Source organism: Hylemonella gracilis str. Niagara R, from assembly GCF_000600295.1.
In the GTDB taxonomy this organism is placed as follows: Bacteria; Pseudomonadota; Gammaproteobacteria; order Burkholderiales; family Burkholderiaceae_C; genus Hylemonella; species Hylemonella gracilis_A.
Genome location: NZ_JEMG01000001.1, coordinates 2,209,334 through 2,320,122, shown reverse-complemented (window position 1 = coordinate 2,320,122; position 110,789 = coordinate 2,209,334). Strand labels below are relative to the sequence as shown.

Annotated in this window: 110 protein-coding genes, 2 tRNA genes, 1 pseudogene and 1 riboswitch (2 of these 114 running past the window's edge); of the genes and pseudogenes, 81 read left to right on the top strand and 32 right to left on the bottom strand. The window is 64.7% G+C overall.

Annotation, left to right across the window (positions count from 1 at the left end; genetic code table 11):
* The 7 genes in view from AZ34_RS10740 to AZ34_RS10710 are tightly spaced (at most 26 nt apart) and all read left to right on the top strand, a layout consistent with a single transcriptional unit that may run on beyond the window.
* A protein-coding gene (locus AZ34_RS10740) for a DUF1636 family protein (protein ID WP_051509693.1) crosses the window boundary here: on the top strand, positions 1-168 show its 3' end. It extends 318 nt beyond the left edge of the window; only the last 168 of its 486 coding nucleotides appear in the window; its start codon lies beyond the left edge, outside the window; the stop codon is at positions 166-168.
* Positions 169-1,164, top strand: a complete 996-nt coding sequence (gene cbiB / locus AZ34_RS10735) for an adenosylcobinamide-phosphate synthase CbiB (RefSeq protein WP_035607951.1) — start codon at positions 169-171, stop codon at positions 1,162-1,164. It begins immediately after the preceding gene.
* Positions 1,161-2,192: an aminotransferase class I/II-fold pyridoxal phosphate-dependent enzyme gene (locus AZ34_RS10730; RefSeq protein ID WP_035607948.1), complete on the top strand. Its 1,032-nt coding sequence runs from the start codon at positions 1,161-1,163 to the stop codon at positions 2,190-2,192. The genes cbiB and AZ34_RS10730 overlap by 4 nt, the downstream gene beginning before the upstream one ends.
* Positions 2,189-3,736: a cobyric acid synthase gene (locus AZ34_RS10725; RefSeq protein WP_035607945.1), complete on the top strand. Its 1,548-nt coding sequence runs from the start codon at positions 2,189-2,191 to the stop codon at positions 3,734-3,736. Before AZ34_RS10730 ends, AZ34_RS10725 begins: the two co-directional genes overlap by 4 nt.
* Positions 3,737-3,762: 26 nt before the next feature.
* Positions 3,763-4,809, top strand: a complete 1,047-nt coding sequence (gene cobT / locus AZ34_RS10720; RefSeq protein WP_035607942.1) for a nicotinate-nucleotide--dimethylbenzimidazole phosphoribosyltransferase — start codon at positions 3,763-3,765, stop codon at positions 4,807-4,809.
* A 22-nt stretch (positions 4,810-4,831) separates the two neighbouring features.
* On the top strand, positions 4,832-5,644 hold the full coding sequence (locus tag AZ34_RS10715; protein WP_035607939.1) for an adenosylcobinamide-GDP ribazoletransferase: 813 nt from the start codon (positions 4,832-4,834) through the stop codon (positions 5,642-5,644).
* Entirely contained in the window at positions 5,641-6,186 is a 546-nt protein-coding gene (locus AZ34_RS10710; protein ID WP_035607937.1) for a histidine phosphatase family protein, read from the top strand. Before AZ34_RS10715 ends, AZ34_RS10710 begins: the two co-directional genes overlap by 4 nt.
* Positions 6,187-6,218: 32 nt before the next feature.
* On the opposite strand, the gene AZ34_RS10705 is transcribed toward AZ34_RS10710, so the two are convergent.
* The 7 genes from AZ34_RS10705 to AZ34_RS10675 form a co-directional block, all read right to left on the bottom strand.
* On the bottom strand, positions 6,219-7,337 hold the full coding sequence (locus tag AZ34_RS10705; RefSeq protein WP_035607935.1) for a 5-methyltetrahydropteroyltriglutamate--homocysteine S-methyltransferase: 1,119 nt from the start codon (positions 7,335-7,337) through the stop codon (positions 6,219-6,221).
* Between the two features lie 105 nt (positions 7,338-7,442).
* Positions 7,443-8,255: an acyl-CoA thioesterase gene (locus AZ34_RS10700; RefSeq protein WP_231495509.1), complete on the bottom strand. Its 813-nt coding sequence runs from the start codon at positions 8,253-8,255 to the stop codon at positions 7,443-7,445.
* A gap of 42 nt (positions 8,256-8,297) precedes the next feature.
* Positions 8,298-8,502, bottom strand: a riboswitch (cobalamin riboswitch).
* A 105-nt stretch (positions 8,503-8,607) separates the two neighbouring features.
* On the bottom strand, positions 8,608-10,122 hold the full coding sequence (locus AZ34_RS10695) for a tripartite tricarboxylate transporter permease (RefSeq protein WP_035607929.1): 1,515 nt from the start codon (positions 10,120-10,122) through the stop codon (positions 8,608-8,610).
* 15 nt (positions 10,123-10,137) lie between these two features.
* The gene (locus AZ34_RS10690; RefSeq protein WP_035611491.1) at positions 10,138-10,581 is read right to left on the bottom strand and encodes a tripartite tricarboxylate transporter TctB family protein; all 444 of its coding nucleotides are present in this window, start codon (positions 10,579-10,581) and stop codon (positions 10,138-10,140) included.
* Between the two features lie 67 nt (positions 10,582-10,648).
* Positions 10,649-11,644 (bottom strand): Bug family tripartite tricarboxylate transporter substrate binding protein, encoded by a 996-nt coding sequence (locus tag AZ34_RS10685; RefSeq protein WP_035607926.1) that lies wholly within the window; start codon positions 11,642-11,644, stop codon positions 10,649-10,651.
* Positions 11,645-11,710: 66 nt separating this feature from the next.
* Positions 11,711-13,087, bottom strand: coding sequence for a sensor histidine kinase (locus tag AZ34_RS10680; RefSeq protein ID WP_051510146.1), 1,377 nt, complete (start codon positions 13,085-13,087; stop codon positions 11,711-11,713).
* Positions 13,088-13,149: 62 nt separating this feature from the next.
* The gene (locus tag AZ34_RS10675) at positions 13,150-13,851 is read right to left on the bottom strand and encodes a response regulator (RefSeq protein WP_035607923.1); all 702 of its coding nucleotides are present in this window, start codon (positions 13,849-13,851) and stop codon (positions 13,150-13,152) included.
* Between the two features lie 164 nt (positions 13,852-14,015).
* On the opposite strand from AZ34_RS10675, the gene AZ34_RS10670 reads away from it, so the two are divergent.
* The 3 genes from AZ34_RS10670 (at position 14,016) to AZ34_RS10660 (ending at position 15,872) form a co-directional block, all read left to right on the top strand.
* Positions 14,016-14,438: a VOC family protein gene (locus tag AZ34_RS10670; protein ID WP_231495508.1), complete on the top strand. Its 423-nt coding sequence runs from the start codon at positions 14,016-14,018 to the stop codon at positions 14,436-14,438.
* Positions 14,439-14,531: 93 nt separating this feature from the next.
* A complete protein-coding gene (locus tag AZ34_RS10665) occupies positions 14,532-14,903 on the top strand; it encodes a YbaN family protein (RefSeq protein ID WP_035611480.1) in 372 nt (123 codons plus the stop codon).
* Positions 14,904-14,993: 90 nt separating this feature from the next.
* On the top strand, positions 14,994-15,872 hold the full coding sequence (locus AZ34_RS10660) for a DUF6279 family lipoprotein (RefSeq protein WP_035607920.1): 879 nt from the start codon (positions 14,994-14,996) through the stop codon (positions 15,870-15,872).
* 12 nt (positions 15,873-15,884) lie between these two features.
* On the opposite strand, the gene AZ34_RS10655 is transcribed toward AZ34_RS10660, so the two are convergent.
* Positions 15,885-16,355, bottom strand: a complete 471-nt coding sequence (locus AZ34_RS10655) for an Lrp/AsnC ligand binding domain-containing protein (RefSeq protein WP_035607917.1) — start codon at positions 16,353-16,355, stop codon at positions 15,885-15,887.
* A 114-nt stretch (positions 16,356-16,469) separates the two neighbouring features.
* Between AZ34_RS10655 and AZ34_RS10650 the strand changes: the two genes are divergently transcribed.
* On the top strand, positions 16,470-19,625 hold the full coding sequence (locus AZ34_RS10650; protein WP_035607914.1) for an L-glutamate gamma-semialdehyde dehydrogenase: 3,156 nt from the start codon (positions 16,470-16,472) through the stop codon (positions 19,623-19,625).
* Between the two features lie 18 nt (positions 19,626-19,643).
* Here AZ34_RS10650 and AZ34_RS10645 read toward each other — a convergent pair whose 3' ends face one another.
* Complete coding sequence (locus AZ34_RS10645) at positions 19,644-20,558, bottom strand: LysR substrate-binding domain-containing protein (protein ID WP_035607911.1); 915 nt, start codon at positions 20,556-20,558, stop codon at positions 19,644-19,646.
* Positions 20,559-20,704: 146 nt separating this feature from the next.
* On the opposite strand from AZ34_RS10645, the gene AZ34_RS10640 reads away from it, so the two are divergent.
* Genes AZ34_RS10640 through AZ34_RS17615 form a run of 3 tightly spaced genes read left to right on the top strand, consistent with a single transcriptional unit; the run spans position 20,705 to position 23,337 of the window.
* Positions 20,705-21,664 (top strand): Bug family tripartite tricarboxylate transporter substrate binding protein, encoded by a 960-nt coding sequence (locus AZ34_RS10640; protein WP_035607908.1) that lies wholly within the window; start codon positions 20,705-20,707, stop codon positions 21,662-21,664.
* 10 nt (positions 21,665-21,674) lie between these two features.
* Positions 21,675-22,730, top strand: coding sequence for a zinc-dependent alcohol dehydrogenase (locus tag AZ34_RS10635; RefSeq protein WP_231495507.1), 1,056 nt, complete (start codon positions 21,675-21,677; stop codon positions 22,728-22,730).
* A gap of 1 nt (position 22,731) precedes the next feature.
* Positions 22,732-23,337, top strand: coding sequence for a DUF4286 family protein (locus AZ34_RS17615; protein WP_155831789.1), 606 nt, complete (start codon positions 22,732-22,734; stop codon positions 23,335-23,337).
* Between the two features lie 100 nt (positions 23,338-23,437).
* On the opposite strand, the gene nth is transcribed toward AZ34_RS17615, so the two are convergent.
* Positions 23,438-24,076, bottom strand: coding sequence for an endonuclease III (gene nth / locus AZ34_RS10625; protein ID WP_035607901.1), 639 nt, complete (start codon positions 24,074-24,076; stop codon positions 23,438-23,440).
* A gap of 70 nt (positions 24,077-24,146) precedes the next feature.
* A complete protein-coding gene (locus tag AZ34_RS10620; RefSeq protein ID WP_051509690.1) occupies positions 24,147-25,103 on the bottom strand; it encodes an HDOD domain-containing protein in 957 nt (318 codons plus the stop codon).
* A gap of 154 nt (positions 25,104-25,257) precedes the next feature.
* Between AZ34_RS10620 and AZ34_RS10615 the strand changes: the two genes are divergently transcribed.
* The 4 genes from AZ34_RS10615 to AZ34_RS10600 all read left to right on the top strand — a co-directional run bounded on the left by AZ34_RS10615 (position 25,258) and on the right by AZ34_RS10600 (position 28,827).
* Positions 25,258-26,457 carry a PLP-dependent aminotransferase family protein gene (locus AZ34_RS10615; protein ID WP_035611474.1) on the top strand — a complete coding sequence of 400 codons (1,200 nt, stop codon included), beginning with the start codon at positions 25,258-25,260 and terminating at the stop codon, positions 26,455-26,457.
* Between the two features lie 188 nt (positions 26,458-26,645).
* Positions 26,646-27,140, top strand: coding sequence for a hypothetical protein (locus tag AZ34_RS10610; protein WP_155831787.1), 495 nt, complete (start codon positions 26,646-26,648; stop codon positions 27,138-27,140).
* Positions 27,141-27,420: 280 nt separating this feature from the next.
* On the top strand, positions 27,421-27,603 hold the full coding sequence (locus AZ34_RS19030; RefSeq protein WP_035607894.1) for a hypothetical protein: 183 nt from the start codon (positions 27,421-27,423) through the stop codon (positions 27,601-27,603).
* A gap of 615 nt (positions 27,604-28,218) precedes the next feature.
* Positions 28,219-28,827: a hypothetical protein gene (locus AZ34_RS10600; RefSeq protein WP_035607890.1), complete on the top strand. Its 609-nt coding sequence runs from the start codon at positions 28,219-28,221 to the stop codon at positions 28,825-28,827.
* A gap of 47 nt (positions 28,828-28,874) precedes the next feature.
* Here the strand turns inward: AZ34_RS10600 and AZ34_RS10595 are convergent, their stop codons facing one another.
* Positions 28,875-29,804, bottom strand: coding sequence for a LysR family transcriptional regulator (locus AZ34_RS10595; RefSeq protein WP_035607887.1), 930 nt, complete (start codon positions 29,802-29,804; stop codon positions 28,875-28,877).
* Between the two features lie 184 nt (positions 29,805-29,988).
* Between AZ34_RS10595 and AZ34_RS10590 the strand changes: the two genes are divergently transcribed.
* Positions 29,989-30,825 carry an MBL fold metallo-hydrolase gene (locus AZ34_RS10590; RefSeq protein WP_051510142.1) on the top strand — a complete coding sequence of 279 codons (837 nt, stop codon included), beginning with the start codon at positions 29,989-29,991 and terminating at the stop codon, positions 30,823-30,825.
* Between the two features lie 84 nt (positions 30,826-30,909).
* Positions 30,910-31,614, top strand: coding sequence for a DsbA family protein (locus AZ34_RS10585; protein WP_035607884.1), 705 nt, complete (start codon positions 30,910-30,912; stop codon positions 31,612-31,614).
* Between the two features lie 165 nt (positions 31,615-31,779).
* Here the strand turns inward: AZ34_RS10585 and AZ34_RS18705 are convergent.
* From AZ34_RS18705 to AZ34_RS10575, 3 genes and pseudogenes are all read right to left on the bottom strand, one after another.
* Positions 31,780-31,881, bottom strand: a pseudogene (locus AZ34_RS18705) (IS5/IS1182 family transposase); the annotation flags it as partial.
* A 198-nt stretch (positions 31,882-32,079) separates the two neighbouring features.
* Positions 32,080-32,850, bottom strand: a complete 771-nt coding sequence (locus tag AZ34_RS10580; RefSeq protein WP_035607881.1) for an SDR family NAD(P)-dependent oxidoreductase — start codon at positions 32,848-32,850, stop codon at positions 32,080-32,082.
* 13 nt (positions 32,851-32,863) lie between these two features.
* Positions 32,864-34,357 (bottom strand): helicase HerA-like domain-containing protein, encoded by a 1,494-nt coding sequence (locus AZ34_RS10575; RefSeq protein WP_035607878.1) that lies wholly within the window; start codon positions 34,355-34,357, stop codon positions 32,864-32,866.
* A 74-nt stretch (positions 34,358-34,431) separates the two neighbouring features.
* Between AZ34_RS10575 and AZ34_RS10570 the strand changes: the two genes are divergently transcribed.
* From AZ34_RS10570 to rng, 9 genes are read left to right on the top strand one after another with little or no spacing between them, the layout of a single operon-like run.
* On the top strand, positions 34,432-35,151 hold the full coding sequence (locus tag AZ34_RS10570; RefSeq protein ID WP_035607875.1) for a YebC/PmpR family DNA-binding transcriptional regulator: 720 nt from the start codon (positions 34,432-34,434) through the stop codon (positions 35,149-35,151).
* A 14-nt stretch (positions 35,152-35,165) separates the two neighbouring features.
* Positions 35,166-36,470 carry a phosphoribosylamine--glycine ligase gene (gene purD, locus AZ34_RS10565; protein ID WP_035607872.1) on the top strand — a complete coding sequence of 435 codons (1,305 nt, stop codon included), beginning with the start codon at positions 35,166-35,168 and terminating at the stop codon, positions 36,468-36,470.
* A 23-nt stretch (positions 36,471-36,493) separates the two neighbouring features.
* On the top strand, positions 36,494-37,138 hold the full coding sequence (locus AZ34_RS10560) for a 1-acyl-sn-glycerol-3-phosphate acyltransferase (RefSeq protein WP_051509689.1): 645 nt from the start codon (positions 36,494-36,496) through the stop codon (positions 37,136-37,138).
* Positions 37,135-38,097 (top strand): oxygen-dependent coproporphyrinogen oxidase, encoded by a 963-nt coding sequence (gene hemF, locus AZ34_RS10555; protein WP_197026530.1) that lies wholly within the window; start codon positions 37,135-37,137, stop codon positions 38,095-38,097. The genes AZ34_RS10560 and hemF overlap by 4 nt, the downstream gene beginning before the upstream one ends.
* Positions 38,097-38,717, top strand: coding sequence for a nicotinate (nicotinamide) nucleotide adenylyltransferase (gene nadD / locus AZ34_RS10550; protein ID WP_035607869.1), 621 nt, complete (start codon positions 38,097-38,099; stop codon positions 38,715-38,717). Before hemF ends, nadD begins: the two co-directional genes overlap by 1 nt.
* Complete coding sequence (gene rsfS / locus AZ34_RS10545; RefSeq protein ID WP_035607865.1) at positions 38,717-39,565, top strand: ribosome silencing factor; 849 nt, start codon at positions 38,717-38,719, stop codon at positions 39,563-39,565. The genes nadD and rsfS overlap by 1 nt, the downstream gene beginning before the upstream one ends.
* Before the next feature lie 9 nt (positions 39,566-39,574).
* On the top strand, positions 39,575-40,042 hold the full coding sequence (gene rlmH / locus AZ34_RS10540) for a 23S rRNA (pseudouridine(1915)-N(3))-methyltransferase RlmH (RefSeq protein WP_035607862.1): 468 nt from the start codon (positions 39,575-39,577) through the stop codon (positions 40,040-40,042).
* A 45-nt stretch (positions 40,043-40,087) separates the two neighbouring features.
* Positions 40,088-40,714 (top strand): Maf family protein, encoded by a 627-nt coding sequence (locus AZ34_RS10535; protein WP_035607860.1) that lies wholly within the window; start codon positions 40,088-40,090, stop codon positions 40,712-40,714.
* Positions 40,715-40,735: 21 nt separating this feature from the next.
* Positions 40,736-42,229: a ribonuclease G gene (rng, locus tag AZ34_RS10530; RefSeq protein ID WP_035607856.1), complete on the top strand. Its 1,494-nt coding sequence runs from the start codon at positions 40,736-40,738 to the stop codon at positions 42,227-42,229.
* A 42-nt stretch (positions 42,230-42,271) separates the two neighbouring features.
* Here the strand turns inward: rng and msbA are convergent, their stop codons facing one another.
* Positions 42,272-44,056, bottom strand: a complete 1,785-nt coding sequence (gene msbA / locus AZ34_RS10525; RefSeq protein WP_035607854.1) for a lipid A export permease/ATP-binding protein MsbA — start codon at positions 44,054-44,056, stop codon at positions 42,272-42,274.
* A 237-nt stretch (positions 44,057-44,293) separates the two neighbouring features.
* On the opposite strand from msbA, the gene tolB reads away from it, so the two are divergent.
* The 7 genes from tolB (at position 44,294) to AZ34_RS10490 (ending at position 49,930) form a co-directional block, all read left to right on the top strand.
* Positions 44,294-45,661 (top strand): Tol-Pal system beta propeller repeat protein TolB, encoded by a 1,368-nt coding sequence (tolB, locus tag AZ34_RS10520; RefSeq protein ID WP_419670211.1) that lies wholly within the window; start codon positions 44,294-44,296, stop codon positions 45,659-45,661.
* Between the two features lie 201 nt (positions 45,662-45,862).
* Positions 45,863-46,429 carry a peptidoglycan-associated lipoprotein Pal gene (gene pal / locus AZ34_RS10515; RefSeq protein ID WP_035607851.1) on the top strand — a complete coding sequence of 189 codons (567 nt, stop codon included), beginning with the start codon at positions 45,863-45,865 and terminating at the stop codon, positions 46,427-46,429.
* A gap of 79 nt (positions 46,430-46,508) precedes the next feature.
* On the top strand, positions 46,509-47,360 hold the full coding sequence (gene ybgF, locus AZ34_RS10510) for a tol-pal system protein YbgF (RefSeq protein ID WP_051509688.1): 852 nt from the start codon (positions 46,509-46,511) through the stop codon (positions 47,358-47,360).
* Positions 47,361-47,469: 109 nt separating this feature from the next.
* Positions 47,470-48,300 (top strand): tRNA threonylcarbamoyladenosine dehydratase, encoded by an 831-nt coding sequence (locus AZ34_RS10505; RefSeq protein ID WP_051509687.1) that lies wholly within the window; start codon positions 47,470-47,472, stop codon positions 48,298-48,300.
* Positions 48,301-48,484: 184 nt separating this feature from the next.
* Positions 48,485-48,560: transfer RNA gene (locus AZ34_RS10500), tRNA-Lys, on the top strand.
* 35 nt (positions 48,561-48,595) lie between these two features.
* A tRNA-Asn gene (locus tag AZ34_RS10495) sits at positions 48,596-48,671 on the top strand.
* Between the two features lie 170 nt (positions 48,672-48,841).
* Entirely contained in the window at positions 48,842-49,930 is a 1,089-nt protein-coding gene (locus AZ34_RS10490; RefSeq protein WP_051509686.1) for a threonine aldolase family protein, read from the top strand.
* A gap of 45 nt (positions 49,931-49,975) precedes the next feature.
* Here the strand turns inward: AZ34_RS10490 and AZ34_RS10485 are convergent, their stop codons facing one another.
* From AZ34_RS10485 to AZ34_RS10475, 3 genes are all read right to left on the bottom strand, one after another.
* Positions 49,976-51,946, bottom strand: a complete 1,971-nt coding sequence (locus tag AZ34_RS10485) for a TRAP transporter large permease subunit (RefSeq protein ID WP_081767328.1) — start codon at positions 51,944-51,946, stop codon at positions 49,976-49,978.
* Positions 51,946-52,566, bottom strand: a complete 621-nt coding sequence (locus AZ34_RS10480; RefSeq protein WP_035607845.1) for a TRAP transporter small permease subunit — start codon at positions 52,564-52,566, stop codon at positions 51,946-51,948. The genes AZ34_RS10485 and AZ34_RS10480 overlap by 1 nt, the downstream gene beginning before the upstream one ends.
* A 125-nt stretch (positions 52,567-52,691) precedes the next feature.
* A complete protein-coding gene (locus AZ34_RS10475; protein WP_035607842.1) occupies positions 52,692-53,804 on the bottom strand; it encodes a TRAP transporter substrate-binding protein in 1,113 nt (370 codons plus the stop codon).
* A 275-nt stretch (positions 53,805-54,079) separates the two neighbouring features.
* Between AZ34_RS10475 and AZ34_RS10470 the strand changes: the two genes are divergently transcribed.
* The 11 genes from AZ34_RS10470 (at position 54,080) to AZ34_RS10420 (ending at position 65,931) form a co-directional block, all read left to right on the top strand.
* Positions 54,080-54,454: a thioredoxin family protein gene (locus AZ34_RS10470; RefSeq protein ID WP_035611463.1), complete on the top strand. Its 375-nt coding sequence runs from the start codon at positions 54,080-54,082 to the stop codon at positions 54,452-54,454.
* A gap of 169 nt (positions 54,455-54,623) precedes the next feature.
* On the top strand, positions 54,624-55,265 hold the full coding sequence (locus tag AZ34_RS10465; protein WP_035607839.1) for a peroxiredoxin: 642 nt from the start codon (positions 54,624-54,626) through the stop codon (positions 55,263-55,265).
* A gap of 62 nt (positions 55,266-55,327) precedes the next feature.
* Entirely contained in the window at positions 55,328-55,918 is a 591-nt protein-coding gene (locus AZ34_RS10460; RefSeq protein WP_231495506.1) for an RBBP9/YdeN family alpha/beta hydrolase, read from the top strand.
* Positions 55,919-56,057: 139 nt separating this feature from the next.
* On the top strand, positions 56,058-57,062 hold the full coding sequence (locus AZ34_RS10455) for a sulfate ABC transporter substrate-binding protein (protein WP_035607834.1): 1,005 nt from the start codon (positions 56,058-56,060) through the stop codon (positions 57,060-57,062).
* Positions 57,063-57,069: 7 nt separating this feature from the next.
* Complete coding sequence (gene cysT / locus AZ34_RS10450; RefSeq protein WP_035607830.1) at positions 57,070-57,972, top strand: sulfate ABC transporter permease subunit CysT; 903 nt, start codon at positions 57,070-57,072, stop codon at positions 57,970-57,972.
* Positions 57,973-57,976: 4 nt separating this feature from the next.
* Complete coding sequence (gene cysW, locus AZ34_RS10445; RefSeq protein ID WP_051509684.1) at positions 57,977-58,933, top strand: sulfate ABC transporter permease subunit CysW; 957 nt, start codon at positions 57,977-57,979, stop codon at positions 58,931-58,933.
* Positions 58,934-58,948: 15 nt separating this feature from the next.
* Positions 58,949-60,067 carry a sulfate/molybdate ABC transporter ATP-binding protein gene (locus tag AZ34_RS10440; protein ID WP_035607827.1) on the top strand — a complete coding sequence of 373 codons (1,119 nt, stop codon included), beginning with the start codon at positions 58,949-58,951 and terminating at the stop codon, positions 60,065-60,067.
* Positions 60,048-60,563, top strand: a complete 516-nt coding sequence (locus AZ34_RS10435; protein ID WP_231495584.1) for a disulfide bond formation protein B — start codon at positions 60,048-60,050, stop codon at positions 60,561-60,563. Before AZ34_RS10440 ends, AZ34_RS10435 begins: the two co-directional genes overlap by 20 nt.
* 225 nt (positions 60,564-60,788) lie before the next feature.
* Positions 60,789-62,408, top strand: coding sequence for a methyl-accepting chemotaxis protein (locus AZ34_RS10430; RefSeq protein ID WP_035607824.1), 1,620 nt, complete (start codon positions 60,789-60,791; stop codon positions 62,406-62,408).
* Positions 62,409-62,530: 122 nt separating this feature from the next.
* The gene (locus AZ34_RS10425) at positions 62,531-64,180 is read left to right on the top strand and encodes an HD family phosphohydrolase (RefSeq protein ID WP_051509683.1); all 1,650 of its coding nucleotides are present in this window, start codon (positions 62,531-62,533) and stop codon (positions 64,178-64,180) included.
* 170 nt (positions 64,181-64,350) lie between these two features.
* Positions 64,351-65,931, top strand: a complete 1,581-nt coding sequence (locus tag AZ34_RS10420; RefSeq protein ID WP_035611452.1) for a methyl-accepting chemotaxis protein — start codon at positions 64,351-64,353, stop codon at positions 65,929-65,931.
* Positions 65,932-65,983: 52 nt separating this feature from the next.
* Here AZ34_RS10420 and argA read toward each other — a convergent pair whose 3' ends face one another.
* Entirely contained in the window at positions 65,984-67,333 is a 1,350-nt protein-coding gene (gene argA / locus AZ34_RS10415) for an amino-acid N-acetyltransferase (RefSeq protein WP_035607822.1), read from the bottom strand.
* A 77-nt stretch (positions 67,334-67,410) separates the two neighbouring features.
* On the opposite strand from argA, the gene hrpA reads away from it, so the two are divergent.
* Together hrpA and AZ34_RS10405 are read left to right on the top strand one after the other, a co-directional pair.
* Positions 67,411-71,445: an ATP-dependent RNA helicase HrpA gene (gene hrpA / locus AZ34_RS10410; protein WP_035607819.1), complete on the top strand. Its 4,035-nt coding sequence runs from the start codon at positions 67,411-67,413 to the stop codon at positions 71,443-71,445.
* 442 nt (positions 71,446-71,887) lie between these two features.
* Complete coding sequence (locus AZ34_RS10405) at positions 71,888-73,948, top strand: EAL domain-containing protein (protein ID WP_051509682.1); 2,061 nt, start codon at positions 71,888-71,890, stop codon at positions 73,946-73,948.
* A 76-nt stretch (positions 73,949-74,024) separates the two neighbouring features.
* On the opposite strand, the gene AZ34_RS10400 is transcribed toward AZ34_RS10405, so the two are convergent.
* From AZ34_RS10400 to AZ34_RS10390, 3 genes are all read right to left on the bottom strand, one after another.
* A complete protein-coding gene (locus tag AZ34_RS10400) occupies positions 74,025-75,206 on the bottom strand; it encodes a pyridoxal phosphate-dependent aminotransferase (protein ID WP_035607816.1) in 1,182 nt (393 codons plus the stop codon).
* 138 nt (positions 75,207-75,344) lie between these two features.
* On the bottom strand, positions 75,345-76,337 hold the full coding sequence (locus AZ34_RS10395) for a CysB family HTH-type transcriptional regulator (RefSeq protein WP_035607814.1): 993 nt from the start codon (positions 76,335-76,337) through the stop codon (positions 75,345-75,347).
* A gap of 84 nt (positions 76,338-76,421) precedes the next feature.
* Positions 76,422-77,570: an iron-containing alcohol dehydrogenase gene (locus AZ34_RS10390; protein WP_035607810.1), complete on the bottom strand. Its 1,149-nt coding sequence runs from the start codon at positions 77,568-77,570 to the stop codon at positions 76,422-76,424.
* 198 nt (positions 77,571-77,768) lie between these two features.
* Between AZ34_RS10390 and AZ34_RS10385 the strand changes: the two genes are divergently transcribed.
* From AZ34_RS10385 to AZ34_RS10375, 3 genes are read left to right on the top strand one after another with little or no spacing between them, the layout of a single operon-like run.
* On the top strand, positions 77,769-79,040 hold the full coding sequence (locus AZ34_RS10385) for a diguanylate cyclase domain-containing protein (protein ID WP_051509681.1): 1,272 nt from the start codon (positions 77,769-77,771) through the stop codon (positions 79,038-79,040).
* Positions 79,041-79,068: 28 nt separating this feature from the next.
* The gene (locus tag AZ34_RS10380; RefSeq protein WP_051510140.1) at positions 79,069-80,055 is read left to right on the top strand and encodes an alpha/beta hydrolase fold domain-containing protein; all 987 of its coding nucleotides are present in this window, start codon (positions 79,069-79,071) and stop codon (positions 80,053-80,055) included.
* Positions 80,056-80,075: 20 nt separating this feature from the next.
* On the top strand, positions 80,076-80,948 hold the full coding sequence (locus AZ34_RS10375) for a YbgC/FadM family acyl-CoA thioesterase (RefSeq protein ID WP_035607807.1): 873 nt from the start codon (positions 80,076-80,078) through the stop codon (positions 80,946-80,948).
* Between the two features lie 98 nt (positions 80,949-81,046).
* Here AZ34_RS10375 and AZ34_RS10370 read toward each other — a convergent pair whose 3' ends face one another.
* Together AZ34_RS10370 and AZ34_RS10365 are read right to left on the bottom strand one after the other, a co-directional pair.
* Positions 81,047-82,123, bottom strand: a complete 1,077-nt coding sequence (locus AZ34_RS10370) for a porin (protein WP_035607804.1) — start codon at positions 82,121-82,123, stop codon at positions 81,047-81,049.
* Positions 82,124-82,532: 409 nt separating this feature from the next.
* Complete coding sequence (locus AZ34_RS10365) at positions 82,533-83,489, bottom strand: YgfZ/GcvT domain-containing protein (RefSeq protein WP_035607801.1); 957 nt, start codon at positions 83,487-83,489, stop codon at positions 82,533-82,535.
* A gap of 69 nt (positions 83,490-83,558) precedes the next feature.
* On the opposite strand from AZ34_RS10365, the gene mltG reads away from it, so the two are divergent.
* The 5 genes from mltG (at position 83,559) to AZ34_RS10340 (ending at position 88,293) form a co-directional block, all read left to right on the top strand.
* On the top strand, positions 83,559-84,671 hold the full coding sequence (gene mltG, locus AZ34_RS10360; RefSeq protein WP_231495583.1) for an endolytic transglycosylase MltG: 1,113 nt from the start codon (positions 83,559-83,561) through the stop codon (positions 84,669-84,671).
* Positions 84,671-85,306: a dTMP kinase gene (gene tmk / locus AZ34_RS10355; protein WP_035607796.1), complete on the top strand. Its 636-nt coding sequence runs from the start codon at positions 84,671-84,673 to the stop codon at positions 85,304-85,306. Before mltG ends, tmk begins: the two co-directional genes overlap by 1 nt.
* Entirely contained in the window at positions 85,303-86,448 is a 1,146-nt protein-coding gene (locus tag AZ34_RS10350; RefSeq protein ID WP_051509680.1) for a DNA polymerase, read from the top strand. Before tmk ends, AZ34_RS10350 begins: the two co-directional genes overlap by 4 nt.
* 15 nt (positions 86,449-86,463) lie before the next feature.
* Positions 86,464-87,294, top strand: coding sequence for a TatD family hydrolase (locus AZ34_RS10345; RefSeq protein ID WP_035607793.1), 831 nt, complete (start codon positions 86,464-86,466; stop codon positions 87,292-87,294).
* Positions 87,295-87,654: 360 nt separating this feature from the next.
* Positions 87,655-88,293, top strand: a complete 639-nt coding sequence (locus AZ34_RS10340) for a hypothetical protein (protein ID WP_035607790.1) — start codon at positions 87,655-87,657, stop codon at positions 88,291-88,293.
* 9 nt (positions 88,294-88,302) lie between these two features.
* Here the strand turns inward: AZ34_RS10340 and AZ34_RS18335 are convergent, their stop codons facing one another.
* From AZ34_RS18335 to AZ34_RS17970, 5 genes are all read right to left on the bottom strand, one after another.
* Positions 88,303-88,776 carry a hypothetical protein gene (locus AZ34_RS18335; protein WP_155831785.1) on the bottom strand — a complete coding sequence of 158 codons (474 nt, stop codon included), beginning with the start codon at positions 88,774-88,776 and terminating at the stop codon, positions 88,303-88,305.
* On the bottom strand, positions 88,776-89,135 hold the full coding sequence (locus AZ34_RS10335) for an STAS-like domain-containing protein (protein ID WP_051509679.1): 360 nt from the start codon (positions 89,133-89,135) through the stop codon (positions 88,776-88,778). The genes AZ34_RS18335 and AZ34_RS10335 overlap by 1 nt, the downstream gene beginning before the upstream one ends.
* Positions 89,125-90,258, bottom strand: a complete 1,134-nt coding sequence (locus AZ34_RS18330; RefSeq protein WP_155831784.1) for an STAS domain-containing protein — start codon at positions 90,256-90,258, stop codon at positions 89,125-89,127. Before AZ34_RS18330 ends, AZ34_RS10335 begins: the two co-directional genes overlap by 11 nt.
* 91 nt (positions 90,259-90,349) lie before the next feature.
* On the bottom strand, positions 90,350-90,751 hold the full coding sequence (locus AZ34_RS10325; protein WP_035607778.1) for a type II toxin-antitoxin system HicB family antitoxin: 402 nt from the start codon (positions 90,749-90,751) through the stop codon (positions 90,350-90,352).
* Between the two features lie 13 nt (positions 90,752-90,764).
* Entirely contained in the window at positions 90,765-90,947 is a 183-nt protein-coding gene (locus AZ34_RS17970) for a type II toxin-antitoxin system HicA family toxin (protein WP_081767326.1), read from the bottom strand.
* 351 nt (positions 90,948-91,298) lie between these two features.
* Between AZ34_RS17970 and AZ34_RS10320 the strand changes: the two genes are divergently transcribed.
* Positions 91,299-91,523, top strand: a complete 225-nt coding sequence (locus AZ34_RS10320) for a hypothetical protein (protein ID WP_155831783.1) — start codon at positions 91,299-91,301, stop codon at positions 91,521-91,523.
* Here the strand turns inward: AZ34_RS10320 and AZ34_RS10315 are convergent.
* Together AZ34_RS10315 and AZ34_RS10310 are read right to left on the bottom strand one after the other, a co-directional pair.
* Entirely contained in the window at positions 91,520-92,575 is a 1,056-nt protein-coding gene (locus AZ34_RS10315) for a phage portal protein (RefSeq protein WP_051510138.1), read from the bottom strand. The genes AZ34_RS10320 and AZ34_RS10315 overlap by 4 nt on opposite strands.
* Positions 92,576-92,586: 11 nt before the next feature.
* On the bottom strand, positions 92,587-94,395 hold the full coding sequence (locus AZ34_RS10310) for a terminase large subunit domain-containing protein (RefSeq protein WP_051510136.1): 1,809 nt from the start codon (positions 94,393-94,395) through the stop codon (positions 92,587-92,589).
* 203 nt (positions 94,396-94,598) lie between these two features.
* On the opposite strand from AZ34_RS10310, the gene AZ34_RS10305 reads away from it, so the two are divergent.
* From AZ34_RS10305 to AZ34_RS10200, 23 genes are all read left to right on the top strand, one after another.
* A complete protein-coding gene (locus AZ34_RS10305) occupies positions 94,599-95,471 on the top strand; it encodes a GPO family capsid scaffolding protein (protein ID WP_035607773.1) in 873 nt (290 codons plus the stop codon).
* A gap of 44 nt (positions 95,472-95,515) precedes the next feature.
* Entirely contained in the window at positions 95,516-96,565 is a 1,050-nt protein-coding gene (locus tag AZ34_RS10300) for a phage major capsid protein, P2 family (protein WP_035607771.1), read from the top strand.
* Entirely contained in the window at positions 96,565-97,368 is an 804-nt protein-coding gene (gene gpM, locus AZ34_RS10295) for a phage terminase small subunit (protein ID WP_051509678.1), read from the top strand. The genes AZ34_RS10300 and gpM overlap by 1 nt, the downstream gene beginning before the upstream one ends.
* Positions 97,369-97,489: 121 nt before the next feature.
* Positions 97,490-97,963, top strand: coding sequence for a head completion/stabilization protein (locus AZ34_RS10290; protein ID WP_035607769.1), 474 nt, complete (start codon positions 97,490-97,492; stop codon positions 97,961-97,963).
* A gap of 7 nt (positions 97,964-97,970) precedes the next feature.
* Positions 97,971-98,204, top strand: a complete 234-nt coding sequence (locus AZ34_RS10285) for a tail protein X (RefSeq protein ID WP_035607767.1) — start codon at positions 97,971-97,973, stop codon at positions 98,202-98,204.
* A gap of 51 nt (positions 98,205-98,255) precedes the next feature.
* A complete protein-coding gene (locus AZ34_RS10280; protein WP_035607763.1) occupies positions 98,256-98,690 on the top strand; it encodes a hypothetical protein in 435 nt (144 codons plus the stop codon).
* Positions 98,690-99,115 carry a M15 family metallopeptidase gene (locus AZ34_RS10275; protein ID WP_035607761.1) on the top strand — a complete coding sequence of 142 codons (426 nt, stop codon included), beginning with the start codon at positions 98,690-98,692 and terminating at the stop codon, positions 99,113-99,115. Before AZ34_RS10280 ends, AZ34_RS10275 begins: the two co-directional genes overlap by 1 nt.
* Before the next feature lie 8 nt (positions 99,116-99,123).
* Positions 99,124-99,594: a hypothetical protein gene (locus tag AZ34_RS18325; RefSeq protein WP_155831781.1), complete on the top strand. Its 471-nt coding sequence runs from the start codon at positions 99,124-99,126 to the stop codon at positions 99,592-99,594.
* Complete coding sequence (locus tag AZ34_RS10265) at positions 99,594-100,139, top strand: phage tail protein (protein ID WP_051509676.1); 546 nt, start codon at positions 99,594-99,596, stop codon at positions 100,137-100,139. The genes AZ34_RS18325 and AZ34_RS10265 overlap by 1 nt, the downstream gene beginning before the upstream one ends.
* A gap of 14 nt (positions 100,140-100,153) precedes the next feature.
* Positions 100,154-100,645 carry a phage virion morphogenesis protein gene (locus AZ34_RS10260; protein WP_035607759.1) on the top strand — a complete coding sequence of 164 codons (492 nt, stop codon included), beginning with the start codon at positions 100,154-100,156 and terminating at the stop codon, positions 100,643-100,645.
* On the top strand, positions 100,642-101,262 hold the full coding sequence (locus AZ34_RS10255; protein WP_051509675.1) for a phage baseplate assembly protein V: 621 nt from the start codon (positions 100,642-100,644) through the stop codon (positions 101,260-101,262). The genes AZ34_RS10260 and AZ34_RS10255 overlap by 4 nt, the downstream gene beginning before the upstream one ends.
* 4 nt (positions 101,263-101,266) lie before the next feature.
* Positions 101,267-101,635 (top strand): baseplate assembly protein, encoded by a 369-nt coding sequence (locus AZ34_RS10250; protein ID WP_197026529.1) that lies wholly within the window; start codon positions 101,267-101,269, stop codon positions 101,633-101,635.
* Entirely contained in the window at positions 101,632-102,540 is a 909-nt protein-coding gene (locus AZ34_RS10245) for a baseplate assembly protein (protein WP_035607757.1), read from the top strand. The genes AZ34_RS10250 and AZ34_RS10245 overlap by 4 nt, the downstream gene beginning before the upstream one ends.
* 2 nt (positions 102,541-102,542) lie before the next feature.
* Positions 102,543-103,139: a phage tail protein I gene (locus AZ34_RS10240; RefSeq protein ID WP_035607753.1), complete on the top strand. Its 597-nt coding sequence runs from the start codon at positions 102,543-102,545 to the stop codon at positions 103,137-103,139.
* A gap of 4 nt (positions 103,140-103,143) precedes the next feature.
* Entirely contained in the window at positions 103,144-104,685 is a 1,542-nt protein-coding gene (locus AZ34_RS18700) for a hypothetical protein (protein ID WP_051509674.1), read from the top strand.
* Between the two features lie 402 nt (positions 104,686-105,087).
* A complete protein-coding gene (locus AZ34_RS10230) occupies positions 105,088-106,284 on the top strand; it encodes a phage tail sheath subtilisin-like domain-containing protein (protein WP_035607750.1) in 1,197 nt (398 codons plus the stop codon).
* A gap of 53 nt (positions 106,285-106,337) precedes the next feature.
* Positions 106,338-106,847 carry a phage major tail tube protein gene (locus AZ34_RS10225; protein ID WP_035607748.1) on the top strand — a complete coding sequence of 170 codons (510 nt, stop codon included), beginning with the start codon at positions 106,338-106,340 and terminating at the stop codon, positions 106,845-106,847.
* A gap of 51 nt (positions 106,848-106,898) precedes the next feature.
* A complete protein-coding gene (locus AZ34_RS10220; RefSeq protein ID WP_051509673.1) occupies positions 106,899-107,258 on the top strand; it encodes a phage tail assembly protein in 360 nt (119 codons plus the stop codon).
* A gap of 8 nt (positions 107,259-107,266) precedes the next feature.
* Entirely contained in the window at positions 107,267-107,389 is a 123-nt protein-coding gene (locus AZ34_RS17965) for a GpE family phage tail protein (protein WP_081767168.1), read from the top strand.
* A 9-nt stretch (positions 107,390-107,398) separates the two neighbouring features.
* Positions 107,399-107,599, top strand: coding sequence for a hypothetical protein (locus tag AZ34_RS10215; protein WP_035607747.1), 201 nt, complete (start codon positions 107,399-107,401; stop codon positions 107,597-107,599).
* Positions 107,600-107,656: 57 nt separating this feature from the next.
* Entirely contained in the window at positions 107,657-109,867 is a 2,211-nt protein-coding gene (locus AZ34_RS18905) for a phage tail tape measure protein (RefSeq protein WP_051509672.1), read from the top strand.
* A 32-nt stretch (positions 109,868-109,899) separates the two neighbouring features.
* Positions 109,900-110,298, top strand: coding sequence for a phage tail protein (locus tag AZ34_RS10205; RefSeq protein ID WP_197026528.1), 399 nt, complete (start codon positions 109,900-109,902; stop codon positions 110,296-110,298).
* A gap of 44 nt (positions 110,299-110,342) precedes the next feature.
* A protein-coding gene (locus AZ34_RS10200) for a contractile injection system protein, VgrG/Pvc8 family (protein WP_035607746.1) crosses the window boundary here: on the top strand, positions 110,343-110,789 show its start. The gene runs 561 nt beyond the window's last position; 447 of the gene's 1,008 nt are visible here — the first part of the coding sequence; the start codon lies at positions 110,343-110,345; its stop codon lies beyond the right edge, outside the window.

Here is a 110,789-nt window from a genome sequence, read left to right as displayed (position 1 = left end):
ACCGCCGCGCAACTCATCGCTTGCGCGCGCCTGCACCGCGACAGCGCCGATGGCACCTTGCTGCGCAACGCGCGGCCTGAGCGCTTGCGCAGCGGCATCCTGGCCCGCCTGCCCCCCGTGAGCCCCGTGGCCCATCCGGCCACCGCCACGACGGCCGAGGTCCGTTGAATGGTGGGGGTGATCGTGCTGCTGGTGGCGGGCTGGGTGGCCCTGGCCGTGGACCGCGCCTGGGGCGAGCCGCGCGCGCGCCTGCACCCCGTGGTCTGGATGGGCCAATACCTGGGCTGGGCCGGGGCCTGGCTGCAGCGTGGCGCCGTGCAGCAGCCGGAGCACCGCGACTGGAAGACCTTCTGGCGCGCGGCCATGGTCTGGTGTCTGGGTGCTGCTATTGTTTCAGGAGCGGCCTGGGGTTTGCAGGCCGTCGCGCTGATGCTGCCGTGGTGGGCTGCGGGCCTGGCCCTGGGCGTCCTGCTCAAGCCGCTGCTGGCCTGGGACTTGTTGCGCAGCGAGGTCGAGACCGTGGAGGCCGCGCTGGGCCAATCGCTGGATGCCGGCCGCGAGCGCCTGCGCTGGCTGGTGAGCCGCGATGTGACCCCACTCACGGGCACGCAGGTGCGCGAAAGCGCCATCGAGACCCTGGCCGAGAACCTCAACGATTCCGTGGTGGCGCCTCTCTTATGGTTTGCGCTGCTGGGCCTGCCCGGCGCCGCGCTTTACCGGTTTGCCAACACGGCCGACGCCATGTGGGGCTACCCGGGCCTGTACCAGGGACGCAATTGGGCCTGGGCAGGCAAATGGGCGGCGCGCGCGGACGATGTGCTGAGCTGGGCGCCGGCACGCCTCACCGCGGCCTTGCTGTTGCTGGCCGCGGGTGCGCGGGGCCTGGCCCAAGCACGGCGACTGCCCGCCCAGGCACGCCAGACCCCCTCGCCCAATAGCGGCTGGCCCATGGCGGCCATGGCGCTGGCGCTGGACGTGCGCCTGAGCAAGCCCGGTGTCTATGCGCTGCACGCCGAGGGTCGCGCGCCCCAGCCCGCGGACACCGCACTGGCCGTACGCCTGGGCACGCGCGCGCTGCTGCTGGGGGGCGTGCTGGCTTCGCTGGCCTTGTTCTCGATCGCCTTGTGCATGGGCGCTTGTGGGGGCACGGAGCACCTGCCATGAACCTCGGACCGATGCAGCAACTGCACGGCGGCCCTGATGCTCTGGGGGTGCCGCAGTTCGACTTTTCCACCAACGCCAATGCCTGCGGGCCGTGCCCCCGGGCGCTGGCGGCCGTGCAACTGGCTGATGCGGCCCATTACCCGGACCCGACGTACTTTGCCCTGCGTGCGCGCCTGGCCGAATTCCACGGTGTCGCGCCGGGCCGCGTGCTGCTGGCCGCCAGTGCGAGTGAGTTCATCCACCGCGTCAGCGCCTGGGCGGCGCGGCGTGGCCCACGCAGCGTTTGCCTGCCCGCACACAGCTACCGCGACTATGCGGCTGCGGCGCGTGCCTGGGGTTTGACGCCGGTGCCGATGGCGCAAGACGCGGGCCTGAGCTGGGCTTGCGAGCCTTCCAGCCCCTTGGGACAAGCACAGCCCGGTCTGGCCGCGCTGGTTCAGGACGCCTTGGTGCAGGACGCGCCCCGATGCGTGCTGGACCGCGCCTACGAACCGCTGCGCCTGGAGGGCACAGCCAGCCTGTCGGCGCCTGAGCTGGACCGGGTCTGGCAACTCTGGTCCCCGAACAAGGCGCTGGGCCTGACCGGCGTGCGCGCGGCCTATGTGATCGTGCCTGTGCAGGCCGGTGCGGCGGTGAACGAACTGGAAGCCCTGTGCCCCTCCTGGCCTCTGGGCGCGCATGGTGTGGCTTTGCTGCAGACCTGGACCGATGCCGACGTGCAGGGCTGGGTGCGTGCCAGCCTGGACACCTTGCGCAGTTGGAAGGTGCGGCAGCTCGGTGTCTGCGACACACTGGGCTGGCGCTGTGCGCCCAGCCTGGCCAACTTCTTCTGCGCGGACACCGGCATGTCCGCCCCTGCCTTGGCGCGGGCATTGCCTGCCTTGCGCGCGCGCGGCATCAAGCTGCGTGACGCGGCGTCTTTCGGCCTGCCGGGCTGGGTGCGCCTGGGTGTGCTGGCGCCCGAGGCCCAAGATGCCTTGCGCGAGGCCTGGATTGAATGCTTACCAAGAGGGGAGGTGTACCCATGAGCGCAGCAGCACCACGCGCCCGCGCCGTCATGGTGCTGGGCACCACCAGCGGCGCCGGCAAGAGCTGGCTCACCACGGCCCTGTGCCGCCACTACGCGCGCTTGGGGCTGAAGGTGGCGCCTTTCAAGGCGCAGAACATGAGCAACAACGCGCGGGTGGTGGCCCCCGCACTCGGCAAGGGGGTGTCGTCGCTGCCCACCGAGGGCGCCGCGTTGGGCTTGGGCGCGGCCCGGCGACCCAACGCGGGCGGTGAGATCGGCAGCGCGCAGTATTTCCAGGCCCTGGCCGCACGCGCCGAGCCCGAGGTGCGCATGAACCCGCTGCTGCTCAAGCCCGAGCGCGACACGCACAGCCAGGTCGTGCTGCTGGGCCAAGTCGATGAAGCGCTCACGCGCTTGGGCTGGCGCGGGCGCAGCGAGAAGGTCTGGCCCACCGTGGCGCGCGCGCTCGACGAGCTGATGGCCGAGAACGACGTGGTCGTGATCGAGGGCGCGGGGTCACCGGCCGAGATCAACCTGATGGACAGCGACATCGTGAACCTGCGTGTGGCACGCCATGCCCGGGCGCGCTGCCTGCTGGTCACCGACATTGACCGGGGTGGCGCCTTCGCGCATCTCTATGGCACCTGGGCCCTGTTGCCCGAGGCGGACCGCGCCCTGATCTGCGGTTTTGTGCTCAACAAGTTCCGGGGTGATGCGGCGCTGCTCGCACCTGGGCCGCAGCAGCTTCAGGCACTGACCGGCGTACCTACGGTGGCCACCTTGCCCATGTGGTGGCAGCACGGCCTGCCTGAAGAGGACGGTATGTTTGATATGGCTGCTTCCCAAGGCGGTGGCGACATTCAAACCCGCATTGCGGTGGTGGCCTATCCGCGCATCAGCAACCTGGACGAATTCCAGCCGCTGAAGAACGTGCCCGGCGTGGCGCTGCGCTGGGCGCGCGGCCCGGCCGATCTGGTGGATGTGGACTGGGTCATCCTGCCCGGCTCCAAGCACACCAGCGGCGATCTGGCTTGGCTGCGTGCCCAGGGCCTGGACCGCGCGATTGCGGCGCATGCTGCGCAGGGCAAGGCGCTGCTGGGCGTCTGCGGTGGTTTGCAGATGCTGGGCGAGGCGCTGATCGACACTCATGGCATCGATGGCAATGCACCCGGCCTGGGCCTCTTGCCCCTGGTCACGGCCTTTGAGCCGGCCAAGACGGTGCGGCGCACGGCCGCGCGTTTCGGCACGGCCCGCGGTGCCTGGGCAGCCTTGTCGGGCGTGGGTGTGCAGGGCTATGAAATCCACCATGGCCAGACCGTGCAGCACCCAGCCATGGCCGCCGCAGGCAACGTGGCCACCGTATTGGTGCCCGGCCTGGCCTGGCAGAACGAGGCGGGCAACGTGCTCGGTGTCTACCTGCATGGCCTGTTCGAAGATGCGGCCGTGCTGCAGGCCCTGTTCGGCGCGCGCGTGCCCACGCTCGACAGCGTGTTCGAGCGCATGGCCGATTTCATCGAACAACATTTCGAACCTGGCGTGCTGGACATGCTGATCGCCGACTGAAGCAACATCATTGACCTTGAATCACCATGACCCTGCGTTTTGACATTCCCGCCGTCCCCGACCTGCACGACGCCGCGCTGGCCGCGTGCCTGCAGCACAAGATCGACCAGAAGACCAAGCCCCTGGGCTCGCTGGGCCGGCTCGAAGCCCTGGCTCTGCAACTCGGCCTCATCCTGGGCAGCGAAACCCCCGAACTGCGCGCACCGCAAATGCTGGTCTGCGCGGGCGACCACGGCCTGGCCGCGCGGGGCGTCTCGGCCTTTCCGAGTGACGTGACCTGGCAGATGGTGGAGAACTTCCTGGCCGGTGGCGCCTGCGTCAGTGTGCTGGCGCGCCAGCACGGCATCGCCCTCAGCGTGGTGGACTGCGGCGTGCGGCATGACTTCGCGCCGCGCGAGAACCTCTTGAACTTCAAAGTGGCCCCGGGCACGGCCGATGCACTCAGCGGTCCGGCGATGACGGTCGAACAGTGCGCGCAAGCCCTGAACAATGGCCTGCGTATCGTGCAAGGCCTGCCGGGCAATGCTCTGCTGCTGGGCGAGATGGGCATCGGCAACACCTCCGCCGCCTCGCTGCTGCTGGCACGCCTGGGCGGCTTGGACATCGCCGATTGCACGGGCGCGGGCACGGGCCTGGACGTGGCTGCCGTTGTCCGCAAGACCGAGGTGCTGCGCGAGGTGCTGCTCAAACACCCCCAGGCGCAGGCGCCGCTGGACGCGCTCGCAGCCTTCGGTGGTTTCGAGATCGCCACGCTGGCCGGCGCGGTGCTGCAGGCCGCGGCCGAGCGTCGGGTGATCGTGGTCGATGGTTTCATCGCCAGCGCCGCCGTGCTGGTGGCCGCGCGCCTGGCGCCGGCCGTGTTGCAGCGCTGTGTCTTCGCGCACCGCTCAGGCGAGCGCGGCCACGCCCTGCTGCTGGCCCAGCTCCAGGCGCAACCGCTGTTGGACCTGGGTCTGCGCCTGGGCGAAGGCTCGGGCGCGGCCCTGGCCTGGCCGCTGCTGGTCTCGGCCTGTGCCGTGCTGCGCGAGATGGCGAGCTTCGAATCGGCCGGTGTCTCCGAGAAAAGCACCTGAAGAAAGCGGCCTGGTCACGACCATGAACTTCCTACGCCACTACCTGCTGGCCCTGCAGTTCTTCACCCGCGTGCCCGTTACCGGGCCACTCGCGGCCTGGGTGGGCTACAGCCCGGCGATGCTGCGCAAGTCGGCCGCGCATTTTCCCGGCGTGGGCTGGCTGGTGGGGCTGTTGGCCGCGCTGTTGTACGCTGTTCTGGCCTGGGCGCTGCCTGACAGTGGCTATGCGCCCCTGGTCGCGGCGGTGCTGGTGACGGTGTTCACGGTCTTGCTGACTGGCGCTTTCCACGAGGACGGCCTGGCCGATGTGGCCGATGGCCTGGGTGGCTCGCAGGACCGTGAGCGCGCCTTGGACATCATGAAGGATTCGCGCGTGGGCGCCTTCGGTGTGCTGGCCCTGGTGTTGGCCTTGTTGAGCAAGGTGGCGCTGCTGGCCTTGCTGGGCGACGCCGATCCGGCCCTGGCTTGCGGCGCGCTGTTCTATGCCCATGTGCTCACGCGCTTGCTGCCGCTGTGGCTGATCCGACTGCTGCCGCATGTGGGCAACACCGAGCGCTCCAAATCCAAACCCTTGGCGGACCAGATCAGCGCGGGCAGCCTGGCCGTGGCCACGCTGTGGACGGTGGCCGCCATCGCGCTGGCGGGCTGGTGGTTGCCCGAGGGCTGGTTCTGGTTCGGCGGCACGGCTGCGAGCCTGCTGGCCGCGCTCTGGATGGGGCGTCTTTTCTCAAGGCGGCTCCAGGGTTACACGGGCGACTGCCTGGGCGCGACGCAGCAGGTCTGTGAAATCGCCTGCTACCTGGGTTTGGCGCTGAGCCTGTCCTGGATCCCATGAAGCTCTGGCTGGTGCGCCACGCGCAGCCGCTGATCGCGCCCGGTGTCTGCTACGGCATCAGCGACATCGAGGCCGACGCTCCAGGCACCACGGCCTGCGCGGCTCAACTGGCGGCCATGTTGCCGCATGGCCTTGTGGTCCACAGCTCGCCGCTGCGACGTTGCCTGCAACTGGCGCAGGCCCTGTGCGCCTTGCGTCCGGACCTGCAGCTGCGGCAGGACGCCCGCTTGCGCGAGATGGATTTTGGTCAGTGGGAGGGTGTGCGCTGGGATGACATCCCGCGCGCGGCCTACGAGGCCTGGACCGGCAATTTCGGTGCCGAGCGCTTCGGTGGGCGAGAGAGCGTGAACGACGTGTTGGCCCGCGTGGCGACTGCGCGTGAGGAGGTCCGCTCGGCGGGCCAGGAGGCCGTCTGGGTCACGCACGCGGGCGTGCTGCGCGCCCTGGCCCTGTTGGATCAAGGCCTGAACCGGCTGGACCGGGCCGACCAGTGGCCAGCCTCGGTGGCAGGCTGGGGTGAGTGGCAGTCACTCACCCTCTGAGCTTCAACCCTTGAGCGATCGTTGCCCGATCCTCAGCCCCAGACTTCCTGCGCCGTCTCGACGACCAACTGCAGCTTCTTGCGCTGGTCTTCCACGGCGATGTTGTTGCCGTGCACGGTGCTCGAGAAACCGCACTGCGGGCTCAGGGCCAGCTGGTCGAGGTCGGCGTACTTGCTGGCTTCCTCGATGCGGCGCTTGAGCGCATCCTTGGTTTCCAGCTGGCCGAACTTGGTGGTCACCAGGCCCAGCACGACGATCTTGCCCTTGGACAGGTAGCGCAGCGGGCGGAAGTCGCCCGAGCGGTCGTCGTCGTATTCGAGGAAGAAGGCGTCGAGGTTCATTTCCTTGAGCAGGGCCTCGGCCACCGGCTCGTAGTTGCCGGCCGCCGCGTGCGTGCTCTTGAAGTTGCCACGGCACAGGTGCATGGCCAGGGTCATGCCTGCGGGCTTTTTCGCGACGACCTTGTTGATGAACCAAGCATAACGGTGGGGCAGTTCGTTGGGGTCGTCACCGCGCTGGCGCGCGGCTTCGCGCATGCGGTCGTCGCAGAGGTAGGCCAGGTTGGTATCGTCCATCTGCACGTAGCGGCAGCCCGCGTCGTAGAGCGATTGCAGCTCGTCGCCGTAGGCCTGGGCCACGTCGTCGTAGAACACGGGGTCGAGTTCGGGGTAGGCGTCCTTGCTGATGCCGGCGCGGCCGCCGCGGAAGTGCAGCATGGTCGGGCTGGGGATGGTGACCTTGGGCGTCATGCCGGCGGCGACTTGGCTCTTGAGGTACTCAAAGTCGGCGCGCTGGATGTCCTTGACGTGCTTGACCTTGTCCACCACGCGGATCACGGGCGGCGCCAGTTCTTCCGTGCCATCGGGCTTCTTGATCGTCACCGGCACGTCAGTCTTCACACCGCCGAGCTGCTCCAGGAAGTCGATGTGGAAGTAGGTGCGGCGGAACTCGCCGTCGGTGATGGACTTCAGGCCCACGTCCTGTTGGAACTTCACGATCTCGGTGATGGCCTTGTCCTCCACCGCGCGCAGCTGTGCCGCGCTGATGGACTTCTTGACGAAAAACTGCTCGCGTGCTTCCAGCAGGTACTGCGGGCGCAGAAAGCTGCCGACGTGGTCGGCGCGGAAGGGGGGCGTTGTTCTTTGTGTCACGTTCTGTTCTCCTGTGGGTGCGACGATGGGGGTAATGAATGACTGTACAGAAAGGATGGGTCTTGGCTGCTGGGGGAATGCCTAGGGTGAGGGACGCACGTGGCCCTAGGCGACGGCCACGAACACCAGCGTGCCGGTGGTGCAATGCCGCCGTTCGCCCGTGCTGGGCGATTCGGCCCACATGTCCACGTGGACGTGGATGGAACGGCGCCCGGTGGCGATCACGGTGGCCGTGACTTCGACCACGTCGCCCACATGGGCGGGGGCCTTGAAGTCCAGCTTCTCGCTGCTGGCCATCACGATGGCGCGGCGCACCCGTCGGGTGGCGGCGGCGAAACCGGCCTTGGCCATCCATTCCATGGCCGGGCCCCCGTGCAGCAGGCCGCGGTGGTTGGCGTGGCCCGGGAAGACGATCTCCGCGACCATGGCGCTGGCCTTGCCGGTGTCGGTGAAGACGGGAGGCTTCGAAGGGTAGGGGTCTGGCGCTTTCGCAGTTGGAATCACCACGTTGACCGGACTCGGTTCCGCGCCATCGGCCTGGCGGACCATGACGAACTCACCCGACAGGCAGTCGGTGCGCTTGCCGCTGAGCAGGTCCTCGGCGACCAGGCGCGTGCCCACCGTGACGGAGCGCCTGCCCTGGCGCAGCACCTCGGCGCTGCACTCCACCAAGTGGCCGGCGGGCGCGGGCGCCGCGAAGTTCAGATCGCTGACCGAGGCCGTGACGACCGAGCCGCGCAAGGCCTTGCTGCCCACGATGAAGGCCAGGCGGTCCAGCATGGACAGGGCGGCGCCGCCGAACAGCGTGCCGTGGTGGTTGGATTGGTCGGGCCAGACCATGTCGATGACGACCATGGGTGGCGTGCCGATGTTCGAGGGCGCGTTTGCTTCAGGGGCTTCGTTGGCGGGTGATGACAAGGCGTTCTCCAGTGGCGCGGAAACACCCCGTCCCGTGCGCAAACTTTCACAACGCGACGCGGCAGGTCTCCTGGCTCTCGGGTCTACATTCCAGGCGGCCTTCCCGGCGCAAGGCCAGTGGCGGAGGGCATGGAATTCACCGATCACAGTTGCGGGGGCAGCCACAGACTGGGCTGCCTAGCAGCCCTTCTGTCGTTCCCTCTTCGTTCCCGCCGTGGTGCGGGAAACCGCGAAGCGATCGCAGTGTAGCGCAGGCCGAGTGGTGAAACTGGTGCTCTCGGTGTCGAGGCGGCGTTGCTCGCCTCAGGCATGCGGTCCGGTGTTTCGTTGCCCGGCCATCACGTCCACGCGTTCAGGTTGCCTTTTGCCGCCGCGCGTGGCGCTTGCGCAGCAGCGGCGGCACCACCAGCACCAAGGCCGCGAGGCTCCATAGCACGACGCTGACCGGGCTGGACCACAAGATCTGCAGCTCACCGTTGGTGATGGACAGCGCGCGGCGCAGGTTCTGTTCCATCAGATTGCCCAGCACCACGCCCAGCACCATGGGCGCCATGGGCATGCCCATCTTGCGCAAGAGGTAGCCGATGAGGCCGATGCCCACCATCAACAACAAGTCGAAGGTGCTGGAACTCAGCGCGTACACGCCGATGAAGCTGACCGCGAGAATGCCGGGCACCAGCAGCCAACCGGGGATGGACAGCATGGAGGCGAAGACGCGCACCATGGGTACGTTCATCAGCAAGAGCATCACATTGGCGATGAAGAGCGAGGCAATCAGACCCCACACCAGCGCCGGCTGGGCATCGAAGAGCACCGGTCCGGGGGTGATGTTGTAGAGCGTGAGCGCGCCCATCATCACCGCTGTCGTGCCCGAGCCCGGCACACCCAGGGTCAGCATGGGGATGAAGGAGCCGGTGGCTGCGCTGTTGTTGGCGGCTTCGGGCGCTGCCAGGCCTCGCAGGTCACCCTTGCCGAACTTGGCGTCCGGATCCTTGCCCTCATGCAGGCGCTTTTCATTGGCGTAGGCCACGGCCGAGGCCACGCTGGCCCCCGCGCCAGGCAGGACACCAACGCCAAAGCCCATCAGGGAGGAGCGAATGGTGGTCCACCAGGTGAAGCGCAATTCCTTCAGGTTGAAGAGCTTGCGCTCGCTGGGCGGCACCTCGACCTTCTGGCCGGTCAGCAGGTTTTCCAGCATCTGCAGCATCTCCGCGACAGCGAAGAGGCCAATCACGACCACCACGAAGTCGATGCCGTCGGCCAGCTCTGGCAGATCAAAGGTGTAGCGATAGACGCCGGAATTGGCATCCACGCCGATGGTCGCGATGGCCAGGCCGATGGCGGCCGCGAGCGCGCCCTTGACCGGTTTGTCGCCCAGCAGGCTGCTGAGCGCGCAGAAGGCGAAGACCATGAGCACGAAGTACTCAGCCGGCCCGAAGGCCAAGGCCCAGTTCGCGACCAGCGGCGCGAAGGCCGCGATGCCCAGGATGGCCACCGTGGAGCCCATGAACGAGGCCCAGGCCGACAGCGACAGCGCCACGCTAGCCAGGCCCTGGCGCGCCAGCGGGTAGCCGTCCAGCGTGGTCATCACCGAGGCGGCCTCGCCCGGCACGTTGATCAGGATGGAGGTGATGCGCCCGCCGTATTCGGCGCCCACGTAGACCGCTGCCAGCAGTATCAGGGCAGTTTCGGGCGGCAGATTCATCGCAAAGGCGATGGGCACGAGCATGGCCACGCCGTTGATGGGCCCCAGCCCGGGCAGCACGCCGACGATGGTGCCGAGGAACGCGCCGATCGCCGCCACCAGCAGGTTGAGCGGGGAGAAGGCCACGCCAAAGCCCAGACCGAGGTTGTTCAGAATGTCCATTTCAGAATGTCCATGTCAGGCTCCCAGGGACAGCAGGCCAGTGGGCAGAACCACGTCGAAGACCTTGTCGAACAGCAGGTAGAAAACCACGCTCATGGCGATGCCGCCGAGCACGCAGGCGCGCCAGCGGCCACCGAAGAGGCGACCCACGAAGACAGTCATCAGGGTCGTGGCAATCACAAACCCCAGGCGTTCGAAGACCAGCGCATAGACGATGACCAAGCCCACCATGACCGCGATGCGCGTGTTGGCCCCGGGAGGATTGGCCTCGGCCTGTTCGCGGCCGCGCAGCAGCAGCCACAGACCGCACGAGCCGATCACGGCGGCCAGCAGCAGGGGAAAGGCGCGGGGCCCGACGGGTTCGTAGGCGAAGGGGGCTTCGAGGCCCCAGCCCTTCCAGGCGAGCAGGGCAGCGAACAGCAGGGCCAGCAGGCCCAGGATGCGGTCGTTGAGAGTCATGGCGATGGAAAAATGCGGGCCGACCGCGACGGCGGCCGGCCAGGAAAGGCGCAAGCGCCTGGGGCGCTTACTTGATCAGGCCGAAGGTTGCGGCGAGTTCACCGTAAGCCTTGGTGCGTTCCTTGACGAATTTGTCGAACTCGGGACCCGAGAGGCTGAGCGGGAACAGACCCTGCTGCTGCCGCAGCGCGGCGTAGCCCGGGGATGCCAAGGTCTTGTTGAAGGCGTCCACCCACCACTGATAGTCGGCGTCCGAGACCTTCGGGCCGACGTAGAAGCCGCGGATGATGGGCCACTGGATGTCGTAGCCTTGCTCGGCGGCCGTGGGCACGGACGAGAGCTTGCCGGGCAGGCGTTCCTTGTGATAAACGGCCAGCACGCGGATCGGCGCACCGCCTTCCATCAAGGTGGCCGCTTCGGCGGCATCGCCCATGTAGGCCTGGATGTGGCCGCCGCGCAGCGCCGTGACGGCCTCGCCGCCGCCTTCGAACGCCACGAAGCGCATGCGCTTGTAGTCCACACCGGCCGCCTTGGCGGTGAGGGCGGCCTTCATCCAGTCTTGGCCGCCCACCGAGCCGCCGGCGCCCAGCACGATCTTGGTCGGGTCTTCCTTGAGCGCGGCCATCAGACTCTTGAGGTCTTTGTGGGGCGAGTCGTTGCGAACGATGGCGACTCCGTAGTCCGTGCCGATCGAGGCCACCCAGCGCACGTCGTTGACGGTGAACTTGCCGAATTTGCCCTGCGACAGGTTGAGCAACGAGCCGCTGGACACCGCGACGATGGTGCCCGCGTCTCCAGGGCGTTGGGTGAGGATGTTGTTGTAGGCCACGGCACCCACCCCGCCCGGCATGTAGACGATGCGCATGGGGGACTTGAGCACGCCGCTCTCCTTGAGGGCGGCTTGTGCCAGTCGGCAAGTCAGGTCGAAGCCGCCGCCGGGCTGGGCCGGGGCGACGCATTCGGGGCGAGCGGGTTCGGCCGAGGCCAGCGGGGTGAGGCTCAGCGCGATGGCGGCCAATATGGGCAGTGCGGTCAGCCTGGCGAGGCGCAGCGAGTAGGTCATGGTCAGTCTCCTTGTGGGGTTGCGCAATGCCATGGTGGACCAAGCCCCCATGGACGAGCCGGGAGACTAAGGAGTGGCAGCTTTCCACCGGCTTTCAGTCTGGCCGGAATCACCTAGGGAAAACACCAGGGTGGCGTGCAGGCCCGGCCCATCGTCACGGTTTTCCAGCCGCAGGGAGGCCCCGTGCATCTGCGCGATGGTGTGCACGATGGCCAGGCCCAGTCCCGCGCCCGGCAGTTGCTTGCCAGCCGTCCCGCGACGAAAGCGCACCCCGGCCCGTTCGATGTCGTGTGCGTTCATGCCCGGGCCCTGGTCCTCGACCTGCAGCAGGGCATGGCGCTCGTCGCGCAGCACATGCACCGTCACGGCGCTGCCGATGGGCGCGTAGCGGATCGCGTTGTCCACCAGATTGAGCAAGGCTTCGCGCAGCAGCCAGTCACTGCCCCGCACCGGGACGGGCGATGACGGTGCTTCCACGCCAAAGTCCAGCCGCTTGGCGCGGGCGTTGGGCAGCAGCTGCCGCGCCACGCCCTGGGCGAGTTCGACCAGATCCACCACCTCCATCACGGCCCCACCTTCGAGCAGCGACGCATCGCGCGCGCGGGCCAGCGCCAGCATCTGGTTGGCCATGCGCACGGCTCGGTCCAGGCCCTCGTGCATGGCGAGCAGGGCGCGCCGCGTCTCGGCGGGGTCGGTTTCGCGCAAGGCAAAATCGACCTGGGTGCGCAGCACGCTCAAGGGTGTGCGCAATTGGTGCGAGGCATCGTCCAGGAACTGCCGCTGGGTGCGCGCCATCTCGGCATACCGCGCCATGTGCCGGTTCACCGCCACCACCAGGGGTCGGACTTCCGACGGCAGGGCTGTTGCGTCCAGTGGGCGCAGATCGTCCGCCGGCCGCGACTCCAACTCCTGCCGCAGACGGGTCAAGGGGCGCAGCGTGATCACGATGCCCATGACCAGCAGCAGCACGCTCATGCCAATGCCCAGTGCATCGCGCTCGATGGAACGGCGCAGCACCTGGTCCAGGAACACCTCGCGCGTGCCCAGGCTCTCGGCCACCTGAACCACGATGCGCCCGTTGGGGTTGCTGGGCAACGGCGGATGGGCCGGTCGTGCCAGGGCGGCCACGCGCACCGGGGTCTCTTCGTGCTGGGCAAAGTAGAACTGGGGTTCTCCCGAGACCAGCGGCTCGGTGGGCAAGGGCAGGAAGGGACTGCCGATTTCGGCCAGGCCATCCTCGGTGGACACGCGAAAGTAGACACGCGCGTTGGTGGTCAGCTCGAAGAACTCCAGCAGCAGGAAAGGCTGTTCGACGGACAGGCCGCCGCTGGCGGTGGAGGTGTTGAGGTCGATGGCGCGCAGGGCACCAGCCAGCGCGCGGTCGTAGGCCAGGTCCACCTGGTCGCGCAGCAGGCGGTTGGAGAACCAGAGCGTGCCGCTCATGATCAGCAGCAGGCCTGGCAGGAGCCAGCCCAGCAGGGCTGATTTGAGGCTGCGGGCGCGCTTCACGGCGAGGTTGTCGCGCTCGGGTGGGCCGGGTCGCCCGCCTCCAGGCAATAGCCCAGGCCCCGCAAGGTGACGATCTGCACGCCGCAGCCGATGAGTTTCTTGCGCAGCCGGTGCACGTAGACCTCGATGGCCTCCAGGTTGACATCGGCTTCGTCGGGGAAGACACGGTCAAGGATTTGCTGCTTGTTCATCGGCTCGCCGCTTCTCTGAATCAGCGCGCGCAGCACCGAATGCTCACGCGGTGAGAGGGCCAGCAACTCGCCGCCGACCGTGAAGCGCTGGCTGGCGGTGTCGAACAAGAGCCGGCCGCAGGCCAGGCGTGGATGTTCCTTGCCGCGCGAGCGGCGCACCAGGGCCAACAGTCGGGCCTCAAGTTCCTCCACCATGAAAGGCTTGGGCAGGAAGTCGTCGGCGCCCTCGTGCAGGGAGCCCACGCGTTCCGTGAGCGAGTCGCGCGCGGTGAGCACCAGCACGGGGGTGCGGTCGTCGCGTTCGCGCATGCGGGCGATCACGCCATGGCCGTCCAGCCCAGGCAGGCCGAGGTCCAGCACCACGGCGTCGAATTCCTCGGTGGCCAGGCGCCGATCGGCCAGCATGCCATCGTCAGCCCAATCGACCACGATGCCGGCATGGCGTGCCAGGGTCTTGGCCAGCCAGCGGGCCAGCTCGGGCTCGTCCTCCACCAGCAGAATGCGCATGCTCTTGACTTGTCTCCTGCGCGGGATTGTCCCATGACGGGAGGTGGCGCCCGGGTGGGGATGGCGCTATGCGGCGGCCAAGCCCCAGCTCAGGGGGGCCGCGTCGTAGCTCGCGTCGAGCCCTTAAATAGCGCCGCAGTACCATGGCATGAGGAGCCGATGACGTGACGACCAAGAAGATGACGAACCCCAACCTGACCATCACCGAGATCAAGACCTTCGTGCCCGCGAAGGATTTCGAGCTGTCCAAGCGTTTCTACGTCGACCTGGGCTTCCAGCAGAAGTCCGAGGGCGGGGGCATCGCCTACTTTGCCCATGGCCACCACGCCTTCCTGCTGCAGGACTACTACGAACCGAAGTTCGCCGAGAACCTGGCGCTGCACCTCCTGGTGGAGGATGTGCAAGCCTGGAGCCGACATGTGGCCGATCGTGGCATCGCCAAGCGCTACGGGGTGCGGGTGACCGCCGTGACCGCCCAGCCCTGGGGCATCACCGATTTCACGGTCACCGACCCCTGCGGCGTGTGCTGGACCATAGGCCAGAACACGCCCGGCTTCGTGGCGGTCGGACGGCTGGACTCGGCCTGAACGGCGTCTCCATCGGCGTGTTGCGTGGTCCTCTCGGGCCATCGCGCTGCCAGCGCCTCAGCCGCCGACTTGCCCTTGCAGCACAATCGCCCGGTGCTTCCCCGTCTTTTCATTCTGCTGCTCTGGCGTCTCCTCGCTGTCGTCTGCGTGGTGCTGGGCATCATCGGTGCCTTTTTGCCCGTCATGCCCACCGTGGTCTTCCTCTTGGTGGCTGCCTGGGCCGCAGGCAAGGGCTGGCCGCAACTGGAGGTCTGGTTGCTGACGCACCCGCGCCACGGCGCCTCGATCCGGGCCTGGCGCGAGCGCGGCGCCGTCCCACGCCGTGCCAAGTGGGCCGCCTCTCTCATGATGGCGGCCAGCAGCCTGGCGCTGGCGCTGTCGCCCCTGGCGCTGGGGTGGCGGATCGGGCTGCCGCTGGGCATGGGCTGTGTCGCGCTGTGGCTGTGGCAACGACCCGAAGCCTGACGGTGCGTGCGGGTGCCCCTGCCTGAGGCGCAGCCCACTGAGTGCGTGAGGTCTTGCCCTTGTCACCGGGTTCAGGCAGCATCCACAGGCATGCGACGCGCTCTGAATTTGCTCCCGTTTTTTTCCTGCCTACGTGCTCGGACGCTGGGCTGGGTGGCCTTGCTGATCCTGATGGCGGGCTGTTCGACCCTGCAGTTCGGCTATGGACAACTGCCGCGTCTGGCCGCCTGGCAGCTGGACGGTTATCTGGACCTGGACAGCGCGCAGCGCCGCCAGCTTGATGCCGCACTGGCCGAACTGCACGCGTGGCACCGTCGCGAGGAACTGCCGCGCGCGCGGGCCGTGCTGGTCCGGGCCGACTCGCTTTGGGGTGAGTCGGCCAGCGGGCGCGGCGTCACGGCGGACGAGCTGGACGCCCTGGAGCAAGAAACCACGGCCGCCGTGAGTCGACTGTTGATGCGCGCCGAACCGTTGGCCCGGCCCCTGCTTTCCAGCCTGCGGCCCGCGCAATGGGAGCACCTGCGCCAGCGACAGCGTGAGCGCTTGGACGAATGGCTGGAGCTCGAAGGCGATCCTGAGGAACGCGCTGACCGTTTCGTCGACAACCTGGAGCGCTGGCTGGGCAGCCTGGAGCGGCCCCTGCGCCAGATGGCGCGCGCCGAAGTGGCGCGTTGGCCGGTGCGGGACCGTGAGGACTTGCGCCAGCTCTGGCAGGCGCGTCAGCAGCGCATCGTCGACGGTCTGCGTGCCGTGGCGGCAGGCCAGCGCGAGCAGGGCCTGGCCCTGTTAGCCAGCCTGAGCAGCGAACCGGTGGACCCCGCGCTGAGCGAGGCCGTGCGAGCCTCCGTGTTGCGCGTGCTCAACGCCGCCACGCCCGCTCAGCGCGCGCAGGCCCGAGAGCGCTGGGCACGCTGGCACGAGGATTTGCGACAACTCGAAACGCTGCAAACGGCGCAGGCCGTGCCCTGAGCAGCCCTCGATTCAGAAGGCCAGTCGGGCCTGGTTCTTGACCTCTTCCATCACCGCGTAGGTCCGCGTCTCGCGCACGCCCGGCAATTGCCACAGCACGCTGCCGGCGAACTCCCGGTAGGCCGCCATGTCGGCCACGCGGGTCTTGACCAGGTAGTCGAAGCCGCCCGCGACCATGTGGCATTCCATGATTTCGTCGCGCACCTGCACCGCTGCCTTGAATTGCTCGAACACATTGGGCGTGGTGCGGTCCAGCAGCACTTCGACAAAGACCAGCATGCCCCGGCCCAGCTTGAGCGGGTTGAGCCGCGCTTCGTAACCCAGGATGTAACCGTCGCGCGTCAGGCGCTGGGTGCGCGCCAGCACGGCCGTGGGTGACAGGCCCACGGTCTCGGCCAGCTTGAGGTTGGACAAACGGCCATCGGCCTGCAGCAGGTGCAGGATGCGCCGGTCGGTGCGGTCCAGGGTGTCGTCGGGTTCCAAATTTCTCTCTATGAGTCTGGCCATCTTTGGTGAATTATTCACCATGAAAGCGGGGAATATCGCGCCTGTTTCACTGCTTCAATCCCTTCTTGCCCCACATCGCGAGTATTTCCCATGCGCCTGCCCAGTCCCTACCGAGCCGAAGCCGACCTACTTTCCCAGCGCCTGCAGACCCTGGAAAGTCACCTCGACTGGGCCGCCGCCGCGCGCGTCGCCGCGCCCTGGGTGCAGGCCGTGCGCGAGAACCCGCCGCCGTTCTGGGCCATGGAAAGCCTGCTCAAGGAGTACCCCATCTCCAGTGCCGAGGGGCTGTCCCTGATGCGCCTGGCCGAGGCCCTGTTGCGTGTGCCCGACGCTGAAACCGCGATCGCGCTCACCGCCGACCAGTTGGGACGGGCAGACTTTGATGCTGCGGGCCAGCCCGCGCTGGCCCGCCTGTCGTCCAGCGCCATCGGTCTGGCCAAGAAATTTCTGCCGCACGACGAATCCACGGGCGTGCTGGGACGCCTGGGCGCACGTACCGTGGTGGCCGCCACCTTGCGCGCGGTGCAGTTGCTGGGCCGCCAGTTCGTGCTGGGCCAGACCCTGCCCGAGGCCATGAAGGAAGCGCAGCGCGCGCGCAGTGACGTAGGGAGTTTGACCTTCAGTTACGACATGCTGGGCGAGGGCGCGCGCACCAGCGCCGATGCCGAGCGTTACCTGCGCAGCTACGAAGCCGCCTTGCGCCTGCTGGCCGAACACGCGCGTGTCGATGTGTCCGCCGACGCACAGGAAGATCCCTACCGCAGCGAACGCGCCAACGACGGCATCTCCATCAAGCTCAGCGCCTTGCACCCGCGCTATGAGGATGCGCAGCGCGAACGGGTGTTGGCCGAACTGGTGCCACGCGTCTGGGGCCTGTGCCAACTGGCCGCGCAGGCGCGCATCAACCTCACCATCGACGCGGAGGAGGTGGACCGGCTCGAACTGTCGCTGGATGTGTTCGAGGCCTTGCTGGAACGCATCGCGCGTGAGCATCCAGACTGGTCCGGCTTCGGCCTGGCGCTGCAGGCTTACCAGACCCGCGCGCTCGAATTGGTGCAGCATGTCACCGCGCTTGCGCGCCGCCATGGCGTGCGCCTCATGTGCCGCCTGGTCAAGGGCGCTTACTGGGACGCCGAGGTCAAGCGCGCGCAGGAGCTGGGCCTGCCCCATTACCCGGTCTACACGCACAAGCACCACACGGATGTGAGCTACCTGGCCTGTGCCCGCGCTTTGCTGGAGGCCAGCGACGTGATCTACCCGCAGTTCGCCACCCACAACGCGGGCACCATCGCCGCCATCCAGCAGATGGCCGCGAGAACGATGGGCCCCCACGCTCCGACGCTGCGCCCCGAAGGGGCCGTTCGTCCCGCATTGGGGCGGCCCGGCAGCGGGATGATGGCCGCCGCCTACGAGTTCCAGCGCTTGCACGGCATGGGCGAGGGCGTCTACCGCGAGGTGCTGAAAAACCCGCTGGTGCGTTGCCGCGTCTACGCGCCGGTGGGGGCGCACCGCGACCTGCTGGCCTACCTGGTGCGCCGCCTGCTTGAAAACGGCGCCAACTCCTCCTTCGTGCACCAACTCGCCGATGAGCGCGTGGGTCTGGACGAACTGCTGATCTCGCCCCTGCGCCTGTCGCCGCTACCCGCCTTGCCGCTGCCGCACGACCTCTACGGACCTGCGCGGCCGAACAGCCGGGGTCTGGACCTCACTGTCGAGGCCGAGCGCGCGCCGCTACTCGAGGCCCTGGCGCGTTGCGTGGTGCCCCCAGTGCCTGACACCGAGGTGGCAACCTTGCCTGCGGCCTGCGCGCGTGCCGCAGTGGCCGCACGCGCCTGGCGCGACACTCCGGTGGCTGAGCGCGCCGATGCCCTGCGCCGCGCCGCCGACGCGTTTGAAGCCGACCGCGCCCGCCTATGCGCTTTGCTGGTCAAGGAGGCTTACAAGACCTGGGGCGATGCCGTAGCCGAGCTGCGCGAGGCGGTCGACTTCCTGCGGTATTACGCGGACGAGGCCGAGCGCCTGATGGCGCCCATCCCCTTGCCCATCGCGCCAGACAGCGGTAAGGGCCGATGGGCCGCAGGGCAGGGGGAAGCCAGCCTGGCAGACCCGCGCCAGGCCATGCTCGGTGTCACTGGCGAGCGCAACACCCTGCGCCTGACCGCGCGCGGGGTCTGGGTCTGCATCAGCCCGTGGAACTTCCCACTCGCCATCTTCACGGGGCAGGTTGCCGCCGCGCTGGCCACCGGCAACACCGTGCTGGCCAAGCCGGCTGAGCAGACCCCGGCCATCGCGCTGGAAGCCGTGCGTCTGCTGCACGCGGCCGGCGTGCCGGCTGATGCGCTGCAGCTCTTCCATGGCCCGGGCGAGACGGTGGGCGCGGCGCTGGTGGCCTTGCCCGGCGTGGCGGGCGTGGTGTTCACCGGCTCCACCGCCGTGGCCAAGCACATCCAGCGCGCCTTGGCGGCCAAGGACGGCCCCATCGTTCCGTTGATCGCCGAAACCGGCGGCATCAACGCCATGCTAGTGGACAGCAGCGCTCTGCCCGAGCAGGTGGCCGATGCGGTGGTGCAAAGCGCCTTTCGCAGCGCGGGCCAGCGCTGCTCGGCCCTGCGCCTGCTCTGCGTGCACGAAGCCATCGCCGATGGTGTGATCGAGATGGTCGCGGGTGCCGCGCGTGAGTTGGTGCTGGGCGACCCAGGCCGGTTGAGCACCGACCTGGGGCCGGTGATCGATGGCGAGGCATACGACACCATTCAGCGCCACCTGGCGCGACTGGAGGGCAGCGCGCGCGACCATTTGCCGCCCCCTGCATCGTCTCCGGCGATTGCCGGACCTGCGCAGGGCCTGCCCAACCTGCAGGCACCGCGCCTGTTCGAGGTGGCCTCCATCGCCGACGTCCGACAGGAGATCTTCGGCCCGGTGCTGCAGGTGGTGCGCTGGCGCGGCGAGCCGGAAGCCGTGATCGACCAAGTCAACGCCCTGGGTTATGGCCTCACGCTGGGCCTGCAGACCCGCATCGACAGCCGCGCCGAGGCCCTGGCCGCGCACGCCCATGTTGGCAACGTCTACGTGAACCGCAACATCATCGGCGCGGTGGTCGGCCTGCAGCCCTTCGGCGGCGAAGGCCTCTCGGGCACTGGCCCCAAGGCCGGCGGGCCGTTCTACTTGCAACGCTTCTGTGCCGAGCAGACCGTGACCGTCAACACCACCGCAGCCGGTGGCAACGTCGCCCTGCTGGCGGGCTGAGCCGTCGCCCGTCACGCCTCAGGCCACGCGCATGCGGGTCTGGCGGTGGATGCGCTGCAGGATGTCCTTGAGGCTCTCGTCCAGCAGCGGGTAGAGCGGGTGGGCCTCGCCCCGGCGCCGAATCAGGCCCAGCACGTCGCCCGGGTCGGCGCGGCGCAGCGGCCACCAGGCGACCCCGGGCGTGCGCAGCAAGGCGGTGGACGCGGGCACCAGGGCCACGCCCAGGTCGGCGCCCACCAGGTCCAGCACACCGTGCACCGTGGTGGCTTCGTAGTGGATGCGTGGGCTGAAACCGGCCTGTGTGCACAGCCGGATGAAACGGTCGAAGTAGGCTGGCCCGTGGTGGCGCGTGAAAGAGACGAAGGTCTCGTCAGCGCAGTGCCGCAGGTCCAGCGGCAGCGGCGCGGGTGGCTCGCGGTGCGCGGGCACGGCCAGGCAGAACGGGTCCGGCACGCGCACCGGGATCAGCAGGCGTGCGGGCACGGTGGCCAGGCGGCCGATGCCCGCGTCCAGCGTGCCGGCGATCAGCCCCTCCACCTGTTGGGAGCTGATCATCTCGCGCAGGTTCAGCGTCCAGCGCGGGTAGTCACGGCGCAGGCGACGCACCAGGGTGGGCAGCACTGTGCTGCTGGCCGATGGCACGTAACCCAGGTTCAGCACGCCCTCGGGGCCTTGCGCGGCATCGTGCACCAGGTCGCGCAGGCGACTTGCGCGCTCGAGCAGGGCACGGGCCTCCCCCAGCAACACCTCGCCAGCCGCCGTCAGGCGCACGCCCTTGGGGTGGCGCGTGAACAGCGGCGTGCCCAGGGCTTCTTCCAGTTGGCGGATCTGCAGCGACAGCGGCGGTTGAGCGATGTAGAGCTTCTCGGCGGCACGGCTCAGGCTGCCCGCTTCGGCGACAGCGACGAAATAACGCAGGTGACGAAGTTCCATGGCATGTTGGGGTGGCTTTGTGGTCACCCTGGGTGCAACCCTTATGTATATGCGAAAAGTATAGGACTCATACCCAACCAATTGTTGAAGTATCCATTGGATGCGCCAAGAATGCCGCCTCGCTTCATCACGACAAGGAGACCCTCATGAAACGCCTGATTCCCCTTCTGCTCGCTCTGGCCGTGGGCGCGCCCGCCCTGGCGCAGGATTGGCCCAGCAAGCCGGTGCGCGTGTTCGTGCCCGCGCCCGCAGGCAGCTCGCTGGACATCATCGTGCGTACCCTGGGCGACAAGCTGAAAGACCGCTGGAAGCAGCCCATCGTGGTCGAGAACAAGGCCGGCGCCGGCGGCATGCTGGGCATGGACGCCGTGGCCAAGGCCGCGCCCGACGGCCATACCCTGGGCATCGGCTTCAACGGCCCGGTGGCCTTCGGCCCCTTCATGTACAAGAAGATGGCCTACAACCCGGGCAAGGATCTGCTGCCCATCGTGTTGACGACCTCGCAGCCCAATGTGCTGGCGGTGCCCGCCGGCAACCCGGCCAAGACCCTGAAGGAATATGTCACCTGGGCCAAGGCCCAGCCGCAGGGTGTGAGCTACGCCTCGGTGGGCAATGGCAGCTCCTCGCACCTGACCATGGAGCTGTTCCGCAGCACCGCGGGCTTCCAGACCCTGCATGTGCCTTATGCCGGTTCGCCGCCGGCTGGCCTGTCGATCGCCGCGGGCGACACCCAGGGCCTGTTCACCGTCGCGCCGGCCCTGCTGCCCCTGGTGGACAGTGGCAAGGTGCGCTTGCTGGCCGTGACCAGCGCCAAGCGCATGCCCGGCATGGAGAGCCTGCCCACGGTGGCTGAATCGGGCTACCCCGGCTTCGAAGCCCTGGCTTGGAACGGCCTGTTCGCGCCGGCCGGCACGCCCAAGGCCGTCATCGACCGCATCAACGCCGACGTCAACGCCGTCATGCAAGACCCGGCCGTGCGCGAGAACTTCGCCAAGCAAGGCCTGATCATCGGCGGCGGCAGCGCGGCCTCCTTCAAGAGCTTCATCGACAGCGAAAGCAAGAAGTGGGGCGCCATCATCCAGCAGGTGGGCATCACCATTGAATGAGCGCGCGGGCATGAACGAACAGGTGACCACCATGCTGGCTTTGCGCAAGACCCGGCCCGAGGCCGGGACCGAGTTGGTCGAAGTCCCCGTGCCCCAGACCCTGGAGGAGGGCGAGGTGCTGGTGCGCGTGGCCGCGGCCGGCATCTGCGGCAGTGACCTGCATGTGGACGACTGGACGGCGAGTTATGCCTTCATTGCGCCCTACCTGCCGGTCACCCTGGGTCACGAGTTCGTGGGCACCATCGCCAGCGGACCCCGCGCAGGGCAGCGGGTGGTGGTGCGGCCCTCGGTCACCTGCGGGCGCTGCGCCCATTGCCAGGCCCAGAACTTCGACGCTTGCGAGCAGCGCCGGGGCATCGGCATGACACGCGACGGGGCCTTCGCGACCTGGGTGCGTGCGCCCCTGCGCAACTGCATCCCCGTGCCGGCGGGCGTGAGCGACACGCTCGCGTCGCTGGTGGAGCCGTTCTCCATCGCCATGCAGGCGGTGCGCCAGGCCGGTGATCTGTCCGGCCGCACCGTGCTGGTGATGGGGCCGGGCACCATCGGCCAGGCCATCGCCGTGCTGGCACGGCGTTTGGGCGCTGCCCGCATCGTCGTCACCGGTTTCCAGGACGCGGTGCGGCTCGACACCCTGCGCGCCATGGGCTTTGACGATCTGGTGGATGTGTCGCAGACCCCACTGACCCAGTGGCTGACAACCCGCGCCGACCTGCCGCCTTTCGATTTGGTGTTCGAGGCCACCGGCGTGCCCGCCACCATCACCGAGGCCCTGGGCCTGCTGCGGCGTGACGGCGTGGTGGTGGTGACCGGCATCCATGATCGGCCCCTCTCGCTGGACCTCACGCCTTTCGTGCGGCGCCAGTTGCAGCTGCGCGGCTCCTTCCGCCCGCCCGAGTCCGACTGGCCACGCGTGCTGGATCTGATGGGCGAGCTGGGCGAGGCCATCCGTCCCATGGTCAGCCATGTGCTACCGCTGGCGCGCGCCCACGAAGGTTTTGCCTTGGCGCATGGCAAGCAGGCCAACAAGGTGCTGCTGGTGCCCGAGGAGCATGATGGGCGCTGAGGTGAGCCAGGACGTCCGCGCGCTGCTGGCGCTGTGGAATGACGTGGACCCGATCCACGACGTCGCCTACAACGACTGGCATGCCAACGAGCATGTGCCCGAGCGCCTGACGGTGCCGGGCATGATTTTCGGCTTGCGATTCAGAACCATGTCGGGCGTGCGCGGCCCGCGTTACCTGACGCTGTACGGCCTGCGCGACGTGCAGGTGCTGGACAGTGCCGCCTATCAGCATCTGCTGGCCTGGCCCACGCCCATGAGCGCGCGCATGCGGCATGTGATGCACAACATCTCTCGCGCCGTGTACGACGTGCAGGTTTTGCGGGGCCGCCTGGACTTGCCTTGTCTGTCTGTCCGCGAAGGGCAGGGCGAAGAACTTGCACCGATGCTGGACGCGGCGCCGGGGTGCTTGCAGGGCCTGCGCCGCTCGGACACCCAGCCTTTGCCCTGGGTGCAGGCGGGGCAGACCAGTTCGACGGGGGATCAGGAGCAGGCGTTCATGCCGCCTGCGACGCTGTGGCTGATCGCGCGCGAGAAGGCCGAGCCGAGCGTCGGCGGCGCACTGGACTATCGGCGCCTGCCGGTCGCCGACATGCGCAACGCAGGCTGAGCCCAGGTCGGCAGGGTTCCCAGGTGCCGCGTCCAGCCGGTGCCAGCACGTCCGCAGCGGGCAAGCCGGGTTCCTCGGCTTGGGTCGTCAAGGCAGGCCCTCAAGGCGAGGCTGTCTTGTCCTGGAAGTCACACCAGGCAGACACCTGGCATTCCCAGCAACGGGGCTTGCGCGCCAGGCAGATGTAGCGCCCGTGCAGGATCAGCCAGTGGTGGGCGTGTTCCATGAACTCGTCCGGGATGCGCTGGAGCAACTGCTGCTCCACCTCGTAAGGCGTCTTGCCCGGCGCCAGCCCCGTGCGGTTGCCCAGGCGGAAGATATGCGTGTCCACCGCCATGGTCGGCTCGCCGAAAGCCACGTTGAGCACCACATTGGCCGTCTTGCGACCCACGCCGGGCAGAGCCTCCAGTTCCTCACGCGTGCGCGGCACCTCGCCGCCGTGCCGCTCCACCAGGATGCGGCAGGTCTCCATGAGGTGCTTGGCCTTGCTGCGGTACAGGCCGATGGTCTTGATGTAGCTCTCCAAGCCGTCCTGCCCGAGCGCGAGGATGCGCGCCGGCGTGTTCGCGACCGGGAACAAGCGGCGCGTGGCTTTGTTCACGCCCACGTCGGTGGCCTGGGCCGACAGCAGCACGGCCGTAAGCAACTCGAAGACCGAGGTGTATTCCAGCTCGGTGACCGGCAGCGGGTTGGCCGCGCGCAAGGTCGCGAAAAAGGACTGGATGTCGGCCGGTGTCATGGGCGGTGAAAACGGCTGAAACGGCGAGAACGGCAAAAAGGCAGGCCGTCCGCGCCAGCGGCGCGCGGCTTCACAGCACCGACAGATCGACGAAGCATTCCCGCGCGGGCGGCTGCGCGCGCAGCGTCTGCACGCTCAGGCCCAGGGCCGTCAGTACCTCGGGCGGCAGCAGGTCCAGGGTTTCGGGGGCCAGCACGGGCGCGTCCGCGGCCTGCAGGCTGGCCGAGTTCAGGTCCGCCAGGTGGCTGGCCAGGTGCAACACGCCGCCCAGGGGGTTGAGCAGCGCGTGGGCGGGCGTGGAAGCCGGCCAGGCCAGGGGCGTGGCCGTGACCTGCAAGGCCCCGACCATGCCGTCCGGGAAGCGCCAACGCTGGGCCAGTTCGGCCGTCACGTCCACCTCGGTGAAGCCCAGGGCCTGCCGCTCGCTGGCCCAGCGGCTGCCGGGCACATTGGGCAGGCGTTCGATCTGCGCCAGCGCCTGCGGCTGGGATTGCACGATCAGCAGCTCACCCAGGCGCAGCATCATGCCGGCCAGCCAGGCCTGTTGCGGGTCCAGGTGCTCGCGCAAGCCAGGCTGCGCGGCCAGCGCCTGTTCTGCCAGCCACTGCGCGTACCCCGCGCAGGCCATGCAGTTGCGCCAGAAGTGCGCCCGGTTCAGGCCTGGGGCGACCGGGAAGCTCACGTTCATGCAGGCGGCCAGCGCCAGCAGGCGCACCTGGGTCAGGCCGAGCAGGGAGATGGCCGAGGTCAGCGACTCCACCTCGCGCTGCAGGCCCATGGCCACGCCGTTAGCCGCGCGCAGCACCTTGGCGGTGAGCACCGGGTCTTGGGCGACCAGCGCGCCCACCTGGGCGGCGGAAATGTCACGGTCTTGCAGGCTGCGGATCAGCGCATGCGCCACCTCGGGCATCACGGGCAGCTTGACGGCACGAAAGAAGACCGCCAGGTGCGGGGCTGTCTGGTGTGGCGTTGAGGGCGTGGGGAGCGCCGCTGCGGCGGTCGCGGTGGCGGAAGTCGGGGGCGCCATGGAGGTGTTTGGGCAGCAGGGCAGTTGTCTGTTGATGTTCTTGTCGGGTTCGACCCTTGGCCCGATTGTCCACGATGCAAGCACCGCTGGAATGCGAGAATGCACGAACATTTTGTTTCTGCTTTTTGCGCTCTCCTAGTTTTCCCTGATGACCATGCAATTCGCCCAACGTCTCGACAACGTCGAAACCTCCGCCATCCGCGAACTCTTCAAGCTGCTCGGCAAGCCCGGCATCATCTCCTTCGCGGGCGGATTCCCCGACAGCGCCATGTTCGACGTGGAGGGCATCCGCGAAGCGAGCAACAAGGCCCTGGCCGAGGACCCGGGCGCGGCCCTGCAGTACGGCGCCACCGAGGGGTACAACCCGCTGCGGGAGCAGCTCGCAGCCTTCATGACCGAAAAGATGAAGAGCACGGGTGCGCAACTCACGCCCGAGGGCCTGATCGTCACCACCGGCAGCCAACAGGCCCTGGACCTGCTGGGCAAGACCTTGGTGGACCCTGGCGCCAAGGTCATCGTCGAGGCGCCGACCTTCCTGGCCACCATACAGTGCTTCCGCCTCTATGGCGCCCAGGTCATCGGCGCACCGATTGACGCGCAGGGCGTGCAGGTGGACAAGCTCGAAGCCTTGATTGCCGAGCACAAGCCGCGTTTCGTGTACCTCATCCCCACCTTCGGCAATCCCAGCGGCGCCACCCTGAGCCTGGAGCGCCGCAAGCGCATCCTCGAACTGGCCGTGAAGACGCAGACCGTGGTGATCGAGGACGACCCCTACGGCGACCTCTACTTCGGCGAGTCACCGCCCGCCAGCCTGCTGGCCCTCACCGCACAGGTGCCCGGCAGCCGCGACTGGCTGGTGCATTGCGGGTCCCTGAGCAAGGTGCTGAGCCCCGGCCTGCGCGTGGGCTGGATGATCGCGCCGCCCGCGCTGTTGGCGAAGGCCACCATGTGCAAACAGTTCAGCGACGCCCACACCAGCACCTTTGCCCAGGCCACGGCCGCGCAGTACCTCAAGGCCGGCCGCATGCCCGCCACCCTGGCGCGCGTGCGCGCCGTCTACGCCGAACGCGCCCAGGCCATGGGTGAGAGCCTGAAGAAGGAACTGGGCGACGCGATTGAATTCACCCAGCCTGGCGGCGGCCTGTTCTTCTGGGCCCGCCTCACCGGCGCGGGCTGCAAGCTGAAGGACGCCAACGAACTCGCCAAGCGCGCGATTGACAAGGGTGTGGCCTTTGTGCCCGGCGCGCCGTTCTTTGCCACCAACCCCGATGTGTCCGCGCTGCGCCTGAGCTTTGCGACGGTGGGGGTGGAGAAGATTCGGGAAGGGGTGGAGAGGTTGGGGAAGGCAGTCTGAGCAGGGTCAGATCGGAAATCTAGACAATCGAAAGGGCGCAAACCATGCGCCCTTTTTCTTTTTGTTTGGTCAACTTATAGTTTTTAGGGAGAGTGCTGAACGATCGCGGATGGCTGTGTGCGGCCAGAAGCGGAAGATGAAGGAATATCTCTAAACCTGTCGTTCAAAGTCCCTCACGATAGATAGCCATGAATTTCGATGCCAAACGAATGTTCGACGAAGCGCTAGCAAGAATCAATGACGCGGACATACTCGCTGGTTCACTTGATACGCAGTCAGACGCAAGTGCGGTGCTGCGAATACTTGGGTTTGAAATTCTGCTTAAGTGCGCCATCCAACTTTCGGGACAATCGCCGAGACGGAACCATGCCTATGCGAAATTGTGGCTTGCTCTGCCAGGTCATGCTCAGACAGAAATTCTGAAGGCAGCAAAAGAGCGTTCACCTGGTCACACCGACTTTTCAGACCTTAATAAGCTCCTAACGCGTTTTCAGTTTGTGTTCGAGAAGGCCCGCTATCACTACGAGCTATACGATGGCTGGACGCCTGAAGAGATGGACGAGTTTGGAAAGCTGTGGGAGGAACTTGGCGCTCCAACCGAAGAGGCTATGGTGCAGTATCACCCCGAGGAGCTGTTCTGCCTAATTGAGGCGCTCAAGGTGTACATTGCGCCAAGGCTTTAACGCAACAGCCTCTAGAGCAACGCGTTGAAGACAACGCGCGCCTTATGCTGAGTGTCGAGCGTCGGCTTTCTAAGTTGCTGACCGCCTGTTATGGGTCGAAATCAGAATAATTCTTCCGCCAAAATTCGAATCTCAAATCAAAACTGAATCGTCTATGAATAGCTCATCATCTTTCTCGGTAAAACTAATCTCCTTTTTAGGATGGATTCTTACCGTGTTCGGGGGGTTATTTGCTGTCTTGACTTTCATCCTTGTATTGGGTGAGAAGAATGGACCCCCAATGATGATCTTGTTCTTCTTCATTTTTATATTCTGCAGCGTAGCTATTGGTCAGTTCTTCGTTGTGTTGAGCGTAATAGTGAATAAGCTCCAGAATATTGAAGCCAACACAAATGCAATGAAAGAGTTGTTGACAACAGGCGCAGCTGCAAAGATTGACAAGGAAATCAAATCAGCCGAATAGCTGGTTTCTGTTTTTTTTGATCGTGCCAAAACATGAAAGACTTTTTTTCAGTTTTCCAAAGTTTTCTATGGGTCAAAAACTTCTAGCCAACCCAGAGCGATTCATTTCAAAAGTTAGGCATCAAGCTACGTCATGAACGCCATACTCCAATGCTGGCGCAACACACAAGACCTTCCTCGGCCGCTCAAGGTCTTATGCCGGGGCGCCATGGTTGCGTCCCCAATCCTACTTTTCTTCCTTACTTTCCCTGTGTTCGATTGGACGGTCAATGGAAGAAAAGTGCCCTATGGAGAGCTCTGGGCATCCGGGGGTGGCTTGGCACTCTTTCTGGCGCTCTCGCTTGCGAGCATTGGTTCTTGGGGCATCGCCAGTCGCAACCCGCGCGCTCGCTGGGCTCTGGTGCTCGTTCCCATCGCGCCTATCGCAGCGTTAAGCGTTTGGCCTTCAACTTGGCTCACAAGCCAACTCTCCTATTCAGGTCTTTGGCTCAACAGCTTGCTCACTGCTGCGCTCATTCTTTGGGGCCTATTTGGCGTGCAATCCGTCAATGAATACTTCGCCTCTCGCAGTGTTCGTCCGACGTCTGCACCGAATTGAGTAGCAGGAGACATCATCGTGAAATACGGAATCTTTCTTTTGACGGCTCTCGCGATTTTGGGTGTTCATGCCCATGCCGAAGAGGCCGATGGCCGGCAATCCAAGCCGATTCAAGTGGGGATTTCGTTCAAGGATGGATCATCCTTTGCCTTGAAGTTTCTGCCGCCCGACGAGGAGGGATGGGTCATGACCAGGCCAGGCGGAGGGGTGAACCTCAAGAAAAATGCAGGCTCAGCAACGGACAGCATGGAAATCGAGGCTTACATGATGAGGCTCGATGCGCCGATTGAGCCCATGGCCAACTACATCGGGACGATCAAGCGCAACATCATCGAAGGATACGAAGGCAACAAGAACTTCAAGATCAACACGTTCGAGGTCATCGAAGACCCCAAAGACGCCCGATGCGCCAGAATCCATCTGCTGCTGGAGCGTGTACAGCCAAGCCCAGAAGCGCAGGAAAAAAGATGGAGTGAGCAGTATGTGCTGTCCTGCGGATCGTTGAAGCGCAAAGGGATGGGCTTTGAATTGCGCTTCTATCACCGATACGTGGAGTCAAGCAAAGACGCTCAATTCGCCGAGAAAGCGCGCAAGCTGCTGGACAGCACAGTATTGGTGGATGAGTAGCGGGCGGGCGATGTCAGTTGCGGATTCCGTCCGCGCTCGCGCTGACTTCACGGCCACATACTGGGGCCGTTGAGGCCCCGATCCCACACCGGTTCCTCGCCCCCAAACTTCTCCACCAGGAAATCGACCAGCAGCCGCAAGGCCAGCGGTTGGTGCTGGCGTGAGAGGAAGACCGCGTGGATGCCCATGGTTTCGAGTGGGTAGTCCCTCAACAAGGGGACCAGCGCGCCCCGCTGGATGTCCTCGCTGACGTAGTAGGTGGGAAGAATGCCGATACCACCGCCGGACAACAGGGCCCGTCGCAGGATGGCGGTTTCATTGGTCGTGAAACTCACGTCCACCGTCGGTTCCACGATCTTGTCGCCTTGCCGGAAGCGGAACTGGGTCGCGCTGACCAGCGCATGCACCAGGCACCGATGCCGTGCCAGCTCATCCAAGTGGGTGGGCGTGCCATGGCGCAGCAGGTAGTCCGGGCTTGCGCAGATCACCGAGCGGCAGGTGGCGAGTGGGCGGGCGATCAGCGTGGGTTCGAGGGTGTTGCTGATGCGCACGGCCAGGTCGATCTGGTCGGCGGCCAGGTCGATTTCCCGGTCGGTGGTGGTGAGGGAAATTTGGACTTTCGGGTGGCGTTGCTGGTACTCAATCAGGGCCGCGGTCAACTGCGCCTCGGCGAACGAGAGTGCGCAGGTGAGCCGTAGACGCCCTCTGGGCTCCTGACGCAGGTTGCCGGCCATTTGCTTGACCTCATCGGCCGTTTCCAGCAGCTGACGGCACGAGGGCAGGGCCAACTGGCCCGCGTCGGTGAGTGTGACGCGCCGGGTCGTGCGGTGCAAGAGTCGCGCGCCCAGCCAGTCTTCCAGCGACACCAGATAGCGGCTGATCGTGGCTGCGGACATTTCCAGCTGCTCGGCGGCCTGGATCAGGCTACCCCGCTCTGCGACGGTGACAAATACTTGGGCAGCGGTGATGCGGTCCATCGCAACTCCTCACGAGGCGTTTGATTGCGCCGAATTGTGCAATGAATAATCTGAAAATCGGTTGTTTATCTACTGAATTGGCTTGAATACAGTGGCGGTTCCTCTCAACCAAGTCCAGGAAATCGTCATGTTCTTCCCGACCTCCCTCGTTCAAAAACTGCTGCCGCTGCTGGCCTTTGGTGTCATGGCGGCCGGAACTGCCGGCGCGCAGACAGCCGCCGCCCCGCTGCAACTCAAGGTGTACAACGCGGATGCCACGAGCTTCCACGTCAACGCCGTGGTGGTCAGCGGCAAGTCCGAGGCGCTGGTGATCGACACCGGTTTCACACGGGCCGATGCCCTGCGCGTGGCCGCCAACGTGCTCGACAGCGGCAAGACGCTGAAAACCATTCTGATCAGCAATGCCGATCCGGATTTTTATTTCGGGGCCGAGGTGCTGAAGGAGCAGTTTCCCCAGGCGCAGGTGCTGGCCACGCCGGCGGTGCGCGAGAAGATTCAAAGCAAGTTGTCCGGCAAGCTCGCTTTCTGGGGGCCGAAGCTGGGCGCGAATGCACCGCGCAAGCCGCTGGTGCCCGATCTTCTGCAGGGCAATACCCTGACGGTCGATGGAGAAACCATTGAGATTCGTGGCAGGACCGGTGAGCTGGCGCATCGTCCCTATGTGTGGATTCCGTCGATCAAGGCGGTCGTTGGCAACATCGCTGTTTTTGGCAATCTCCATGTCTGGACGGCCGATACCCAGAAGCTGAGCGAACGCAAGGCGTGGCTGGCCCAACTCGACGAATTGCTGGCGCTCAAGCCGGTTATCGTGGTGCCAGGGCATGCCGCAGCGGGTGCGGCTCAGGACGAAAGCGCGATTCGCTACACGCGGGACTATCTGGTCCGCTTCGAGCAGGAACTGGGTCGTACCCAGAACTCCGCCGAACTGATCGCGGCGATGAAGAGGGCCTACCCGGACGCGGGCCTGGGCATCGCCCTCGACATCGGCGCGAAGGTCAATAAAGGCGAGATGAAGTGGTAAACACCACGCCAGGCCGCTGAATCATTTGAATCACTGCTGGGCACCAGACCGTAGGTGCCCAGCAGCCCACGTGAAAGGAACGCCATGAGCACTTCAACCCTACACTACATTTACGACCCGCTCTGTGGCTGGTGCTACGCGGCGGCCCCCTTGATCAAGGAAGCGCGCCAGCACGTGGCCGTGCAGGCGCATGGCGGCGGCATGATGGCAGGTGCGCGGCGTCAGCAGGTCAGCGCGCAGTTGCGCGACTACGTGATGCCGCACGACCGTCGCATCGCCCAAGTCAGCGGGCAGCCCTTTGGTGCCAGTTATTTCGACGGCCTGCTGCGTGACACCAGCGTGGTCTTCGACTCCGAGCCGCCGACCGCCGCCATGCTGGTGGCCGAGCAGTTGGCTGGGCGTGGGCTGGACATGCTCGCCCGCCTGCAAACGGCGCACTATCTGGAGGGGCGACGCATCGCGGACCGGGCGGTGTTGATCGACATCGCGGCCGAACTCGGTTTGCCACGCGACGCCTTTGCCGGTGCCCTGGGTGCCACACTGGGTGAGGGCGTTCGCGCGCACATCGCGGCGACTCGGGCGCTGATGGGCCGTGTCGGCGCACAGGGATTTCCGACGCTGGTGCTGGAGAGCGAAGGGCGTTTTGTTCCTATTGATCTGAGTTCCTACCTGGGCCGGCCGGAGGCGTTCGCGCAATGGCTGCAGTCACAAATTCCGAACGACCATGTGCAACAGGAGGGCGCGGCCTTGCAATGCGGGCCGGACAGTTGCAGCATGCCCGGCGCCTAGGGAACGTCTGATCAAGTCATAAAACGGCTGCTTGGCGATCTACCAAGCCAAACGATCCAGCAGGCCCTGCGACTCCACGGTCGCCGCGGTGCCATTAGGCACATTCGGCGAGGGCCTACGCCCCCTGCACACGGACCACTCCCATCATCGCCATCAGCTTCTTGCGCGCCATCCACAGACCAGTTCCATCTCGGCCAGAAACACCTCGAGCCGCGTCGTCTTCCTTTTGCCCGCCTGCTCGGCATCAGCGAAACTGATCTGGTTCATCGCTCATGCTCCATTGGGCGGCTCAGTTCACCACGCAAGAACCGTGCTCTTGCTCAGAGCTTACCTGGTCGAAGAATGTAATGTTGCAGCCATTGCGCCGCGATCATTTGCTTCGGTCATGAAACCCCTTTGCGTTTCTAAATCGAGAGTCTTGGGCGTAATCGTCACCAGCTTCGAGCGTGAAGTTCGCGCCCGTGATCATCGCCCTCGCTTGGCTAGCGCGGCAACGATGAATGCAGGCATGATGCGTGTCATGAATACAAGAAATTTGTAGCGCAGGGACGGAATGCTGATAGCCTTTTTGTGATCTAGGTCTTGAAGGGCACCTGCGACCAAGCGATCGGCGTCTAGCCACATCCAATCGTCAATGTCAGAGATATCCAAGTTGCTGCGCTGGTGAAATTCCGTGCGCACGAAGCCCGGACACAAGGCCATGACGTGGATACCCTTGTTTTTGTAGCGGAAATGCGCCCACTGAGAGAGGTTGACCAACCAAGCCTTGTGCGCGGAGTAGGTGCCACTCAACGCGAAGGCCGCGACGCTGGCTACGTTGACGATGGCACCTTTGTCGTTCCTGTTCTCGCGTGCGCTCATCGTCTTGAGGGCCGCGTCCATCAAGTGCATGGGCGCTCGTACGAGCAGATCTAGGTGCCAATCCTCGTCGGCGATGGGAGTATCGCCAAACAATAAGGCCAGAGAAGCTCCAGCGTTGTTTATGAGTAGGTCGACGGGCCTGTCCGAATCCCGCACGGCGGCAGTGGCTAAGGCGAGACCAGTGGAGGTGGTCAGATCAGCTGTGACGACGTCGATGTAGACGTTATGCTGCTGTCGCAACTCGCTAGCCAATGCATCCATGCGAGCGGTATCGCGCGAAATGATGACCAAGTTCCAGCCTCGCCGCGCCAGCGCGCGGGCGAACGCTTTTCCGATGCCCGCGGTCGCACCGGTGATCAATGCGCGTTTTTTCATGACGAATCTAAGCTCAGCGTTTGCCCAAGATGCCGCCCAGCACGCCACGGATGATCTGGCGCCCGACTTCGCGGCCGATGGAGCTGGCGGCGCTTTTGATGAGCTGTTCGCCCGCGCTGGCGCGGGTGCGTTTGGATCCGCCACCCAGGATGTCGCCCAGGCCGCCGAGCAAACCGCCGCTTTCTTGCTGCTGCGCCTGGGCTTGCTGAGTCTGCTGTGCCTGTTTCTCTTGCGTGCGCTGGGCCAGCTTCTCGAAGGCCGATTCACGGTCCTGCGTTTTTTCGTAGACGCCCGCGACCAGCGAGCTGGCCAGCAGGGCCTGCCGCTGCTGCGGCGTGACGGGGCCGATCTGGCTGCCGGGCGGCAGCACCCAGGCCCGTTCGGTCACGCCGGGGCGGCCCTTGTCATCCAGGAAGCTGATGAGCGCTTCGCCCACGCCCAGTTCGGTGATGGCGCGCGCCATGTCGCCCAGCGCGGGGTTGGGGCGCATGGTGTCCGCCGCCGTCTTGACGGCTTTTTGGTCGCGTGGTGTATAGGCGCGCAGCGCATGCTGCACACGGTTGCCGAGTTGGCCCAGCACCGTGTCGGGGATGTCCAGTGGGTTCTGGGTCACGAAATACACGCCCACGCCCTTGCTGCGCACCAGACGCACCACCAGTTCGATGCGTTCCAGCAGCGCCTTGGGCGCGTCGCTGAAGAGCAGGTGGGCTTCGTCGAAGAAGAAGACCAGCTTGGGTTTGTCCAGGTCACCCACTTCGGGCAGTTGCTCGAACAGTTCCGAGAGCAGCCACAGCAGGAAGGCCGCGTAGAGACGGGGCGCGGTCATCAGCTTGTCGGCGGCGAGGATGTTCACCACACCTAGACCCGAGACCGTCTGCATGAAGTCGGCGATGTCCAGCATGGGCTCGCCGAAGAATTTTTCGCCGCCCTGGGCCTCGATCTGCAGCAGGCCACGCTGGATGGCGCCGATGCTGGCGGCACTGACATTGCCGTACTCGGTCTTGAACTGCGCCGCGTTTTCGCCAACGAACTGGCACATGGCGCGCAGGTCCTTCAGGTCGAGCAGCAGCAGGCCCTGGTCGTCCGCGATCTTGAAGACCAGTTGCAGCACGCCTTCCTGGGTCTCGTTCAGGTCCAGCATGCGGGCCAGCAGCAGGGGGCCGAGGTCACTGACGGTGGCGCGCACCGGGTGTCCCTGTTCGCCGAAGACGTCCCAGAGGGTGGTGGGGCAGGCCGTGGACGCGGGCGCTTCCAGGCCGCGCTCCTTGAGCACAGCGGCCAGTTTGTCGCCGATGCGCCCGGGTTGGGAGAGGCCGCTCAGGTCACCCTTGACGTCGGCCATGAAGACTGGCACGCCAATGCGCGAAAAGCCTTCGGCCAGGGTTTGCAAGGTGACGGTTTTGCCGGTGCCGGTGGCGCCGGTGATCAGACCATGGCGGTTGGCCTTGTCAGGCCGCAGCAGGCATTGGATGTCGCCGTGTTGCGCGATCAGGAGGGGGGATGTCATGTCGGGGCCAGGGAATACAATCGCAAACTTTTCCTAGCCTACCAAAAAACCCGAGGACCCCAGAAGGAAACCTTATGGCTGGACACAGCAAATGGGCCAATATTCAGCATCGCAAAGGCCGCCAGGACGAGAAGCGCGGCAAGATCTGGACCCGCATCATCCGTGAAATCACCGTCGCCGCCCGTGCCGGCGGCGGCGACCCGAGCGCCAACCCGCGCCTGCGCCTGGCCATCGACAAGGCCAAGGCCGCCAACATGCCTGCCGACCGTGTCAAGTACAACATCGACAAGGCCACGGGCAACCAGGAAGGCGTGAACTACGAGGAAATCCGCTACGAGGGCTATGGCATCGGCGGCGCGGCCATCATCGTGGACACCATGACGGACAACCGCGTGCGCACCGTGGCCGAAGTGCGCCACGCCTTCAGCAAGCATGGGGGCAACATGGGCACGGAAGGCTCCGTGGCCTTCCAGTTCAAGCACTGCGGCCAATTGATCTTCGCGCCGGGCACCAGCGAGGACAAGGTGATGGAAGTCGCCCTGGAAGCCGGGGCCGAGGACGTGATCGCCGACGAGGACGGTGCCATCGAGGTGCTGACTGCGCCGGGCGACTTCGAAGCGGTGAAGAACGCGCTGGAGGCCGCAGGCCTCAAGCCCGAAGTGGCAGGTGTGACCATGCGTGCCGAGAACACCATTGAGTTGTCGGGGGAGGACGCCGAGAAGATGCAGAAGCTGCTCGACGTGATCGAGGACCTGGATGATGTTCAGGACGTGTACCACAACGCGTCCTTGTGAATGAAAGTACTCGCTTGAAAGTTCTAGTGATCGGCGGCGGCGGCCGCGAACATGCGCTGGCCTGGAAGCTGGCCGCCTCGCCCAAGGTGCAGGTGGTCTACGTGGCGCCGGGCAACGGCGGCACGGCGCGGGACAAGCGTCTGGTGAATCTGCCCCACCTGAGCGCGACGGACGCCAAAGCCTTGCGTGAGTGGGCTCAGCAGGAAAAGATTGGCCTCACGGTCGTTGGCCCTGAAGCACCGCTGGCAGCGGGCGTGGTGGACGAGTTCCGCGCCCACGGCTTGCGCATCTTCGGCCCCACGCGGGCGGCGGCGCAGCTCGAAAGTTCCAAGGCCTTCTCCAAGGCCTTCATGAAGCGCCACGGCATTCCCACGGCCGAATACGACACTTTCAGTGACCCGGTGGCCGCACATGCCTACATCGACAAGATGGGCGCGCCCATCGTGGTCAAGGCCGATGGCCTGGCGGCGGGCAAGGGCGTGGTGGTGGCGACGACCGTGGCCGAGGCGCATGAGGCAGTGGACTTCATGCTGCTGGACAACAAGCTGGGTGTCACGCACAACGAAGGTGGCGCGCGTGTGGTCATCGAGCAGTTCCTGCAGGGCGAGGAAGCGAGTTTCATCGTGCTCTGCGATGGCAAGAACGTGCTGGCGCTGGCCACCAGCCAGGACCACAAGCGCCTGCTGGATGGTGACCTGGGGCCGAACACCGGAGGCATGGGCGCCTATTCCCCCGCGCCCGTGGTCACGCCCGCGGTGCATGCCCGCGCCATGCGCGAGATCATCCTGCCCACCATCAAGGGCATGGAAAAGGACGGCATCCCCTACACGGGCTTCCTCTACGCCGGCCTGATGATCGACGCCAACGGGCACCCGAAGACGCTGGAATTCAACTGCCGCATGGGCGATCCGGAGACGCAACCCATCATGATGCGGCTCAAGACCGACCTGCTGGACGTGCTGCTGGCCGCGACCGAGGGCAAGCTGGATCAGATGGAGTTGGAATGGGACCGGCGCATCGCCCTGGGCGTGGTGTTGGCGGCGCATGGTTACCCGCTGGACCCGCGCAAGGGTGACGTAATCACCGGTCTGCCCGCGGACGGCGAGGAGGGCGTGGTGTTCCATGCTGGCACCACGCTGAACGGTGAAGGCAAGGACGCGCAGGTGCTTGTGTCCGGCGGGCGCGTGCTGTGCGCCACGGCCCTGGGTGGCACGACCCGGCAGGCTCAGATGCGCGCCTACGAATTGCTGGAAAGCATCCGCTTCGATGGCATGCAGTACCGCAAGGACATCGGCCACCACGCCATACGCAAAGGTTGAGGGCGCAGGCCCGATCGTGTTTCATGAGTGATTTCTCCTCTCCGCATCCGGTGCAGTTTCCCGGCAGCGCGGTCGGTCGCTGGGTGCTGCGCCGCCTGGGTTGGCGCGTTCAATTCGAGGGCTTGCCGGCGCGGCAAGGCGTGCTGATTGTCTACCCGCACACCAGCAACTGGGACCCCGTTTTCGCCTACGCGGCCAAATGGGCCATGGGTGTTCCCTTCCACTACTGGGCCAAAGCCAGCTTGTTCCGCATTCCGCTGCTCGGGGCCTGGTTGCGCTCCTTCGGCGGCATTCCCATCGAGCGAGGCAAGGGTGCGCAGGGCATGGTGAGTGACACCGTGGCGCAAATCAAAACCGCGCGGCAACAAGGCGACTATTTCTGGCTGACGCTGGCGCCCGAGGGCACGCGCAAGTACATGCCGGGCTGGCGCAGCGGCTTCTACCGCGTGGCGGTACAGGCCGACGTTCCCCTGGGGATGATGGTGCTGAACTACCGTGAACGCGAAGTTCGGGTGTTGGACTTTCTGCGTCTGACCGGGGACGAAGCAGTGGACATGGCGCGCATCGCGGCGGCGCTGCAGCCGCATGCCTCGGCCTACCACCCCAAGGACGCCGCACCCATCCGCCTGCTCGACAGCACCACGCCGCGCGAGGATGGCAAGGCATGAATGCGTCTTCTGGCATGAATGCCGTCGCTGCCGTGGCGGATCTGGAGGCCGTGCGGGCGTATCTGCAGGGTTTGCAGCACAGTATCACCGAGGCGATCGAGCGCACCGATGGACAGGCGGTCTTTCTGGCCGATGCCTGGCGCAAGGAGCCGGGTGAGCCCCTGCAGGGTGAGGGCCTGACCAAGATTCTGGAGGGTGGCGCTGTGTTCGAGCGTGCGGGCTGCGGCTTCTCGCATGTGCGCGGCGCCAAGTTGCCGCCCTCGGCCACGCAGCACCGTCCTGAGCTGGCGGGGGCGCCCTTCGAGGCCATGGGGGTATCGCTGGTGTTCCATCCGCGCAACCCTTATGTGCCCACGGTCCACATGAATGTGCGCATGATCGCCGCCACACCAGCGGGCGGGGAACCCGTGTGCTGGTTCGGGGGCGGCATGGACCTCACGCCGTATTACGGCTTCGAAGAGGACGCGGTGCATTTCCACCGTAGCTGCCGCGATGCACTCGCGCCCTACGGGCCGCAGTTGCATCCGCGCTTCAAGCAATGGTGCGACGAATACTTCTTCTTGAAACACCGCAACGAGCAACGCGGCGTGGGCGGCATCTTCTTCGATGATTTCGCGGAATTGGGCTTTGAGCGCAGCTTTGCCCTTCTGCGCAGCGTGGGCGATGCATTTCTGGGCGCCTACCTGCCCATCGTCGAGCGCCGCCGTGGCATGGCCCATGGCCAGCGCGAACGCGACTTTCAGCTCTACCGCCGTGGCCGTTACGTCGAATTCAACCTGGTCTGGGACCGCGGCACGCATTTCGGCCTGCAGTCGGGCGGGCGCACGGAGTCCATCCTGCTGTCCATGCCCCCGTTGGCCAGCTGGGCCTACCAGCAGACTCCCGAGCCGGGTTCGCCCGAGGAAGCGCTGTACCTCCACTTCCTGCCGCGACGGGACTGGCTGAAGGGCGCGGTCTGATGGCGCTCAAGATCGGCGTGTTCGGTGGGGCGTTTGACCCCCCGCATCTGGCGCACCAGGCCCTGGCCGAGGCGGCTCTGCTCCAGCTCGGCCTGGATGTGCTGCACATCGTGCCCACGGGACAGGCCTGGCACAAGGCGCGGACCTTGAGTGACGCCGCCGACCGGCTCGCGATGTGTCGGCTGGCTTTCGGCGGCCTCGCCCAGGGCGCAACCCGTCTGGTGTTCGACGAGCGCGAAATTCGCCGGGCCGGCCCCAGCTACACCATCGACACGTTGCGCGAGCTGCGTGCCGAATACCCCGGCGCGGAATTTTTCCTCGTGCTCGGCCAGGACCAGGCCGAGGCCCTGACCACCTGGAACGACTGGCAGACCGTGGTGGCCTTGGCCCTGATCTGCCATGCGGACCGTGACTGGGAAGGGCGGGCGCAGAGCTTCACCCCTCCCCAGGCGCTGGCATCGCGATACCGCAAGCTGCAAATGCCGCTGATGCAGCACAGCGCCACGGGCGTGCGCGCTGAAGTCGCGGCAAACCCGGATGTTCCCCCGGATTTGCGATTGCTGGTCAGCCCCGCCGTTGCGGGTTATATTGAAACCCATCATCTTTACCAGACCACTTGATGAAGCCAGAAACCACGACGACCGACAACGCCGTCAAAAAAGACATCCAGAAACTCCAACGGGCCATCGTCGATGGTCTGGAGGACGTGAAGGCCCAGGACATCCAGGTGTTCAACACCGAGCATTTGTCCCCATTGTTCGAGCGTGTCGTCATCGCCTCTGGCACCAGCAATCGGCAGACCAAGGCCCTGGCGGTCAGCGTGCGCGACGCGGTGCGTGAAGCGGGCTTCGCCAAGCCGCGTACCGAGGGCGAGGACAACGGCGAGTGGATCATCGTCGACTGCGGCCCGGCCGTGGTGCATGTGATGCAGCCGGCCATACGCCAGTATTACCACCTGGAGGACCTGTGGGGCGACAAGCCTGTGCGTCTGAAGCATGGCACTGAAAAGCCGGTGGCCAAGGCTGCCCCTAAGAAGTCCGAAGAACCCCGCAGCAGCTCCAAGTCCACCACCAGCCTGAAGCGTTCCAGCGCGGCGAAGAAGGGTACGGCCGAAGCATTCCCGTCCAAGGCCCAGTTGCAAAAGACGGCTGCCAAGTCCGCCGGCAAGAAGACCGCTTCATCCAAGACTTCCAAGACCGCAGTCGGCAAATCGCCGGCGCGCAAGGCGGCCAAGCCCGTTCCCAAGGCCGCTCCCAAGGTTGTGAAGGTCAACGCCCCCAAGCCATCCGGCAAATCTACAGCGGTGAAGTCTGCGGCCGCGAAAAAGCCGTCCAGCACGAAGCCGGCAGCCCAGAGAGCCCAGCCCGCCAAATCACAGGCCTCGAAAGCGCCGGTGAAGAAGACGGTGGCCAGCAAGGCACCGGCCAAGAAGTCGACTGCCAGCAAGGGCACAGCCCGCAAGGGTTGATGCCAGGCCATGAGACTGCTGATCGTCGCGGTCGGCCAGCGTGTGCCCGACTGGGCCCAGACGGCCTGGGACGATTACGCCAAGCGGTTTCCAGCTGAAATCAAGGTCGAACTCAAGGCGGTCAAGACCGAGCCGCGCGGTTCGCGCACGGTGGAGCAGCTCATGGCTGCCGAGCGCAAGCGCATCGAAGAGGCCATTCCCAAAGGCGCGCGCATGGTCGCCCTGGACGAGCGTGGCACGTCGTTGACGACGGTGGCGCTGGCGGGCAAGCTCAAGGACTGGCAGTTGCAGGGCGACGACGTTGCCCTGGTCATCGGCGGCCCGGATGGTCTGGAGCCCGCCTTGCGCCAAGCGGCCCACGAGCGCATCCGTCTGTCCGACCTGACCTTGCCGCACGCCATGGTGCGGGTCCTGTTGGTCGAGCAGCTGTACCGCGCCTGGTCGATCAACGCTGGACACCCTTACCACCGCGAATGACAGCATGCGCGCCCCGCGGCGCGCCTCCACCACCGAAGGCCCTGCATGGCTGATTTCATCTACCTCGCCTCCCAGAGCCCCCGTCGTCGTCAGCTGCTGGAACTGTTGGGGGTCCGTCATGAACTCTTGTTGCCCGACGCCGACGAAGATGCCGAGGCGCTGGAAGCGGTGAAACCGGGTGAAGCGCCCTCTGCCTACGTGCAACGGGTGACTCAGCTCAAACTGGACGCGGCACTGGCGCGCTTGAGGCGGCGTGGCCTGCCGGCCGCGCCCGTGCTGTGTTCCGACACCACCGTCGCCCTGGGGCGGCGCATCTACGGCAAACCAGCCGACGCGGCGGATGCGCGGCGCATGCTGGCGGAACTCGCCGGTGGCACGGGGACTGCGACTGCGGGTAAAACGCACCGTGTGCTGACGGCGGTGGCCGTGGGCACCGCGCGCAAACGGCAATCCATGCTGAGTGATTCCCGCGTGCGTTTCGCGCCCATGAGCCGTGCCCAGATCGCGGCTTACGTGGCCACGGGCGAACCCATGGGCAAGGCGGGTGCCTACGCGGTGCAGGGCAGGGCGGCGGCTTACATCGAGCACCTCAGCGGCAGCTACTCTGGCATCATGGGCTTGCCGATGTTCGAAACCGCCGGCCTGTTGCGCGCCTTCGGTTTCACCCTCTGACCCATTCCACACCTCCCTGTCATGGAAGAAATCCTCATCAACTGGTCGCCCCAGGAAACGCGCGTGGCGGTGGTGGAAAACGCCGCCGTGCAGGAACTGCATGTCGAGCGCACGGTCGAGCGGGGGCTGGTGGGCAACATCTACCTGGGCAAGGTGTCGCGGGTGCTGCCGGGCATGCAGTCCGCCTTCATCGACATCGGTCTTGAGCGAGCGGCCTTTCTGCATGTGGCCGATGTCTGGCATCCGCCGGCCGAAGGTGAAACGCTGAGCGCCGCGCGCGCGGCACAGCGCGAGACGCCGGAGCCCATCGAAAAGCAGGTGTTCGAAGGCCAGTCCCTGATGGTGCAAGTCATCAAGGACCCGATCGGCACCAAGGGCGCGCGGCTGTCGACGCAGATCAGCATCGCCGGGCGGCTGCTGGTGTTCCTGCCGCAGGACGATCACATCGGCGTGTCGCAGAAGATTCCGGTGGCCGAGCGCGAGGCGCTGCGGCAACGCCTGCAGAAGCTCGTGAGCGAGGCCGGAGGCGAGAAGAAGGCGGGCGGCTTCATTCTGCGCACCAATGCCGAAGAGGCGACGGACGCCGAGCTGGCCGAGGACATTGCCTACCTGCGCAAGACCTGGGCGCGCATCAAGGAGGCCTCCCAACGCCTGCCCCCCAGGTCCCTGCTGCACCTGGACTTGAACCTGCTGCAGCGCGTGCTGCGGGACCTGGTGGGCGAACGCACGGGTAGCATCAAGGTCGATTCGCGCGAGCAGTTCCAGGCCTTGCGCGCCTTCGGTCAGGAATTCATGCCTGGCGCCGCGACCAAGCTGGAGCTGTACAAGGGCGAACGCCCCATCTTCGACCTCTACGGCATCGACGAGGAAGTGGCGCGCGCGCTGGGGCGGCGCGTGGACCTCAAGAGCGGCGGTTACCTCATCGTGGACCAGACCGAGGCCTTGACGACGATCGACGTGAACACCGGCGGTTTTGTCGGCGCCCGCAATTTCGACGACACCATCTTCAAGACCAATCTGGAGGCGGCCGGGGCCATCGCACGCCAACTGCGCTTGCGCAATCTGGGTGGCATCATCATCGCCGACTTCATCGACATGACCCGCGAGGATCACCGCGAGGCCGTGCTGGCGGAATTCCGCAAACAGCTCGCGCGCGACCGCGTCAAGACCATGTTGGGCGGCTTCTCGCAGCTCGGTCTGCTGGAGATGACGCGCAAGCGCACCCGCGAGAGCCTGGCCCACATGCTGTGCGAGCCTTGCCCTCACTGCCAGGGCACCGGCCAGGTGAAGACGACGCGCAGCGTCGCTTACGAGATACTGCGGGAGATCCTGCGTGAAGCGCGGCAGTTCAATCCGCGTGAATTCCGCGTGCTCGCCGCGCCGCAGGTGATCGAGCTGCTGCTGGATGAAGAAAGCCAGCACTTGGCTGGCTTGAGTGACTTCATCGGCAAGCCGATCTCCCTGCAGAGCGAGGCGGGGATGTGGCAGGGTCAGTACGACATCGTGCTGCTGTGACGCTCGTCGTCTGATTCGAGCCTTGCGGCGGCCGCCTGACCCTCAGGGGGTTTCGTGCAGCCCGAGCTTGTAGAGCCGCGCGTACTGACCGTTGCGTTCGATCAGGTCCGCGTGCTTGCCCATCTCAACGATGCGGCCAGCCTCCATGACGATGATGCGGTCCGCATGCTGGACGGTCGAGAGGCGGTGCGCGATGACCAGGGTGGTGCGGTTGCGCATCAAGCGTTCCAGGGCCTCCTGCACGGCGCGTTCGGACTCGGTGTCCAAGGCGGAGGTGGCCTCGTCGAGGATGAGGATGGGCGCGTTCTTGTAGATCGCGCGTGCGATCGCCAGGCGCTGACGCTGGCCACCGGAAAGCTGCGTCGCGTTGTGACCCACGACGGTTTGGATGCCTTCAGGCAGGTTGGCGATGAAGCTGCCCAGATTGGCGGCTTGCAGGCTTTGGTGCACCCGTTCCTCGTCCGGCTTGGCTTCCCCCAGCGCGACGTTGGCCGCGATGCTGTCATTGATCAACACGACATGCTGGCTCACGAACGCGTACTGGGCGCGCAGGGCTTGCAAATTCCAATTCGGCAGGGGTATGCCATCCAGCAGAATGCGCCCCTGCTGAGCCTCGATGAAACGCGGCAGCAGGTTAACCAGCGAGGTTTTGCCGGAGCCCGAGGCGCCCACGAGCGCCACGGTTTCGCCGGGCGCGATGGCCAGATCCAGGCCGTCGATGGCCGGACGTTGTGCGTCGGCGTATGTGAGACTGACTTGCTCGAAGCGGATTTCCCCCCGGGCCCGATGCTCCGGAGACGGTGGGCGATAGTCACCACCGCTTTCGAGTGGGGTGTCATCGACCAGGCGGATGGCGCGCTCCAGGGCGGCAAGTCCATTCGTGAGTGAATTGGCCACGCCGGAGAGATGCTTCATCGGCGTGAGCAGCATCAGCATGGCGGTGATGAAGGACACGAAGCTGCCGATCGTGGCCTCGCCGCGCGCGCTTTGCATCAGCGCGATGCTGATCACCAGTGACAAGGCGATGGCCGCCAGCATCTGGGTCAGCGGTGTCATGGCCGAGGAAGCGACTCTTGACTTGAATTGCAGGCGCAGCAAGGCGCGACCCAGTTTTTCAAAGCGTTGACGTTGGCTGGCCTGGGCACCGTGCAGTCGCACATCACGGTGCGCCAGCACGTTCTCTTCCACGACATAGGCGAGTTCTTCCGTTGCGCCCAGACTGGCGCGCGTGAGCTTGTAGAGCCGTCGCGACACCGTGCGCACCACCCAGGCGATGGCCGGGAAGAGCAGGCCGACAATCAGCGTCAATTGCCAGTTCACATAGAACAGGTAACTCAGCAAGGCCACCAAAGTGAGGACATCGCGCGAGGCGCTCATCAAGGTGGGAATCAGTTGCCTGGTGCCGGATGTGATTTCGTAAACGATGGTGTTGGTCAGCGCGCTGCCGGAGCGGTCGCTGAACAGTGTCAGGCGCGCATCGAGCATGTGCTTGAACAGATCGCTGCGCAGATGGAACACGCCGTTGCTGGTGATTTTGACCAGGGTCAGGTCCGCGATGTAGCCCGCCAGGCCACGCAAGCCAAACAGCAGGATCAGCGCCAGGGGCACCAGCCAAGGATTGAAGGCGTCCGTCGCGAAGCCATGGTCCAGCAACACCTTCATCAGCGCGGGCAAGACGGGCTCACACGCCGCTACCAGCAAGGTGCAAAGTATGAGCACGGCCCACGCGCCCTTGTCATGGCTGAAGTACGGCAAGACCCGACGCAGGCGGGAGAATAGGCCCGGCGAGGCTTGCGGGGCAGAGGGGACGGGAGAAGCGTCGTTCATGGTCGGATACCGGCGGAGGGCGGCAGTCTAACGTACAGATGGCGTGCAGGCCGCGCCCGTGGCTGCGTCGATCAGCCTGCGTGTCCAGTGTTATGGCTGTTAAATCCGCACCAAACCATGCGCTCAATGAGCTGTTTTTCACGCTGATGCGCAGTGGCCTGGCGGTATGATCACGCCTCGTTCTTGCGCCCAGGTGCGCAAGGCCTTCGAAGCTGAAGGGCATCCCGTGGCTGAACCATGCATCTCTTGTTGAATCTCCATCGTCACCTTCAACGCCTGCTCTTGGTATGGGTGGGCAGCTTCGTCCTGCTGGTTTGCGCGACCGCGCAAGCGCAGTTCCGCGTGGAGGTCGCGGGTGTGGGTTTGACCCAGGTGCCGTTTTCCATCGCGCCCTTCCGTGGCGAGGCGGGTGTTCCGCAGAAGATCAGCGCCATCGTGCTTGCCGATCTGGAGCGCAGCGGGCAGTTTCGCAACGTGGCCCTCAAAGCCGATGGACTGGATGAAAGCACCCGTCCTGACTTGGCCCTGTGGCGTCAAGCCGGCTCGGATGCCTTGATCGCGGGCAGCGTGACCCGCATGGCCGACGGCAGGTATGACGTGCGTTTCCGTCTCTGGGACGTGGTCGCGGGCAAGGACCTGGGTGGACAGAGCTTCCTCGTCACTGCAGCCGATCTGCGTTTGTCGGCACACCGCGTGGCCGACTACGTCTACGAGCAGCTCACGGGAGACAAGGGCGTGTTCTCGACCCGCATCGCCTACGTGACCAAGACGGACCAGCGACACAGCCTATGGGTGGCCGACGCCGATGGCGAAGCAGCACAGCCCGCGCTCTCCAGCCCTGAGCCCATCATTTCGCCGACCTGGTCACCCGATGGTCGCCAACTGGCCTATGTCTCCTTCGAGTCACGCCGCCCGGTGGTCTACATCCACGAGGTGTCCACCGGCCGCCGCCGGCTGGTGGCGAGTTTTCGGGGGTCCAACAGCGCGCCGGCCTGGTCACCCGACAGCCGCTATCTGGCGGTGACCTTGAGTCGTGATGGCGGCTCCCAGCTCTATACCCTCGATCTGAACAACCTCGCGGCTGAACCCGTGCGGCTCACCCGTTCCAACGGCATTGATACTGAACCGACCTATTCTGCCGATGGGCGTTTCATTTACTTCGTGAGTGACCGGGGTGGCAGTCCGCAGATCTACCGTCTGCCAGCCAAGGGTGGCAACCCCGAGCGCGTGACATTCACCGGGACTTACAACATCTCCCCCGCCTTGAGCGCGGACGGACGTTGGTTGGCTTACATCTCCCGCATCAACGGCGAATTCAAGTTGCATGTGATGGATCTGGCCAGCGGGGCGGCGACGATGCTGACCAACACCGCGGCGGACGAGAACCCGAGCTTCGCCCCCAATAGCCGTCTGCTGTTGTACGCGACCAAGCAGAACGATCGCGAGGCCTTGATGACCACGACCCTGGACGGCGCGATCAAGGCACGGCTGAGCGGACAGAGTGGCGATATACGCGAGCCGGATTGGGGCCCGTTTGTTGGCGCCATCAGCCCCGGTGCTGCCTCGGCCAGTTCAGCAATTGGCCAGGGCAACATGCAGCGCTGACGGGTATTGCGCGGTACTGCAAAGTACGGCGCACCGACGGACATCGTTGGTTTTCGAGTCCATCCTGCCTCATCCGTTTTTATCCGGCAATAAATGCATGCATTGCCTGTGTTTGGGGCCGCACGGATTTCATACTTCTTAACATTTCGATTGCCCTGTTTGGGGTACAGTCCTCTCACTTTTGACAGCAAGGAGCCCATCATGATGAAACTGAAATTCCTGGGAATTGCTTTGTTTTCCCTGACTTTGGCGGCATGTTCGTCGGTCAGTCTCGATCCTCAGGCCGGTGCCGAAACGCCGGCCGGTGGTCAGGGCAGTGCGGCTGTCGCGGATGGCGGAGCGGTGGGCTCGGTGGGTCAACCCCAGGCGATGCCGATGCCGGAGACGGCTCCTCGGACCGGTGGCGCCACGGCGGCTTCTTTGCAGGCAGCGGCCATGGCCGCAGGGCGGCTGGTCTATTTTGACTACGACAGCTACGTCATCAAGCCCGAATTCCAAAAGCTCATCGAGGCCCAGGCGCGCTATCTGGCCAGCGATCCCGCGCTGAAGGTCGTGCTCGAAGGGCACACGGATGAGCGCGGCGGTCGCGAGTACAACTTGGCGCTGGGGCAGCGCCGTGCCGAGGCTGTGCGACGCGCGCTGAGCTTGCTTGGCGTGTCCGAGGCTCAGATGGAGGCCGTGAGTTTTGGCGAGGAAAAGCCGGTCGCGGAAGGCAGCAGCGAATCGGCCTGGTCTCAGAACCGGCGTACCGAGATCAGCTACCGCTGAGCGGGCTAAGGCCTCGACTCCTTCTGCACAGGCTTGAGAATCCGCGAGCTCGGCATCCATGAGGCAGCTTTCTGTTTCCATGTCCTCCATCGTTGCGCGCCGGTTGGTGCTTGTTTGTTGCTTTGGCTGTACTGGGCTGCTGGGGTTGAGCGGTCCCGCGTCGGCAGCCCTGTTTGGTGACGATGAGGCGCGCGCAGCGATCCTGGAGTTGCGCCAGCGTGTCGACGTGATGCGCCTGGACTATGAGCAACGTGCCACGACCCAGCAAGAGCAGTTGCGTCGCCTGACCGAGGAGAACATTCAGCTGCGCCGCAGCCTGATTGATTTGCAGACTCAGATCGACAACCTGCGCTCTGACAATGCGCGCTTGATCGGCCGCGACGAAGTGTCCGCGCGTGCGTTGGTGGATGCCCAACGGCAGTACAAGGATGCCTTGGCGGCGATGGAAGAGCGCGTGCGCGCGCTCGAGCCCGAGCGGGTGAACGTCGACGGGCGCGAGTTTCTGGCGGAGCGCGTCGAGAATCGGGACTTTGAGGCAGGTCTGGGTTTGTTCCGCAAAGGCGATTTTGCGGGGGCCCAGAATGCCTTCGCCGAATTCATCAAGCGGTATCCGTCCAGTGGCTATGGGCCTTCGGCCTTCTTTTGGCTGGGAAATTCTCAATACGCAACCCAGAACTACAAGGAAGCCATCGAAAACTTCCGTTTGCTGCTGAGCCAGGCGCAAGACCATGCGCGTGCCCCGGAGGCGGTGTTGGCCATTGCCAATTGCCTGGTTGAGTTGAAGGACACCAAGGGTGCCCGCAAGACCCTCGAAGAGCTGATCAAGGCCTATCCCAAGTCTGATGCTGCGGCCACGGCCAAACAACGCCTGCCACGCTTGAAAGACGCGGCCCCCGCCGTGTCTTCGACCCAGGGCGGAACCAAGAAATAAGCCACGGGGTTCTGGCAAGCCCCTGCGGCTGAGATTGGGTCGATCCAGGGGTTGCCGGCCGCCCGCAGCGGCTGGCATCCATCTCCCCGAAGCCGGACATGATCAACACATGATGCAAGCAGCGGACATCGAGCCCCCCGATCTGGAGCGCCGTTTCGGCGGCTTGGCCCGTCTGTATGGCCAGGCTGGCGCGGCGCGCATCCGTGCTGCCCATGTGGTGGTCGTGGGGGTCGGCGGTGTCGGATCATGGGCGGTGGAAGGGTTGGCTCGCAGTGGCGTCGGGCGCTTGACCTTGATCGATATGGATCATGTGGCCGAGTCCAACATCAACCGTCAGATCCACGCGCTCGACGGCACCCTGGGCCAGGCCAAGGTGCAGGCCATGCGCGAGCGCATCGCGCAGATCAACCCGGCATGCGAGGTGCGTTGCCTCGAGGAGTTTGTCGAGCCGGCCAACTGGCCGGGTTTGATTGCCCACGGTCCAACCGCTGATGCCGTCATTGATGCCTGTGATCAGGTTCACGCCAAGACGGCGTTGGCGGCCTGGGCCCGGGACCACATGGCGACGCCTTACATCACGGTTGGTGCGGCAGGTGGCAAGACGCAGGCGCACCTGGTGGCCGTGGATGACTTGGCCATCGTCACGCATGATCCTTTGCTCGCGCAACTGCGGTATCGACTGCGCAAGCAGCATGGCGCGCCGCGCGCACCAGAGCATGCTCGGGGTGCGAACAAGGCCCCACGAAAAATGGGCGTGAGCTGTGTGTACAGCAAGGAAGCGGTTCGAGGTCCGCGTCAGGACGATGAGACCTGCGCGGTCGGTGGCGATGGCAGTCTCAACTGCAGTGGTTATGGCTCGCTGGTTTCCGTCACCGCGACGTTCGGTCTCTGTGCTGCAGGATGGGTCCTGAACAACCTCGCAACGGCGGGTGCCGCTTGAAGCGCAAGCGCTCGGGCGGGGCATGCGATGCGTTCATATGGCAAGAGGATGGCGCACGGCGTGCACGTCGACACGAAAAAAAGAGAAACCAAAATCAAGCCTCGATCAAAAACCCAAAATATTCACGCTATAATCTTTGCTTTGTCGGGGCAGGCGTAATACGCTGTAAGGCGTCCCGCTGAGTGGGACGTTAGCTCAGTCGGTAGAGCAGCGGACTTTTAATCCGTTGGTCGCAGGTTCGAATCCTGCACGTCCCACCACTGACCGACAAGCGACAATTTGTAAAACCGAATATTCCCCGATAGCTCAGTCGGTAGAGCGCCGGACTGTTAATCCGTAGGTCCCTGGTTCGAGCCCAGGTCGGGGAGCCAAATGGCCGCAAGGCCAAGCAAAAGCCCGCTACATAATCTGTAGCGGGCTTTTTGCATTGATCAAACTCGAGCGTCTTGCGAGCCGTCACCAGGGTATAGCGACAGGTCATCGAGCGGGAATGCGCTGTCCTTGAGAGAATCAGCATCTTTGCACCCATTCCATTTCTCTCATGAGCAGCCTGACCTCCGCGCCCACGCCCAACACCACGCGTCAACATTTCGCCAGTGACAATTACGCTGGAGTCTGCCCGGAGGCCATGCACTGGTTTCTGGAGGCCAACGCCAGCGGCCATCAACCCGCCTATGGTGATGATGAATGGACGCAGCGGGTCTGCGAACATCTAAGGCAGCTGTTCCAGACCGATTGCGACGTCTATTTCGTGTTCAACGGCACGGCGGCCAATTCCCTGGCACTGGCTTCCCTGTGTCAAAGCTACCACTCGGTGATCTGCACACCGGTCGCGCACATCGAGACCGACGAGTGCGGCGGGCCTGAGTTCTTCTCCAACGGCAGCAAGTTGCTGATCGCCGAGAACGACAGCGCCGCAGCCAAGCTGGGCAAGCTCACGCCGGATGCCGTAGAGCAACTGGTCACTCGGCGCGCCGACATCCATTACCCCAAGCCCAAGGTGGTGAGCCTCACCCAGGCGACCGAACTTGGCACGGTCTACACGGTCGAGGAAGTGCGCGCCATTGCCGCCATCGCCAAACGCCGCAAGCTCAAGGTGCACATGGACGGCGCGCGTTTTGCCAACGCGGTGGCCGCGCTCGGCTGCTCGCCCGCGGACATCACTTGGCGGGCCGGGGTCGATGTGTTGTGCTTTGGTGGCACCAAGAATGGCCTGCCCGTCGGGGAGGCCGTGGTGTTCTTCGACAAGACCCTGAGTGAGGATTTCGCCTACCGGGTCAAGCAGTCCGGCCAGTTGGCGTCCAAGATGTGCTTCATCTCGGCGCCCTGGATCGGCATGCTGCAGGACGACGTGTGGCTGCGCAATGCGCGCCACGCCAACGCGATGGCCCAGCGCCTGCACGACGCGATCAAGGATATCCAGGGTGTGCGCGTTCCGCATGCGCCCCAGGTCAATTCTGTGTTTGCCTTTCTGCCGCAAAAGGCCATCAGCACACTGCGCGCGCAAGGCTGGAAGTTCTATGACTTCATCGCGGGCGGTGGTTGCCGTCTGATGTGCGCCTGGGACACCACGCCCGAGGCCGTGGATGCCTTCGCAGCAGACATCCGCAGCGCCTGCGCCCTGGCCTGAAGTACCGGCACCGCGAGCGCTCGGCTCGTGGTGCCGTTCCGCTGGCTACCTGTAGAGCAGGGTGGGCAGCCACAGGCCGATGGAAGGCCAAATGTATAGCAGCGCGATGGCCAGGATCTGGATGCCCATGAAAGGCATCATGCCCAGGAAGATCTGGTTCAGGGTCACATGCGGCGGCGCCACGCCCTTGAGGTAGAAGGCTGACATCGCCACCGGCGGCGAGAGGAAGGCCGTCTGAAGGTTCAGCGCTACCAGTAGCCCGAAGAACAGCGGGTCAACATTGAAGTGGGCCAGCAGGGGAATGAAGATGGGCATGAAGATCACGATGATCTCTGTCCATTCCAGCGGCCAACCCAGGAGGAAGATCACGATCTGCGAGAGCACCATGAACTCGAATTGGGTCAGGTTCATGGACAGCACCCAGCGTTCGATCAGTTCCTGCCCACCCAGCAGCGCGAACGCGGACGAGAAGATGGCGGAGCCCACGAACAACCAGCACACCATGGCCGAGGTCTTGGCGGCCAGGTAGACCGATTCCTTGAGCACGGTCATGTTCAGCCGTTTGTAGGCCGCCGCGAGCAGGAAACCGCCCAGGGCACCCATGGCCGCGGCCTCAGTGGGCGTGGCCAGGCCGAAGACGATGGAGCCCAGCACCGCCAAGATCAGCACGACCAGGGGAAAGAAGGAGCCAAGCAGCATCTTGAAGATTTCGAGGCGCGCGAAGCTCAGGAACAGGTAGAAGAGCGTCGTGGCCGCGCCCAGCAGCGCGAAACTGATCCACCACCAGGTGGGCGCGGGCTGTGTGCTTGCCTCGGCCGCTGGCGCCTCAGGCACGGGCGGTTCGGCGACACCGGAGGCCGTTTCCGCCGGCGACGCGGCGCCAGGTGGCTCGGCGAGCGCGCCGTCGTCCTGCGCGCCCGGGGGCTCTTGCAGGCCGTAGGCCTGCGGAGGTTCTTGCAGCCCGCTGTCGTCGAGTGGTGGCTCCTGAAGACCGTCGCCGGAATCAAGGGGCGACGGGGGGCTGTTGGAGAAGCCGATGGGCTGGATGTCGTACACGACCTCGGGCGGCACGATGGTCACGGCGCGCCAGGTGCTGATGGCCAGCAGCAGGAACAGCAGGCCCGGGAGCAGCAGCAGACCGAACTGACGCAGCATGTAGGCCAGCGACACATGGGCATTGCGGTGGCCCTTGAGTGTCCTGCCGATGGCCTGGAGCAGGTGTTTGGGCGCATATTGCTCGGTCTGAGCTGGCAGGGCCTGGGTGAGCGGCGGCAACTCGACGCGGCGCTCTTCGGCAGAAAGGGGGGGCGCCCAGCTTGGCTTGAGCTTGGCCATCAAGATCACGTAAGCCACGTACAGGCCCGCCAGCATCAGGCCAGGGAAAAATGCACCCGCGTAGAGCTGGACGACCGAGACCCCCGCCGTGGCGCCGTAGAGGATGAGCAGCACCGAAGGCGGCAGCAGGATACCCAGGCAACCGCCCGCCGTGATGGCGCCTGCGGCCATCGGCGTGCTGTAGCCAGCCTTCAACATCGCCGGGAGTGCCAGCAGGCCCATCAGCGTGACCACGGCGCCCACGATGCCGGTGGCCGTGGCGAAGATGGCGCAGGTGACCAGTGTCGCCACGGCCAGGGAGCCCGGGATACGCGCCATGGCCAGATGCATGCTCTTGAAGAGTTTCTCGATCAGGTTGGCGCGCTCGACCAGATAGCCCATGAACACGAACAGGGGAATGGCGATCAGCACGTCGTTGGCCATGCTTTTGTAGGCAGCCTGCACCATCAGATCCAACGTGCGGTGGATATCACCATCGTAGGCCAGCCAGGTGAAGATCATGCCCATGCCCATCAGCGTGAAGGCTGTCGGGAAGCCCAACATGATGGCGATCACCACCAGCGACAGCATCAGCAGGCCCTGATGGCCATGGGTGATGGTGTCCACGCTCAGCAGCAGCCAAAGGATGGCGGTGATCACCACCGCCATGATGGAAAAACCGAATCGGAGTTCTCGGCGCATCATGCCTTGCCCTCCTTGGCTTGCAGCTCCCGGTCCAGGGCCAGGATGTCGCTGTCCTTCACATGCACCATTTCCTTGAGTTTCGCGACATCCACCTCCTGGACATCGGCGCCACGCTGGGGCCAGCGCCCCTCACGCAGGCAGATCAGGCAACGGATGATCTCCGCGCAGCCTTGGATCAGCAGCGCGGCGCCCGCGATCGGGATCACGAACTTGAAGGGGTAAAGCGGCAGTGGCGTGGCGGAGAACGTCTGCTCGCGGATCGCCAGTGACTCCTGCGCATAGGTCCAGCCGGCCCAGGTCATGGCGATGATGCCCGGCAGAAAGAAGATGAAGTACAGCGTCAGGTCCACGCCAGCCTGGGCGCGGGGACTGAAGAAGCTGTAGAGCACGTCGCCGCGCACATGGCCGTTCTGGGCCAGGGTGTAGGCGCCGGCCAGCATGAAGAGGGTGCCGTACAGCATGATCTGCGCGTCCAGCACCCAGGCATGGGGTTGATTCAAGGCGTAGCGGGAGAACACCTCCCAGCTGATCAGGGCCGTCAAGGCGACCACGGCCCAGGCGGCCACTTTTCCAATGAAGATCGACAGGGTGTCGATCCCGAGCAGCATTTTTTGCATATGGGGGTCAGGGAGGGAAGCTGGTTCGCGCGTCAAAATGGCGAGGACGCCTGGGCGTGGGCGTCCTCGTTGAGAGGTGGTCGGGCGGCCTTGAGGCCAAGTCCGCCCGACACCACGATTCGACCTCAGGTGCGTCGCTGGGCGAAGTAGCGGTTCCAGGCCATCTTGAAGTCGACTTCCGTGTCGTTCTTCCAGCGGCCCGTCCGTTGCGCGAAGGCGCGCATCGAGTCCATCACCTTCTTGAAGGTCGGGTTCTCGGCGGACTTCTTGGCCGTGACCTTGTCCCAGGCCGCGAGCTGCGCGCGCAGGATGGCGTCGGGGGTCTTGTAGAACTTCACGCCCTGCTTGCTCTGCATCTCGGCGTAATCCGTGGCGTAACGGTGGGCGGCCTTCCAACTCATGTCGGCGCTGGCGGCCTGAACAGCGTAGTCAATGACCGACTTGAGCTCATCCGGCAGCGCGTCGTACTTGCCTTTGTTGAAGAGCACCTCGAATTGCTCGCTGGATTGGTGGAAGCTCTGCAGCATGCAATTCTTGGCCACGTCGGGAAAGCCCAGCAGGCGGTCGCTCGACGCATTATTGAATTCCGCGGCATCCAGCAGACCACGGTCCAGCGCGGGCACGATTTCGCCACCGGGCAGCGGGTTCACGGCCAGACCCATCTCGGTGAACACGTCCACCGCCAGGCCCACGGTTCGGAACTTCAGACCCTTGAGATCTTCCACCCGCGCGATGGGTTTCTTGAACCAACCCAGTGGTTGCGTGGGCATGGGGCCGTAGAGCTTGGAGACGACCTCCAGGTTCAGACTCCGATAGATCTCGTCCAGCAATTCCTTGCCGCCACCGTAGTAATGCCAGGCCAGCACGCCATTGGCATCCAGGCCAAATGCCGGGCCCGAACCCCACAGGGCCACAGCCTGGTTCTTGCCGTACCAGTAGGCCACCACACCGTGACCGCCGTCCAGCGTGCCTTTGGCTACCGCGTCCAGCAATTGAAAGGCGGGCACCACCGCGCCGGCGGGAAGAACCTCGACCTTCATGCGGTTGCCAGCCATGTCATTGATCTTCTTGGCCAGGTCGCTTGCGAACTCGTGGAAGATGTCCTTGGCCGGCCAGGTGCTTTGAAAACGCCAGGTCGTGGTCTGGGCCGTGCTGACCATCGGCACCGACATGGCGCCAGCCGCCACCGCAGCGCCCTTGAGCAGGCTGCGTCGTCGGGTCGTCTTGCTCTGTGTCATCGCTGTCTCCTTCGTTGTGTGGATTGCCTGGACTGCGCCAGACCCTGCATCTTTGACGCCTGTGCGGGTAGGGCAAAGAGGGTTTTTACGCAGGTCGCGTCAGTCCTTGCGCGGGGTGCCCGGTTTTGCGGCTTCATGGCGTGGGGGCCACGGCGCCGCGGGCCAAACCATGCGCTCGTCGGGGATGGCCCCTCTGTGCCCAGGGCTTCAGGCCCGGTAGGGCAGCCACATGGTTGCGGCTCGTGCCTGTCGCTTGGATGGTGCACACTCGGGGCATGAGCAGCAATCCTTCCGAAGCCAGCGTTCTGCAGGTGGTCTGTCTGTGCGCCGACTGGTGCCACAACTGTCGCGCCTACCAGCCTCTGTTCGAGTCGCTCCAGCGTCAGTTCGACGGTGCGGCCCGCTTTGCCTGGATCGACATCGAGGACGAAAGCGAGGTTCTTGCGGATATTGAAGTGGAGAACTTCCCCACGTTGTTGCTGATGAGAGGACCGACACCGCTGTTTCTCGGGCCTGTGACGCCCCAACCGGGCGTCTTGGTTCAACTGGTTCAAACGGCCTTGGACGGGCGCCTGCCAGCATTGACCGCCGCCGCCGAATGCGCGTTGGCAGTTCGCGTGCATGACCATCTGGCGCAGCTTCAGAACTGATCTGATGCCCTGAATGCGCATCGCCTGATGCGTGCGGCCGTGCTGCCGATGCCCGGCCGGGGTGCGCGGCTCATGCTTGCCGGTTATTTGCTTACAGCCAGATATTCGTTGGAATCTTTCGGGTGCCCATTCAGAATGGGCAGCCCTTTTCCATACGCAGGAGATTCTCATGGCGACGCTACGACTGGGCGACACGGCCCCTGATTTCACGCAGGATTCCAGCATTGGCCTCATCAAGTTCCATGAATGGGCGGGAGATTCCTGGGTCATCCTGTTTTCCCATCCGGCCGATTTCACGCCGGTCTGTACCACCGAGCTGGGCCGTACTGCCGCGCTGTCGGGCGAGTTCGCCAAGCGCGGCGTCAAGCCGATCGCCATCAGCGTGGACCCGGTCGACAAGCACCAACAGTGGATCCCCGACATCAACGAGACGCAGCACACCACGGTCAATTTCCCTATCCTGGCCGACGCGGATCGCAAGGTGTCCGAGCTCTACGACCTGATCCACCCCAAGGCCTCCGCCACGGCCACCGTGCGCAGCGTGTTTTTCATCGACCCGAAGAAGACCATCCGCGCGACGCTGACCTATCCGGCCAGCACGGGTCGCAACTTTGACGAACTGCTGCGCGTGGTCGACTCGCTGCAGTTGACCGACAGCCACAAGGTCGCTACACCGGCTGATTGGAAGGATGGCGATGACGTGATCATCGTGCCCAGTTTGCAGGACGCGGACGAGATCGCCCGGCGCTTTCCCAAGGGCTACAAGACCGTCAAGCCCTATCTGCGCGTGACGCCGCAGCCGAACAAATAAGGCAGCCCAAGGGCGGCCGGAAACGAAAGACCAGAGAAAGCAGGGCGGGCGTGGCGGAAGCGGTGCGCATACTCATCGTACCGGGCTGGCGAGATTCGGGCCCAGGGCACTGGCAGACGCTGTGGACGCAGCGTTATGCCAACACCGTGCGCGTGCAGCAGGACGATTGGGTGACCCCCGCCCGCGCAGCCTGGGTGGAATGTATTCGCCAGACCATCCTGGCTCAGGTGGACGAGCAGGGCCAGCCGTTGCCAGTGGTGGTGGTGGCACACAGTTTGGGCTGCATTGCCGTCAACCACCTGTCAGAAGATGCCGAGGCACGCATTCGAGGTGCCTTGCTGGTGGCGCCGGCCGATCCTGAGCGCCGCTCCATCCTCAGCGACTTTGCGCCCGTGCCGAGCCGCAAGCTCCCTTACCGCAGCATCGTGGTGGCCAGCAACAACGACCCCTACTGTCCGATCCGCTTGTGCGGGGCCTACGCCCGCAATTGGGGTAGCGAATTCGTGCGCATTCCTGACGCCGGGCACATCAATGTCGAGTCAGGGCATGGTGAATGGCCGCTGGGCGTGGCGCTGCTGCAATCACTGGTGGCCAGCGAGGCCGGTGACGGTGGCTTGCGCCGGCGCGATGTGCCGACCCCTTTGCTTGCTTGAACGATGATCAGACATATTGGTTATGAGCTAACAAGATAAACATCTTTTGAGTTTGAAAGACGGGCAAGGAAAATCCTGTCCCTGCCGCCCACAGGCCCTGCTTGCTGGCATCTAGCACCCAATTGAAAAGAGAGACCCCATGAACCTGAAAAAGACCGTCACCCTGGCCCTGGCCGTCCTGGCCCTGGGTGCCACCCAGTTCACGCAAGCGCAGCAGGTCAGCTTGCTGAACTCGTCCTACGACGTGGCACGGGAGTTCTACAAGGAAATCAACCCCGCCTTCAGTGCCTGGTACAAGAAAAAAACCGGCAAGGATGTGAAGGTGGACCAGTCGCACGGCGGCTCCAGCGCGCAGGCGCGTGCCGTGGCCGATGGACTGGATGCCGACGTGGTGACCTTCAACACCGTGACCGACGTCGAGTTCCTGGCCGACAAAGGTCTGGTGGCCAAGGACTGGACCAAGAAATTCCCCAACAACGCCACACCCACCCTGTCGACGCACATCTTCGTGGTGCGCAAGGGCAATCCCAAGGGCATCAAGGACTGGGATGACCTGGTCAAGCCGGGCGTGCAGGTCGTGGTGGTGAATCCCAAGCTGGGCGGCAACGGCCGCCAGACCTATCTGGGAGCCTGGGGCTACGTGAAAAAGAAGGGCGGCACGGACGCGCAGGCGGCTGAGTTCGTCGGCAAGCTGTTCAAGAACGCCCCCGTGCTGGGCAAGGGCGGTCGCGACGCCTCGGGCATCTTCCTGCAGCGCAACATCGGTGACGTGCTGATCACTTTCGAGTCCGAGGTGATCTCGATCGTCAACGAATTCGGCGCCGGGCAGGTGGAGGCCGTCTATCCGAGCATCAGCGTGGTGGCGGAGAACCCGGTGGCCGTGGTCGAGCGCACCGTGGCAAAGAAAGGCACGGGCGATGTGGCCAAGGCCTACCTCGATTTCCTCTACACGGATGAAGCCCAGGCGATCGCTGCCAAGCATGCGCTGCGCCCGACATCGCAAGCCGTGCTGAAGAAGAACGCCGCAACGTTCAAGCCCATCCAGCTGTTCACCGTTTCCGAGGTGTTCGGGAGCGCCGCCGAAGCGCAGAAGGTGCACTTCAACGACGGTGGCAAGTTCGACCAGATCTATACCGTCAAATAAGCCCTGAATGACTGCAATTGCTGCCCCCGCCGTCGTGCCAGCTTCCAGCCCGGCGGCTTCTTCATCGCGCCGCAGGCCGCGGCGGGTGTTGCCTGGTTTCAACCTCACGCTGGGGTACACACTGCTGTACCTCAGCCTGATTGTGTTGATCCCGCTGTCCGCGCTGTTCTTCAAGTCTTTCACGATGACTTGGGACCAGTTCTGGACGGCGGTGGCCTCGCCGCGTGTGCTGGCGTCCTACCGACTGACTTTCGGCGCTTCGCTGATCGCCGCCTTGGTCAACCTCGTGTTTGGCCTGCTGGTGGCCTGGGTGCTGGTGCGCTACAAGTTCCCGGGCAAGAAGATCGTTGACGCGCTGGTAGATCTGCCATTTGCGCTGCCCACAGCCGTGGCAGGTATTTCGCTGACCGCGCTGCTGGCGGGCAATGGCTGGATCGGTCAGCATTTCGAACCGGACGGAATTTTTGGTTTTCTGGGCATCAAGCTGGCCTACAACCCCACGGGCGTGGTGATTGCGCTGATTTTCATTGGCCTGCCCTTCGTGGTGCGCACGGTGCAGCCGGTGCTGGAAGACACCGAGAAGGAGTTGGAGGAGGCCGCGACCTGCCTGGGCGCGACGCGCTGGCAGACTTTCCGCCATGTGATCTTGCCCAGCATCCTGCCTGCCCTGTTGACGGGTTTCGCGATGGCCTTCGCGCGCGCCGTGGGCGAGTATGGCTCCGTGATCTTCATCGCCGGCAACATGCCCATGGTCTCCGAGATCACCCCGCTCATCATCATCTCCAAGCTGGAGCAGTACGACTACGCGGGCGCCACCGCTGTCGCCGTCGTGATGCTGCTGATTTCCTTCGTGCTGCTGCTGGTGATCAATGGCCTGCAAGCCTGGCAGCGCAAGCGTTCCGGAGCCTGACGCGATGACAAGTTCGACTGCTTCTGCTCCGGTCACCCGCGCGCCCTTGGATGTGCGCAAAAAACGCGTCCTGACCACGGAGACGCCCCTCGTGCGTTGGACGCTGATCGCGCTGGCCCTGGGTTTCATCGCGCTGTTCTTGGTCCTGCCCCTGGCGGCGGTGGCGACCGAAGCCCTGCGCAAGGGCTGGGACGCCTATTTCGCCGCTTTGCTGGAGCCAGACGCCTGGTCGGCGATCAAGCTCACGCTGATTGCCGCGGGCATCGCCGTGCCCTTGAACCTGGTGTTCGGTGTGGCCGCAGCCTGGGCCATCGCCAAGTACGAGTTTCGAGGCAAGGCTTTTCTCACCACCCTGGTCGACCTGCCGTTCTCGGTCTCGCCCGTGGTCTCCGGCTTGGTCTACGTGCTGCTTTTCGGCGCGCAAGGATGGCTGGGCCCTTGGCTGGCTGAGCATGACATCAAAATCATCTTCGCCGTGCCGGGCATCGTGCTGGCCACGGTCTTCGTGACCTTCCCCTTCATCGCCCGGGAGTTGATCCCGCTCATGCAGGCCCAGGGCAATGAGGAGGAGCAGGCCGCCATCGTGCTCGGCGCGAATGGCTGGCAGACCTTTTGGCATGTGACCCTGCCCAACATCAAGTGGGGCTTGCTGTACGGTGTGATCCTCTGCAACGCACGCGCGATGGGCGAGTTCGGCGCGGTGTCGGTGGTGTCCGGCCATATCCGCGGCCAGACCAACACGATTCCGCTGCATGTCGAAATCCTCTACAACGAGTACCAGTCGGTGGCCGCCTTCGCCGTGGCCTCCTTGCTGGCTGTGCTGGCGGTGGTGACCCTGGTGCTCAAAACCTTCGCTGAGTGGAAGCATGAGCGCGATCGGGCCGCCACGAAAGATGCGCCACCGGAGAACCCCGGCTCCGCTTCCACCGTTTCCGTCCCAGCCGCCGCTTCCGCTGCCTGAGAAAGCCAGAATTCCATGAGCATAGAAATCCGCAAGGTCAACAAATATTTCGGCGACTTCCGTGCCCTGCACGAAGTCGACCTGGACATCGCTTCCGGTGAACTGCTGGCCTTGCTGGGCCCTTCGGGCTGCGGCAAGACCACGTTGCTGCGCATCATTGCTGGTCTGGAAACAGCCGACAGTGGCAACATTTACTTCTCCGGCGAGGACACCACGGACAAGCATGTGCGCGATCGCCAAATCGGCTTCGTGTTCCAGCACTACGCCTTGTTCCGTCACATGACGGTGGCCGACAACGTGGCCTTCGGTCTGCGCATGAAACCCAGGAGCCAGCGCCCGAGCGAGAAGCAGATCAAGGCCAAGGTCATGGACCTGCTGAAGCTGGTGCAACTCGACTGGTTGGCGGATCGATACCCCTCGCAGTTGTCGGGCGGGCAGCGTCAACGCATCGCGCTCGCGCGGGCGCTGGCTGTGGAACCCAAGGTGCTGCTGCTGGACGAGCCGTTTGGCGCCCTGGACGCAAAGGTCCGCAAGGAGCTGCGTCGCTGGTTGCGCCGTTTGCACGACGAGCTGCATGTGACCAGCATCTTCGTGACGCATGACCAGGAGGAGGCACTCGAAGTGGCCGATCGGGTCGTGCTGATGAACCGTGGCGTGGTGGAGCAGGTGGGTTCTCCGCAAGACGTGTGGGAGCACCCGGCCAGTCCTTTTGTATACGGTTTCCTGGGCGACGTGAACCTCTTCCATGGCCGTGCCCATGAAGGCACGCTGCATCTGGACGGCGTTGCCAGCGAGATCAAGATCGCCGCGCCCGAGCACGGGGACGCGCGTGACGCGCGGGCTTTTGCTTATGTGCGCCCGCACGAATTCGAGGTGCGGCGCTGGTCGTCCGGTGCGCCGGGCATCGCGGCTCGCTTGTCGCGCGCGATCGTGGTCGGTCCGATCGCCCGTCTGGAACTTTTGCCCGAGGAGCAGACTCCATCGTTGCGGCAAGCGGTCATCGAGGTGCAAATCCCTGCATCACAATACCGCGAGCTTGGATTGACGGAGGGTGAGCTGCTGGCAGTGACGCCGCGCAAAGCCCGCGTCTTCGTGGAAGGAACACCGGATCTTGCTGCTTCGACAACTGTGTGATGTGCTGAATGCGCCGCGCCGCATTCTTTTTCTAATTTTTCTAGCCTGCCTGGGGCTGCTGGCCTTCGGCCTTTATCTGCAGCATGGCGTGGGTCTCGAGCCCTGCCCAATGTGCATAGTGCAGCGCTACGCGTTGCTTTTGGTGGCCATCTTCGCGGGGAGCACCGCCTGGTTACGGGGGCGCACCAGGCATTTGGTGGGCGGGTGGCTGGTGCTGCTGTCGGCGGTGTTGGGAGCCTTCGTCGCGGCGCGCCAGAGCTGGCTGCAATGGCATCCACCGGAGATTCTCAGCTGCGGTCGCGATTTCTACGGAATGATCGAAGCCTTCCCGCTGCAGCGCGCCGTGCCCATGATCTTTCGCGGATCGGGTGACTGCGCTGCCATCGACTGGACCTTCCTGGGCTTGAGCATCGCCAACTGGTCTTTCGTCTGTTTTGCCCTGATTGCTTTCGTTGCTACAGGTCTGCTGTCTCGACTCATGATGAAACACACTTGAGTCGCCTGGTTCAATGGGCCTGGTGGCGTGCACAGAGCCGCTCGTGATCTTCACGAGCGGCTTTTTTGTGTTCGGGTGGTTCCCCGCATGGTGTTTGCCAGATTTCTTGGTTATTGTTACAGTGTGTTACAGAAATAAAAAGAGCGAGTACCGTCCTTGCCCTGTCAGGATTCAGCCAGCAAGGGCGTTTTTAAAGGAGTGGGTACCGTGTTTCAATTCTCTTCCATGAGTCTGGGCAAACGCTTGGGCTCCTTGATCGTCAGCGCCATCCTGGGCCTGATTCTGCTGTTGGCTTTTTTCATGGTGTCCGAACGCAGCCTGCTGCTCCAGGAGCGCAAGGACGCGGTGCGACAGGCGACCGAGGTCGCCCATGGCCTGATGGTGCATTTCCACGACCAGGCCCTCAAGGGTCAGATGTCCATGGACGAGGCCAAGCAGCGCGCCATGTCGGCCATCAAGGCGCTGCGCTACAGCGGTTCGGAATACTTCTGGATCAACGACATGCACCCGAGGATGGTCATGCACCCCATCCGCCCCGAGCTGGATGGCAATGACCTGACCCAGAACAAAGACCCGAACGGCAAGCATTTGTTCATGGAGATGGTCAAGGTCGTGAAGGCCCAGGGCGCGGGTGACGTGGATTACATGTGGCCGAAACCTGGGCATTCGACTCCCGTGCAGAAAGTCTCCCATGTGAAAGGATTCGCGCCGTGGGGGTGGATCGTCGGTTCGGGTGTCTACATCGACACGGTGGATGCCTCGATTCTCCAGCGTGTTCTCCATTCCAGCCTGGGTGCCCTGATCCTGGCTCTGCTCATGCTGGGTTTCGGGCTTCTGATCGTGCGCAGCATCGTCCGCCAGTTGGGGGGCGAACCGGCGCATGTCGGGCACATCATGCACCGCATGGCCGAAGGTGACTTGAGCGTGGATGTCGAGCTCAAATCCGGGGATGGTCACAGCCTGATGCATGGCATCAAGGCCTTGCGCGACTCCATGGCGGCGACGGTGGCCAGGGTCCGTCGCGGCAGCGAATCCGTGTCGATGGCGAGCGCCGAGATCGCGCAGGGCAATCAAGACTTGAGCTCTCGCACCGAAAGCCAGGCCAGTGCGCTGGAACAGACGGCCGCGTCCATGGAGGAACTGGGCAGTACCGTGAAGCAGAACGCCGCCAATGCGATGCAGGCCAACCAGTTGGCGCAAAGCGCGAGCACCGTGGCTATCCAGGGTGGCGAAGTCGTCAGCGAGGTCGTGAAGACCATGAAAGGCATCAGCGAGTCTTCTCGCAAGATCGTCGACATCATCAACGTGATCGACGGAATCGCCTTCCAGACGAACATCCTGGCCTTGAACGCGGCCGTGGAGGCCGCACGCGCTGGCGAACAAGGTCGGGGTTTCGCGGTGGTCGCCAGCGAGGTGCGCACGCTGGCCGGGCGCAGTGCGGCGGCGGCGAAGGAAATCAAGGCGCTGATCACCGCCAGCGTTGATCAGGTCGGGCAAGGCGCGGCCCTGGTAGACCGCGCCGGCACGACGATGGAACAGGTGGTCAATAGCATTCGCCTGGTGTCGGACATCGTCGCTGAAATCAGCACCGCGAGCAACGAGCAAAGCTCCGGTGTGGCACAGGTCGGTGAGGCGGTGACCAATATGGATCAGGCCACGCAGCAGAACGCGGCCCTGGTGGAACAACTGGCCGCTGCAACGACGGGTTTGCGCTCGCAGGCGCAGGAGCTGGTTTCCGCCGTGGCCATGTTCCGTCTGGATGCTGTTGTCCCGGTAGAGCGCTCTGGGGGCAAAACCCAGCCCGCCATCGGTTCGCTGGGTCCGGCGCTGGCGCTTCCAGCGTGAAATTCCTCGCCACTGGGGCACTGTTACCGTCATGCCGGTAGGCAGCGCCGGTGTTCTAAGATAGTCTCTCGCCTTGTTTGTCCTCGGCATCTTGGCCGAGGACTGTTACAAAAAGCGCGACCATGAACACCGAAACCACTGCCAATTTCACGACCGATCTGCTGCGTCGCCTCGAGCAGCTGAACGCCATCGGCACGGCGCTTTCGCGCGAGCATGACACCAACCGTTTGCTGGAAAACATCCTGCTCGCGGCCAAGGAAATCACCAACGCCGATGGCGGCACCCTTTACCGCGTGACCGAGGATGAGCGTGCGCTGCGCTTCGAAATCATGCGCACCGACTCGCTCAGCATCGCCATGGGCGGCACCACGGGAAAAAAGATCGAACTTCCGCTGGTGCAGCTGTACGACGCCGACAACAAGCCGAACGACCGCGCCGTGGCAGCCTATGCCGCCAATCACGAGAGCACGGTCAACATTCCGGACGCCTACGACAACACGAAGTTCGACTTCACGGGCACCCGCTCCTTCGACCAGCGCACAGGGTATCGCTCGCAATCGATGCTGGCCGTTCCGATGAAGAACCACGAGGATCGCGTGATCGGCGTGCTGCAGCTGCTGAACGCTCGCAAGCCCGGTAGTGGCGAGGTCACGGCCTTTCTGCCTGCAGACCAGAGCCTGGTGGAATCCCTGGCCTCGCAAGCCGCCATCGCGCTGACCAACCGGCAACTGATCGCGCAGCTCGAGGAACTGTTCGAGGCCTTGATCAGCATGATCAACGAGGCCATCGACGAAAAATCGGAATACACCGGCGGCCATTGCCAGCGCGTGCCGGAACTGACCATGCTGCTGGCCGACGCGGCTGCGGCCGTCAAGGAGGGGCCCTTGGCCAGCTTCTCCATGAGCGACAAGGACCGCTACGAGTTGAAGATCGCCGGCTTGCTGCATGACTGCGGCAAGATCACCACGCCCGTGCACGTGGTGGACAAGGCCACCAAACTCGAAACCATCTACGACCGCATCGGGCTGGTGGACACCCGCGTCGAGGTGCTCAAGCGCGACGCCGAGATCGCCGCCTTGCGCCAGCAACTGGCCTTGCGGCCCGTGGTGGATGCCGAGGCAGAAGCACGGTTCGAATCCGAAATGCGCGAGGAACTGGATCGCCTGGACGTGGACCGCGACTTCCTGCGCAGGGCGAACAAAGGCGGGGAAGCCATGCGCGATGAGGACATCCGCCGCGTGCGCGACATGGCGGTACAGCGGCGCTGGCGCGCGCCCGGTGACCCTCCCGGACAGGACAGTGATTTCCTGAGCCCGAATGAGGTCGAGAACCTCACCATCGCGCGCGGCACGCTGACGCAGCCGGAGCGCGAGATCATCAACCACCACATCGTCGCCACCATCAACATGCTGGAGCAGCTGCCCTGGCCGCGCCACCTGCGCAATGTGCCGGAGTACGCCGGGGGGCACCACGAACGCATGGACGGCAAGGGCTACCCCAAGGGCCTCACGCGTGAGCAGATGTCGGTGCAGGCCCGCGTGATGGGCATCGCCGACATCTTCGAGGCCTTGACCGCCAGCGACCGCCCCTATAAACCGCCGATGAAGCTCTCCCAGGCGCTGTCCATCATGGCGAACATGAAGAAGGGCGGGCACATCGACCCAGACTTGTTCGAGATCTTCGTGCGCGAGCGCGTCTATCTGCAGTACGCCGAGCGCTTCTTGGCGCCCGAGCAGATCGACGAAGTCAACCTGTCCGCGGTGCTGGTCTGAAACGCGCCGGGGCGCGCACGGATCCGTGCAGCGTCTTCACAAGGGTTGCGGCCTGAATTCACAATCGGATGTGGGGCCGTCGCCGCTGGCGAGGCCCCGGGTTCGGCGGCGTGACCTGCAGTCCGCGCGCCGATGGCATTCTGGCTTGCATCAACCGCGCGAGGTGCATCATGCAGATCAGGGTTCGGCTGCCGTTGACGATCGCGGCGCTCATCGTTTCCTTGCTGGGCGCCAGCTTCCTGGGCATCTACCAACTCAATCAGGCCCTGCGGGTCTTCGACGTTCAGGTGGCCGCCACCCACCAGCATGAACGACTGGTCACCAGCATGCTGGTCAGTTTCAAGACCCAGGTGCAGGAATGGAAGAATGTGCTGCTGCGCGGTGGCGACCCCGCGCTGCTGGATCGCCATTGGGCCAGTTTCGAGAAAACCGAGCAGGAAGTCGGCGCGGCCGGTCGCGTGCTGACCGACACCCTGTCGACGGGCGAGGCACGCCGCCTGGTCGAGCAATTCCTGTTGGAACATCGCAAGATGGGCGAAGGCTATCGACGCGGCTTGGAGGCTTACAAAACCTCGGGGTATCTTGCCCCCGTGGGGGACAAGTCCGTCAGCGGCATGGACCGCGCGCCAGCGCGTCTGTTGGACGATGCCGCCCTACAGATAAGCAAGGACGCCCAGGCGCTCGCGCTAGCCGCGCATGAACAGGGGCAACAGGCCGTTCTGCTCAGCCTGGCCCTGGTGCTGCTGGTTTGTCTGGCCAGCGTGGTCTTGTCCATCTGGCTGACCCGTTCGCTGATCCGTCCGATCCGGGAGGCGGTGGCTCATACCGAGGAGATTGCACGGGGCAATCTGGGTCGCGAAATCCATGCCGCTGGCCGCGACGAGCTGGCCCACCTTCTGCTTTCGCTGAACACCATGCGCTTGGCCCTGATTGACGTCGTGACGCGGGTTCGGCAAAGCTCCGACACGGTGTCCATGGCCAGCACCGAGATCGCCCAGGGCAACCAGGACCTTTCAGCCCGCACCGAGCGCCAAGCCAGCGCTCTTCAGCAGACCGCTGCCTCGATGGAGGAACTGTCCTCCACCGTGCGGCAGAACGCCGAGAACGCACAGCAGGCCAATCAGCTGGCGCGCAAGGCCAGCAGCGTCGCGGAGCAAGGGGGCGAGGTCGTGGAGCAGGTGGTCCATACCATGAAGGGCATCAACGACAGCTCACACCAGATCTCGGACATCATCGGCGTCATCGATGGGATCGCCTTCCAGACCAACATATTGGCGCTCAACGCGGCCGTGGAGGCCGCGCGCGCAGGTGAGCAAGGACGCGGCTTCGCGGTGGTGGCGGGCGAGGTGCGAGGACTCGCGCAGCGTTCGGCCGATGCCGCCAAGCAGATCAAGGCCTTGATCGGCGAAAGCGTGCAACGCGTCCAGCAGGGCAGCATGCAGGCCGATCAGGCTGGCGGCACCATGGGCGAGGTGGTGTCCAGCATCCGGCGGGTGACCGACATCATGGGCGAGATCAGCGCGGCCAGCAGCGAACAGAGTTCCGGGGTCTCGCAGATCGGCGAAGCCGTGACCCAGATGGATCAGGCCACACAGCAGAACGCGGCCCTGGTGGAGCAGATGGCCGCAGCGGCGAGCAGCTTGCGGATGCAGGCGCAGGAACTCGTGCAGGTCGTGGCCGTCTTCCGGCTGTCCAGCGCGGGTGGCGGTTCGTCCGAGCAGGCGCCCCCGCTTGCCCTGATGGCCGCCTGACACCTGCGCTGCCTCCGAATCGCGCCCGCCAGGTCAACCGGGGCTGTGTCGCTCACGCCAGTTTCTTGACCAGAACCTGACTGCGGCGGTCCCAGTTGTACAGGCGGCGCCGGGCTTCGGGCAGCCAGTCCGGGTCCACCTGCTGGAAGCCGCGCTTGATGAACCAGTGCATGGTGCGCGTGGTCAGCACGAAGATGCTCTTGAGCCCCATGGCCCGGGCGCGTTGTTCGATGCGCTTGAGGACCTTCTCGCCATCGCCTTGACCCTGGGATTCGCTGGAAACGGTCAAGGCCGCCATTTCGGCCGTATGCGCCTCGGGGTAGGGATAGAGTGCTGCGCAAGCGAAGATCACCCCGTCATGTTCGATGATGGTGTAGTTGCCGATGTCGCGCTCGATCTCCGTGCGGCTGCGCTTGACCAGGGTGCCGTCCTGTTCATACGGCTCGATCAGGCGCAGGATGCCGCCCACGTCGTCCGCCGTGGCCTCGCGCAGTTCCTCGAGTTTCTCGTCCACGATCATGGTTCCGATGCCGTCGTGCACGTAGATTTCCAGCAGCAGGGAGCCATCGACCGCGTAGGGGATGATGTGACTGCGCTCCACGCCGCCCTTGCAGGCGCGGATGCAATGTTTCAGGTAAAAGGCGGCATCGCTGGGTTGCTCGGGCGGGGGCAGTTCCGCCAGCAGTTTTTCAGCGGCGGCCAGGGGCAGCTCGGTGTCGATCGGGTTGTCTTCGGACTCCGGTTCGTTGGGACGCAGGCGCAGGCCGGGAATCTCGGTGATGAATATCAGCTTGTCCGCATGCAGGGCAGTGGCCACCGAGGTCGCCACGTCCTCCATGGTCAGGTTGAAGGCTTCCCCCGTCGGCGAGAAACCAAAGGGTGAGAGCAGGGCCACCGCGCCCATGTTCAGCGTGTGCTGGATGGCGGCCACGTCGACCTTGCGCACCAGGCCTGAACTCTGGAAATCGACGCCATCGACTATGCCCACCGGTCGCGCGGTGATGAAGTTGCCCGAGAGCACGCGCACCGTGGCGCCCGCCATGGGCGTGTTGGGCAGGCCCTGGCTGAAGGCGGCCTCGATCTGGTAGCGCAGCTGGCCGGCAGCCTCCTGCGCACAATCCAGCGCGACCTCGTCCGTGATGCGCATGCCGCGCGAATACAGGGGGGCATGGCCCTTGGCCTTGAGCTGCTCGTTCACCTGCGGGCGAAAACCGTGCACCAACACGATCTTGACGCCCATGCTCTGGATCAAGGCCAGATCCTGCGCCAGATTCGGCAGTTTGCCCGCCGCGATGGCTTCGCCACAGACGCCGACGACGAAGGTCTGGTTGCGAAATTTGTGGATGTAGGGCGCGACCGAACGGAACCAGGGCACGAAGGTGAAGTTGAATACGGCGGACATGCGGGGGCGCGAGCAAGGAGTGGCTGGGGAAAGGCTTACGGGCGGGGATAATCGCGGATTCTCCACGAAGTTTTCCCTTGAGTTCCTCCACGCTGAAAATCGAGTTTCCCGAGTCGCTGCCGGTGTCGGCCAAACGCGACGAGATCGCCGCCGCGCTGCAGGCCCACCAGGTCATCATCGTCTGCGGTGAAACGGGTTCGGGCAAAACCACGCAATTGCCCAAGATCGCCCTGAGCCTCGGGCGGGGCAAGTGCAACTACCCGGCCGGCCAGCGCGGCCAGCTGATCGGCCACACCCAGCCGCGCCGTATCGCCGCGTCCAGCGTGGCCAAGCGCATCGCGGAGGAACTACAGACGCCGCTGGGCGAGGTGGTGGGCTACAAGGTGCGCTTCAACGACCGGCTGGGCAAGGACGCTTCGGTCAAGCTGATGACGGACGGCATCTTGCTGGCGGAGACCCAGACCGACCCGCTGCTGAACGCCTACGACACGATCATCATCGACGAGGCGCACGAGCGTTCGCTCAACATCGATTTTCTGCTGGGCTATCTGCGGCAGATCCTGCCGCGCAGACCAGACCTGAAGGTCATCGTGACTTCGGCCACGATTGACGCCGAGCGTTTTGCCCGGCACTTTGCTTCAGCGCCACAGGGTCGCCAAGGGACGGGCCGCCCCAAGCCGGGCGAAACCCCCTCGGGGGGCAGCGAGTCACACGAAGTGGGTGAGCGTGGGGGCCTTGTTCCTGCGCCCATCATCTATGTCTCGGGCCGGACCTATCCCGTAGAGATGCGTTGGCGCCCCTTCGAGGAATCGCGTGAGCACGACATCAATGACGCCATCGCCGATGCCGTGGATGAACTCTGGCAAGGCCATGCGGCGGGTGACATCCTCGTTTTCTTCCCGGGCGAGCGTGAAATCCGGGAGGCCGCGGACCATCTGCGCAAGCACCTGAGCCACGATCCCATCAAGCGCAGCGCCGAAGTGCTGCCCCTGTTCGCCAGGCTGAGCCAGGCCGAGCAGGACAAGGTGTTCGACGGTCACACCGGTCGGCGCATCGTGCTGGCCACCAACGTGGCCGAAACCTCGCTCACCGTGCCGGGCATCCGCTACGTCATCGACACCGGAACGGCACGGGTCAAGCGCTACAGTTTCAGGAGCAAGGTCGAGCAGTTGCTGGTCGAGCCGGTCAGCCAGGCGGCTGCCAACCAGCGTGCGGGCCGCTGCGGGCGCGTGGCCGACGGCATCTGCATCCGCCTCTACGACGAAAAGGACTTCAACGGCCGCGAGCGTTTCACCACGCCAGAAATCCTGCGTTCCTCGCTCGCGGGTGTCATCCTGCGCATGAAGTCCCTGCACCTGGGCTCGGTGGAGGACTTCCCCTTCCTCGAAGCGCCCTCGGGCCGTGCCATCGCCGATGGCTACCAGTTGCTGGCCGAATTGGGAGCGGTGGATGAGGCCAACGAACTCACGCCCCTGGGCCGTGAGCTGGCCAAGTTGCCCCTGGACCCGCGTGTCGGCCGCATGATCCTGGAAGCGCGGGACCGTCAGGCGCTGGAAGAAGTGCTGGTGATCGCCAGTGCCCTGAGCGTGCAGGATGTGCGGGATCGTCCGCTGGAAGCCCAGGCCCAGGCCGATCAGGCCCATGCCAAGTTCGACGACGAAAAGAGCGAGTTCACCGGCTACCTGAAGCTCTGGAAGTGGATCCACGATGCGCGCGGTGGCAAGCCGGATGCGGCAGCGCCGGGGGCGGCGGAACACAAGCTCAGCAACCGCCAGTACGAAGCCCTCTTGCGCCAGAATTTCGTGAACGTGCGCCGCGTGCGCGAGTGGCGTGACATCTACAGCCAGTTGCTCACCGTGGTGACCGAGCATCAGTGGCGGCTGAATCAAGCGCCCGCGACGTACGAGCAGATCCATCTGTCCATGCTGGCCGGCCTGCTGGGCAACGTCGGTTGCAAGCACGAGACAGAAGACGTTTACCTGGGTGCCCGCAGTGTCAAGTTCCATCGTCACCCGGGCGCGCATCTTTCCAAGAAACCGGGCCGCTGGATCGTCTGCGCCGAGCTGGTCGAGACCACGCGGCTTTTCGGTCGTGGTATCGCCGCCATCGAGCCCCAGTGGCTGGAGCAGGTGGCAGGACATCTGCTCAAGAAGCAGTTGCTCGATCCGCATTGGGAGAAGAAGGCCGCCGAAGTGATCGCGCTGGAGCGTGCGACGCTGTACGGCCTGCTCATCTACAGCGGACGGCGCGTCAACTTCGGTCGGGTCGATCCGGCGGCGGCACGTGAGGTGTTCATCCGTGAAGCCCTGGTCGCGGGCGAGTGGGACACCCAACTGCCTTTCCTGGCCGCCAACCGCAAGCTGATCCGCGAGGTGGAGGAACTGGAGCACAAGTCCCGCCGGCAAGACGTGCTGGTGGACGAGGAACTGATCTACGCCTTCTACGACCAGCATCTGCCGGCCCAGGTCTGCAGCGGTTTCGAGTGCGAGCGCTGGTACCGTGAGGCGAGCCGTAGCCAGCCCGACCTGCTGCGCCTGAGCCGCGAGGAACTGATGCGCCACGAGGCGGCTGGGGTCACCAGCAGCGCTTTCCCGAAGACCTTGCGCCTGGGTGGCGTGGATTGCGCGGCGACCTACCTGCACGAGCCGGGTGACCCGCGTGACGGATTGACGGTCACCGTTCCGCTGTTCGTGCTGAACCAGGTCAGCGAGGAGCGTTGCGAATGGCTGGCCCCAGGCATGCTCAAGGACAAGATTCAGGCCTTGCTCAAGAGCCTGCCGCAACGGCCGCGCAGCCGCTTTGTGCCCCTGCCTGAGTCGGCCGCCCGGCTGGCGGAGGATCTGGGTCAGCCCGAGAACTTCGGTCGGGGCAGCCTGACGGACGCGTTGCTCAAGCGCGTGCGCGAGATCACCAGCCTGGACGTGAAGCGCACGGACTTCAAGCTCGACATGCTCAGCCCGCACCTGTTCATGAACCTTCGGGTGGTGGACGAACATGGCCGCCAGTTGGGTCAGGGCCGCAACCTCGGTGCGCTCAAGGCCGAACTGGGCGCGCAGGCGCGCGGCGCATTTCAGGCACTGGCGACGTTGAAGGCGGCCTCGCTTCAGCCTTCCTTGCCAGGTGCGACCGAGGCAGGTGGCGGGGCGAGGGTGGAGCAGGCCAGCGCGAATGCCAACGCTCGACCAGGCATGGACTACTTGTCCAGCAAGAACAAGCCCACTCAGCGTCCGGGCGCGGCATCCTCTGGGTCCGCAGCCGACGCGGCCCAGCGCCACGTCGCCTGGACCTTTGGAGAGTTGCCCGAGCTGATGGAAATCAGAAAGGGCGGGCAGACCCTGATCGGTTTTCCGGCGTTGGTGGACGCGGGTGATGCCGTCATGCTGGAGGTGTTCGACGAACCCGAGGCAGCGGCCCTCAAGCATCGCGCCGGTCTGCGGCGCTTGTTCGCCTTGCAAATCCGTGACGCGCTCAAGTACCTGGAAAAGAACATACCAGACCTACAGAAGATGGCCGTGGCCTACCTGAGCCTAGGCACCTTGGAGGAACTGCGCGCGCAGATCCTGGAGGTTGCGCTGGACCGTGCCTTTTTGCTGGAGCCCCTGCCCGCAAACGACGTGGACTTCAAGCGCCGCCTCGATGAAGGGCGCGGACGCCTGACCCTGATCGCCAATGAGGTGGCTCGGCTGGCCGCCAACATCCTGGGCGAATACGCGGTGGCGCAGCGCAAGATCAAGGACACGAAAAACGCGACGGAGGCCGTCGCCGACTGCACGCAGCAACTGCAGCGCCTGGTGCCCAAGCGCTTTCTGGCCGGAACGCCCTGGCAGGCGCTCCAGCATTTCGCGCGTTACCTCAAGGCCATCACCTTGCGGCTGGACAAATGGCGCGCAGACCCCGCCCGGGACGCCGCGCGTCTGGCCGAGCTCAAGCCGCAGGAGCAGCGCTACTTGCGCCTGCTGGCCGAGCGCAAGGGTGCGACCGATGCACGCTTGCAGGAACTGCGTTGGCTGATCGAGGAACTGCGCGTGAGTTTCTTCGCGCAGGAGTTGCGCACACCACAACCGGTCAGCATCAAGCGCCTGGAAAAACTCTGGCAGCAGCTCAACAGCTGAGCGCAGTCTGTCGAAACCACTTGGCGATGAGCATGAGGGCATGGGCGCATCATGTGCCTGGTGCCCCGGCTCCGATCACCTCGCTTCATGGCTTTCCCTAGCTGGCCTTCTTTGTGCTCAAGTCAAACCAGCGAAGGACGATGAGACAGAGTGGCACCCCTTGTCAGTTTGGGCGCAAGCGGCCCGCGTTGATGGATTTTCAGTACAAGCTGTGCCTGCGCTGGCGAAATCGACGGAATGATGAAGGAGAATGGCAAGGTTTTGAAGATGGACCGCGCAGGAGTTGGGTACAAGACAGCAAGTGATCAAGACCGGAGTGTCGGACTCCACGGTTGTAAGAGTTATTAGGGAATGTGGAAGTTGAAGGGAAACAGAGAGCGCCCGCAGAGCGTCTCCCTTCAAGCGCCCGACGAGGCGTGCAGAGGAGTCCATTTTGTCAGCAGTGGGTGATGCGCCTGTGGCGGCGGCCTGGGGCGTTTCGGAGGTGGAGCGCAGACAGGCCAGCAGACTGTATGGCGCGGCGTGGGCCGACGCCTTGTTGAGCATGCAGCCGGTCTTGCAGGACCAGCTTGAGGTCATCGTTGAAAAACTGTTCCGCAGCCTGGCGGAAATCCCGTCGATCAGTCATCTGATCCTCACCATGGCGGAGCCAGAACAGGCGCAATTCAAGGCACGTCTGCGCGAATACCTGCTGACCCTGACCGCGCCAGATTTGAATGCCGAAGGTCATCGCCAACTCGCGGGGCGTCTGGGTTTGCAACATGCCGTCATGGGCGTGGCCCGAGACGATCTAACCTTGGGGTCCGAGATCCTGCTGGGCTTGGTGCGTGACCATGTTGGTGGCGTGCAACATGGGCGTGCCCTGGCCGCGCTCGGCCAGCGGCTGATGCGCGACATGTCGCTGCAGATGCAGGTTTACCAGGAGGTGCAGATCCAGCGTCACAAGCTTACTCAGGAGCTGACGCAACTGGTCTGGCAGGTGGAGAGTTACACCGATCTGATCGATCGCATGACACAGCGCCTGTCTGAGCATGGAGAGATCGCCGCCTGCTCCTTCGGTCGGCTCGACAACCGGGGTGTGTTCCGCTTCGAGGCGGTGTCCGGGCAGGCCAATGATTTCCTGATGCGCTTCGAGCAACTCGCAGGTGGCTCGCTGAGCGAGGTGAGCGAGGACCCGACGGGACGTGCCTGGCGCACGCGGCAAGTCCAGCGCTGCATCAACTTCGCCACCGACCCTGCCACAGAGCGCTGGCGCGGGCTGATGCGCGAGCGCGGCTACCGATCCAGCGTGGCCATTCCGGTCGGTCCCAGTGACGGCGCCCCTTTCTTCGTGCTAACGCTCTTTTGCACCTTGCCGGGTGGTTTCAGTTCGACGCACCAACAATCCTTCATCGAGCAACTACAGACCCTGTTGGTTTTTGCACTGATGGCCATCGAAGCGCGTCATGGACCGACCCGTGTCGTGCCCTATGCGACGCGCCAGCATTGGGCCAGCCTGCTGCGCACGGACGCGCTAGAGATGCACTACCAACCCTTGCTGGATCTGCAGACGGGCAGCGTGAGCAAGGTGGAGGCCCTGGCCCGCCTGCGCGAGGACGGTCGCCTGCTGGGGCCCGGTGAATTCTTCGCGGCCTTGCTGCCCAGCGATTTCGTGGAGCTCTACGCCCGTGGGCTGCGGGAGGTGCTGCGCCAGCGCAGTCTCTGGCGGGACGCCGGCCTGGACTTGGCCGTTTCGCTGAACCTGCCTTCCAGTGCACTGGTCGACCCACGCTACTTCGACGTGACCCAGCGCATCCTGCTGGAGCAAGACTGCGAACCGGAGAAGCTGACGCTGGAGTTGCTGGAGACGGGCGCCATCGGTTCCAGTGCCGACGCGGTCGGGGTGTTCCACAAGTTCAAGTCCCTGGGCGTGAAGCTGGCGGAGGACGATCTGGGCGCAGGCTACAGCGGCCTGGCGCGTCTGCGCGAGATGCCCTTTGACCTGATCAAGATCGACCGCAGCATCGTGCAGAACCTCGAGCGCGACACCTTCGACGTGCTGCGCTTCATCTACCAGCTCACCCGACTTGGGCATGCCTTGGGCAAGCGCGTGGCACTGGAAGGGGTAGAAGACCCCGGCCTGCTCGAGGCGGTTCGCATCCTCGGGGTGGACGCCGTGCAGGGATATGCGGTAGCCCAGCCCATGCCCGGAGCGGCACTCCTGCCCTGGCTGCAGACCCAGGGGAAGGCGCGGTCCGCTGCTTCAGCGCGCCCCAAGACCGACGGTGTGCTGGCCAGACTGGCGCGGCTTCTGGTGTGGGAGGAGCGCCTGCATCTGCATCTTGAACATGCCTCGGAGCAGGGCGACACGACGGCGGGGCCGCCCTTGCCAACCCTGTTTGGAGACCGGGGACGCTCCCATGCGGATCAGGCCGTGGCCGTGGCGCGCCTGCACGGCATGCTGAGTCTGCAATACCAGCACGCGCGCCAAGGTTTGATTCTGGCCATCAGCAGCAGCGACTAGGCCACGCTGCGCTTGAGGCAGGCAAGGCCTTGTCAATCGCCCACGTGGCCCCGCCCCCACCAAGCGCTGCCGGGATTCAGAGCCTGGCGAGGCGGTCCAGCGCGAGCTGCAGTGTCTCGTCCATCTTGGCGTAGCAGAAGCGGATGACTTTCTGGTCATGGCCATTGCCGTAGAAGGCGGAGAGCGGGATCGCCGCCACGCCGATCTCGGCGGTCAACCAGAGGCAGAAATCCGCCTCGCTCAGGTCGCGCTCCGGCACGGCCAGGTTGGAGATGTCCACGCATTGGAAGTAGCTGCCCTCGCTGGGCAGCAGGCGAAAGCGCGTTTTCGCGAGTCCAGCGCGGAACAAGTCGCGCTTGCGCTGGTAAAAGGCGGGCAGGGTCAGGTAGGGATGCGGGTCGGCCATGTAGGCGGCCAGGCCGTGCTGCACGGGGGTGTTGACGGTGAACACATTGAACTGGTGGACCTTGCGGAACTCGGCGGTGAGCGACGCGGGCGCGGCCACGTAGGCCACTTTCCAGCCAGTGACGTGGTAGGTCTTGCCGAAACTGCTGACGATGAAAGCGCGTGCCGCAAGACCTGGATACCGAGCCACGCTTTCGTGACGCTGACCGTCGTAGACCATGTGCTCGTACACCTCGTCGGCGATCACCAGCACGTTCGTGGGGGCCAGCAAGGCCTGGAGCTGCTCCATGTCCTCACGTGACCAGACGGTGGCGCTGGGGTTGTGTGGCGTGTTGAGGATGAGGGCGCGGGTCTTGGGCGTGAGGGCCGCCGCGATGCGCTCGAAGTCAGGCCGGAAGGAGCCGGGCTCGCCAGCCTTGCCCAGCGGCACCCGCACGACCACGCCCCCGGCCAGCTCGATGTTGGGCACGTAACTGTCGTAGCAGGGTTCGAGCACGATCACTTCGTCGCCCGGGTGCACCACGGCCAGGATGGCCGTGAGGATGGCCTGGGTCGCGCCTGCGGTGATGGTGATCTCGGCGTTCGGGTCGTAGGCGTGGCCGTACAGTGCCGTGATCTTGCCCGACACCGCCTGGCGCAAGGCTGGCACGCCAGTCATCGGGGGATACTGGTTCAGCCCCTTGCGCATGGCCTCGGTCACCGCGTCGACCAGACGCGGATCGCCCTCGAAATCAGGGAAACCCTGACCCAGGTTCACCGCATTTTTCTCCGCCGCCAGCGCGGACATCACGGTGAAGATGGTCGTGCCGACCTTGGGCAGGCGACTCTGGAGGGGTGGCGTTGTTGCATTCATGGGGAGGCTACAAGTGTGAGGATGATCTTCTTGACCAGGGCTCCCGTGGAACCGGCTGTGCCGGGCCACCTGGAGCGTCCCCTCTGCCACCGAAGGTTGGCGTTCAGGGGGGGAAGGCGCGCAGCGCCTCAGGGGGATTCACAGTTCATACACCGTGTGCTCACCACGCATCACGCGCTCAACCAGATCACGCGGCAGACGTTCGCTCAACAGCTCGGCGAATTCGTAGACGAAGTTACGCAGGTAGGCCCCGCGCTTGAAGGCCACGCGCGTGACGTTGCGACCAAACAGATGACCCAAGGGGCGGACGACCAGCTCATTGGGTTCGCTCGCGGCGGCTTGCGGGGCGACGCCTGCCTCGGTGCCCGTGAGTGTGGGGCGGTCACGCACCGCCATTTCGGCCACCAGCCCCAGCCCCATGCCCAGCTTCACGTAAGTGGTGATGACGTCCGAATCGATCGCTTCCAACACGATCTGCGGGTTCAGCTTGCGCTGGGCGAAAGCGGTGTCAATGCGCGTGCGACCGGTGAAGGTGGGGTGGTAGGTGATCAGCGGCACGGCGGCCAGGTCTTCCAGGTGCAGGCGCTCCTTGCGGGCCAGGGGGTGTTGCGCAGGCAGCACCAGCACATGTTCCCATTCATAGCAGGGCAAGGTCACCAGCTCCGCGTAGTCGGCCAGCGATTCGGTGGCGATGCCGATTTCCGCCACTTCGTCGATCAGCATGCGCGCGACCTGGTCAGGGTTGCCCTGGTGCAGCGAGAGCTTGACCTGGGGCCAGGCTGAACGCAGCTTGGCCACCGGCGCGGGCAGGACGTAACGGGCCTGGGTGTGGGTGGTGGCGATGGAGAGGGTGCCGCTGTCCTGGGCACTGTACTGCTCACCGATGCGCTTGAGGTTGCCGACCTCGCGCATGATGACTTCGATGCTGCGCAGCACCTGCTCGCCGGGCTCCGTGACGCGCTTGAGCCGTTTGCCGTGGCGAGCAAAGATGTCGATGCCCAGCTCTTCTTCCAGCTCCAGGATGGCCTTGGACACCCCGGGTTGCGAGGTGTGCAAGGCCTTGGCTGCCTCGGTCAGGTTCAGCTGGCGCCGCACGGCTTCTTGCACGAAGCGAAATTGGTGCAGATTCATGGCAAGGAATGGATAAAGAACCCATTCATTATGCCTTTGATTTTTTATGACTTCCGTGTCGCTAGACTCAAAGCCTTAAGTGCCCTAGAGCGATGCCGCCAGCAGGGCTTCGTAGTCCTCGGCGCTGGCTTCTCTGGGATTGGTCTTGTGGCAATGGTCCGCCAACGCGCCACGGACGATGTCGGGGAATTGCACCTTCTGCACACCCAGCGCCGCCAGACCTGCCGGCAGGCCCAGGCGCGCATTCATGTCCCGCAGGGCGGCCGGAATGTCCGCACCCGTGCGCAAGCCCATGGCCTGCGCCATGCGCTGCAGCCGGTCCTCGCGAGCGACGCTTTCCGCTCCTGCGTTGAAACCCACCACGGCCGGAAGGAACATGGCGTTGAGCGTGCCGTGGTGCAGGCGCGGGTTCAACCCACCCAGGCTGTGGCTGAGGCTGTGCACGCAGCCCAAGCCTTTTTGAAAGGCCATGGCGCCTTGCATGGACGCACTCATCAATTGGCGACGGGCTTCACCATCCTTACCGTCACGCGTCGCGCGCTCGATGTGCGCCCAGCCGCGCGCCAGGCCGTCGAGCGCGATGCCGTCGGCCGGCGGGTTGAAGGCCGAGGCCATGAAGGTCTCCATGCAGTGCGCGATGGCGTCCATGCCCGTGGCGGCGGTCAGCAGCGGCGGCAGGCCGTAGGTCAGCTCCGGGTCGCAGATCGCGGCCTTAGGCACCAGGTGCCAGCTGTGGAAGCCGAGCTTGCGGTGATCGTCCAGAATGAGCAGGGCGCCACGCGCCACCTCGCTGCCGGTGCCGCTGGTCGTGGGCACGGCGATCAGGGGCGCCACCCGTTCAGTGATCCGGGGCGAACCGCCCTCAATGGTGGCGTAGCGCTGCAGCGGCCCCTCATGGGTGGCCATGAGGGCCACACCCTTGGCGCAATCGATGGCGCTGCCACCACCTACGGCAATCAGGCCGTCGCAGCCTTGTTCCCGGTACAGGGCCGTGGCGGCGCGCACGGCGGCTTCGGTGGGGTTGGGCGGGGTCTGGTCGAAGACGGGAACCGCAGACTTGCCGGGGCCGTGCGCCAGTGTTGCCAGGGCGCGATCAACGATGCCTGCGGCCTTGACCCCCGCATCCGTGACGATCAGCGGTCGATCGATGCCCACGCGTTCGCATTCCTGCCGCAGCAGCCGGATGGCGCCAAAATCGAACTGGACCTGGGTGACATAATGGATCAGCGCCATGTCGTCTCCTGAGCGTTGGATGGCGCCTTGTCTCGGTCAGGCGCGCTTTGCACGCGCACTGTAGCGGTTGTCGCGCCCGATGTCGCTGGCCGGCTGTCTCGCGCGCGGCAATCGCCGCGCCCCGGCCATGGGTCTGAGTTTTGATTCGGGGTGCGGCAAGGTGCATACACCCCAGGGCGGCCTAAGGAACAAGAAGCGATGTCCTTCAGCGCTTACGAGAACCTGTTCAGCACGGTATTCGAGCATGCGGGCATCGGCATGGCCTTGGTCGCGCCCGATGGCCGCTGTCTGCATCTGAACCGCAAGCTGTGCGACCTGATCGGTTACACGCAGGACGAGTTGCTGACCAAGTCCTTGCAGGACATCACCCACCCGGACGAGCAGCATGCCGATGCCGACCAGGTCCACCGCCTGCTGGTGGGAGAGACCGAGGCCTGCACGCTGGAAAAGCGCTACCTCCACCGGGCGGGAGCAGTGGTCTGGGTCCGACTGACGGTAACGCTGATCCGCAAGCCCGGTGGCGAGCCCGACTGCTTCGTCTTCGCCGTCGAAGACATCGGCGCCAGCAAGCGCCTGGAGCAGCAGCTGCGCCAGCACGCCTTGTTCTACGAAACCTCGGAGCAGGGCGTGGTGATCCTGGATGCCGATCGCCGCATCGTGGACGCCAACGCCGCGTTCGAGCGCATCACCGAGCACCGGTTGGACGAGATCCGGGGGCGATCGATCCTCGGCCTGCTCAATTCCGACCGTCATGACGACTTCTTTTTCCGCCAGATGTGGCAAGCCGTGCGCGAGCAGGGCCATTGGCAAGGAGAAATCTGGAACCGTCGCAAGGGGGGCGACGTGTACCTTGAATGGCTCAGCATCCACGCGGTCAAGGATGCGCAAGGTCGCCTGCTAGCCTACATCGGCGCGCATACCGACATCAGCCGGATGCAGCATGTCCAGAGCGAGATGGAGCGCTTGGCCCATTACGACGCTTTGACCGGCCTGCCCAATCGCCTGCTGCTGATGTCGCGCTTGGCGCACGCCATCGATCGTGTCAAGCGCGGCGGCATGGGGGCGGTGCTCTTTCTCGATCTGGATGGTTTCAAGCAGATCAATGACACCCTGGGCCATCCTGTCGGTGATGAATTGCTGCAGGCCGTGGGCAAGCGGCTCAAGAAGCGCCTGCGCGACATGGACACCCTGGCGCGGTTGGGCGGCGATGAATTCATCGTCGTGCTGGAGGACGCGGCGACACCGGACAGTGTGGCCATGCTGGCGCAGGAGCTGCTGCGTCAACTGGGCTCCCCGTTCAAGCTGTCGCAGGGTCGACAGGTCCAGGTTGGCGGCAGCGTGGGCATTGCCTTGTTTCCCCAGGATGGCCGCGACGCCACACAGCTGATCGCGCGCGCAGACCATGCCCTGTACGAGGCCAAGTCCGCAGGCAAGGGGGTCTACCGCTTTTTCAAGCGCTATCTCCTGTAGGATGCATTTTTCGCTTCGTTCCGATCTGATGCAGCACGCGCGCGCCCCGCAAGACCGCTCACCCGAAGACCTGCTCACGCCCGCCATGCGGCAGGTGATCCACAACATGGCCCGCGCCCGCCAGCCGGCCCTGCACGACCTGCCGCCTGCCGAGGCACGTCTGGCCTACGCCAAAGGCTCGGGCGTGCTCGACGTGCCGGGCCCGGCCCTGGCACGGGTTGAGGACCTGCGCATCCCCACGCGTGACGGTACCTTGCTGCCCGCGAGCTTGTATGCCCCGCGCTTGGCCGAGGAGGGCCGCCTGCCCGCGCTACTCTACTTCCACGGAGGTGGTTTCACCATCGGCAGCATTGCCAGCCACGCGTCCTTGTGCCGTCGGCTGGCAGAGCAGGCGGGCTGCGCCGTGCTGTCCCTGGACTACCGGCTCGCGCCCGAGCACAGGTTTCCCACCGCCGTCCACGATGCCTGGGATGCCTTGTACTGGCTTGCGGGTTCGGCTGAAGCCCAGGCCCTGGGCGTCGACACTGCGCGCCTGGCCGTCGGTGGGGACAGCGCGGGGGGAACGCTGGCCGCAGTCTGCGCCATCCTGGCTCGTGACGCTGGCTTGCCGCTGGCCTTGCAACTGTTGTTCTATCCCGGAACGACCGCGCACCAGGACACGCCCTCGCATCAGACTTACGCAGAAGGTTTCGTGCTGGGCGCGGCGTCCATCCATTATTTCTTTGACCACTACGCGCCCCGGCGCGAAGACCGCGAGGACTGGCGTTTCGCGCCCTTGCTGGCGCCCGACGTGGATGGCGTCGCGCCGGCCTGGATGGGTCTCGCCGAGTGCGACCCCTTGGTGGACGAAGGGCTGCTCTACGCGGACAAGCTGCGCGCCGCCGGCGTGATGGTGGATCTGGACATCTACCGAGGCGTCACCCACGAATTCATCAAGATGGGGCGTGCCATCCCCGAAGCGCTGCAAGCCCAGGCCGACGCGGCCCGGGCCTTGCGCCAGGCCTTGTTCGTCTGAACCCGAAGGAAAGCTACCGCATGAAACGCCTGGACTTCCGCTTTCTCCACCGTCTGCGCGTGCGCTGGGCCGAGGTGGACATGCAGAAAATCGTCTTCAACGCGCATTACCTGATGTACTTCGACACGGCCATCAGCGACTACTGGCGCGCCCTGGCCCTGCCTTACGAGGAAGCCATGCGGCAACTCGGCGGTGACTTGTATGTGAAGAAGGCCACGGTGGAGTTCCATGCCTCAGCACGCATGGACGACCAACTGGAAGTTGGTCTGCGATGCGCGCGCGTCGGCAACTCCTCGGTCCAGTTCATCGGCGCGATTTTCCGGGGTGAAGAACTGCTGATCACCAGCGAGCTGATCTACGTGTACGCCGACCCCGTGTCCCAGACTTCGAGGCCGGTGCCGACCGTGTTGCGGGAATTGCTGGTGGATTTCGAGGCTGGTGAGGCGGCCAGCCAGCGCTTGACGACGTTGCGCGTCGGCAACTGGGCCGAGCTGGGCGAGGCTGCATCCCGCGTGCGCACCGAGGTCTTCGTGCGCGAGCAGCACATCCCCGCCGAGATGGAATGGGACGAGGCCGACCAGACCGCCGTGCACGCGGTGATCTACAACCGTCTGGGCATGCCGCTGGCCACGGGCCGATTGCTGAGCGACAAGGAACCGGGTGTAGGCAAGATCGGTCGCATGGCCGTCCACCGCGCCTTGCGCGGTACCCGATTGGGGAGCGACTTGGTGTCCGCGCTGAGTGCAGCGGCCCGGGCAAGAGGCGATCACGAATTGGTGCTGCACGCCCAGCGCAGCGCCGAGGGCTTTTATGCCCGATTGGGCTTCTTGGCGCGGGGCGAGCCCTACGATGAAGTGGGCATACCGCACGTCACGATGGGCAAACCCCTCTGAAAAGAGAAAACCGCCGCCGGACTGACCGGGGCGGCTTTCTCTCTGCTTCTGGATGTCAGGCCTGAATCGAAGCCAAGGCTTCGATTCAGGCCCGGTCATCAGAACGCGTGGGTGATACCGAACTGGAAGCCGCTGTTGAGCCAGCCGCCAGGGGAGGTCACGCCATTGGCGGCAACCGAGACCACGTTGTCATCGCCGGAGGTGCCGGCATAGATGGCGTACAGGCTGGTGCTCTTGGCCAGGCTGTGCACATAGCCCAGCGCGATCTTGCTGCCATCCGTCTTGGCGCCGTCTGTGTCCTTCTCGAACGTGGAGTACGAAGCCTTCAGCTTGCCCGAACCCAGGCCGACGGTCACGCCCACCAGCATGGCGGTCTGCGTGATGTCCTTCTGGGTGTTGTTGACGTAGGCAATGGCGGGCACGACTTCGCCGATCTTGTACGAAGCGCCCACGGTCAGGGCCATGATGTCTTCGGGGTCACCCAGCGAGTAAGACTGCGCCGTCAGCGAACCGAAACCACCGGTCACGGTCAACCCTTCCACGGCGTAGTTCACGCGCATGGCGACCAGGTTGCCCTGGCCTTCCTTCTTGGCGGCCTTGGTGGCGTCGTTGTCGGGCGTTTCACCAAAGGCATAGGTGAATTGACCGGACAGGCCGCCCAGGTCCTTGGGCAGGAAGTAGTTGACGCTGTTCAAGTTGCGCGAACCGAGCTTGCCGGTGTTGCCCACGGTCGCGGCGCCGACACCGTTGTCACCGAAGGGGTCGAAGGCGCTGCTGGCGTTGTAGATTGCATTGTGCTGCAGACCCAGGGCCACTTCACCGAAGCCGCCTTCCAGGGCAATGAAAGCCGCGCGGTTCAGGCCGAACGTATAGTTCGTGACGTCGGAGCCGTTGCCTGCTGCAGTGTCGTTTTTGCCAGTCACGGTTTTCGTGCCATCGGCGGCCACGCCACCCTCCAGTTGCACTTTCGCCTTCAGACCGCCTTCCAGGTCCGTCGTGCTGCGAAAGCCCAGGCGGCTGCTGCTGTTGCCGTCGGTGGACAGGCCCGTGTTGCTGTCGCTGTCGTCGTTGCTCAATTGAGTCACGGCGATGTCAACCACGCCGTACACAGACACCTGCGCGGAAGCGGTGCCAATCACGCCCAGTGCCGCAAGGGCAATCAGGGATTTTTTCATTTCGGGGTCTCCACGAAAAAAGCAAAAAAATTCCCGGTGCACGGGGGCCGCATTCAAACTGAACGCTTGGCCTCTGCACCGAGCCAGATAACTTCCTTTGGAGAAGAAGCTGAAGGGATTACACCTATTGCCCGTGACGGCTTGGTGACGTTGTTTTTACGCATCGCTCCTTGGATGCGTGGTTGCGAGCCGGGTCAGGGTTGCATCGGGCAGGCCAAGCAACGGCGCAAACGCAGGGTGAGAACTGTGACCGTGAGTCAGCCCCCATCCCTCATCGAGCGAGCGCGGGCCAGGGGTTATGGACGTGCGACTGCCAAAGCCGTACCGGGCGTGCAGTAGCCCCGGCACTCCTTGTGGAACCACACGTCTCAGGCGAGGCGAAGTGCCTTGCGGGCTTTAGGTGATCAGGTCAGATGTCGTCGCGCAAGGCGTATGGCAGGGGCCGGTGTGTGAGCACCGCGCCATCGGCAGTCTGTAGCCCAGCGTTCGCATGGGCGGTCTGCAGCACCACGATGGCGTCGAAACCACCCTGGAACTTGCCTTGGTGGTTCACTGGCGCGGCTGCGGCCTGCGCGACCACGCCGCAGGCGTGTTCCGGCTCAGCGGCATCGAAGATGTCCTGGCCAGCGCCCAGGGGCACCGGACTGTGCACCAGCACGGCGCGGCGCTTGATGGCGCCACGGAACTGGCTGCGCGCCACCACCTCCTGGCCGGGGTAGCAGCCCTTCTTGAAGTTGATGCCGTCGAGGGATTCGTAGTTGAGCATCTGCGGCACGAAGGCCTCGAAAGTCGGTGCGCTGACCGTGGCCACGCCGCTGAGCACCTCACCCCAGAGCCAGTCCTCGTGCCGCAGTGATGCCGCGGCGGGCGCCGGAGTTCCTGCCGGGGCCAGCCAAAGCGCGCGCGGCGCACGGTCGGTACCGTCCACGGCCGGGTGCAGGTGGATCAGGCGCGCGTCACCCACGGACTGGCAGGCCCAGGGGACTTGCGCTGCACTTATGGCATCGGGGCCGACCAAGCCCCTCACCGCGTCGCCCGCCAGGCCGAACAGCGCGAAGCTTGCCGTGGCGTCGCTCAGCTTCACCTTGGCGCGCAACACGAACATGGACAGGCGCTTGAGCGTGCGTTCCAGCAGATCCTTGCTGCAGATCAGCAGGACATCGTCGACGGCCGGCTTCACGCCGATGAAACTCGCCTGCATGCGCCCCTGAGCCGAGCAGAAGGCCGCCAGCCGGGCTCGGGTCGCGCCGAGCAAGACAAAGTCATTCGTCAGCTGACTCTGCAGAAACTTGGCGGCCTCTTCGCCCGAGGCGCGCAGGATGCCTAGGTGGGGCAGGGGTGTTATTCCGTTGAGCAGGGTGTTCATAGGTCTGAATTATCATCACCGTCCATCAACCTATCCGGATCAGGGTCTGTGTTCAGGACGCTCAAAAATATCCTCGTTTTGTTTCTCTTGCTGATCAGCCTGGCGCTGGTGGGCGCGGTGGCTGCAGCCACCTGGTGGCTGAACCAGCCGCTGCAGCTCAGCTCCACCCTGGTGGAGGTCACGATCCCTCAAGGTGCGTCGGCCCGCACGGTCGTGCAGACGCTGAACCTCAGTGGTGTGCAGACCCAGCCGGTGTTGCTGTTCGGCTGGTTGCGGTTTTCTGGTGCGGCGCACCGCATCAAGGCCGGCAACTACGAGCTGACGCCAGATCTGACGCCACGCACTCTGTTGGCCAAGTTGGTCAAGGGGGAGGTGGCGCAGCGCAGCGTGACCTTGGCCGAAGGCCTGACCTTCGGGCAATGGCGCGCCATCCTGCGCGCGGCCCCAGACCTGCGCGCCGATACCTCAGGCCTGAGCGCCTCCGAGATCATGGAGAAACTCGGTCAACCCGGCGTGCCCGCCGAAGGTCGTTTTTTCCCCAACACCTACAGTTATCCCAAGGGTTCCAGCGACTTGGCCTTGCTGCGCCGGGCCATGCAGGAAATGGACCGTCGTCTTGCCTTGGCCTGGGACCTGCGCGAACCCGATAGCCCGCTCAAAACGGCCGAAGAGGCGCTGATCCTGGCCAGCATCGTCGAGAAGGAAACTGGTCGTGCGGAAGATCGTCCCCATGTGGCCAGCGTCTTCAACAACCGCCTGCGCATCGGCATGCGCCTGCAAACCGACCCGACCGTGATCTACGGTTTGGGCGAGAAGTTCGACGGCAATCTGCGCAAGGTCGATCTGCTGACCGACACGCCATGGAACACCTACACCCGAGCCGGTCTGCCGCCCACGCCGATCGCAATGCCCGGCATGGATTCCTTGCTCGCGGCCGTGAAGCCCGCCAAGACGCAGGCCTTGTATTTTGTCGCGCGCGGCGATGGCAGCAGCGAATTCAGCACCAACCTGGGCGACCACAACCGCGCGGTGCGCGAATTCCAGCTTAAGCGCAATGGCAAGCCCGAGTCTGCATCCGCCAAGGAGGATAAGGCGCCTGCTCAATCTGAGACTCCGCCAGCCCCTGCCAGCCCAACAACGCCCACGCCCGCCGCGACTTCTCCCGCCGCGCCCGCGCAGTGATGAGTGGGTTGTTCGTCAGCTTCGAAGGCATCGACGGCGCGGGCAAATCCACCCACATCGAGCGTCTGGCCGAGGCCTTGCGCAGCCAGGGGCATGTCGTCACCCTGACGCGTGAACCCGGAGGCACGCCGCTGGCCGAACAACTGCGGGCCCTGGTGTTGACGGAAAAGATGGATGCGCTGACCGAGGCCTTGCTGGTTTTCGCCGCCCGGCGCGACCATTTGCAAACCGTCATCGAACCCGCTCTGGCACGTGGTGAGACCGTGCTCTGCGATCGCTATACCGATGCCAGCTACGCCTACCAGGGAGGCGGGCGGGGGGTGGACCTCGAGGTGCTGGCAACCTTGGAGCGCTGGGTGCAAGCCATTCCTGCCAGCGCGCGGCTACGCCAGCCCGATCTGACGTTCTGGTTCGACCTGGCACCCGAGCAGGCAGCCGCACGGCTGGCGGGCGCCCGCGCTCCGGACAAGTTCGAGGCCGAGCCGGTGGCCTTCTTCCGTCGCGTGGCTCAAGGGTATGCACGTCGCGCGGCGCAGGACCCGCAACGCTTCGCACGCCTGGACGCGGCCCAAACGCGCGACGCCGTGTGGGCCGAACTGCTGGGCGTGGTGCGTCGCAAAGGTTGGCTGGCATGAGCGGCGTGGTTTCTGACGAGGCGGGCACCACGGCCGTGCCGCCATGGATCGCCCGTCAGAGCGAGCTGTTGGCGACCCGACCCGGCCATGCCTGGCTGCTGCAGGGGCCTTCCGGCCTGGGTCAGTACGGCCTGGCCCTGGCCCTGGCTCGCGCCTGGTTGTGCGAGAACCCGGTGGCGTCGGATGGCCGTGCGCACGGGCAGGGCGGCTGGAGCGCTTGCGGGCACTGTCCGTCTTGCCACGCGATCGACGTGCGCACCCATGCCGATCTCTGCGTGCTCATGCCTGAAACCGTGATGCTGGAGCTGGGTTGGCCCCTGAGCGAAAAAGCCCAGGGTGAGATCGACAAGAAGGAACGCAAGCCCAGCAAGGAAATCCGCGTCGACGCCATGCGCGAGGCGATCGAGTTCGCGCAGCGCACCAGTGCGCGCGGCCGCGGCAAGGTCATGCTGATTTATCCGGCCGAGCGCATGAACGCCATCACGGCCAACGCCTTGCTCAAGACGCTGGAAGAACCACCGGGCGAGGCGGTCCCTGACATGGTGGCGACCGATGGACCAGGCCTGTTTGGTGACGCGGAGCTGCTGCCGGCCATGCCGTCGACCCGCTTCGTGCTGGCCACCGAGGCAGCGCACCAGCTTCTGCCTACCATCCGCAGCCGCTGCATGAGCCATGTCCTGGCCTGGCCCACGCCGGACGAGGCCCTGGACTGGTTGCGCGCGCAGGGGTTTACCGGCGTGGACGCCCAGGTCTGGCTGCGCGCGGCCGGCGGTCGGCCCGAAGATGCCTTGCGCCTCGCCGCCCTGGTGGGTGAGCCGGCGCGCTGGCGGGGTTTTCCGCGTGCCATGCTAGGGGGAGAACTGGCCGGCGTGGCCGAATGGAGCCCTGCCCAATTGATCGACGCCTTGCACAAGCTCTGCCACGACCTGATGAGCCAGCGCGTGGGCGCTGCACCGCGCTATTTCGACCCGGCTGACCTGCCACCTCTCAAGACCTCGGCCTCCGGCGATGCCGTGTTGGGCCGCTTGCGCGATTGGCAACGGGAACTGGTGCAGGAGGCCCGCACGGCGGAGCATCCTTACAACCAAGGGCTGATGATGGAGGCCCTGGTGAGCCGTGCGAACCGTGCGCTCCAGGCCTGACGACGAAACTTGCTCATGTACACCGATTCCCACTGCCACCTGAATTTTCCCGAACTGCGTTCGGACCTGCCGGGCATCCGTGCCGCCATGCGCGCGGTGGGCGTGGAGCGGGCCCTGTGCATCTGCACCCGGCTGGAGGAGTTCGACGCCGTCCATCGCCTGGCGCTGGACCATGCGGACCCCGCCGAGGGCCCGGCATTCTGGGCCACCGTGGGCGTCCATCCGGACGAGGAGGGTGTGACGGAGCCCACGCTGGACGACCTGCTGCGCCGAGGTCGCCTGCCGCGCGTCATCGGCATCGGCGAAACCGGCCTGGACTACTACCAGATGGAAGAGCGCAAGGGCGGGCGCACGGTGGCCGACATGGAATGGCAGCGTCAGCGTTTTCGCACCCACATCCGGGCCGCCCAGGCCCTGCGCAAACCCCTGGTCATCCACACCCGCGAGGCTTCGGCCGACACCCTGGCCATCCTGAAGGAGGAGGGCGAGGACGCTTCCCCCAGCAGCGCGGGCGGCGTATTCCATTGCTTCACCGAAACCGCCGAGGTGGCTCGTGCCGGCCTGGACTTGGGCTTCTACATCTCGTTTTCAGGCATCCTGACTTTCAAGAAGTCCGAGGAACTGCGGGAGGTCGCCCGTTTCGTGCCTTTGGACCGGATGCTGATCGAGACCGACAGTCCCTATCTGGCGCCCGTGCCGTACCGTGGCAAGACCAACAACCCATCCTATGTGGTGCATGTGGCCCGGCAGATCGCCGAGCTGCGCGGCCTGACCCCCGAAGCCGTGGCCGAGATCACCAGCCGCAATTTCGAGCGGCTGTTCAGCGGCTGCCTGGCCCAGGCCTGAGCGCCTGCGGCTGGGCCGGCTCTGCGTTCCCTCTGTTTGCCGGTACCGTGGCCACACCCGGTCTCGGATGCCGTGCATCACACGCAGACTGTTTCACGCATTGAAAGTGGCGCTTGAGATTACATGAGATATTCTATGTAGTGCATTGATTTTTAATGATATTTTTCCACTCAATTGGTTTCTGTGGCGTCTTGCTAGTGTTGGATATGTTTTATACGATGTGTATTATGTTAAGTTAAGGAAGCGAGCAATTATGGCCATCGCACGGCTTACAGCTCAGCTTCTCCCGCCTCTTTTCCGGCGGATGGTCTTCCTGGTTTCCCCTCATCCTCTGGCCCTTTGACTGGGAGGGCCACCAAGATGGCATACGCGCTGAAAAAACCGCGCCTGGGCACGTCGCCCAAAGAACTGGAACAGCTGGTCCGCGACCTCGGATTCAACTACGCATTGAAGATTCTGGAGGTGTCCGAACGCACCCTGCGCCGTTGGCTGGATGGTCAGGGGCGCATCCCCGCAGCCGCGATGCAAGCCCTGTACTGGCTTTCTTCCGATGGATTCCAGGACGCCTTCCTCGATTCGCATTGGGCGCACCAGCACCTGGTCACAAAGGTGCATGAGCTGGAGGCCCAGCTCGAAACCGTCAGATCTGAGCGGGATGAGCTGCAGACCGAGATGGAGGCGGTTCTGGCGCAGCTCTCGGCCGAGCTGGCGCCACCGGCCGTTTCGGCGCCGGCCCAGCGGCCCACCGAGAAACCGCTGCCACATCGTCGGCGCTGGCCTTCCCGCCCATTGTTGCCGAGGGCACCCCGAGGGAGCAGCGCCGCACCCTCCTCCCCACAGCCGTGCCACCAGCGGCACGTGCGCCAGCGTTTCAGACGCCAGCCATGTCGTGCCGGCCTGCGGCAAGCAGGGCCAGCAGCCACGCTGACGGACAGGCGTCCACTTTGGGGCGCCGACCAGATCCGCACCTGGCTTGGTGCGGCTCCTGGTTCGACTTAATCCGATTCATCAACATGACGTGATGTGCAGTCTTGTCAATTCAGCCTGAAACAGCTCATTTGCATGGTAAGCATTGGCGACAGATGCTGAGTCATGCTTCTTCGGGATAAATCCATTTTCATCCAAGTGCCATGTAAAAGCGCGTCTTAGTTGCGATATGGAGAAATTGGAAATTGGTTGCAACTTTAAGTCGAGTGCATATTCATTTAGTGTTTTTACACTCTGAGCCAGTACCTGAATGTCGTGTTTGATCACACGGGCTAACTCAGTTCGTTGCTGCACAGAAAGGTCTGAGGTTAGGTATTCAAGAGTGCGCCCAAGACAGGTTGTGACTTGTTCCCGTCCCTGCGCAGTCAGTTCCGCCAGAGCCTTCCGTTTGCCAACTGACTTATGTCCAATTCGGCGAAATATTGTGGATAGAACTAGCTTGGCAGCTTCCCAAGCCAGCGCACCAATCACTGCCGATACTGAATCGAAAGGCATTACGGCTTAGGCCTGTTAGTCTTATTTGAATGGCGTTCTTCCTCCTCTTTGACATACTGAAGGATTTCGTCAATGCACGAAGGATCGTCTTCGGAGATAAGAACCACATGCGCTAGAAATGTCGCCTCAGTGAAGTCGTGCTCGCGTAGCAGTCCTGCGAAGGCCTCATCTAGGAATGATGAGCCATATCCCTCAGTGCCATCGAGGTCGACCTCTATTTGTTCAGCTTCTTTCAGCAAGGGAAGAATTTTTTCCTCACGGAACACCTCGCCGCTGAATGGACCATCAATGCGATATCGCCCAGCGGGATTTTTAGAAAAATCACGGGCAACGCTTAATTTCAGCATCTTAGTCTTCATCGTCGTCGTCCATTGGCAGGGCTACCAGGGCCTTATTTAGGGGGAGCTTCCACTCAATCAAGGTGCCTTCGACAGACTGCTTGCAATAAATTGGGGTTGTTTTCCCGGCGGTGTAGGTTACAAGGCCTTGCCTACTATAGATAAGCATTTGACCATCACCCACTAGGTCTATCAGCTGGGTAAGGTCGAGCAATCCCTTCCCGCGATTGCTCAAGTGGGTACGGGTGCGCCCTAGCTTCATTGCCGCGACAATCATCTGTGCATCGTCAACCTCAATTCCGGGTAAGAGCGAAAGAACGCCGCGAATATTCTCCATAGGGTGTTCTCTTGGAATTGTTTTCGGGATCCCCACGCCTGCATCATAGAAAACTAGTGAGAAGCGGTTTGTCGTGGCATTCATACTGGCTGAAAACCACCACCGACCGCGCAAGCTGTCTTCTGCCCGATCGGAGATAAATGACTTGTTGTTATAGGCGTGCTGCCCAACATTGGTCATTGCCTCACTTACGGCCCGATAAATTTTCTTTGCAACCGCTCTGGGCATTTCAAGGTCGTCACGAAGAAGCTCATCACGAACTTCTTTAATTGTCTCCGCTTTCAATTCCTGGCTCGATCTGAATTGAATGAAACGCATCGAACGTCTTGGTACCTTGACCCGATCCCGCAATTTCACTTTTAGAAGTTTGAAGAACCCACTCTCTCCAAGAAGGCGTTCAATTTGAAGTGACTTAGGGTAGGTACCGGTAATACACCTCTCTCCGTGCTCAAAACGGAGCTTGTGAATATTCGATAGTACATACATTAGGGCACTGGTGTTTATCTTCTCGACATCCGAAAAGACTAAATTCACCCGCTTCCCAGACCGAACACCTGATTTGATGACAGAAACAAACTTGCAGGTTTCCTCATGTGCTGTTGCAAGATCCAGGACAACAGGCACCACGATGTCGATAATTGGCGCGGAGGGCGCCGTTACTCCCCGGAAGGATCGGTTGCCTGTATGAGAGCTGCGCGCGCGATTCCGCCTCTTGCGTCCGAGTTTTTCATTCAGTCGCCTGTCCCAGCGCTCAATTTCCAGGCGTCGCCCGATTTGTTTTCTTACAGCCCTGTTTTTTTTCGGCATCCTTACCTCCCGCGTTTATTCTATTTGCTGCAGGGGATGCTAAAAAACTACGGGCTGGGACGATGCAGCCCGCACCTGAACATCAAGTTGGCTACTGATGATGCATTGCGGAACGAGCTGCATCCGCCAAAAATCCCGAGCGGCTGGACCCGTGCGCCTTGGCGTAGGTGTCGATCTGAGCCAGTAGCCGGCGCGGCAGCGTGATGTTGATCTTTTCGGCCTTGCCTTCGTAGCGCGACACGTCCACGTCCACCAGAGCCCACACCCAGCCTGCGAACTCAGGGTCGGCCTGGCGCTCGGCCAAGGGGCGAGGCATGGGAATATCCTTGCCCTCCTCGGCCAGCAGTTCGCAGTGCAGGTCGATCGCCTCGGCGGCATTGGCGAACGCCTCCTCTGCCGTGTCCCCTGCCGAGAAGCATCCTGGCAGATCAGGAACGACCACGCCCCATGCGGCGCTGTCAGTACCCGGTTCAATCGCAATCGGAAATTTCATACCAGCTCCTTTCTCACCGTAGCCCTGCTTCCTTGAGCAGCTTATGCACCAGGCCCACGCCCAGATCCTTCTTGGGGTGCGGCACGCTCAAATGGCCAGGCCTGTTCGGATGCTGAAAGACGTGATGGCTGCCGCGTACTCCCCGCAACGTCCAGCCAGCAGCCTCTAGCTGCTTGATCAGCTCCCTACTATTCATGGTGGTTATGATAACCACCAATGTCGTAACTAGTCAACACCATAACCACCATGCTCGCCGGGCCAGCGCGGCGCGAACCTTCGGCGCGCGCTCGATCCCCCGCCCCGCCCCCGCGCTTAATAGGTCGCTTTCTGCCTTGAGGTCCGGATTTAGGTAACGCACATAACCCATTGTTTTTAAATGAGGGCAGAGCTACAGACTTCCGGTTTTTGATAGATTTTGAGGGCCAGAAACGGCCATGAATTGCCTGAATTGGCCATGCGCGTGAACAGCAAGGCCTTGCCTGCGCCGCATCGTGACGAAAAGATGACGCCACAAGGCGCGGGGGGACCGTGCCATGGAGTTACCGAGATGAAAAACCAGATCGACGCCCTCGTGCGCAGTATTCGGCACGCCCTTGAGCAATCGCCGCCGACTGTCCCCGAGGTGGCCGCCTTGCTTCAAGCCACCGGCATGGATGGCCCTTCCAGAGCTGGAGCGCAACTCGCCGTCCTTGCTCGCTGGGCCGACGATCCAGACTTTGAAGAGCGCGAGTATGCCCAGCAGCAACTGGATGCCCTCTTGAGCCTGAACTAGGCTGCCGCGAGCAGGCCTCCCGACTGCTTCGCAACCTGGGCGGCCAGCTCGCCGAGGGTGTAGGGACGGAAGCGGATCACTTCCGCGCCCACCTGGTCATTGAGGGCCGCCATGCGTTCCATCAGTGGCATCAGCTCGTTTCGCACAAACACGCTCGCGGCCGGGATCACGCCACCGAACCCGCCCGTGTTCTCGGGGATGACGCCCAGCAACTGCGGCGGCACGCGGTGCGCGGCCAGCACGTCGTCGCGGCTCACCTTCTTGATGTTCAGGAAATCGTCCTTCGCGGCGACCTCGCTCACGGGGATGAGCTGGATACCGTCCTTTTTGCCATTGGGCGAGTAGTAAAAAAGGTTCTTGAAGTTGCCCGGTCCCTTGCTGTTCTTGAGCGCTTCGCGGATCGAGTCCACATCGCGGCTGTCCTGCGCCGCGTCGCTGACGTACAGGATGAACCCCGCGTGCGAGCCGTTGTTGTAATACTTGCGGCGGAACAGGGTCGCGCTCTCGTTCAACCAGGCGGCCTGCATGTTGCTCAGATATTCGGGCAGGCCATAGATCTCTTGGTTCGGGTCGTACTCCATGAACTGATGGACACGATCGGCCTGGAATTCGTGTTCCTCGCCCCACCCCCTGACAAACCAGAACTTCCCGGCTTCGATGCCCCGGCGCATGTACTTGGCCGGCGCATGCGCCAGGCGCACGGTGCGGCCTGTCAGCGACCTTCTTTCCTCCAGGTACGCATTGCCGAAAATCAGAAATTCGAGCGCCCAGGCCGAGAAGTCGGCCACGGACAACAGGCTGTTTTTCTCAAAGCAACTCACCAACAGGTTGCGCTTGAGATAGATCGCGCTGCTGTGGTGCGGGTTGGATCGGAACGACTTGGCCAGCGCCGATGGGGGTATGGGCGGCTCGTAGTAACGGCCATTGCTCATGCACTCCACGTAGTCGAGGATGTCGCGCCCTTCCATCACCGGCTCGGGGTCGCCGAAGGTGAAGGCCATGGGGCCGGCAGGCTTGTGCACGGTCGGGTTTGCAGTTTGTGTTTCGTTCATCGCTTCGCTCATCAGTAAATCTCCACCAGCCCGCGCTTTTCTTCGTCGGGCGCACCCTCCAGGGGCTCTTTGTCAAGGGCATTCATCAAGGCCCATGCCAGGTCCGCATGGCCCGTGACCGCGTTGCGGCCACTCTTGTATGTAACATTGCGTTGACCGTCCGTCAGCACGCGATGGATGGCGAGGAAGGAATGCGCCAGGTCCACCCAGCCGGCATCGAACTCCAGGCGGCCGGCGCGCATGGCTTTCTGTGCGCGCAGGACCAGAAGATTCTTGACCTCGATGCTGTACTGGATTTCCTTGACTGTCGGGAAAAACTGCTTGACCAGCTGATATACGCCCTGCCCCAAACCCGTGGAATCAATGGCGATGTGCTCCACGTTGTAGCGCAGCGTCATCACCTTGATGGCCTCGGCCTGCGCCTCAAAATCCAGCTCGCGGTAGCGGTGCCGCTCCAGCACGCGCAGCTTGCCGCCAGGCTCCTGCGGCGCGGCCACGACAACCAGGCCGGCCGCGTCGCCCGTGTGCCCGGGGTCATAGCCGATCCAGACCGGCAGGTCGCCATAAGGGCGTGCCGCCAGTGGCTTGTAGAACTTGTGCCACTCGACCCAGCTGTCCACCATGCAGGCCTGCAACTGGGCGAGCGGGAACACCGACTTGCTGTCGTCGATGAAAAGGCACATCAGGAGGTTGTCGAACTCCTCCTCGCTGTACTCAAAACGCAGCTCCTCGATGTCGAACAGGTCACAGCCGCCGGCCAGGGCGTCCATGATCGTCACGATGTTGCGCCAGACGCGATCCTCGCCCGTGAAGCCCGAGCCGGCCAGGCGCGCGTGGGAAATGTCGATCGACGGCCCGTCCGTGCTCGCATCCGCGCTGCGGCGCTTGAGACGTTCGCCGGACCAGAAGGCGTAAGCCTCGTGACTCTTGGCGCTGGGCGTCGAGAAATACGTCTTGCGGTACTGCTTCTGCATCGCCATGCCGCTGGCGACTTTGTTTAGCTCCGCAAACTTCGGCGTCCAGAACACTTCGTCGAAGTACAGATTCCCGTGATAGCTCTGTGCGGTGCGTGCGCTGGTGCTGAGAAAGTGAATCTCGGCCTCGTCACCATTCGGCGTGACGATGACCAGCGGGTCGCCCTTGAGGTCGATATCGCAAACGCGGCGCACCCACGCCGTGATGTATTGCTTGAATACATTGGCCTGGGCACGGCTGGCACTGAGGAAGATTTGGTTTCGGCCCGTCTCCAGCGAATCGAGTAGCGCCTCGCGCGCGAAATACCAGGTGGCGCCGATCTGCCGGCTCTTGAGAATGAAGCGCGTGCGCTGGTCGCGCTCGTCGTACCACGTGCGCTGATAGTCAAACAGGCTTTTCTCGAAATCCTCGCGCAGCGCGGCCACGTGCTCCGGTGTGAACACATTGAGCTTGGGTTTCTTCTTTGGCTTGGCGTTGCGCGCCTTGATGTTGGGATTGAGGTCGCTTTCCCGAGCGTCCGCGCCGGCGGCGGTGTATTTGCCGACGCGCGCCAGGCGCTCCATCTCGCGCCCGAGCAGATCGATTTCCTTGAAGTCGCCGCCGCTCTTGATTTCCTTGGCTACGAGCTGGATCAGGCGCGCCTCGATCGAACCCTTGACCCGTTCCAGCGGGCTGGCCGCATCCCACCCCTCGGCCTTGCACCAGTTGCGCACCGTGCGCTCGGGCACGGGCGAGCCCTGGCGCGCCAGCTCTTCGGCGATCTCGGCGACGCGCCAACACTGCCAGTAGAGCGAGCGGGCGCGCAGGCGCAGCGCGGGCGGCCAGGCTGAGCCCTCGGCCTCCAGCGCGTGATGGGCTTCGGCCCGCTCCTGCAGGCCGTCCAGCAGGGACGAGACGTGTTGCACGGACCGAGGCTAAGCAGGCGCGCGACCGAATGCACGGCCCGGCTTTTGTCGGGGAGGCCCCGACAAAACAAACCGCTTGAGCGAGCAAGCCTCGCGCAGCAGCATTGGTCCGCATCTTCAAACCCGATCAAGGAAACCGCCACATGGCCGCCAAATTCTTCCGCGTCGCTGTCGAAGGCCAGACCACCGACGGCCGCACCATCGAGCGCGCACACATCCAGCAGATGGCCGCGCGCTACAACCCCCAGACCTTCTCTGCCCGCGTCTGGATCGAGCACTTGCGCAGCCTGCTGCCGACCAGCGAGTTCAGGGCGCAGGGCGACGTGCTCGCGCTCAAGGCCGAGGAGACGGAAATCGACGGCAAGAAGCGCATGGCGCTGTTCGCGCAGATCGAACCCCTGCCCTCGCTCATCGAGATGGTGAACAAGGCCAAGCAGAAGGTGTTCACCAGCATCGAGCTCGACCCCAACTTCACTCAGAGCGGCGAGGCCTACATGGTCGGCCTGGGCGTGACGGACACGCCCGCCAGCCTGGGCACCGAGCGCCTGGCGTTCGCGGCGCAGAACCCGCAACATAGCCCCTACGCGCCGCTCAAGCAGAGCCCGGCCAATGTCTTTTCCGCCGCGATGGAGACCGCGATGGACTTCAGCGACGCGACCCCGGCGACGCAGGAAATCGGCGGCACGGGGGCGCTGGCCGGCATGCAGGCCGCCTTCAAGGCCATGACGGAGTTTTTCTCCGCGACGAAAACGGCCGCTACGCCGGCCGCGCCTGCGAACACCCCCGCCGCGCCCGCGGCCCCGAGCGGCGACGCGCAGCAATTCGCTGCGCTCATGGGCCATCTCAAGACCATGGCCGACGGCGTGACCGAGCTGTCCAGGAACTACTCGACGCTGCAGCTGCAGCACGCAGCCCTGGAGGAGAAGTTCAAAACCATCGACGCCACCGACGCCGCGCACTACGCCCAGCGCCCGCCCGCCACCGGCGCGACCGCCGCGCAGCTCACGGACTGCTGAACCGAGCACCCATCACCCTTCGAGCACCCTTCGAGAAAGCCATCATGCGCAACGATACCCGTCAGAAATTCACCGCCTATCTGGAGCGCCTCGCCCAGCTGAACGGCGTGGCCAGCGCCACCCAGCAATTCACGGCCGCGCCCAGCACGCAACAAACGCTGGAAGCCAAGCTGCAGGAAAGCAGCGAATTCCTCAAGCTCATCAACATGATCGGCGTGGACCAGCAGTCCGGCGAAAAAATCCACCCCGATGTCAGCAGCCCGGTCGCGGGCCGCACCAACACGGACACGGACGGCGTGCGCCAGCCGCGCAGCATGGGCGCGGCACAAGGCCAAGGTTATTTCTGCCGTCAGACGGACTTCGATACCGGGATCAAGTACGCGACGCTGGACGCCTGGGCGAGGTTCCCCGACTTCCAGATCCGCGTACGTGACGCCGTGCTCAAGCGCCAGGCGCTGGACCGCATCATGATCGGCTTCAATGGCCGCACGGCGGCGGCCACCACCAACCGGCAGGCCAATCCGCTGCTGCAGGACGTGAATATCGGATGGCTGCAGAAAATCCGCACGGATGCCCCGACGCATGTCATGGACGGTGGCGCGGAAAGCGAAAACGCCATCTACGTGGACGAAGGCGGAAACGCGGACTACGACAGCCTGGATCAGTTGGTGTTCGACGCGCACGCAACGCTGATCGCCGAGTGGTTCCAGGAAGACCCACAGATCGTGGCCATCGTTGGTCGTTCTCTGATGAGCGACAAGCTGTTTCCGCTGGCCTCCGGCGCGAATGCACCGACCGAGCAACTGGCGGCCCAGGTCCTGCGCAGCCAGCGCCGCCTGGGCGGCCTGCAGGCCATCACGGCGCCCTTCATGCCGCCGGATGCCGTGCTCATCACCTCGCTGTCCAACCTGTCGGTCTATTGGCAGATCGGCACGCGTCGCCGCTACATCAAGGATGAGCCGGAAAAGAACCGCATCGCCAACTACGAAAGCGTGAACGAGGACTACGTGGTCGAGGACTACGACCGCTGCGCGCTCATCGAAAACATCGTCCTGGGCCCCGTGCCGGCCGAAGAGCCGGAAGGCGGTCAGTGATGGCGACCACTCGCAAGAAACTGACCCCCGCGCAGGCCTCGCTGCAGCGCGCCCAGGCCCGCCTGGCCCACGCGGCGGTGCAGGCCTCGGTGACTGGCGAGATGCGCCACGGCCCGGCCCAGACGCGCCCGCAAGTCGCCGCCACTGCCCTGGCCGTGTCATCGCCCTTCTCGGCGCAGGGCAACGCCTACCAGCTGATGCTGGCGCAACTCGCCGAACACCGCGCCGCGCTCAAGGAAATCAAGAGCGTGGAACGCAAAGCCGAGTTCAAGGCAGCCATCCTGCCTGTGTATGACGCCTGGGTGGACGGCGTTCTGGCCAGCGACAAGCCCGGCGAGGATTTCGTGTTCACCACGGCGCTGATCTGGCACATCGACGCGGGGCACTACGCCCGCGCATGGCAACTGGCGCGGCATGCGCTGGCCCACGCCATGCCGCTGCCGCCGACCTACGAACGCGACCTGGCCACGGCGCTGATCGACGAATACGCCTGGGCCTTCCTGGCCGGGAAGATGACCGCGGCCGAGGCTCTGGAGATCCTGCCGCAGGTGCTGGAAACCACGCAACCCTTCGACGCACCCGACCAGGCGCGCAGCAAGCTGCACAAGGCCCTGGCCTACGCACTGCTGGGCCGTGAACAGGGCGCGCAAGAGGTGGACTACGAGGCCTTGCCGCTGCAGGCCCTGCAATCCGCCCTGCCGCTGCTGCGCCGCGCCCTGGAGCTGGACCAACAGGCCGGCGTGAAAAAAGACATTGAGCGCGTGGAGCGCAACCTGGCCAAGAAGGAGCCTCCACCCGCCTGAGCCCGAGCGTACCCCGCACCCGGCGGCGTGGGTGCTGCGGGCCAAGCCCCGGCGAGGCTTTCAGCACCCACCCACCGCCGACCCGCGGACACACAAAAGCATGTGAACAGCACATAAAACCATGAGCTTTATCGCCACCGAAACCCCGCCGCCCGCGATCGCCGAGCCCGTCATCGTCAATGACGGGTTTTTCCCGGACGTGGACCCCAAGCAGTTGCGCGAGGACGCAGCGCTGCCGGGCGCCATCACGGCGCCGCGGCTGCGCCAGGCCGTCCTGCGCGCGATCTTGGACGTGAACCGCGAACTGGAGCCCTGGAGGGCTCGCCAGGTGGCGGCCGGCCACGGCTCGCTGGCCGCGGTGCCGGCGGCGACCGTGGCGGGCGAAACCAGCGCCAATGTCGTGTATTACCGCGCCGCCATCCTCAGCCATGTGCAGGCCGCGCTGGCGGAGCAATACCGCGCGATCGATACGACCGGCAAGGGCGACAGCAAGGCCGAGCGCCTGGAGGCAACGGCGGACGATCACCGGCGAAACCTGCGCTGGGCGGTGGCGGCCATCCTGGGCCGCACCAACACCGTGGTCGAGCTGATCTGAGGCTGCCATGAGCAACGCCCGGCAAGTGCGCAGCGAACGAAACGACAGCGTGGACGCCCTGTGCTTTCGCCACCTGGGCACGACCGCGGGCGGCGTGGTGGAGCAAACCTACGCCCTGAACCGTGGCCTGGCTGCGCTGTGCGGCCCCAGCGGCATCCTGCCCGAGGGAACCCTGGTCACGCTGCCCGACGCCACCGCCGCCTTGACCCAGACCGACAGCACGGTCCACCTGTGGGACTGACCCCCGAACCCCGACCACTCCGAACGGAGACCAACCATGAGGCACCACACCATGACCGAACCCGCCAGCACGGCCGGCGGCGCTTTTGCCGGCTACAAGCTCTTTCTTTTCTCCCTGCCCTTCATCGGCGCGGTGCTGGCGTTCTGGCTGGGCATCCGCTTTGTGCCGTTGAAGAAGGGCGCGGAGTGGAAGGACGCGGTGGACCGCCTGACCGCCGGCGCGATCAGCAGCTTTGTCCTGGGCGTGCCGACGCTGATCTTCCTTGCGCGCCAGTGGCCCGGGATCTTCGGCGCGATGAATGACCTGGCCGCCGCGGCCTCCATCTCCACCCACGCCGTCACGCTGCTGGTGTATGGGACCGTGTTCCTGCTGTGCGCCCTGCCCGGCACCTGGCTGTTCGCGGCCGTGTTCGGGTGGCTGCGCAAGACCGAGGGCAAGGATCTGGGCGAGATCGTCCAGGACCTGCGCGGGAAGGGTGAGCGCTGATGAGCCGGTTTTCCTTTGGCGAGGCCTCGGCGCGCAAACTGGCGACGTGCGATGAACGGCTGCAGCGCGTCGCGCGTCGCGCGCTGGCGTATGGCGTGATGGACTTTGCCATCACGGAAGGCCTGCGCACGCTGGAAAAGCAACAGGAGGAGTACCGCGCCGGCCGCAGTCAGATCGATGGCATCAAAACGCTGAGCAAGCATCAGCGCCTGCCCTCTGAGGCGATCGACGTGCTACCCCATCCGGCCGTCGTCAACGGCGTGAATGTCTGGAACGATCAACAGCGTTTTGCGGTTCTGGCCGGGCTGATGATGGCCGCCGCCGCCGATGAAGGCGTGACGCTGCGCTGGGGCGGAGATTGGGATGGCGACGGGAACAACGCCGACTCGACGCTCCACGACATGCCGCATTTCGAGCTGGTGTGAGTTCAACGATGCAGCGCGCCGCCTTGTTCGCTCTTTCCGCCCTTGCCTGCGCCGCCCTGGTGCTGGCACTGCATCTGCGCGAAGTGAGCCGCGCCGACGCGGCCGGCTACGCCCGCGCCCAGGGCGAGGCCTCGCAACTTGCCGCCGACCTGTCCCGCGAATTCCAGAAAGGAAAAGACCGTGCCCTCGATGACGCCCAAAAACGCCTGGCGACGGAGCGCGCTGCTGCTGATCGCTCTCGCGTTGACGCTGACCGGTTGCGCGAGCAATTGCGTGGTGCCGAACGCCGAATCGCTGCAGCTCCCGATGCCGCCGTCCGAAAGTACGCCTCTACCGTCACAGAGCTATTCGACGCGTGCGTCCGGGAATATCGAGACGTGGCGGCAGCAGCTGCAGGCCACGCCGCTGATGTCCGAACCCTGATCGCGGCCTGGCCGCGCATGCCCGGCGCACCGGTGCCGGATGACGAAGGTCGCTGATGTACAAGCCCAGCAGCTTGCGCAAGCACCTATCCCTGGCGGTGCCGGACTTCAAGACCAATCCGGACAAGCTGTCCATCCTGGTCAAAGTCGGCCGCCTGCAGTGCGCCGGCGGGCGCAGTCTTTCGCACACGCACGCCTACACCGCGCAGATCGTGGTGGAGGGCTTCGACGGCTCGCCCGACGCGGTGTTCGTGCCCTTGCTCGTTTGGTTGCGCACGCACCAGCCCGAAATCTTCGACAACGAGAAGTTGCGCGACGGCGCGGTCCGCTACGAGGTGGACTACAACGATGAGCGGACCATCGACCTGCTCATCGAGCTGGACCTGACAGAAAGCGTGATCGTCACGCCGGCCGTGCCGCTGCCGCAGGAAGAGGAAGGCCTGCCGCCCGGCCGCTACACCATCCAGCATATCGGCGAGCCGCCGCGCCCGGGCACGGCGCAGATCGAGGAGGCGTGGGAAATCTGGGCGGACGGCCAGCCAGTGGCCGCCTGGACGAACCGCCCGGCGGATTTCGACGATGCGCCCGTGCTGACGCAGTGACCAGGAGCCGACACATGGACGACTCCCTGCAGGAACTCGCCACCTGGGCCGCACCGCTGGTGGCCACGCTGTCCGACTCGGCGCGCCGCCGGCTGTTGCGGCGCATTGCCACAGCCCTGGCCGACCGCCAGGCGCGGCGTATCCGCCGCCAGCAGAACCCGGACGGCTCGCCTTTCGAGCCGCGCAAGAAGGCCAGCGCCGCGCGCGCCGCTCTGGGCCGCAGTGTGCGGGCCCGGGCCAAGGCAAGCGGACCGATGTTTGAGAAATTGCGCCAGCGTCAGCACCTGAAGGCCGCGAACGACGCTGCGGCCGCCACCGTCGGATTCCTTGGCCGTGCCGCGCGGATTGCCCGTATCCACCAGCTGGGCCTGCTGGACGCGCCCGCCCCCGGCCAGGCTGGGGTGCGCTACCCGGCGCGCGAGCTGCTGGGCCTGACCAGCACCGACCGCGCCATGGTGCGTGATTTCGTGCTGGACGCACTGGCGCATGGAAGGGCCGCCCGATGATGGACGCAGCCGAACTCGCCGCCCTGCTGAGCGATCTGTCGCGCCGCCTGGAAAACATCGTGCGTGATGGCCGAGTCGCCGAGCTGGTCTTGGCCCCCCCGCGCGTGCGTGTCGATCTGGCAGCCGATGGTGAAGCACCCATGCTGACGGACTGGCTACCCTGGTACACGCCGCGCGCCGGTGCCGTGCGGGTATGGAGCCCGCCCAGTCTCGGTGAACAGGTGACCGTGCTGTCGCCTGGCGGCCACCTTGCTGCGGGGCGGGTCCTGCCGGCTCTGTTCAGCGACGATGCCCCCGCGCCGGCCAGCGAGGCGTCCCGTGTGCTGGTCCAGCACGGCGATGGCGCGCTGTTCAGCTATGACGCAGAGTCGCACGCCCTGCAGGTCACCCTGCCCGTAGGCGGCAAGGCCAGCGTTGATGCACCTGACGGAATCACGCTCACGGGGGATGTGGCGATCGAGGGCGGCCTGACTGTCAGCAAAGACGCCGAGTTCGCCAAGAAAGTCGTCGCGGCCGAAGATGTCCAGGCGGCCGGTGTCAGCCTGGTGCGGCACCCTCACAACACCACGTCGCCGGGCGCGCCTACCGCCCCGCCGACGCCGAACGCGGAGGCCTAGCACCATGGCCACATCGCAAATCATCGGTATGGATGCGCGCACGGGCCGCGCGCTGACGGGCGCGGCCCGGCTGGCGCAGTCGGCGCTGGACGTGCTGCTTACGCCGATCGGCTCACGTTTGGGGCGCCGCAGCTATGGCAGCCGCTGGCCCGAGCTGATCGACGCGCCGGACAACGATGCAACGCGGCTGCGCCTCTACGCCGCCGCGGCGGATGCACTGATGCGCGAGCTTCCCGAACTGACCGTGGAGCGAATCACGCTCACGCGCCCGCGCGCCGGCCAGGCCGTGCTGGAGCTGCAGGGCCATGACGCCGATGGACAGGACGTGAGCACGTCGCTGCCGATCGATGCGCTTGGAGGATTTTTCGCGTGAGCACGACTCTAGACGTTTCCAAGCTGCCGCCGCCCACTGTGGTGGAGACGCTGGATTTCGAGACGCATTACACCCGCATTCGCTCGCGTTTGGTTGCGCTCTACCCTGCCGCCGCGGGCGCGCTTGAAAGCGATGCGGAGCCGTTGACCAAGCTGCTCCAGGTCATGGCCTATGAAATCATGAATGAGCGCATGGCGCGCAATGACAGCGCGCTGGCTGTGATGCTGGCCTATGCGGAGGGTGCTGACCTGGACCAAATCGGCGATCGCTTCAATTTGCCACGCCTGGTCATTACGCCGGCTGACCTCGAAGCCATCCCTCCCACGTTAGCTGTGATGGAAAAAGATGAGCCTTACCGGCTACGCATCCGCGAGCGCAACCGGGTTCTGAGTCAGATCGGCACGGCTGCGGCTTACGAGAGCTTCGCCAAGGGGGCGGATGGCGATGTGCTCGATGCCCGGGCCTCCAGCCCGACTCCAGGCACCATCATGGTGACGGTACTGGCGCGTTCCAACAGTGGAATGGCAGGTCCGGAGCTTCTGGCCACCGTGCTGGCAGCCGTGAGTCATGATGACGCGCGCGCAATGACCGACGAGGTCATGACACAGAGTGCCGAGCTGGTGGACTACACCATTCGGGCCACGGTCTATCACGACGGTGGTCCGGGCGCGGCCGGACTGTTGGCGCAGTTGCAGGCGCACGCCCAGGCCGTGGCGGACGAGGTCCACCGGATCGGCGCGCGCGTGAGCCTGAGCAAGATCTATGACGCCCTGCAGCAGAGCGGCGTGGTCGAGGTGGACCTAGCCGAACCTGCCGCAAGCATGACGACGACGCTAGAGCAGGCGCCTCGCTGCATCGCGATCAACATCACGCTGGCGGCGGCCGACGAGGAAAGCGAGGCCTGAGCATGGCCACGTCTCCCACCCCGGCCAGCGAGGCAGCGCAGCTGCTGCCGCCGAACGCCACGGCGCTGGAACGCGCCGTGGTGCAGGTGTTCGCCGAGGAGCTGGCGTGCATCCCACAGCCACACCGGGATCTCTGGAACCCCAGCACCTGCCCCGTGGCGCTGCTGCCCCTGCTGGCCTGGTCGCTGGGCGCGGAGACCTGGGACGAGAACTGGCCGGTCTCGATAAAACGCTCGGTCACAAGCTCGGCGCTAACAACCAACCGATTCAAGGGCCGCGCCAGCGCCGTGCGCGGAATCGTGCGCGCCTTCGGTGGCGCAATCACGATCGTGGAATGGTGGCAGAAAACACCCAAAGGCGTGCCGCATACCTTTGAAATCATCCTGAGCGTCGGCACAGAGGACGCGGAGGACGCAGCGGCACGCTACGCGCAACTGATCCGCGAGGTCAAGCGGTTGAAACCGCTGCGCAGCCATTTCACGGCCACCCAGGCCTTGAGTGCACGCGGCACTGCCCACCTGGCCGCCGTTGGCCGCCCCGCCACATTCCGCCGCCTTTCCCTGACCGTGGACGCCACCGCGTCCAGTCCACCGGCCTGACCCTATGCCCTTCATCTTCAAACTGACCTCCGAGGGCATCGCGGCCCTCATCAACGCCGGCAACGACGGTCTGGCACCACGCAAGGTGGCCCAAGCGGGCCTGTCGAGTGTCGAGATCGTGCCAGGCGAGCCTATCGACCCGGGCGACGAGATCAAGCGTCTGAACACCGTGGGCGGTGGTGTTGTAGGTGACGACACAATTCACGTGACGATGACTGACGCCAGCGTGGATGCCTACACGTTGCGCAGCTTTGCCCTGTACCTGGACGACGGGACGATGATCGGCAGCTATGGCCAGGCGGACCCGATCACGATCAAGGTGGCTGACGCTCAGTCCCTGCTAGCCGTGGATCTGCGCGTTCTTGACGCGAGCGTGGACCTGGGAGTGTTGGAGTTCGATGAAACGAGTTTCTGGAACCCGCCCGCGACAACCGCAACAGCGGGCGTGCTGGAGCTGGCGACAGCTACGGAAGTTCAAGCAGGCATCGATAACGCACGGGCGATCACGCCTGCAGGACTATCCGCGCGAACCGCCACCGAGACCCGAGCTGGCATTGCGGAGCTTGCGACGGCTGCAGAGGTGCAGGCCGGCATCGACGCATTTCGCACCGTCACGCCGGCAACCTTGGCCCCTCTTTTGGCCGCTCTTTCCACTGCAATCGATCTCAGGGCGCCGATCGCCAGTGCGGCGTTAACAGGTCTGCCTACAGCGCCCACGGCAGCGCCAGGAACGAACACAGCCCAAATCGCCACCACGGCCTTCGTGGTGACAGCAGTTGCAGCGCTGGTGAACAGCAGCCCTGCCGCACTGGACACGCTAGCAGAGCTGGCGACGGCGCTGGGCAACGACGCCAATTTCTCAACGACCATGACGAACGCGCTGGCGCAGCGCGTGCGCTTTCTTCCTCTTGCGACGGTGCGCGCCCTGGCCTCGAATAGTGGCCCCATCATCATCGACGAGCTGGCGGGAGAGGCGTGGAAGTGGTCCAGCTTCGGTCCGTACTTCACGGGCTACGCTAGCCCCTACTGCGGCGAGCCGATTTACGGTGTTGATGCTCTGCCGCGTGCTCATGAAATCGATGCGATCGGCGGCATCTTCAACAAAGCGGACCATCCCGAACTGTGGGGATGGGCGCAATGGCGCGGCCTGGTCAAGAGCCAGACTGAATTCAATGACGGTCTGGGCTCCTACTGGTTCGTCGCCGACCCCGGCGGCGATGCCACGAAGTTCCGCGCGCCGAATTTGCTCGGGCCGAACAACTGGGGCATGTTCTTGCGCATGGCTGCTGGTGGCGTTGATGCAGACACTGCAAATGCAATCGCCCTCGGCGCGCGCAAGCTGGACACGATGCAAGGGCATTTTCACGGGCCATCAAGCATTGGCATCTCGGTCGATTTAATTGGTCAATCGGGGACGAATCGGAACGTGCCCCAGGGGGCAAGCACGACTGGCGGCCCGGTCGCAGACACGCAGCACGGCGCGCCTCGCGTTGGCATGGAAACGACACCCCGGTTCACGCCCTTTCATCCGCGCATTCACAAGTAGCTACCTGTGGATGCGCGGGTGAACTGCTGTGTTCATGCCGCGCGTTTCCTGGGCTTTGCGGCCATTACCTGTTCCCATCGGGTCGCCGCGATTTGCGTTGGACCCACTCGCGTAGTCAGCCACGGCTGAGCCTGCACCGAACACGCGGGAGGCGCCGCTTCCGTTTGGGTGAGTGTGTTCCTGGTATGCGTCAAGCTGCCTGGTGCCCATGCCTCGCGCATTTGCAGTGTCAGCTTCAGCTTGAGGGGGAACAGCCAGCGGTGCTGGCGGTTTTGACTGGTGGGCCTCTTGGTCCAATATGGCCTGCGATTACTTTTGTCGGGCGACCCCCGACAAAACAAACCACTTGTCTGCCATTCGGCCTGCGGGCGATGCTTAGGGACCGCTTTAGGAGCCCCACGCATGTCCCTCACCAGCTATCACCACGGTATCCGCGTCCTTGAGGAAACCGGCGGCGCGCGCGCCATCGCCACGGCCAGCGCCTCGGTCATTGGCATGGCGGCCGTGGCCGACGATGCCGACGCCACGACCTTCCCCCTGAACACCCCCGTGCTGCTCACCCGCGTGGCCGACGCGATCGGTAAGGCCGGCGAGGCCGGCACGCTGGCGGCCAGCCTGGAGGCGATCAGCAACCAGGCAAGCCCCTTGTGCGTCGTGGTCCGCGTGGCCGAGGGCGAAGGCGAGGACGCGGAAGCGATCGCAGCCGCTACGGCCGCGAACGTGATCGGCACCGTCACGCCCGAGGGCCAGCGCACGGGCCTGCAGGCGCTGCTGACGGCCCAGGCCGCCCTGGGCGTGCGCCCGCGCATCCTGGGCGCACCCGGCCTGGACAGTTCGCAAGCCGTGGCCACGGCCCTGGCGACGCTGGGCGGCAAGCTGCGGGGCATGGCGTATGCCGGCACAGGCGGCTCGCAGACCTTGGCCGCAGCCGTGGCCTACCGCGAGAATTTCGCGGCCCGCGAACTGATGCTGATCCACCCGGATTTCCAGCGTTTTGACACGGCAAGCGCCGCGACCGTGGACGCACCGGCGACGGCCTACGCGCTGGGCCTGCGCGCAGCGATCAACACGCAAACGGGTTGGCACAAGACCATCAGCAACGTGGCCGTGAACGGCGTGACAGGCATCAGCAAGCCGATCCACTGGGATCTGCAGAGCAGCGCCACGGACGCGGGGCTGTTGAACGAGGCCGGCATCACCACACTGATCCGCAGCAACGGGTACAAGTTCTGGGGTAGCCGCACCTGCAGCGATGACCCGAATTTCATTTTTGAGAGTGCCGTCTGGGCGCGACACATCGTCGCGGACACGATCGCAGAAGGTTTGGAATGGGCCGCCGACAAGACCCTTCACCCCAGCATCGTCAAAGACATTCTGGAAACCATCAACGCGAAGGGGCGCGAGTTCGTGACGGCGGGCCATCTGCTGGGCTTTTCGGCCTGGTATGACGAACAGGTGAACTCGACCGATCGCCTCAAGGCGGGCAAGCTGGCAATCGACTTCGACTACACGCCGGTTCCCCCACTGGAGGACCTGGCGCTGCGCCAGCGCATCACTGACCGCTATTTCTCCGATTTTGCCGCCCGCGTGGCGAACTGATCGGCGCAAGTCACGCGCTTCATCTCCCCTGAACCCGAACCGAAGAGGCCGCCATGGCACTGCCCCGCAAACTCAAGAATTTCAACCTGTTCATCGACGGCGAGAGCTACGCCGGTCTGGTACCGGAAATCACACTGCCCAAGCTGTCGCGCAAGACCGAGGAATACGTCGCCGGCGGGATGCCTGGCGCCGTGAATGTGGCCATGTCCCTGGAGGCGCTGGAGCTGCAATTCACGCTGGCCGGAATGGATGCGCGGCTGTTCCGCCAGTTCGGCAACACGAACACGGCAGCCACCCTGCTTCGCTTCGCTGGCGCGATGCAGGATGACGCCACTGGCGCGGTACTACCGGTGGAAATCGTGACGCGCGGCTTCTACAAGGAGCTGGACCCGGGCGCGGCCACGGCCGGAGAAAAGCTGGAAACGAAGCTGACGGCCAGCCTCAGCTACTACAAGGTGACGATCTCAGGCGAAACCGTGATCGAAATCGACATGGTGAATTTCATCGAGATCATCGGCGGCACTGACTACGCGGCCGAGGTACGCCGTGCCATCGGCCTGTAAAGGGCCGTGACAGGCTTCGCCTCACTCTCGCAAGCTAAACCGGAACCACCCATGAAAAAAATCGCCCTCGAAACCTCCGCAGCATCGGCAGCGGACGACGCGCAGGCCTTGACCGCCGCCAACCCCAACGAGATCCTGCTTGCCGCACCGATCACCCGCAAGGGTGGCGACGTGGCAGCCATCACGCTGCGCAAGCCGAATTCGGGCGAGCTGCGCGGCTTGACGATCAGCGCGCTGATGCAAAGCGACGTGGAATCCCTCATCAAGCTTCTGCCGCGCATCAGCACACCGATGGTGGCTGAGTACGAGGCGGCCGCGCTGGACCCGGCGGACATGGTGAAGGTGGCGGGGGTCGTGGCCGGTTTTTTGCTCGGGAAGAGCACGGAGACGCCCCACTCCCCGAGAGCGTAGAGGAGTACATGGCCGACCTGGCCACGGTGTGGCATTGGCCGCTGTCCGAGATGCTGCCCATGTCGCTGGGTGACCTGGCCGCCTGGCGCGAGCGCGCCCGTGTGCGCACGCAGGCGCAGAAAGCCTCATAATGAGCCGAAATGACCGCCTCCCTGTCCCTGCTGATCTTGTGCATTCCGCCGCTGGTGCTGGCGGCCTTTGCGCTTGTCTGGACATTCCGTGCCCTGGCCTCCATCGGCAGCGCCCTGGAATCGTGGATGTGGCAGCGGCGCGAACTGCGCATGCGAAAGAGGCATGCCGCAGAAACGGCCGCGTTGTTCCCCGACGCCTACCGGAAGTAAAACCACTGTTGCGTCCGCAGGCGCCTGCCTTGCGGGCGTGGCGCGCCGGAGGGCTTCATGTCCTCTGACGTTCAGATCCGCATCCTGCTGGAGGCGGCCGACCGCGCCAGTCGGTCGCTCAAGGGCATCGACCGTGCCAGCCGCGAAGCGGCCGACGCCATCACGAAATCCCGCGAGGAACTGCGCCGGCTGAACGCGCAGCAGGCCGCGCTTGACGGCGTGGAAAAGCACAAGACGGCCGTGCGCGAGGCCGGCCTGCAGGTCAAACTCTATCAATCACGGCTCGACGCGCTGCGCAACAGTGGCAGCGCCTCGACCGCTCAGATCACGCGAGCGCAGGTGGCGGTAGACAAGGCCAAGGGAGCGTTTTCCCGCGCCAGCGCCGGCGCGCTGGATTTGCGCCGGCGACTCGACGCCATGGGCGTCAAGAACGCCAGCCAGGCACAGGGGCAGCTGCGGCGAGACATTGACGCGGCCAATGCGGCCATGCAGCGCCAGATCGGCCGCGCGCAGCAGCTGGCCCAGCGGCAGGCCTCATGGCGCAAGCTGACCGAGCAGCACGGCAAGGCCATGCGCCACATCGAGGGCTTGAACATCTCGGGCGCCGCCTCGCTGGCCACGGGCGTGGGCATCGGCCGCCTGGCGCGCGGCCCCATCAATGCCTTTGCCGAGCAGGAAGACGCGGCCACGCAGTTGCAGGCCGCGATGATGCGCTCCGACGGCAGCGCGCCCGAGGAGCTGGCGCAGATTCAGGCGCTGGCGGACAAGCTGGGCGGCACGCTGCCGGGCACGACGGCCGATTTCCAGAACATGATGACGATGCTTATCCGCCAGGGCATGAGCGCGAAATCGATTCTGGGCGGCCTGGGCGAGAGTGCGGCGTACCTGGGCGTACAGCTGCAGATGCCGGTGACGGAAGCGGCCGAGTTCGCGGCCAAGATGCAGGACGCGACGCGCACGGCCGAGGGCGACATGATGGGCCTGATGGACACCATCCAACGCGCCTACTACAGCGGCGTGGACAGCGGCAACATGCTGCAGGGGTTCACGAAGATGTCCCCCGTCCTGGGCATGATCCGCAAAGAGGGGGTGGAAGGCGCAAACGCGCTGGCGCCGCTGCTGGTGATGATGGATCAGGCGGGCATGGCCGGCGAGTCGTCGGGCAACGCGATCCGCAAGGTGTTCCAGGCCGGGCTGGACGCCAAGAAGATGGCGAAGGCAAACGCGCTGCTGCAGGATGGCCGCGCGGGGTTCACGCTGGATTTCACGGACGGCAACGGGCAGCACGGCGGCTTGGACGTGATGTTCAAGCAGCTGGAAAAGCTCTCTACGATCCAGGACGACGTGGCGCGCACTGGCATCATCAAGGCGATGTTCGGCGACGACGCGGAAACGCTCCAGGTGCTGAACACTCTGATGGCCAAGGGCGCGGCCGGGTACGAGGAAATCCAGCGCAAGATGGGCCAGCAGGCGAGCCTGCAGCAGCGCGTGAACGTGCAACTGGGCACGCTCAAAAACGTGATGGAAGCGGCCGAGGGAGCGGCCACGAACGTGGCGGCCTCGATCGGCCAGGTGCTGGCGCCGCAACTCAAGGAAATCACGCTCTGGCTGGCTGGCGCCGCGGAACGGGCGCAGGGCTGGATCAAAGAAAACGAGGGCATCGTGGCGGTGGCCGCCTGGGTGGTCGCCGGCATCGTGGCGGTGGCCACAGCGTTTGGCGTCATGTCACTGACGGTCGCGGCCGTGGCCGGGCCGCTGAAAGTGGCGATGTTCCTCCTCCAGGCCCTGGGCCTTGCGGCCAAGGGGAATCCGGTGATCGCCATCATCACCGCAGTGGCCACCTTGGGCGGCGTTCTCTATGCCACCTGGGAACCGTTCCGCAAGATGATCGACTGGATCCTGAACAACGTAGCGAAGGCTGCGGCCTGGCTGGGCAAGTTTCTGGGCATCAAGACGGACGGCTCGACCTACACGGGCGGCGGCGCGACACCTGGTGCGACCGGTGCGCTGGCGACGCCTGGCACCTCGGCTTGGGCGACGGGTGGCGGGGCTCCGCTGACGGCGACAGCCGGCGGGCCGCTGATGGCCCCCGCGGTCGCGGGTGGAGCGGCGGCGACGGTGCGCGAGGGCGACAGCATCAAGATCGACGTGCACGCCTCCCCTGGTATGGATGAGGCGGCCGTGGGCCGTGCCGTCGCCTCCGAGATCCGGCGGTTACAGAACCAGCAAGGGGCGCGTACGCGAAGCGCTCTGGCAGACGTTAATTGAGGGGGGCGGCGATGGTGATGATGTGCCTGGGCATGTTCGTTTTCAGCCTGCCGACACTGGCATTCCAGCAACTGGAGCACCAGATAGCCTGGCGTCACGCGAATAACGAGCGCGTCGGGGCTCGCGCGGCCAGTCAGTTCCTTGGGCCTGGCGAAGAGGCAATCACGCTTACGGGCCTGGTCCTGCCTGGCTTCGGTAAGCGACTGGCTCTTGATTCGCTGCGCTTCATGGCGGACACGGGCGCGGGCTACGTGCTGGTCGACGGGCTGGGCCGAATCTACGGGCGCTTCGTCATTGTCGAGCTGCGGCAGACGGGGACGGTTTTCAATCAGCTGGGGCAGCCGTCGCGTATCGAGTTCAGCATCGCGCTCAGGCGCGTGGACGGCACCCGCAACACGTTGCCACTGGGCATCACGATTCCGGCGCAGTGACACCGATCAGGTGAGCAATGGCGGACGCCCTACCCTCTTTTCCGATGTACGCGCAACCGGCGCGCATGCCGGCGTACCGGCTCACGATCGACGGCCAGACGATCAGTCCGCAATTCGATGCGCGATTGCAGCGCTTGGCGCTGACAGAGGAGCGCGCCGGCACAGCCGATCAGCTGGATTTGGTGCTGAGCGACCACGACGGCGCCTTGGCCTTCCCGCGGCGCGGCGTGATACTGACGCTGGCCATGGGCTGGGACGGCGAGCCCCTGCAGGGCAAAGGTACGTTTGTGGTTGACGAGGCAGAGCACGGCGGCCCGCCGGATCTGCTGACGATCCGCGCACGCAGCGCGGACGTGCAGACGATGAAGCAACGCCGCAGCCAGGCCTGGCACGCGACGACACTGGGGCAGATCATCGAGACGCTGGCCGGGCGCAACAACCTGGCGCCGCGCATTGCCGCCGTGCTCGCCAGTCGTGCGGTGGCGCACCTG

Excerpts from the sequence above, each read along its gene's own strand:
- cbiB (WP_035607951.1), top strand. The coding sequence starts at position 169 with ATGGTGGGGGTGATCGTGCTGCTGGTGGCGGGCTGGGTGGCCCTGGCC.
- AZ34_RS10730 (WP_035607948.1), top strand. The coding sequence starts at position 1,161 with ATGAACCTCGGACCGATGCAGCAACTGCACGGCGGCCCTGATGCTCTG.
- AZ34_RS10725 (WP_035607945.1), top strand. The coding sequence starts at position 2,189 with ATGAGCGCAGCAGCACCACGCGCCCGCGCCGTCATGGTGCTGGGCACC.
- cobT (WP_035607942.1), top strand. The coding sequence starts at position 3,763 with ATGACCCTGCGTTTTGACATTCCCGCCGTCCCCGACCTGCACGACGCC.
- AZ34_RS10715 (WP_035607939.1), top strand. The coding sequence starts at position 4,832 with ATGAACTTCCTACGCCACTACCTGCTGGCCCTGCAGTTCTTCACCCGC.
- AZ34_RS10710 (WP_035607937.1), top strand. The coding sequence starts at position 5,641 with ATGAAGCTCTGGCTGGTGCGCCACGCGCAGCCGCTGATCGCGCCCGGT.
- AZ34_RS10695 (WP_035607929.1), bottom strand. The coding sequence starts at position 10,122 with ATGGACATTCTGAACAACCTCGGTCTGGGCTTTGGCGTGGCCTTCTCC.
- AZ34_RS10690 (WP_035611491.1), bottom strand. The coding sequence starts at position 10,581 with ATGACTCTCAACGACCGCATCCTGGGCCTGCTGGCCCTGCTGTTCGCT.
- AZ34_RS10685 (WP_035607926.1), bottom strand. The coding sequence starts at position 11,644 with ATGACCTACTCGCTGCGCCTCGCCAGGCTGACCGCACTGCCCATATTG.
- AZ34_RS10680 (WP_051510146.1), bottom strand. The coding sequence starts at position 13,087 with ATGAGCGGCACGCTCTGGTTCTCCAACCGCCTGCTGCGCGACCAGGTG.
- AZ34_RS10675 (WP_035607923.1), bottom strand. The coding sequence starts at position 13,851 with ATGCGCATTCTGCTGGTGGAGGACGAGCCCGAGCTGGCCCGCTGGCTG.
- AZ34_RS10660 (WP_035607920.1), top strand. The coding sequence starts at position 14,994 with ATGCGACGCGCTCTGAATTTGCTCCCGTTTTTTTCCTGCCTACGTGCT.
- AZ34_RS10650 (WP_035607914.1), top strand. The coding sequence starts at position 16,470 with ATGCGCCTGCCCAGTCCCTACCGAGCCGAAGCCGACCTACTTTCCCAG.
- AZ34_RS10645 (WP_035607911.1), bottom strand. The coding sequence starts at position 20,558 with ATGGAACTTCGTCACCTGCGTTATTTCGTCGCTGTCGCCGAAGCGGGC.
- AZ34_RS10640 (WP_035607908.1), top strand. The coding sequence starts at position 20,705 with ATGAAACGCCTGATTCCCCTTCTGCTCGCTCTGGCCGTGGGCGCGCCC.
- AZ34_RS10635 (WP_231495507.1), top strand. The coding sequence starts at position 21,675 with ATGAACGAACAGGTGACCACCATGCTGGCTTTGCGCAAGACCCGGCCC.
- nth (WP_035607901.1), bottom strand. The coding sequence starts at position 24,076 with ATGACACCGGCCGACATCCAGTCCTTTTTCGCGACCTTGCGCGCGGCC.
- AZ34_RS10620 (WP_051509690.1), bottom strand. The coding sequence starts at position 25,103 with ATGGCGCCCCCGACTTCCGCCACCGCGACCGCCGCAGCGGCGCTCCCC.
- AZ34_RS10615 (WP_035611474.1), top strand. The coding sequence starts at position 25,258 with ATGCAATTCGCCCAACGTCTCGACAACGTCGAAACCTCCGCCATCCGC.
- AZ34_RS10610 (WP_155831787.1), top strand. The coding sequence starts at position 26,646 with ATGAATTTCGATGCCAAACGAATGTTCGACGAAGCGCTAGCAAGAATC.
- AZ34_RS19030 (WP_035607894.1), top strand. The coding sequence starts at position 27,421 with ATGATGATCTTGTTCTTCTTCATTTTTATATTCTGCAGCGTAGCTATT.
- AZ34_RS10595 (WP_035607887.1), bottom strand. The coding sequence starts at position 29,804 with ATGGACCGCATCACCGCTGCCCAAGTATTTGTCACCGTCGCAGAGCGG.
- AZ34_RS10590 (WP_051510142.1), top strand. The coding sequence starts at position 29,989 with ATGGCGGCCGGAACTGCCGGCGCGCAGACAGCCGCCGCCCCGCTGCAA.
- AZ34_RS10585 (WP_035607884.1), top strand. The coding sequence starts at position 30,910 with ATGAGCACTTCAACCCTACACTACATTTACGACCCGCTCTGTGGCTGG.
- AZ34_RS10580 (WP_035607881.1), bottom strand. The coding sequence starts at position 32,850 with ATGAAAAAACGCGCATTGATCACCGGTGCGACCGCGGGCATCGGAAAA.
- AZ34_RS10575 (WP_035607878.1), bottom strand. The coding sequence starts at position 34,357 with ATGACATCCCCCCTCCTGATCGCGCAACACGGCGACATCCAATGCCTG.
- AZ34_RS10570 (WP_035607875.1), top strand. The coding sequence starts at position 34,432 with ATGGCTGGACACAGCAAATGGGCCAATATTCAGCATCGCAAAGGCCGC.
- AZ34_RS10560 (WP_051509689.1), top strand. The coding sequence starts at position 36,494 with ATGAGTGATTTCTCCTCTCCGCATCCGGTGCAGTTTCCCGGCAGCGCG.
- hemF (WP_197026530.1), top strand. The coding sequence starts at position 37,135 with ATGAATGCGTCTTCTGGCATGAATGCCGTCGCTGCCGTGGCGGATCTG.
- nadD (WP_035607869.1), top strand. The coding sequence starts at position 38,097 with ATGGCGCTCAAGATCGGCGTGTTCGGTGGGGCGTTTGACCCCCCGCAT.
- rsfS (WP_035607865.1), top strand. The coding sequence starts at position 38,717 with ATGAAGCCAGAAACCACGACGACCGACAACGCCGTCAAAAAAGACATC.
- rlmH (WP_035607862.1), top strand. The coding sequence starts at position 39,575 with ATGAGACTGCTGATCGTCGCGGTCGGCCAGCGTGTGCCCGACTGGGCC.
- AZ34_RS10535 (WP_035607860.1), top strand. The coding sequence starts at position 40,088 with ATGGCTGATTTCATCTACCTCGCCTCCCAGAGCCCCCGTCGTCGTCAG.
- rng (WP_035607856.1), top strand. The coding sequence starts at position 40,736 with ATGGAAGAAATCCTCATCAACTGGTCGCCCCAGGAAACGCGCGTGGCG.
- msbA (WP_035607854.1), bottom strand. The coding sequence starts at position 44,056 with ATGAACGACGCTTCTCCCGTCCCCTCTGCCCCGCAAGCCTCGCCGGGC.
- tolB (WP_419670211.1), top strand. The coding sequence starts at position 44,294 with ATGCATCTCTTGTTGAATCTCCATCGTCACCTTCAACGCCTGCTCTTG.
- pal (WP_035607851.1), top strand. The coding sequence starts at position 45,863 with ATGATGAAACTGAAATTCCTGGGAATTGCTTTGTTTTCCCTGACTTTG.
- ybgF (WP_051509688.1), top strand. The coding sequence starts at position 46,509 with ATGTCCTCCATCGTTGCGCGCCGGTTGGTGCTTGTTTGTTGCTTTGGC.
- AZ34_RS10505 (WP_051509687.1), top strand. The coding sequence starts at position 47,470 with ATGATGCAAGCAGCGGACATCGAGCCCCCCGATCTGGAGCGCCGTTTC.
- AZ34_RS10490 (WP_051509686.1), top strand. The coding sequence starts at position 48,842 with ATGAGCAGCCTGACCTCCGCGCCCACGCCCAACACCACGCGTCAACAT.
- AZ34_RS10485 (WP_081767328.1), bottom strand. The coding sequence starts at position 51,946 with ATGCGCCGAGAACTCCGATTCGGTTTTTCCATCATGGCGGTGGTGATC.
- AZ34_RS10480 (WP_035607845.1), bottom strand. The coding sequence starts at position 52,566 with ATGCAAAAAATGCTGCTCGGGATCGACACCCTGTCGATCTTCATTGGA.
- AZ34_RS10475 (WP_035607842.1), bottom strand. The coding sequence starts at position 53,804 with ATGACACAGAGCAAGACGACCCGACGACGCAGCCTGCTCAAGGGCGCT.
- AZ34_RS10470 (WP_035611463.1), top strand. The coding sequence starts at position 54,080 with ATGAGCAGCAATCCTTCCGAAGCCAGCGTTCTGCAGGTGGTCTGTCTG.
- AZ34_RS10465 (WP_035607839.1), top strand. The coding sequence starts at position 54,624 with ATGGCGACGCTACGACTGGGCGACACGGCCCCTGATTTCACGCAGGAT.
- AZ34_RS10455 (WP_035607834.1), top strand. The coding sequence starts at position 56,058 with ATGAACCTGAAAAAGACCGTCACCCTGGCCCTGGCCGTCCTGGCCCTG.
- cysT (WP_035607830.1), top strand. The coding sequence starts at position 57,070 with ATGACTGCAATTGCTGCCCCCGCCGTCGTGCCAGCTTCCAGCCCGGCG.
- cysW (WP_051509684.1), top strand. The coding sequence starts at position 57,977 with ATGACAAGTTCGACTGCTTCTGCTCCGGTCACCCGCGCGCCCTTGGAT.
- AZ34_RS10440 (WP_035607827.1), top strand. The coding sequence starts at position 58,949 with ATGAGCATAGAAATCCGCAAGGTCAACAAATATTTCGGCGACTTCCGT.
- AZ34_RS10430 (WP_035607824.1), top strand. The coding sequence starts at position 60,789 with ATGAGTCTGGGCAAACGCTTGGGCTCCTTGATCGTCAGCGCCATCCTG.
- AZ34_RS10425 (WP_051509683.1), top strand. The coding sequence starts at position 62,531 with ATGAACACCGAAACCACTGCCAATTTCACGACCGATCTGCTGCGTCGC.
- AZ34_RS10420 (WP_035611452.1), top strand. The coding sequence starts at position 64,351 with ATGCAGATCAGGGTTCGGCTGCCGTTGACGATCGCGGCGCTCATCGTT.
- argA (WP_035607822.1), bottom strand. The coding sequence starts at position 67,333 with ATGTCCGCCGTATTCAACTTCACCTTCGTGCCCTGGTTCCGTTCGGTC.
- AZ34_RS10400 (WP_035607816.1), bottom strand. The coding sequence starts at position 75,206 with ATGAATGCAACAACGCCACCCCTCCAGAGTCGCCTGCCCAAGGTCGGC.
- AZ34_RS10395 (WP_035607814.1), bottom strand. The coding sequence starts at position 76,337 with ATGAATCTGCACCAATTTCGCTTCGTGCAAGAAGCCGTGCGGCGCCAG.
- AZ34_RS10390 (WP_035607810.1), bottom strand. The coding sequence starts at position 77,570 with ATGGCGCTGATCCATTATGTCACCCAGGTCCAGTTCGATTTTGGCGCC.
- AZ34_RS10385 (WP_051509681.1), top strand. The coding sequence starts at position 77,769 with ATGTCCTTCAGCGCTTACGAGAACCTGTTCAGCACGGTATTCGAGCAT.
- AZ34_RS10380 (WP_051510140.1), top strand. The coding sequence starts at position 79,069 with ATGCAGCACGCGCGCGCCCCGCAAGACCGCTCACCCGAAGACCTGCTC.
- AZ34_RS10375 (WP_035607807.1), top strand. The coding sequence starts at position 80,076 with ATGAAACGCCTGGACTTCCGCTTTCTCCACCGTCTGCGCGTGCGCTGG.
- AZ34_RS10370 (WP_035607804.1), bottom strand. The coding sequence starts at position 82,123 with ATGAAAAAATCCCTGATTGCCCTTGCGGCACTGGGCGTGATTGGCACC.
- AZ34_RS10365 (WP_035607801.1), bottom strand. The coding sequence starts at position 83,489 with ATGAACACCCTGCTCAACGGAATAACACCCCTGCCCCACCTAGGCATC.
- tmk (WP_035607796.1), top strand. The coding sequence starts at position 84,671 with ATGAGTGGGTTGTTCGTCAGCTTCGAAGGCATCGACGGCGCGGGCAAA.
- AZ34_RS10350 (WP_051509680.1), top strand. The coding sequence starts at position 85,303 with ATGAGCGGCGTGGTTTCTGACGAGGCGGGCACCACGGCCGTGCCGCCA.
- AZ34_RS10345 (WP_035607793.1), top strand. The coding sequence starts at position 86,464 with ATGTACACCGATTCCCACTGCCACCTGAATTTTCCCGAACTGCGTTCG.
- AZ34_RS10340 (WP_035607790.1), top strand. The coding sequence starts at position 87,655 with ATGGCATACGCGCTGAAAAAACCGCGCCTGGGCACGTCGCCCAAAGAA.
- AZ34_RS18335 (WP_155831785.1), bottom strand. The coding sequence starts at position 88,776 with ATGCCTTTCGATTCAGTATCGGCAGTGATTGGTGCGCTGGCTTGGGAA.
- AZ34_RS10335 (WP_051509679.1), bottom strand. The coding sequence starts at position 89,135 with ATGAAGACTAAGATGCTGAAATTAAGCGTTGCCCGTGATTTTTCTAAA.
- AZ34_RS18330 (WP_155831784.1), bottom strand. The coding sequence starts at position 90,258 with ATGCCGAAAAAAAACAGGGCTGTAAGAAAACAAATCGGGCGACGCCTG.
- AZ34_RS10325 (WP_035607778.1), bottom strand. The coding sequence starts at position 90,751 with ATGAAATTTCCGATTGCGATTGAACCGGGTACTGACAGCGCCGCATGG.
- AZ34_RS17970 (WP_081767326.1), bottom strand. The coding sequence starts at position 90,947 with ATGAATAGTAGGGAGCTGATCAAGCAGCTAGAGGCTGCTGGCTGGACG.
- AZ34_RS10320 (WP_155831783.1), top strand. The coding sequence starts at position 91,299 with ATGAAAAACCAGATCGACGCCCTCGTGCGCAGTATTCGGCACGCCCTT.
- AZ34_RS10315 (WP_051510138.1), bottom strand. The coding sequence starts at position 92,575 with ATGAACGAAACACAAACTGCAAACCCGACCGTGCACAAGCCTGCCGGC.
- AZ34_RS10305 (WP_035607773.1), top strand. The coding sequence starts at position 94,599 with ATGGCCGCCAAATTCTTCCGCGTCGCTGTCGAAGGCCAGACCACCGAC.
- AZ34_RS10300 (WP_035607771.1), top strand. The coding sequence starts at position 95,516 with ATGCGCAACGATACCCGTCAGAAATTCACCGCCTATCTGGAGCGCCTC.
- gpM (WP_051509678.1), top strand. The coding sequence starts at position 96,565 with ATGGCGACCACTCGCAAGAAACTGACCCCCGCGCAGGCCTCGCTGCAG.
- AZ34_RS10290 (WP_035607769.1), top strand. The coding sequence starts at position 97,490 with ATGAGCTTTATCGCCACCGAAACCCCGCCGCCCGCGATCGCCGAGCCC.
- AZ34_RS10285 (WP_035607767.1), top strand. The coding sequence starts at position 97,971 with ATGAGCAACGCCCGGCAAGTGCGCAGCGAACGAAACGACAGCGTGGAC.
- AZ34_RS10280 (WP_035607763.1), top strand. The coding sequence starts at position 98,256 with ATGACCGAACCCGCCAGCACGGCCGGCGGCGCTTTTGCCGGCTACAAG.
- AZ34_RS10275 (WP_035607761.1), top strand. The coding sequence starts at position 98,690 with ATGAGCCGGTTTTCCTTTGGCGAGGCCTCGGCGCGCAAACTGGCGACG.
- AZ34_RS18325 (WP_155831781.1), top strand. The coding sequence starts at position 99,124 with ATGCAGCGCGCCGCCTTGTTCGCTCTTTCCGCCCTTGCCTGCGCCGCC.
- AZ34_RS10265 (WP_051509676.1), top strand. The coding sequence starts at position 99,594 with ATGTACAAGCCCAGCAGCTTGCGCAAGCACCTATCCCTGGCGGTGCCG.
- AZ34_RS10260 (WP_035607759.1), top strand. The coding sequence starts at position 100,154 with ATGGACGACTCCCTGCAGGAACTCGCCACCTGGGCCGCACCGCTGGTG.
- AZ34_RS10255 (WP_051509675.1), top strand. The coding sequence starts at position 100,642 with ATGATGGACGCAGCCGAACTCGCCGCCCTGCTGAGCGATCTGTCGCGC.
- AZ34_RS10250 (WP_197026529.1), top strand. The coding sequence starts at position 101,267 with ATGGCCACATCGCAAATCATCGGTATGGATGCGCGCACGGGCCGCGCG.
- AZ34_RS10240 (WP_035607753.1), top strand. The coding sequence starts at position 102,543 with ATGGCCACGTCTCCCACCCCGGCCAGCGAGGCAGCGCAGCTGCTGCCG.
- AZ34_RS18700 (WP_051509674.1), top strand. The coding sequence starts at position 103,144 with ATGCCCTTCATCTTCAAACTGACCTCCGAGGGCATCGCGGCCCTCATC.
- AZ34_RS10230 (WP_035607750.1), top strand. The coding sequence starts at position 105,088 with ATGTCCCTCACCAGCTATCACCACGGTATCCGCGTCCTTGAGGAAACC.
- AZ34_RS10225 (WP_035607748.1), top strand. The coding sequence starts at position 106,338 with ATGGCACTGCCCCGCAAACTCAAGAATTTCAACCTGTTCATCGACGGC.
- AZ34_RS10220 (WP_051509673.1), top strand. The coding sequence starts at position 106,899 with ATGAAAAAAATCGCCCTCGAAACCTCCGCAGCATCGGCAGCGGACGAC.
- AZ34_RS17965 (WP_081767168.1), top strand. The coding sequence starts at position 107,267 with ATGGCCGACCTGGCCACGGTGTGGCATTGGCCGCTGTCCGAGATGCTG.
- AZ34_RS10215 (WP_035607747.1), top strand. The coding sequence starts at position 107,399 with ATGACCGCCTCCCTGTCCCTGCTGATCTTGTGCATTCCGCCGCTGGTG.
- AZ34_RS18905 (WP_051509672.1), top strand. The coding sequence starts at position 107,657 with ATGTCCTCTGACGTTCAGATCCGCATCCTGCTGGAGGCGGCCGACCGC.
- AZ34_RS10205 (WP_197026528.1), top strand. The coding sequence starts at position 109,900 with ATGTTCGTTTTCAGCCTGCCGACACTGGCATTCCAGCAACTGGAGCAC.